This window comes from Flavobacterium chungbukense (genome assembly GCF_020805785.1).
GTDB classification, from domain to species: domain Bacteria; phylum Bacteroidota; class Bacteroidia; order Flavobacteriales; family Flavobacteriaceae; genus Flavobacterium; species Flavobacterium chungbukense.
Genome location: NZ_JAJGZV010000001.1, coordinates 346,029 through 461,371, shown reverse-complemented (window position 1 = coordinate 461,371; position 115,343 = coordinate 346,029). Strand labels below are relative to the sequence as shown.

Annotated in this window: 88 protein-coding genes, 1 tRNA gene and 1 pseudogene (1 of these 90 only partly in view); 41 read left to right on the top strand and 49 right to left on the bottom strand. The window is 33.8% G+C overall.

Translation table 11 applies throughout. The annotated features are described in order from the left end of the window. Both LL966_RS01945 and LL966_RS01940 read left to right on the top strand, forming a co-directional pair. Positions 1-349, top strand: the 3' end of a protein-coding gene (locus LL966_RS01945; RefSeq protein ID WP_229349673.1) for an efflux RND transporter periplasmic adaptor subunit. Its footprint begins 740 nt before the window's first position; 349 of the gene's 1,089 nt are visible here — the last part of the coding sequence; its start codon lies beyond the left edge, outside the window; its stop codon occupies positions 347-349. 506 nt (positions 350-855) lie between these two features. Further along, positions 856-4,185 carry an NACHT domain-containing protein gene (locus LL966_RS01940; protein WP_229349672.1) on the top strand — a complete coding sequence of 1,110 codons (3,330 nt, stop codon included), beginning with the start codon at positions 856-858 and terminating at the stop codon, positions 4,183-4,185. Positions 4,186-4,392: 207 nt separating this feature from the next. Here the strand turns inward: LL966_RS01940 and LL966_RS01935 are convergent, their stop codons facing one another. Then, a complete protein-coding gene (locus LL966_RS01935) occupies positions 4,393-4,626 on the bottom strand; it encodes a hypothetical protein (RefSeq protein WP_229350879.1) in 234 nt (77 codons plus the stop codon). Positions 4,627-5,111: 485 nt separating this feature from the next. Here LL966_RS01935 and LL966_RS01930 point away from each other — a divergent pair, with 485 nt between their 5' ends. Continuing rightward, complete coding sequence (locus tag LL966_RS01930) at positions 5,112-5,429, top strand: GIY-YIG nuclease family protein (RefSeq protein WP_229349670.1); 318 nt, start codon at positions 5,112-5,114, stop codon at positions 5,427-5,429. Between the two features lie 273 nt (positions 5,430-5,702). Here the strand turns inward: LL966_RS01930 and LL966_RS01925 are convergent, their stop codons facing one another. After that, positions 5,703-6,251, bottom strand: a complete 549-nt coding sequence (locus tag LL966_RS01925; protein ID WP_229349668.1) for a type 1 glutamine amidotransferase domain-containing protein — start codon at positions 6,249-6,251, stop codon at positions 5,703-5,705. A gap of 314 nt (positions 6,252-6,565) precedes the next feature. After that, positions 6,566-7,000 carry a cupin domain-containing protein gene (locus tag LL966_RS01920; protein ID WP_229349666.1) on the bottom strand — a complete coding sequence of 145 codons (435 nt, stop codon included), beginning with the start codon at positions 6,998-7,000 and terminating at the stop codon, positions 6,566-6,568. Positions 7,001-7,731: 731 nt separating this feature from the next. Between LL966_RS01920 and LL966_RS01915 the strand changes: the two genes are divergently transcribed. The 9 genes from LL966_RS01915 (at position 7,732) to LL966_RS01875 (ending at position 18,771) form a co-directional block, all read left to right on the top strand. After that, a complete protein-coding gene (locus tag LL966_RS01915; protein WP_229349664.1) occupies positions 7,732-8,325 on the top strand; it encodes a TetR/AcrR family transcriptional regulator in 594 nt (197 codons plus the stop codon). Positions 8,326-8,574: 249 nt separating this feature from the next. After that, complete coding sequence (locus tag LL966_RS01910) at positions 8,575-9,792, top strand: efflux RND transporter periplasmic adaptor subunit (protein WP_229349662.1); 1,218 nt, start codon at positions 8,575-8,577, stop codon at positions 9,790-9,792. A gap of 12 nt (positions 9,793-9,804) precedes the next feature. Next, positions 9,805-12,972, top strand: coding sequence for an efflux RND transporter permease subunit (locus tag LL966_RS01905; protein WP_229349660.1), 3,168 nt, complete (start codon positions 9,805-9,807; stop codon positions 12,970-12,972). A gap of 320 nt (positions 12,973-13,292) precedes the next feature. Then, a complete protein-coding gene (locus LL966_RS01900; protein ID WP_229349659.1) occupies positions 13,293-14,711 on the top strand; it encodes a TolC family protein in 1,419 nt (472 codons plus the stop codon). A gap of 364 nt (positions 14,712-15,075) precedes the next feature. Further along, on the top strand, positions 15,076-15,681 hold the full coding sequence (locus LL966_RS01895) for a Crp/Fnr family transcriptional regulator (protein ID WP_229349657.1): 606 nt from the start codon (positions 15,076-15,078) through the stop codon (positions 15,679-15,681). A gap of 71 nt (positions 15,682-15,752) precedes the next feature. After that, positions 15,753-16,484 carry a GNAT family N-acetyltransferase gene (locus LL966_RS01890; protein WP_229349656.1) on the top strand — a complete coding sequence of 244 codons (732 nt, stop codon included), beginning with the start codon at positions 15,753-15,755 and terminating at the stop codon, positions 16,482-16,484. A 511-nt stretch (positions 16,485-16,995) separates the two neighbouring features. Beyond that, positions 16,996-17,376, top strand: a complete 381-nt coding sequence (locus LL966_RS01885; protein WP_229349654.1) for a DoxX family protein — start codon at positions 16,996-16,998, stop codon at positions 17,374-17,376. A 392-nt stretch (positions 17,377-17,768) separates the two neighbouring features. Beyond that, positions 17,769-18,275, top strand: a complete 507-nt coding sequence (locus tag LL966_RS01880) for a DinB family protein (RefSeq protein ID WP_229349652.1) — start codon at positions 17,769-17,771, stop codon at positions 18,273-18,275. A gap of 28 nt (positions 18,276-18,303) precedes the next feature. After that, positions 18,304-18,771: a DUF1440 domain-containing protein gene (locus LL966_RS01875; protein ID WP_229349650.1), complete on the top strand. Its 468-nt coding sequence runs from the start codon at positions 18,304-18,306 to the stop codon at positions 18,769-18,771. A gap of 92 nt (positions 18,772-18,863) precedes the next feature. Here the strand turns inward: LL966_RS01875 and LL966_RS01870 are convergent, their stop codons facing one another. Beyond that, positions 18,864-19,025, bottom strand: a complete 162-nt coding sequence (locus tag LL966_RS01870; RefSeq protein ID WP_229349648.1) for a DUF1328 family protein — start codon at positions 19,023-19,025, stop codon at positions 18,864-18,866. Between the two features lie 381 nt (positions 19,026-19,406). Between LL966_RS01870 and LL966_RS01865 the strand changes: the two genes are divergently transcribed. The 7 genes from LL966_RS01865 (at position 19,407) to LL966_RS01835 (ending at position 29,041) form a co-directional block, all read left to right on the top strand. Then, on the top strand, positions 19,407-21,677 hold the full coding sequence (locus LL966_RS01865; protein ID WP_229349647.1) for a glycosyltransferase: 2,271 nt from the start codon (positions 19,407-19,409) through the stop codon (positions 21,675-21,677). Between the two features lie 266 nt (positions 21,678-21,943). Then, complete coding sequence (locus tag LL966_RS01860; protein WP_229349645.1) at positions 21,944-22,702, top strand: MlaE family ABC transporter permease; 759 nt, start codon at positions 21,944-21,946, stop codon at positions 22,700-22,702. Positions 22,703-22,706: 4 nt separating this feature from the next. Next, positions 22,707-23,483, top strand: a complete 777-nt coding sequence (locus LL966_RS01855) for an ABC transporter ATP-binding protein (protein WP_394799444.1) — start codon at positions 22,707-22,709, stop codon at positions 23,481-23,483. Between the two features lie 26 nt (positions 23,484-23,509). Further along, positions 23,510-24,355, top strand: a complete 846-nt coding sequence (locus LL966_RS01850) for an MlaD family protein (protein WP_229349640.1) — start codon at positions 23,510-23,512, stop codon at positions 24,353-24,355. Between the two features lie 177 nt (positions 24,356-24,532). Next, complete coding sequence (locus LL966_RS01845; RefSeq protein ID WP_229349638.1) at positions 24,533-27,346, top strand: AsmA family protein; 2,814 nt, start codon at positions 24,533-24,535, stop codon at positions 27,344-27,346. 2 nt (positions 27,347-27,348) lie between these two features. Beyond that, positions 27,349-27,825: a low affinity iron permease family protein gene (locus tag LL966_RS01840; RefSeq protein WP_229349636.1), complete on the top strand. Its 477-nt coding sequence runs from the start codon at positions 27,349-27,351 to the stop codon at positions 27,823-27,825. A gap of 16 nt (positions 27,826-27,841) precedes the next feature. Next, positions 27,842-29,041 carry an NAD(P)/FAD-dependent oxidoreductase gene (locus tag LL966_RS01835; protein ID WP_229349634.1) on the top strand — a complete coding sequence of 400 codons (1,200 nt, stop codon included), beginning with the start codon at positions 27,842-27,844 and terminating at the stop codon, positions 29,039-29,041. 72 nt (positions 29,042-29,113) lie between these two features. Here LL966_RS01835 and LL966_RS01830 read toward each other — a convergent pair whose 3' ends face one another. Both LL966_RS01830 and LL966_RS01825 read right to left on the bottom strand, forming a co-directional pair. Further along, a complete protein-coding gene (locus LL966_RS01830) occupies positions 29,114-30,064 on the bottom strand; it encodes a bifunctional helix-turn-helix transcriptional regulator/GNAT family N-acetyltransferase (RefSeq protein ID WP_229349632.1) in 951 nt (316 codons plus the stop codon). 225 nt (positions 30,065-30,289) lie between these two features. Next, on the bottom strand, positions 30,290-31,315 hold the full coding sequence (locus LL966_RS01825) for a helix-turn-helix domain-containing protein (protein ID WP_229349630.1): 1,026 nt from the start codon (positions 31,313-31,315) through the stop codon (positions 30,290-30,292). A 168-nt stretch (positions 31,316-31,483) separates the two neighbouring features. Between LL966_RS01825 and LL966_RS01820 the strand changes: the two genes are divergently transcribed. Then, on the top strand, positions 31,484-31,969 hold the full coding sequence (locus LL966_RS01820) for a DNA-deoxyinosine glycosylase (RefSeq protein ID WP_262909441.1): 486 nt from the start codon (positions 31,484-31,486) through the stop codon (positions 31,967-31,969). Positions 31,970-32,268: 299 nt separating this feature from the next. Beyond that, the gene (locus LL966_RS01815; RefSeq protein WP_229349628.1) at positions 32,269-32,703 is read left to right on the top strand and encodes a DUF6526 family protein; all 435 of its coding nucleotides are present in this window, start codon (positions 32,269-32,271) and stop codon (positions 32,701-32,703) included. 198 nt (positions 32,704-32,901) lie between these two features. On the opposite strand, the gene LL966_RS01810 is transcribed toward LL966_RS01815, so the two are convergent. The 3 genes from LL966_RS01810 to LL966_RS01800 form a co-directional block, all read right to left on the bottom strand. After that, positions 32,902-34,065, bottom strand: coding sequence for a hypothetical protein (locus LL966_RS01810; protein ID WP_229349626.1), 1,164 nt, complete (start codon positions 34,063-34,065; stop codon positions 32,902-32,904). A gap of 157 nt (positions 34,066-34,222) precedes the next feature. Further along, positions 34,223-35,641 carry an MATE family efflux transporter gene (locus tag LL966_RS01805; protein WP_229349624.1) on the bottom strand — a complete coding sequence of 473 codons (1,419 nt, stop codon included), beginning with the start codon at positions 35,639-35,641 and terminating at the stop codon, positions 34,223-34,225. Positions 35,642-35,700: 59 nt separating this feature from the next. Next, positions 35,701-36,177 (bottom strand): MarR family winged helix-turn-helix transcriptional regulator, encoded by a 477-nt coding sequence (locus LL966_RS01800; protein WP_229349622.1) that lies wholly within the window; start codon positions 36,175-36,177, stop codon positions 35,701-35,703. A 174-nt stretch (positions 36,178-36,351) separates the two neighbouring features. On the opposite strand from LL966_RS01800, the gene LL966_RS01795 reads away from it, so the two are divergent. Next, a complete protein-coding gene (locus LL966_RS01795) occupies positions 36,352-37,266 on the top strand; it encodes a hypothetical protein (RefSeq protein ID WP_229349620.1) in 915 nt (304 codons plus the stop codon). A gap of 318 nt (positions 37,267-37,584) precedes the next feature. On the opposite strand, the gene LL966_RS01790 is transcribed toward LL966_RS01795, so the two are convergent. From LL966_RS01790 to LL966_RS01765, 6 genes are all read right to left on the bottom strand, one after another. Continuing rightward, positions 37,585-39,603 carry a glycoside hydrolase family 97 protein gene (locus tag LL966_RS01790; protein ID WP_229349618.1) on the bottom strand — a complete coding sequence of 673 codons (2,019 nt, stop codon included), beginning with the start codon at positions 39,601-39,603 and terminating at the stop codon, positions 37,585-37,587. Positions 39,604-39,628: 25 nt separating this feature from the next. Then, complete coding sequence (locus LL966_RS01785; protein WP_229349616.1) at positions 39,629-40,873, bottom strand: glycoside hydrolase family 71/99-like protein; 1,245 nt, start codon at positions 40,871-40,873, stop codon at positions 39,629-39,631. A gap of 288 nt (positions 40,874-41,161) precedes the next feature. Further along, positions 41,162-42,664, bottom strand: a complete 1,503-nt coding sequence (locus LL966_RS01780) for a RagB/SusD family nutrient uptake outer membrane protein (protein ID WP_229349614.1) — start codon at positions 42,662-42,664, stop codon at positions 41,162-41,164. A 29-nt stretch (positions 42,665-42,693) separates the two neighbouring features. Then, positions 42,694-45,708 (bottom strand): SusC/RagA family TonB-linked outer membrane protein, encoded by a 3,015-nt coding sequence (locus tag LL966_RS01775; RefSeq protein WP_229349612.1) that lies wholly within the window; start codon positions 45,706-45,708, stop codon positions 42,694-42,696. A gap of 119 nt (positions 45,709-45,827) precedes the next feature. After that, entirely contained in the window at positions 45,828-46,910 is a 1,083-nt protein-coding gene (locus LL966_RS01770) for a hypothetical protein (protein WP_229349610.1), read from the bottom strand. An 8-nt stretch (positions 46,911-46,918) separates the two neighbouring features. Beyond that, positions 46,919-47,440: a DUF5004 domain-containing protein gene (locus tag LL966_RS01765; protein ID WP_229349608.1), complete on the bottom strand. Its 522-nt coding sequence runs from the start codon at positions 47,438-47,440 to the stop codon at positions 46,919-46,921. Between the two features lie 480 nt (positions 47,441-47,920). On the opposite strand from LL966_RS01765, the gene LL966_RS01760 reads away from it, so the two are divergent. Continuing rightward, a complete protein-coding gene (locus LL966_RS01760; protein ID WP_229349606.1) occupies positions 47,921-49,519 on the top strand; it encodes a DUF6377 domain-containing protein in 1,599 nt (532 codons plus the stop codon). Positions 49,520-49,739: 220 nt separating this feature from the next. On the opposite strand, the gene LL966_RS01755 is transcribed toward LL966_RS01760, so the two are convergent. From LL966_RS01755 to LL966_RS01715, 9 genes are all read right to left on the bottom strand, one after another. Continuing rightward, positions 49,740-50,963, bottom strand: coding sequence for a sterol desaturase family protein (locus LL966_RS01755; RefSeq protein ID WP_229349604.1), 1,224 nt, complete (start codon positions 50,961-50,963; stop codon positions 49,740-49,742). A gap of 132 nt (positions 50,964-51,095) precedes the next feature. Further along, positions 51,096-52,382 carry a Glu/Leu/Phe/Val family dehydrogenase gene (locus tag LL966_RS01750; protein WP_229349602.1) on the bottom strand — a complete coding sequence of 429 codons (1,287 nt, stop codon included), beginning with the start codon at positions 52,380-52,382 and terminating at the stop codon, positions 51,096-51,098. A gap of 458 nt (positions 52,383-52,840) precedes the next feature. Then, positions 52,841-53,695, bottom strand: a complete 855-nt coding sequence (locus tag LL966_RS01745; protein ID WP_229349601.1) for an EamA family transporter — start codon at positions 53,693-53,695, stop codon at positions 52,841-52,843. Positions 53,696-53,971: 276 nt separating this feature from the next. After that, positions 53,972-55,435, bottom strand: a complete 1,464-nt coding sequence (locus tag LL966_RS01740) for an AAA family ATPase (RefSeq protein WP_229349599.1) — start codon at positions 55,433-55,435, stop codon at positions 53,972-53,974. A gap of 131 nt (positions 55,436-55,566) precedes the next feature. Beyond that, positions 55,567-56,685: a vWA domain-containing protein gene (locus LL966_RS01735; RefSeq protein WP_229349598.1), complete on the bottom strand. Its 1,119-nt coding sequence runs from the start codon at positions 56,683-56,685 to the stop codon at positions 55,567-55,569. Between the two features lie 106 nt (positions 56,686-56,791). Continuing rightward, positions 56,792-57,190 carry a YchJ family protein gene (locus tag LL966_RS01730; RefSeq protein ID WP_229349596.1) on the bottom strand — a complete coding sequence of 133 codons (399 nt, stop codon included), beginning with the start codon at positions 57,188-57,190 and terminating at the stop codon, positions 56,792-56,794. Beyond that, complete coding sequence (locus tag LL966_RS01725) at positions 57,162-57,395, bottom strand: hypothetical protein (RefSeq protein WP_229349594.1); 234 nt, start codon at positions 57,393-57,395, stop codon at positions 57,162-57,164. The genes LL966_RS01730 and LL966_RS01725 overlap by 29 nt, the downstream gene beginning before the upstream one ends. 117 nt (positions 57,396-57,512) lie before the next feature. After that, positions 57,513-57,653, bottom strand: a complete 141-nt coding sequence (locus LL966_RS01720; RefSeq protein ID WP_229349592.1) for a hypothetical protein — start codon at positions 57,651-57,653, stop codon at positions 57,513-57,515. Beyond that, positions 57,653-58,195, bottom strand: a complete 543-nt coding sequence (locus LL966_RS01715; RefSeq protein WP_229349591.1) for a hypothetical protein — start codon at positions 58,193-58,195, stop codon at positions 57,653-57,655. Before LL966_RS01715 ends, LL966_RS01720 begins: the two co-directional genes overlap by 1 nt. A gap of 84 nt (positions 58,196-58,279) precedes the next feature. On the opposite strand from LL966_RS01715, the gene LL966_RS01710 reads away from it, so the two are divergent. From LL966_RS01710 to LL966_RS01690, 5 genes and pseudogenes are all read left to right on the top strand, one after another. After that, entirely contained in the window at positions 58,280-58,525 is a 246-nt protein-coding gene (locus LL966_RS01710; RefSeq protein WP_229349589.1) for a hypothetical protein, read from the top strand. Positions 58,526-58,876: 351 nt separating this feature from the next. Next, positions 58,877-59,317: a KTSC domain-containing protein gene (locus LL966_RS01705; RefSeq protein ID WP_229349587.1), complete on the top strand. Its 441-nt coding sequence runs from the start codon at positions 58,877-58,879 to the stop codon at positions 59,315-59,317. 262 nt (positions 59,318-59,579) lie between these two features. Beyond that, positions 59,580-60,341 carry a DUF4369 domain-containing protein gene (locus LL966_RS01700; RefSeq protein ID WP_229349585.1) on the top strand — a complete coding sequence of 254 codons (762 nt, stop codon included), beginning with the start codon at positions 59,580-59,582 and terminating at the stop codon, positions 60,339-60,341. Between the two features lie 18 nt (positions 60,342-60,359). After that, a pseudogene (locus LL966_RS01695) lies at positions 60,360-60,746 on the top strand (TlpA family protein disulfide reductase); the annotation flags it as partial. Between the two features lie 469 nt (positions 60,747-61,215). Next, positions 61,216-61,296, top strand: a tRNA-Tyr gene (locus LL966_RS01690). Between the two features lie 254 nt (positions 61,297-61,550). On the opposite strand, the gene LL966_RS01685 is transcribed toward LL966_RS01690, so the two are convergent. From LL966_RS01685 to LL966_RS01675, 3 genes are all read right to left on the bottom strand, one after another. Then, positions 61,551-62,543 (bottom strand): PIN domain-containing protein, encoded by a 993-nt coding sequence (locus LL966_RS01685; protein ID WP_317207121.1) that lies wholly within the window; start codon positions 62,541-62,543, stop codon positions 61,551-61,553. Between the two features lie 396 nt (positions 62,544-62,939). Further along, positions 62,940-63,605 carry an IS6 family transposase gene (locus LL966_RS01680; RefSeq protein WP_229349583.1) on the bottom strand — a complete coding sequence of 222 codons (666 nt, stop codon included), beginning with the start codon at positions 63,603-63,605 and terminating at the stop codon, positions 62,940-62,942. A gap of 38 nt (positions 63,606-63,643) precedes the next feature. After that, on the bottom strand, positions 63,644-63,943 hold the full coding sequence (locus LL966_RS01675) for a transposase (protein WP_394799443.1): 300 nt from the start codon (positions 63,941-63,943) through the stop codon (positions 63,644-63,646). Positions 63,944-64,226: 283 nt separating this feature from the next. Here LL966_RS01675 and LL966_RS01670 point away from each other — a divergent pair, with 283 nt between their 5' ends. The 3 genes from LL966_RS01670 to LL966_RS01660 are packed head-to-tail and all read left to right on the top strand — an operon-like array spanning position 64,227 to position 78,378. Beyond that, a complete protein-coding gene (locus LL966_RS01670) occupies positions 64,227-75,494 on the top strand; it encodes a PKD domain-containing protein (protein WP_229349581.1) in 11,268 nt (3,755 codons plus the stop codon). 26 nt (positions 75,495-75,520) lie between these two features. Next, the gene (locus LL966_RS01665) at positions 75,521-76,444 is read left to right on the top strand and encodes a PorP/SprF family type IX secretion system membrane protein (protein ID WP_229350872.1); all 924 of its coding nucleotides are present in this window, start codon (positions 75,521-75,523) and stop codon (positions 76,442-76,444) included. 11 nt (positions 76,445-76,455) lie between these two features. Further along, positions 76,456-78,378, top strand: a complete 1,923-nt coding sequence (locus tag LL966_RS01660) for an OmpA family protein (RefSeq protein WP_229349580.1) — start codon at positions 76,456-76,458, stop codon at positions 78,376-78,378. 134 nt (positions 78,379-78,512) lie between these two features. Here LL966_RS01660 and LL966_RS01655 read toward each other — a convergent pair whose 3' ends face one another. After that, positions 78,513-78,728, bottom strand: coding sequence for a helix-turn-helix domain-containing protein (locus LL966_RS01655; protein ID WP_317207120.1), 216 nt, complete (start codon positions 78,726-78,728; stop codon positions 78,513-78,515). Between the two features lie 99 nt (positions 78,729-78,827). Between LL966_RS01655 and LL966_RS01650 the strand changes: the two genes are divergently transcribed. The 3 genes from LL966_RS01650 (at position 78,828) to LL966_RS01640 (ending at position 81,091) form a co-directional block, all read left to right on the top strand. Then, the gene (locus tag LL966_RS01650; protein ID WP_229349578.1) at positions 78,828-79,073 is read left to right on the top strand and encodes a ribbon-helix-helix domain-containing protein; all 246 of its coding nucleotides are present in this window, start codon (positions 78,828-78,830) and stop codon (positions 79,071-79,073) included. Beyond that, positions 79,066-79,344 carry a type II toxin-antitoxin system RelE/ParE family toxin gene (locus LL966_RS01645; RefSeq protein ID WP_113679293.1) on the top strand — a complete coding sequence of 93 codons (279 nt, stop codon included), beginning with the start codon at positions 79,066-79,068 and terminating at the stop codon, positions 79,342-79,344. Before LL966_RS01650 ends, LL966_RS01645 begins: the two co-directional genes overlap by 8 nt. Positions 79,345-79,840: 496 nt before the next feature. After that, on the top strand, positions 79,841-81,091 hold the full coding sequence (locus LL966_RS01640) for an MFS transporter (protein WP_229349576.1): 1,251 nt from the start codon (positions 79,841-79,843) through the stop codon (positions 81,089-81,091). Positions 81,092-81,188: 97 nt separating this feature from the next. On the opposite strand, the gene LL966_RS01635 is transcribed toward LL966_RS01640, so the two are convergent. The 19 genes from LL966_RS01635 to LL966_RS01550 all read right to left on the bottom strand — a co-directional run bounded on the left by LL966_RS01635 (position 81,189) and on the right by LL966_RS01550 (position 98,516). Then, a complete protein-coding gene (locus LL966_RS01635; protein WP_229349574.1) occupies positions 81,189-81,929 on the bottom strand; it encodes a trypsin-like serine protease in 741 nt (246 codons plus the stop codon). 216 nt (positions 81,930-82,145) lie between these two features. Further along, positions 82,146-82,523, bottom strand: coding sequence for a putative quinol monooxygenase (locus LL966_RS01630; protein ID WP_229349573.1), 378 nt, complete (start codon positions 82,521-82,523; stop codon positions 82,146-82,148). A 6-nt stretch (positions 82,524-82,529) separates the two neighbouring features. Continuing rightward, entirely contained in the window at positions 82,530-83,549 is a 1,020-nt protein-coding gene (locus LL966_RS01625; RefSeq protein WP_229349571.1) for a VOC family protein, read from the bottom strand. A 49-nt stretch (positions 83,550-83,598) separates the two neighbouring features. Continuing rightward, a complete protein-coding gene (locus LL966_RS01620; protein WP_229349569.1) occupies positions 83,599-84,456 on the bottom strand; it encodes an SDR family oxidoreductase in 858 nt (285 codons plus the stop codon). A gap of 174 nt (positions 84,457-84,630) precedes the next feature. Then, the gene (locus LL966_RS01615; protein WP_229349567.1) at positions 84,631-85,209 is read right to left on the bottom strand and encodes a Crp/Fnr family transcriptional regulator; all 579 of its coding nucleotides are present in this window, start codon (positions 85,207-85,209) and stop codon (positions 84,631-84,633) included. Between the two features lie 123 nt (positions 85,210-85,332). Then, positions 85,333-87,489, bottom strand: a complete 2,157-nt coding sequence (locus tag LL966_RS01610) for a peptidase domain-containing ABC transporter (protein WP_229349565.1) — start codon at positions 87,487-87,489, stop codon at positions 85,333-85,335. Positions 87,490-87,498: 9 nt separating this feature from the next. Next, positions 87,499-88,641, bottom strand: coding sequence for an HlyD family secretion protein (locus LL966_RS01605; RefSeq protein WP_229349563.1), 1,143 nt, complete (start codon positions 88,639-88,641; stop codon positions 87,499-87,501). A 105-nt stretch (positions 88,642-88,746) separates the two neighbouring features. Beyond that, positions 88,747-89,214 carry a CPBP family intramembrane glutamic endopeptidase gene (locus LL966_RS01600; RefSeq protein ID WP_229349561.1) on the bottom strand — a complete coding sequence of 156 codons (468 nt, stop codon included), beginning with the start codon at positions 89,212-89,214 and terminating at the stop codon, positions 88,747-88,749. 72 nt (positions 89,215-89,286) lie between these two features. Further along, positions 89,287-89,454 (bottom strand): hypothetical protein, encoded by a 168-nt coding sequence (locus LL966_RS01595; protein ID WP_229349559.1) that lies wholly within the window; start codon positions 89,452-89,454, stop codon positions 89,287-89,289. 18 nt (positions 89,455-89,472) lie between these two features. Next, positions 89,473-89,631: a hypothetical protein gene (locus LL966_RS01590; RefSeq protein WP_229349557.1), complete on the bottom strand. Its 159-nt coding sequence runs from the start codon at positions 89,629-89,631 to the stop codon at positions 89,473-89,475. Between the two features lie 307 nt (positions 89,632-89,938). Beyond that, positions 89,939-90,730: a CPBP family glutamic-type intramembrane protease gene (locus tag LL966_RS22820; protein WP_394799442.1), complete on the bottom strand. Its 792-nt coding sequence runs from the start codon at positions 90,728-90,730 to the stop codon at positions 89,939-89,941. Positions 90,731-90,812: 82 nt separating this feature from the next. Continuing rightward, positions 90,813-90,971 (bottom strand): bacteriocin, encoded by a 159-nt coding sequence (locus LL966_RS01585; RefSeq protein WP_229349556.1) that lies wholly within the window; start codon positions 90,969-90,971, stop codon positions 90,813-90,815. A gap of 15 nt (positions 90,972-90,986) precedes the next feature. Then, complete coding sequence (locus LL966_RS01580) at positions 90,987-91,148, bottom strand: hypothetical protein (RefSeq protein WP_229349554.1); 162 nt, start codon at positions 91,146-91,148, stop codon at positions 90,987-90,989. Between the two features lie 306 nt (positions 91,149-91,454). Further along, complete coding sequence (locus LL966_RS01575; protein WP_229349552.1) at positions 91,455-92,312, bottom strand: thiopeptide-type bacteriocin biosynthesis protein; 858 nt, start codon at positions 92,310-92,312, stop codon at positions 91,455-91,457. A 1-nt stretch (position 92,313) separates the two neighbouring features. Further along, on the bottom strand, positions 92,314-94,521 hold the full coding sequence (locus LL966_RS01570; RefSeq protein WP_229349550.1) for a lantibiotic dehydratase family protein: 2,208 nt from the start codon (positions 94,519-94,521) through the stop codon (positions 92,314-92,316). Next, the gene (locus LL966_RS01565) at positions 94,518-96,200 is read right to left on the bottom strand and encodes a S8 family peptidase (protein ID WP_229349548.1); all 1,683 of its coding nucleotides are present in this window, start codon (positions 96,198-96,200) and stop codon (positions 94,518-94,520) included. The genes LL966_RS01570 and LL966_RS01565 overlap by 4 nt, the downstream gene beginning before the upstream one ends. Positions 96,201-96,203: 3 nt before the next feature. Next, positions 96,204-96,389: a hypothetical protein gene (locus LL966_RS01560; protein ID WP_229349546.1), complete on the bottom strand. Its 186-nt coding sequence runs from the start codon at positions 96,387-96,389 to the stop codon at positions 96,204-96,206. A 35-nt stretch (positions 96,390-96,424) separates the two neighbouring features. Next, positions 96,425-96,601, bottom strand: coding sequence for a hypothetical protein (locus tag LL966_RS01555; RefSeq protein WP_229349544.1), 177 nt, complete (start codon positions 96,599-96,601; stop codon positions 96,425-96,427). A gap of 133 nt (positions 96,602-96,734) precedes the next feature. After that, positions 96,735-98,516 carry a helix-turn-helix domain-containing protein gene (locus LL966_RS01550; protein ID WP_229349542.1) on the bottom strand — a complete coding sequence of 594 codons (1,782 nt, stop codon included), beginning with the start codon at positions 98,514-98,516 and terminating at the stop codon, positions 96,735-96,737. Positions 98,517-99,000: 484 nt separating this feature from the next. Here LL966_RS01550 and LL966_RS01545 point away from each other — a divergent pair, with 484 nt between their 5' ends. From LL966_RS01545 to LL966_RS01515, 7 genes are all read left to right on the top strand, one after another. Continuing rightward, positions 99,001-99,588, top strand: a complete 588-nt coding sequence (locus LL966_RS01545; RefSeq protein WP_229349540.1) for an RNA polymerase sigma factor — start codon at positions 99,001-99,003, stop codon at positions 99,586-99,588. A gap of 220 nt (positions 99,589-99,808) precedes the next feature. Further along, positions 99,809-100,849: a FecR family protein gene (locus LL966_RS01540; protein ID WP_229349538.1), complete on the top strand. Its 1,041-nt coding sequence runs from the start codon at positions 99,809-99,811 to the stop codon at positions 100,847-100,849. Between the two features lie 179 nt (positions 100,850-101,028). Continuing rightward, on the top strand, positions 101,029-104,409 hold the full coding sequence (locus LL966_RS01535; RefSeq protein WP_229349536.1) for a TonB-dependent receptor: 3,381 nt from the start codon (positions 101,029-101,031) through the stop codon (positions 104,407-104,409). Positions 104,410-104,420: 11 nt separating this feature from the next. Continuing rightward, entirely contained in the window at positions 104,421-105,791 is a 1,371-nt protein-coding gene (locus LL966_RS01530) for a RagB/SusD family nutrient uptake outer membrane protein (protein ID WP_229349535.1), read from the top strand. A gap of 64 nt (positions 105,792-105,855) precedes the next feature. Further along, entirely contained in the window at positions 105,856-106,803 is a 948-nt protein-coding gene (locus tag LL966_RS01525; protein WP_229349533.1) for an ABC transporter ATP-binding protein, read from the top strand. 11 nt (positions 106,804-106,814) lie between these two features. Continuing rightward, positions 106,815-109,082 carry a Gldg family protein gene (locus LL966_RS01520; RefSeq protein WP_229349531.1) on the top strand — a complete coding sequence of 756 codons (2,268 nt, stop codon included), beginning with the start codon at positions 106,815-106,817 and terminating at the stop codon, positions 109,080-109,082. Positions 109,083-109,094: 12 nt separating this feature from the next. Continuing rightward, complete coding sequence (locus LL966_RS01515; protein ID WP_229349529.1) at positions 109,095-111,908, top strand: M16 family metallopeptidase; 2,814 nt, start codon at positions 109,095-109,097, stop codon at positions 111,906-111,908. Positions 111,909-112,018: 110 nt separating this feature from the next. On the opposite strand, the gene LL966_RS01510 is transcribed toward LL966_RS01515, so the two are convergent. Together LL966_RS01510 and LL966_RS01505 are read right to left on the bottom strand one after the other, a co-directional pair. Next, positions 112,019-112,648 carry a hypothetical protein gene (locus tag LL966_RS01510; RefSeq protein WP_229349527.1) on the bottom strand — a complete coding sequence of 210 codons (630 nt, stop codon included), beginning with the start codon at positions 112,646-112,648 and terminating at the stop codon, positions 112,019-112,021. A gap of 261 nt (positions 112,649-112,909) precedes the next feature. Then, positions 112,910-115,333: a sugar-binding domain-containing protein gene (locus tag LL966_RS01505; RefSeq protein WP_229349525.1), complete on the bottom strand. Its 2,424-nt coding sequence runs from the start codon at positions 115,331-115,333 to the stop codon at positions 112,910-112,912. Positions 115,334-115,343: the final 10 nt, after the last annotated feature.

Here is a 115,343-nt window from a genome sequence, read left to right as displayed (position 1 = left end):
TAAAATTACCAGAATGTCTGGTGCTTTAGATTTAAAACTGCGTTCTGAAAGAGTTGAAATGGACGTTCACAACACAAAAGGAAATTTATTACCTGGAATGGTTGCCGAAGTTCTTTTACCGCTTAACGCAAAAGACAGCACATTTGTAGTACCAAAATCGGCAGTGGTGAATTCTGCGGAAGGTTTATATGTGGTGAAAGTAGTAAACTACAAAGCGACAAGAGTTGACATTAAAAAAGGAAGAGAAATTGAAGATAAAATTGAAATTTTCGGCGATTTGACTCCAAACGATAAACTGGTAAAAATTGCCAGCGAAGAAACTAAGGAAGGCGATGTCATAAACGAATAATACCGATTATGTATTCAATACAGTCTAATAAAATTAGACTGTTTTCATACTATATCGGCATTAATAACCTGCGTTTAGTCTTCATTTTAGTGATTACCAAAAACTGTACGCATTCTTAGGAATGCAAATTTAAAAATTTGCCTAAAAGGGCAGTTCTTCTTTTTGAAGAGCTGTCCTTTTTTTTGTTTAAAGATTTCGCAGTAGTATAGGAATTTTTCATTCTTTTTATCATTTCGATGTAGGAGAAATCTCGGCAAGTAACTCTACAAAGATTGACAATTTTATATATGGATCACCTTTAATAAATTTCTCAATACTAACATGATATAATTGTGGTTTATAGTATAAAACTTTTGACATCATAAAAATAGCTAAAATCTGTTTTTATAAGAATAAACAGGTATAAATACTTGGTTGTTTGGATTGGTAAATTGATATTTTTGAAGTAAATGAGTTTATTTTTTAAGTAAACATTAAAATCAACAATAAATAATACCCTTCTATATATGGCACCTAAAAGAATACCAAGTTCAAAAACATTATCCTCAATAATCCCCTCAGGAAGTGAAGGAGGAAAAGAATTTGCAAGGATAATAGATCTTCTGTTATTTCAAGACTATAGGCGTAAAGGGAAAACGATAACTATTTTCAATGATTCAGCAGGTGATTTCCGTTCATTAGATAGTTTTGAAAGCAGTGGAAAAAAAACAAAAAAAACATATACTGGTTTTCAATATAAATTTTTCTCATCTCCACTAACTAATGATCATAGAAAAAGTATAATTGCGAGTGTTAAAAATGCAGATAGTAAATTTAAAAAAGGAGATTTAAAAAAATTTATTTTAGTTACACCAGACGATTTAACCAATTCAGCAACACGATTAAACAAAGGGGATGTAGAATGGTTTGAAGATTTAACAAATTCATTAAATCTAGATTTTGAACTTGAACATTGGGGACATAAGAAAATCTTGGCCTTATTTTTAGAAACACCGTCTATTGGTCTATTTTACTATCCTGAATTATATCCAGAAGGAAAAAATATTCGTAAAGAAATTTTTGATATAAAAAACAGATACACTCAAAATTTAATCGAGTTACATAACAGTATAGAGTTTATAGGCATGTCAATGTATAAGCCCGAAGCTGACAAAGGTATTCCTATGCAAGACATTTATATCCCCTTAAATGTACAACCTGATTCTGCTGATGAATCGAGCCCACTAAATCCTTTATTTTCCCTAATTGAAGGTTCTAAAACAGTTATACTCGGAGATCCTGGTTCTGGAAAATCAACATTGTTAAAATTTTTAACTTTAAGTGGCATATCAGATAAAATTCAAAATCGATATAAGTGTGAAGGAAATGATCGTCTTCCGATTCATATAATATTAAGAAAATATGCTGATGAACTGAAATCTAGAATTAATCTTTCAATGCTTGATTATATACAAGAATATGTACAAGCAACTTTTAATTTGAAGAGTTTTGACTTTTCATTTCTTGAATATTATTTAGAATCCGGAAAAGTAATTTTCCTTTTTGATGGTCTTGATGAACTCCCTGATTCTGATTTTAAAACTATTGTAAGAGATAGAGTAAGATCACTAATAACTACCTATCCTGGAAACACTGTAATTCTAACTTCAAGAATTGTAGGTTATGATAATCCATTTCGATTTGATAGCAAGGAATTTAATCATTTTAAAGTTGCAAAACTTTCGCTACAACAAATGGAGCAATTTGTAACAGATTGGTACGAAGTAAGAATAGAAAATAAATCAGAGAGAAATGCTAATATAGGTGACCTTATCAACATTTTAAAAGATCAAAATCTTACTGCAATACGCGAATTAGCAGAAAATCCACTACTTTTAACTATCATTACGTTAGTTCACCGGATTGATGCAGTTTTGCCCGATCAGCGAGTTGTACTATATCAAAAATGCACTGAAACTCTTTTAAATACATGGCAAACAGCAAAATTTAAAACTGCCAAAAACAAAACTTCAATTGAAATAAGAAACAAGAGAAGACTAGAAGCTATTGCACATTGGATGCAAGAACAAAGTATTGGTATAGGGAAAACACAAAGGTCAGTTGTTCCTTATTGTGACCTTTTAACATTTTTATCAACTTTTATAAGAGAAACTGAAAGAGGTCTTGAAGATGATGAAGAAATTGATCTAGCAAATGAATATATTGATTTTATAAAAAATCGTGCAGGTCTACTTGTGGAAGTAGGAGATAAAAGCTATAGTTTCGTTCACTTAACATTTCAGGAATATTTAACAGCTACATATTTAATGGCAAGAAGTGAAAAAATGGGTATTGTTAGTCTTAAAGATGATATTATTAAATATTCTATAGATCCTCGGTGGTATGAAGTTACTCGCTTATTAATAGCAAGTTTAAAATCTGAAGATAGTCAAGAATTCATTATAAACTCTATTTTAGATCTTGCTCCAACAAGAAAAAACAATACTGCTATACTTCTGGGTGGTATTTTATTAGATGGTGTAGTAGCTGCAGAAATAAGAAAGGATGAAATAATTGAATATGTCATTTTAGCAGCTCTAAAATCTAAAACTATAGAGGAAATTAGACCTTTTACGGGTATTTTAAAAAACTGGGTCTCAAAAGATAATAATAATTTTACAGATATTGATTTAGCTTACGATAAACTCTGTGTACAGTTTAAAGAAACTGCAATAATAGATTTATTTCTTTTGTTTGAAGCTTGCGGTATACAAACCAATCATATTAATAATCAAAAAAACAAACTTCAAAGTTATAATGAAAACTCATTTGGATTATTTCATTTATTCTTTGGAACAGACGACAATTTTAGGCCATTTGAATCTTCTCTAAAAAAAATCATGGAAAATGTCGTTAAATTTGAACAATTTGCAGTAACAACATCTCCATATCTTAATTTATGTGGGGCAATTATCTTATCTATTCATTCAAAGTATAATGAAGATTTTGGATTGGAAAGTGTCTATAAAGTTTTAATGACGGCATTAGGAACAGGATCTAATTCAGGTCCTTTTAAAGAAATAATAATGAATCTTTTATTAATAAGTGGAAGAAAAGATATCGAAGAAATTAGAGGAAAAAACTCTGTAATAAATCGCAATATTAAAAACAACATACTAGACAGTACAATAAAAAAATTACTTATAGATACAAACATCTTTAAAAACACAAAAGGACAAGATATGGATAGTCTATTTGAAATTATTCGCGGAAATATAAGTTTAGCAGCTCCCGATTCTTTAAAAAAGATTACAAAAAAAGAAAATAAAAGTTCAAATATGGGTATACCTCCAGAATATTTTAATCAATTAAAAAATGGTGGAGATTTTTCGCAAATACTGCAAGACACTCCAAGACTCAATTCTTCTGTCGTTGAAATCTTTATGAATGTATTTGAATTAAAAAGCAAACCGTTATGGAATGAAGCAATTAGAGTTGGATATTTTTCTAATTTAAGTAATAAATCATTTTTTAGTGAAAGACATATGTTGAATTTAATAATAGCTTTAAAAGCTCCCTTTCCAACTAGTAATACTTTATATTTAGCTTCATCAATTCTATTAATTGACACTTGGGCTATTTTGTACATTCCTGAAGAAAATCCATTCAAGAATGAAGTCAATGAAATTATTAAATTAACAAAAAATGTAGATTTTTTACCTTTGAAAATAGCCACTCTAATAAATAAAATTGCAGGAGGAGATTTAAATAGCAAAGATGAATTTGAAAAACTTTATACTTCTGGCAATGAAGATATAAATAATTTATTTCAAGAAGTTTATTGGTTAAAAAAGTAATTTCCTTATTATAAGAAACACCCGCTGTGCGAAGTCTCCCGACTTCCTACATATCCCTATATTCCATTACTATCTAGATTTGCAATGTATCATTGGAACGGGTACGAAGTCGAGAGACTTCGCACGGCATATACAAAACTTAGAGTAACTAACTTAAAATAAAAAAACCTCGATCATAAAATCGAGGTTTTTTCCATTTTATAAACTCTACTCCTCACTCAAATAAGGATTCAAAATCTCCGCCAATTCATTGAGCCAATAATAATTGTCTTCAAAATTGGTTAGTCCTATTTGGAGGGTTTCGTGTTGTCGCATCACGCCGAGAGCTAAAATGCAATTTACTTGTCTTAAGATTTTAGCCATATCTTCTGGATCTATAATATGGTTAAAAAAATTAATCAGCCTTGTTTCGGCTTCTTTGGAAAGGATTTTAGCAAAAATGCGATAGCGAACTGGTGAAGCAAATCTTCGCGAGAAACTCCGCAAAGTAAGTTGACAATCTTTGTTGAGCTACTTGTGGAGATTTCTCGTTCCTCGAAATGACAAACAGGACGAATTCATGGAGTTTTGTCATTTCGACCGAAGGGAGACACGAGCGATAGCGAATTGACGAAGTAAATCACACTAGGAACTCCACAAAGTATATCGACAATCTTTGTCGATATACGCATGTGATTTCTCCTTTCAATCGAAATGACAAACTAAACGAAATGATATACTGCACGCATTGATCTACTATAAGAATTGACACAATCTTGTCATTTCGACCGAAGGGAGACACGAGCGATAGCGAATTGACGAAGTAAATCGCACTAGAAACTCCTTAAAATATTTCTCCAATCTTTGTCGATATGCGCGTGTGATTTCTCGTTCCTCGAAATGACAAATAAGAACTAAAAACATGTATATTCGTACAAAAAAATACAATGTTTAATCCGCAACTTGGCTTTCATACTTATTACATCTACATAATAACAAATGAACATCGAACATCTTTTTACATTGGTGTAACCAATAATTTAAAACAAAGATTGGCAAAACATAAAGAAAACATAGACTTGAATATAAACAGTTTTGCGGCAAAATATAATATTCAGTTTTTAGTTTATTACGAAAAATTCACTTGGATACAGGAAGCAATCGCCCGAGAAAAAGAATTAAAAAAATGGCGAAGAGATAAGAAAATTGAATTGATAAGAAGTTTTAATGAAACTTTTGAATTTCTTAATTTTCATTTTGAGTAAAAACATATATCTCATAATGTTTGTTAGTTCTGAAATTGTCATTTCGACGTAAGGAGAAATCACACCAGAAATTCTACAAAGTATTTCGCCAATCTTTGTCGATTTACGAGTGTGATTTCTCCCTTCGGTCGAAATGACAAACTGGAAGCAAAACGACGAAACAAATTTTAGATGATCGAAGTCAAAGCACCACAATATTTATAAAAAAAAATGCAAGACCAAAATCGATCTTGCATTTTTGTAACTTGACAAATCTAAATAGAAATTTCTTTATTAGACTCTTTGGCGCTCATGTATTCCTTCTTTAATTTCTTCCACCATTTTTTTATTGAAAGCGGGCAAATCATTCGGGTTTCGGCTGGTTACTAATCCGTTGTCTACGACTACTTCTGAGTCTTCCCATTGTGCTCCGGCATTTTTCAAATCGTTTTTAATAGAGAAGAACGACGTTACTTTTCGACCTTCTAAAACATCGGCATCTACCAGAATTTGAGGTCCGTGACAAATAGCGGCTACTGGTTTTTTACTTTCAAAAAAGGAACGAACAAAATTTACTGCAGCTTCTTCTCTTCTCAATAAATCAGGGTTTATAACTCCTCCTGGAATAACCAAAGCATCGTAATCGGCTTCATTTGCCTGATCTAATACGACATCAACATTGTATTCGTTGCTCCAATTACCGTCTTTCCAAGATTTGATAGTTCCAGATTTCAAACTGACGATATCTGCATTCCAACCTTGCTCTTCCAAATAGGCTTTAGGTGATGATAATTCTGATTCTTCAAAACCGTTTGTGGCTAATATGGCTATATTCTTTTTCATAATTTCAAATATTTAAAATGTTATTAATTTTGATTTACCTAAAATTAGTTATTTCAAACAGCCAGCTGAAACACACGATGTTAAACCTTTCTTTAATAAAAGTTAATTAATTGAAAATCAATTTTTTATTAAAAAACAAACTGAAATTATATAAAATTGGTGACAATTTGGTTCGCTATTTTATAGGATGAAAGCAAGAAGAATAATTTACATTAATAGTTGAGTACGAAATAAAAAGAATTTCAAAAAAACGAAAAAATACCATTTATGAAATACAAAGAGAAAAGCTTAGAAAAAGAACTTTACATTTAGAATTATCTCAAATCCTTTTTAATAACCAAATATTTCAAATCGGTATTTCCAACATTTTTGATTCCGTGCTCCATATTTGACGGACAGTAAAAACTGGTGTTTGGACCAGCGGTTTTGGTGTTTCCGTCGAGATAGAATTCGGCTGTGCCTTCCAGGATATAGAAAAATTCTTCTTCCACGTGGTGGTGTGGCGCATGTGTCGATTTTCCTGGCTCGACGATACTCATTTTTAAAGTATTTTCCTGAGTAAAATCTTTATCTGCAAACCAATATTGATAACCGACTTTGGTTTTGGTGGCTTTTTCAATTTCAAAATGATTGACACAGTTTTCAATTGTGTATTGTGGTGGAGCTGTTTCTTTTTTTGTTTCCTGAGAAAAAGTATGTTGGAAAAATAAAACAGTAATTGTGGTTTTTAGGATGGTTAGCGTTTTCATTTTTTATTGTAATGTTACGAAAAAATTTCATGCAATTATTTTTGGTTTTGCGTTTATCTTTCCTTTTTATGCCTTTTAAACTGGACTGAAGTCCAGCTCTACAATATTTTCCGAGCCTTTGGCTCTTTTTTGTAATGATGAAAAAACTGCCTTTCAGATATCGTTATCACAAATAGACAAGAATTTCAATTATAATAATCAAAGTAAAATTCCGAAGGAATGATTTATATTGTAGAGCTGGACTTTAGTCCAGTTTAAAATGTAATTTGCAATGAAAACCCAAAGAGCCGACATATTTAGGTATTATACCAATTAATATGTCGCTCCGTTGGAGCTTTTTGTGAATCGCGTATCAACGATCTATAAATATTTCGTTCCTCTGGAATTTTGCTGAGAGAAAATTGTCTGCGATAAACTTTGACAAAGTTCTAATGAAAAAATATAGGTTCTCGCCTAGCCCTGATCGAAACGGCATCCTTTTGTGGTCTAGTTTCTTTAACTAGACTACAAAAGATATAGTGAAGAGCAGGACGAAACGTTTTGAAAAACCTAAAATTTGTGCTCCTAAAAAAAAATCATCTAACAAAAAGCTCAATAAAATAAAGGTTTCACAAAGTTTTTTAAATCAATCTATGACACGATAAGAAAATATTATGATAAATTTATTTCATAATTAGAAAAACGGTCATACATTTGCCTAACAGTGTTAAACAATTTAATACTCGAATAAAATGGCTAGCAAAGATCGAATTTTAAGACAAAAAGAAGAGACAAGGAACAACATCCTTGGCGCTGCTTATGATATCGTAAAAGAAGAAGGCTGGAATGGTTTGAGTATGCGTAAAATTGCCGACAGAATCGAATATACGGCTCCTATTATTTATGAATACTTTTCGAATAAGGAAGCAATATTAGAAGAACTGACTGACAAAGGTTTCGTCAAATTGACTAAAGAATTGCAAGTTGCAATTGACAAGTTTGAAAAACCCGAAGATCAATTGGAAGCCATGTGGATGACGTATTGGGACTTCGCTTTTACTAATACTGAATTGTATCAGTTGATGTTTGGTGTTCAAATGACGTGTTGTGCACAGCGATGTTCGGCTCAAGAGGGACCTTACAAATTATTCACTCATGTAATTGCTGAAGTAATGAAAGACAGCAATCCGAGTCAAGATATCATAAAGCAAAAGTACTTCACTTTCTTTTCTGTTATTCATGGTTTAATCGCCATCAACATCATTAATAAAAGTGATATTTTAGAAACAATAAATGCTCAAATTTTGAAAGATGCCATTGGCGGTATCATCAAATCAATACAATAATATTTTTTTCATTTTTTACTTAACAGTGTAAAATAATTTAATTGGATAATATAAAATCCTTTTTTTTGTAACATTAACTTAACACTGTTAGAAAATTTAATCGAGGTAATAAAAGCCTTTTTTTTTAGACTCTTACTTAACACCGTTAAATATTTTAATAGTGATTTAGAATAAAATAGAAAAAGACAAAAAGTATGAAAGTTTGTGCACTTTTACTTAACAACGTTAGATAATTTAATTTAATTAAATATGAATCCCGAGAATTCCAGAATACCAAAAAATTTAATCCGAGAGAATGTTCAACCAATTAAAACCAATATGAAAATGAAAAATGTAATTATAACCAGTTTTATTCTGGCTTTAGTATTAGGCAGCTGTGGCGACAAAAATCAGGCGCCAACTGCTCCACCGCCGCCGGTTTTACCTGTGTTGGCTATAACAAGTGCAAATACAACTACTGATGCTGAATATCCAGCTGCTATACAAGGAACTGTAGATGTTGAAATTAGACCACAAGTAAGCGGTAACCTTGACAGAATTTTTGTTGACGAAGGTGCTTATGTAAGCAAAGGACAAACTTTATTCAAAATCAATGAGCGTCCTTTCCGTGAGCAGTTAAACAATGCTTTGGCAAGTCTTCACGCTGCAGAAGCGGCTTTGATTAACGCTAATTTAGAAGTTGATAAACTGACTCCTCTTGTTCAAAACAAAGTAGTTTCTGATTACCAATTGAAAACGGCTAAAGCTTCCCAAAAAATTGCTGCTGCGAATATCGAACAAGCAAAAGCAATGGTTGGTTCTGCAAAAATTAATTTAGGATATACCAATGTTACAGCTCCAGTAAGTGGTTACATCGGAAGATTACCTAAAAAACAAGGAAGTTTAGTTTCTGCTTCTGATGTTGAAGCGCTTACCACTTTATCAGATGTTCACGAAGTATTTGCTTATTTCTCTTTAGGTGAAACAGATTTCATCCATTTTAAAGAACAATACGCTGGAAGTTCATTAGGAGATAAAATCAAAAAATTGCCTCCAGTTACTTTGATTTTGGCTGATAACAGCGCTTATCCAAAAACAGGAAAAATCGATATGGTTGACGGTCAGTTTGATAAAACTACAGGAGCAATCACAATTAGAGCAACTTTTCCAAATGCAAACGGAATTTTACGTTCTGGAAACACAGGAAGAATCCGTTTAGGATTAAACCATGATGATGCGATTTTAGTTCCACAAGCGGCTACAATTGAAATGCAAGATAAAGTATTTGTTTTCACTGTAGGCAAAGACAACAAAGTGACTAAAATGCCTATTACGGTTGTGGGTAAAAGCGGGACGAACTATTTAATTAAAGACGGCGTAAAAACAGGGGATCAAATCGTAATGAGCGGTATTGACAAACTTCAGGATGGACAAGCGATTCAGCCAGAAAAATCAACTAAAGTTGCCGAAGTAACTAATAAAAAATAATCAGAAGAAATAATGTTCAAAATATTTATACAAAGACCTGTACTGGCAACTGTAATCTCCATTCTGTTGGTGATTCTGGGAGTATTGGGTTTAACTAAACTGCCTTTACAACAGTTTCCTGATATTGCGCCTCCATCGGTTTTGGTAACGGCGGTATATCCGGGAGCCAACGCAGAAACGGTTTTACGTTCTGTGGCACCTTCTATTGAAGAATCTATAAATGGTGTAGAGAACATGACTTACATGAGTTCTACAGCCAGTAACGATGGTACTTTGGCTATTACTGTTTTCTTTAAATTAGGAACAGATGCGGATCAAGCTGCGGTAAACGTTCAAAACAGAGTTGCTCAAGCAACAAGTCAATTGCCTGCCGAGGTTGTACAGCAAGGTATTGTTACGGCGAAACAACAAAACAGTTTCATCATGGCAATTGGTATGTATACCGAAGATGAAACAAAATACGATCAGACTTTTGTTGCCAATTATGCACAGATTAATATTATTCCGGAACTAAAACGTATTCCGGGTGTGGGTTCTGCCAGTATTTTTGGTGGTGTAAAAGATTACTCTATGCGTGTTTGGCTGAATCCAACGCAAATGTCAACGTATAAAGTAACGCCAAGTGAAGTTATGGGCGCTATCCAAGACAAAAGTTTGGAAGCAGCTCCAGGGAAATTTGGAGAGCGAAGCAAAGAGGTTTTTGAATATGTTATTAAATACAAAGGGAAATTAACCAAACCAGAAGATTATGAAAATATTGCTATACGTTCTAATGCAGATGGTTCAGTACTTCGCTTAAAAGATGTAGCGAGAGTAGAACTTGGTGCTTATTCATACAACAGTTTAACTCGTTTAAATGGTAAAAAAGGAATTGTAATCGGAGTTATTCAGTTAGCTGGATCTAACTCAAATGATATTCAGATTGCCATTAACAAAATGATGGAAAAGGCTTCTAAAGATTTTCCTAAAGGCATCAAACACAATATTTTCTATAGTACAAAAGTATCTCTTGACCAATCTATCGAACAAGTTGAGCATACATTATTAGAAGCTTTTATACTGGTTTTTATTGTGGTATTTATCTTCTTGCAAGATTTTAGATCAACATTAATCCCGGCTATTGCTGTACCTGTAGCAATTTTAGGAACGTTCTTCTTCATGCAGTTATTCGGATTTTCGATCAACCTTTTAACACTTTTCGCATTAATTCTGGCGATTGGTATTGTGGTCGATGATGCCATTGTGGTAGTCGAAGCGGTGCATGCGAAAATGGAGCACAAACGTTTGTCTCCAAAAATCGCAACCCATGAAGCAATGCACGAAATAACGGGTGCTATTATCTCGATTACGCTGGTAATGGCTGCTGTATTCCTGCCGGTTGGTTTTATGGAAGGCTCAACAGGAGTTTTCTATCGTCAGTTTGCCTTTACGATGGCGATTGCAATTGTAATTTCGGCAGTAAATGCCTTAACATTGAGTCCAGCGCTTGCTGCTTTGTTCTTAAAAGACAATCATTCAGCACACGATCACAATGAACCTTATCAGAAAAAAGGATTTAAAGAGAAATTCTTTACCGCTTTCAACAGCAGTTTTGAATCGTTGACAAATCGTTATGTAGGCGGACTTAAATTCTTAATCAGAAGAAAATGGTTGAGTTTAGGCGGATTAGCTTTAGTTGTTGTTGCAACTGTTGTAATGGTGAAAACAACTCCTCAAGGGTTTATTCCAACAGAAGATCAAGGATTTATTGCGATTGCCGTAAATACGCCATCTGGAACATCATTAGACGGAACTCAAAAAGTAATGACCGATGCTGAAAATACTTTAAGAGGTTTAGATGCTTCAAGATTCGTAACAGCGATTTCAGGTTTCAACTTATTGACAAATTCTACAAGTCCATCTTCTGCGGTTGTATTCGTATTACTTAAACCAAACGAAGAACGAGGCGAAGTAAAAAACATTGACGAAATCATGAATCAGGTTCGCGGTAAACTGGGCGCTATTTCTGGCGGAAGTTTCTTCGTATTCAGTTTCCCAACTGTTCCTGGATTTAGTAACGTTGAGGCCTTGGATTTGGTTCTGCAAGATAAAACTGGAGGAAAACTGGATAAATTCAGCGGAATCTCTCAAAACTTTATCGGAGAATTAATGAAACGTCCAGAAATTGCTGTTGCTTTTACCTCTTTCAAAGCAGATTATCCACAATTGCAATTGGAAGTTAACGACGAAAAAGCAAATCAATTGGGTGTTAATGTGAAAGACATTTTACAAACGATGCAAGCTTACTTTGGTAGCGCACAGGCATCTGACTTTAACCGATTTGGTAAATACTACCGTGTGGTTGTTCAGGCCGATATCGAAGACAGAGCTGATCCAACAGCAATTGACAGAGTTTTTGTAAAAAACAAAACGGGCGAAATGGTACCAATAAATACTTTAGTAAAACTAACTCGTATTTATGGTTCAGAAACCGCTTCACGATACAATTTATTTAACTCAATTTCTATTAATGCGATTCCGAAACCTGGATTTAGTTCTGGAGATGCCATTAAAGCAATTGAAGAAGTAGCAGCACAACAATTACCTGCAGGTTACGGGTTTGAATTCTCGGGCCAGACTCGTGAGGAGATTTCTTCCGGAGGGCAATCGGCTACAATTTTCTTACTGTGTTTGATATTCATTTATTTCCTACTTGCTGCACAGTATGAGAGTTATATCCTTCCTCTAGCGGTTATTTTATCGATCCCTGCAGGTATTTTTGGAGTATTCGTTGCCATTGGTTTAACTGGAATCGAAAACAATATTTACGTACAAGTTGCTCTTGTCATGCTGATTGGATTGCTCGCCAAAAATGCCATTTTAATTGTGGAATTTGCGGTTCAGAAAAGAAAATCAGGAATGGCATTAGTTAAAGCTTCAATCGATGCGGCCAAATTACGTTTGCGACCAATTATCATGACGTCTCTTGCCTTTATTGTTGGTTTAGTGCCAATGATGAGTGCCAAAGGACCATCAGCTCAAGGTAACCACTCTATTAGTATTGGTGCTGCCGGAGGTATGATTTCAGGAGTAATTCTAGGATTGTTTATCATTCCTGTTTTATTCATCATCTTCCAGCATTTACAAGAAAAGGTTTCTGGAAAACCAGTTGCCGTAATTCATAACGAAGAAGAAAAATAATCAATGGAAAACTATATCACAACCATACTTGTTGCCATCATATTTGGCATCGGATATATATCGTACAGAATCTCAAAAGATCTTGAAACCAGAAAAGATACTTGTACAGAAATTTAATCTGTTAGATTAAAAAAAATACTTTAACACATGTAGACATAGAATTGTATGTCTAAAAAAGAGATTAGAAGAAACTAGTTTCCACACATAGCAACTATGTGTATTTAAACTAGTGAACCGTCTTCTTTAAATATTCAAAAACTATGTTTCTATGTGTTGAAAAAAATATGCCCAAAGGGTACCGAAATTTAATAAAAAGACTAATGAAAAATTATATAACCAAAATCGTGACCTTCGCCATTCTGATCACGACCTTAATATCCTGTAAAGTCTCTAAGGATATTGAAACTCCAAAAGATGCATTTCCTGAAAATTTCAGGAATGCATCGGTTTCGAGTGATACAACAAGTATTGCCGATGTGGAGTGGAAAAACTTCTTTACAGAAAAAGATATTATCAAATTAATTGACAGCGCCGTTGCCAGAAACAACGACTTGCAGATTGCTGAAAAAAACATCGAAATTGCACAATACCGTTTTACACAATCAAAATGGGGAAATGTGCCTCAGGTTAATTTATTTGTGAACGCAAGTACAAGCAATCCGTCTGACAACAGTTTTACAGGATTAAACTTAAACCAAGCAATTGGTGCTAAACATATTGACGACTATTCTGCTGGAGCTTCACTTTCTTGGGAGGCTGATATTTGGGGAAAGATCCGAAACCAAAAGAAAGGAGCTTACGCAGGATATCTTCAATCTGAAGAAGTAAAAAAAGCATTGCAGACGAATATCGTAGCCAATGTTTCAAGAGGATATTATAATCTTTTGATGCTTGATGCGCAATTGGAAATTGCCAGACAAAATCTTCGTTTAAATGATAGTACAACCAATATTATCAAATTAAAATACGATGCTGGTCAAGTAACCACTTTAGCGATTCAACAATCGGAAGCACAGAAATTAAACTCAGCGCAATTGATTCCGTTATTGGAACAAAATATTGCGATTCAGGAAAATGCTTTGAGTGTTTTAACGGGTTCTTTTCCGAATTCTAAAGAAAGATCTATTCGTTTAAGTGCAATTGAATTAAAACACAATACTGCAATTGGAATTCCTTCTGCATTAGTAAGCAGAAGGCCAGATGTAAAAAGTGCCGAATTGGCTCTTAAAGTTGCAAACGCAAACGTAGGAATCACAAAAGCAGATTTATATCCAGCATTAAGAATCACAGCGCAAGGCGGATTAAACTCTTTCGAAACCAGCAATTGGTTCAATATTCCGGCTTCTTTATTCGGAACTGTTGCAGGAGGTTTAACTCAACCGCTTTTGAATAATAAAAGAGTGAGAACGCAATATAATATCGCTGTCGCAGAAAGAGAAAAAGCAGTTTTAGCTTTTAGACAATCTGTTTTGGTTGCCGTAAGCGAAGTTTCGGATGCTTTGGTTAAAGTAGAGAAATTACAACAGCAGGAAACTTTCTTAAAAGAAAAAGTAAAAACGTTGCAACAAGCCATTAAAAATGCCAACCTTTTATTCAAAAACGGTATGGCAGAATATCTTGAAGTTTTAACTGCGCAAGCGAATTTATTGCAAAGCGAATTGGAACTGGCAGATTTAAAAAGACAACAACTTACAGCCAATACAGATTTGTACCGCGCACTGGGCGGAGGCTGGAAATAATACCTGTTACATTACCCGTTAATTATTTATTTTTTGAGATGAAAACGCTGTGAGACCTTTGGGTTTCATGGCGTTTTTTAGTTTTTAGCCGCTAAGGCGCTAGGACGCGAAGTTTTTTTTTTGGTTTCACGCAAAGAACGCGAAGTCACAAAGATTTGTTTTTCACGCAGATTTTGCAGATTTAAGCAGATTTTTTTTAATGTATATTAAATTATCTGCGCAAATCTGCTTAAATCATTTTAAATCTGCGTGAAATAAATCCTTAAATAACTTTGCGCCTCTGCGACTTTGCGAGAGCCATTATTCAGTTTGCATCAAACAAAAAACTTATCTAATTTTAGTCTTTCGCAAATGCAAAAATAAAATGACATCTGACCAACAGAAATACCTCAATCAATTAAAACAAACAATTGAAAACTACTATTCTATTTCTGAAAATTCTTGGAAATTGATTGAAAACATAGCACAATTTCAAACACTTAAAAAAGGAGAAACATTATTAGAAAACGGAGAAATCGCTAAAAATCTTCATTTTGTTGCAAAAGGTGTTTTAAGAGCTTTTATAACAGATCAGCGGGGGAATTTCTATAATAAAAACCTTTTCCTTGAAAATTATTTTGCGGGTTCTAAAGTTTCTTTAATGCTCCAAAGTCCGTCCAATTTCACTATTGAAGCTTTGGAAGATTCCATTGTAATCAACATCAACTATAAAAAATATATGGAGCTGATTTACCAAAATGATGATCTTAAAAATTTTTATATTGCTCATTTAGAGAAAAACTGGATTATTGATAAAGAACAAAGAGAAGTCGCTTTGGTCATGCAAAATGCAACCGAAAGATATGTCGGTCTTCTACAGAAACATCCAAGTATTGCGGATCGTGTGCCGTTATTGCATATTGCTTCGCATTTAGGAATTACGCCAACACAGTTAAGCCGAATCAGAAAAAGTCTGGAAAAAGATTTGTAAATCAACATATGTAAAGGTTTTTCTAGAAGACCAGAATTATCTTTGCTCTATAATTCAAACTTGTTATTAAAATGCACCACATAGACCTCATCAAAGACAATATTGACAATCTTACCACTCTTTGGAAAACGGTTGCCACTCCTCTCTTTTCTTATCACAAAAATGATTTCTTAGAATTCAGTCAAATTAAAGATTCAGGATGGCCAAATAGACTATGGTTTCGTGAAGATATTACCGAAGAAAATCTTTCGCAGATATTAGAAACTATGGCTAAAAATCCAGGTTTGGTTGTTCCGTATTGGGATATATTTGGAAGTAATTCTAAGGAAATTTTTGAAAAAAACGGTTTTAATATCCGAATTCAGCTGATGGCTATGTTTTTGAAATTAAATAAAAAATTTGAGCTTCAAAACAATCTTACTTTCAAAAGAGTTTTAAATGAAGAAGATGCCAAAACTTGGTCTGATATTTATCCGTTGTCTTTCAGTTATGTAATCAGTAAAGAAACATTGGTTCATAATTATGAGAATGTAAAATTCTATTTAGTTCATTTTGAGGAAAAACCAATTGGAACGCTTACACTTTTTCAAACCGGAAAAACAATGGGAATTCACGGTGTCGGCGTGATTCCTGAAATGCGCAAAAAGGGTTTTGCAGAAGAAATCATGAAATTTGCCATCAATGAAGCCATTGATGCTGATTGCGAATATGCACAATTGCAAGCTTCTGCTTTGGGAAAAGGCATTTATACGAGATTGGGTTTTGAAGATTTATTTTTGATTACAAATTATCAGTTAACATAAATTCCAAATTTTTAAAATTCAAAACTATCACGATAAACCTTTGTCAAAGTTTAAAACTTTGGACAAAGGTTTTTTTATTGGATTTTTTTGTCAGGCTGAGCGAAGTCGAAGCCCCGCAATCAAAATCACCAATCTTTGTAGATTATCTGTGTGATCCTTCAACTTCGCTCAGGAAGACAAAACTTTGTAGAGTTACTAGTGTGATCTTTCCTTCGTCATGATGCCAAATAGTAAGATAAGTTCAACACTAACAACTAACAACTAACAACTAACAACCAACAACTAACAACTAACAACTAACAACTAACAACTAACAACTAACAACTAACAACTAACAACTAACAACTAACAACCAACAACTAACAACTAACAACCAACAACTAACAACCAACAACCAACAACCAACTTGTCCAAAATGCCCCTAAAATAGTCTTAAAAGTATATTTCATTAAAAGGAAAACATTATTAGATTTGTAATACATTAACTAATAACCTTTTAAACAAATACCCAATGAAAACAGCAAAAATTATTTTTTGGACCACTACAATTTTTATTTTTTTATTTGAAGGTGTAATGCCTGCTATATTTTCACAATCGGAAATGGCCAAAGAAGGAATCAGACATCTTGGTTATCCAGATTATTTCGGAAACGCTTTGGTCGTCTTTAAAATTTTGGGAGTTTTAGCTTTGATTATTCCACAAGTTTCTGGACGTATTAAAGAATGGGCTTATGCAGGATTTGCATTCGATTTTATTTTTGCATCCATAAGCCATTTTGCTGTAGACGGAATCAATTTTCAATCTTTTTTCCCTTTGATTGTTTTGGCTATCCTAATCGCTTCTTATATGACATATCATAAAATACAGCGTTATAAAAATATAGCGCTTTAAATATCAAAACTTTATGATTGAAGTTTTTAAAACCAATGTTCAAGAAGAATCACAATGTAAAATAATCATTGAAAAACTTCTTGAGCATTTCCCTAACAGTTCGATCAGCTTCGATTTAGAAGATTGTGATAAAATTCTTCGTATTCATTCACCCTCAATTTCGAATACAAAAATTATTGACGTTTTAAATTTCCATGGTTATTCATGTGAAGTACTTCCTTAAAAACAATTTCAAATTACTGACATCTAGTATTTTATTATTTTTTATCGTATATTTGAAATACCATCTTTTCCCTAATTCTATACAATTTGCTTTAACAGAAAATGTACTGTTGGTTTATAAAACCTAGCGGCAAGCATGGCTGTTGAATAACTAATTTCAAAATATAAAAATGGAAAGCGCTATTCAAAATACAATATTAGAAACCTATACTAAATTAAGCGATGTTCTTTCTTCTTTTTCTGATGAAGAAATCAATATTGTGCCTTTTAGCGGAAGCTGGACTGGAGGTCAGACCGTTCAGCATATTATTCTGGCCTGTTCTGGTTTGCCACAATTATTTGCCGGAAAAACAGAAAAAACAACTCGAGAACCTGATGAAAATGTTTCAAAATTAGATGCCATATTTCTAGATTTTAATACCAAATACCAATCTCCTAAAAGTATAGAACCTGCTGCTGATGAGTATAATAAAGATTCCTTACTGGCTTCGATAAAAAAAATACAAACCGATTTATTTGAAGCTGCTGAAACATACGATTTAACGCTGACGTGCATTGGATTTCAAATTCCTGATTTTGAAAATTTCACCATTTATGAGTGGATTCATTTCGCGATGATTCATACACAAAGACATACTCATCAGTTAAAATCGATTTACGAACATATCAAGAGCTAATAAACGAGCATTAATTTAAATTTATTTTATGAGATCAAAAGTTAGAACCATTGTATCATCTGGTCTAGTTGCAGGATTTTTAGATATTACTGCCGCTATCTTAATCTACTCGGTGATTCTTCATAAAACTACAGCCGAAAAAATACTGCAATCTATTGCTAGCGGTGTATTTAAAAAAGAGGCTTATACAGCTGGAACAGAAATGACTCTTGCAGGTTTAGGATTTCATTTCTTAATTGCTTTTATTTTTGCTTGGTTTTACTTTAAGATTTTTCCTTATATCCCTTTCTTTCGAATTAATACTTTCTTATCAGGAATAAGCTACGGATTCTTTATATGGGTAGTAATGAATCTTATAGTACTTCCGATAGTATTTCCTGTTTTACCAGAAAAGAAATTAGACTTTCCCTTATTACTATCTATTTTAATTGTAATTTGCTGCGTAGGATTACCAATTGCCTTTATAACACGAAAATATTACGCAAAGTGGTACTGACATAAGTTGCAAAAGAGGCAAAGGTTCAGAGTTACAGAGGCTAAAAAAATTTGAACCTTTATAACTCTGAACCTTTGTCCCTCTTAAAAAATTTATACTTTTCTTCTCCCTGTAATTAGTGATATGATAAATAACACTAAGAATATGAAAAATAAAACTTTTGCAATACTTGCAGCTCCAGCGGCAATACCACCAAAACCGAAGATTCCTGCTATAATAGCAAGAATTATAAAAATGATAGTGTAACGTAACATAATGATAGATTTTTAAGTTGCTAAATATGACTAATTAATAGTCTGCTTTGTTTGTTACTCAAAGTTCCTTTATTCTTACAAACATTCTTAACTCAAAAACCTTTTTAAATTAACTCAATCCATTAAAAAACAATATCCTACGTATTGTTTTCACTATACTTTTTTTTTCTTACAGAATTACCATGTTTCAGCTTTTGAGTTAATTTTTTAGTGGATTGGATTAATCGTCGCCTTTATCTCAAAGTAATTTTAGATAAAATTATTTACCACGAGCACAAGCTCAAAAAATATATTAAATATTACAGATAAAGGGTCGCCATAAATTATATGATGGCATTCTGAACCTTAACGAGTTATTAACCGAATTAAAATTGAATCTTCATGAAAACAATATCAAATAAATCAAAAATAGTTTTTCTTTCTACTTATCCTCCAACACAATGTGGCATTGCAACTTATACTCAAGATACTATAAAAGGAATAACAGACGTTTATGGTAAATCTATACAGTGTGAGATATGCGAGCTGGTTAATGAACCTAAAGAAGAACCAACACAGGCTTTTACTTTAAATACTAAAAATAGAGATGAATATACTAAAGTTGCAGAAGAAATCAATAGCGATGAAGCTGTAAAATTAGTTCATATTCAGCATGAGTTTGGTTTGTTTTCTGGGAATTATGGAGATTATCTTTTAGATTTTTTAAATGTTATAAAAGTACCTGTAACTTATACATTTCACAGTGTTATTCCGAATCCGAATGACGAATTAAAAACGTTCGTAAAATTATTGCTAAGTTATAGTAATTCGGTTTTTGTCATGACTAATAAATCGAAAGAAATACTAATTAAAGATTACGATATTAATGAAGAAATAATTACTTGTGTACCTCATGGAACCCATATTGTGATTTATGAAGAACCAAAAAATGCAAAAGAAAAATTAGGAATTCAAGACAGAATTGTACTTTCAACTTTCGGTCTTTTGGGCGAAGGAAAAAATATCGAAACAGGCTTACAAGCTTTACCAAAAATTGTTGAGGAGGCTCCAAATGCGCTTTATTTAATTATTGGCAAAACACATCCTAATTTAATTAAAGACGGTGTAGATCTTTATAGAGAAAAATTGGAAGGAATTGTTGCCGAATTAAATCTAGAAAACAATGTTCGTTTTGTAAATCGATATTTAGATACTGATGAACTTTTAGAATATTTAAAAGCTACCGATATTTACATGTTTACATCTAAAGATCCAAATCAGGCTGTGAGTGGCACTTTTGCTTATGCAATGAGTTGTGCTTGTCCGATTGTGGCTTCTAAAATTCCGCATACAAGAGAAGTACTTACAGAAGATTCTGGAATTTTATGCGATATTGGAGAACCAGATCAATTTGCTGCAGCAGCCATTAAATTGATTAAAGATGAAAATTTAAGACATGAAATGGGAATCAGTTCGTTTACTAAAATGCGCGCTTCCTCTTGGGAAAACGCCGGAATTACACAAATGAACACTTATAAAAAATTGATTGATAATCCAGCAGAAATTAAATTCAGCTATCCTGAAATTCAGTTGAAACACATCAAAAAACTGACAACAGATTTAGGAATTATTCAATTCAGCAAAATCTCTATTCCAGATTTAGATTCAGGTTACACTTTAGATGATAATGCTAGAGCGTTAGTTGCATTCTGTATGCATTACCGACTAACACAAGACAAAGAAGATTTAGCTTATATCTTAATCTATTTAGATTTCATTCAACGTTGTCAGCAGCCAAAAGGAGACTTCATCAATTATGTTGATCAAGAAAACCGCGAACACGTAGAACAAAATGCCGAAGTTAATTTAGAAGATTCAAATGCTAGAGCAATTTGGGCATTAGGAACTGTAGTTTCATTGTCTGATATTCTTCCTGAGGCTATTTCTAAAAAAGCGGCAAAATGTTTATTGACTTCATTAAAATGGGCAGAAAATATTCAATCACCACGATCTATTGGATTTGCAACAAAAGGATTATACTTATATCATTCAACTATTCCGAACTTATATGTGGCGGCGATTATCAATAAATTGAATGCTAAACTTTTAGCAAATTATGAAGATACCGCAACAGAAGATTGGCAATGGTTTGAAAATTATTTAACATACGGAAACGGAATTCTGCCAGAATCAATGCTTTATGCTTACTTAATTACAAACAAACCTGTTTACAAAAAAGTAGCTTTAGATTCTTTAGACTTTCTAATTTCTAAAACATTTGTAAAAGGCAATTTCAAAGCAATTTCAAATAGAAGCTGGTTCCATAAAGGTTCTGAACCTCAAGAATTTGGCGAACAGCCAATTGATGTAACGTATACCATCATGACTTTAAATGCATTTTATAATGAATTTAAAACTCCGCATTACAAAAAGAAAATGAAAGCAGCATTTAACTGGTTTTTAGGTAAAAATCATTTAGGACAAATCATGTACAATCCTGTAAGTGGCGGTGGTTACGACGGACTAGAAAAACACAATGTAAACTTAAATCAAGGTGCAGAATCTACAGTTTGCTTTTTAACCGCAAGACTATTAATGGAAAAATTAGCGATAGCGCAATCTAAAGTTATTCCCTTAATGAAATCTCGCACTGGTATAGCAATTAATTCATAAAATATAACGGCGAAGCTAACCAAATACTTCTCTTTTAAAACCCTGAAAATCCCTTTCTAAATGAAAGGGATTTTTTGTTTAAAAAAATCACCTAACGTAGGTTTCATTTTTTTATTGTATTTATTGCTATGAAAATTATATAAACTTGAAAAAAAGTTGTGTAAGATTTTTTACTCATAAAAAAAGTAACTTTCATATAGAAATCAGAGGTGTTTTTAGAGCATTCTGATTTTCATTTTATACCATTCACTTAAAAACATAACATTTTGATTCTCAACCTAAAAAATATATTTACCGAAATTGGAGAAACTACAATATTCGCCAAAAAGTTTTTTAAGGAGGTGTTTATTCCGCCTTATGAGACCAAAGAGTTTTTTAAACAGTGCTATATTATCGGATATAAATCATTGCCATTAGTAGCCATTACTGGTTTTATTATGGGTTTGGTTCTTACACTTCAATCTCGCCCTACGCTAGTGAAGTTTGGCGCAGAATCTTGGCTTCCAGGAATGGTAGCGCTTTCCTTGATACGAGAAATTGCTCCCGTAATTACAGCGCTGATCTGTGCAGGAAAAATTTCATCTGGAATTGGAGCTGAGCTTGGTTCAATGAAAGTAACCGAACAGATAGATGCGATGGAAGTTTCTGCCATAAATCCTTATAATTATTTGGTAGTAACTAGAGTTTTAGCCTGTACACTAATGGTTCCTATTCTGGTTTTTTTTGCTGATGCTATCGGAATTGTTGGCGGTTATGTGGGAATCAATATTCACGGCGATGTTAATTTCTATCGATTTTTAACGCAGATTATTCAATCCTTGGAATTTTTAGACCTATTTCCTGCCACCATAAAGACTTTCTTTTTCGGATTTGTAATTGGCATGATTGGGTGTTATAAAGGTTTTACTGCTTCGAATGGGACAGAAAGTGTAGGACAAGCGGCAAATTCTGCTGTTGTAACGGCATCATTGAGCATTTTTATTATTGATATGGTGGCTGTTCAAATAACCGATTTATTCTTTTAAAATGATGACAGAAAAATTACATAAAGAACCCAAAACAAAAGATAATGATCAATCTCCAATAATTGAGATTAAAGATCTGCATAAGACTTTTGGAAAAGATAATACCATTTTAAAAGGTTTAAATCTGATTTTGAATAAAGATGAAAATCTTGTGGTTTTAGGAAAATCTGGATCAGGAAAATCGGTAACTATAAAATGTATTGTTGGATTGATTGAACCTGATCAGGGCGAAATTAAAGTTTTTGGAGAAAACGTTCTTAACATTTCAAAAAACGAGCTGAATGCCATAAGAGTCCGAATCGGTTTTTTGTTCCAAAGTGGCGCACTTTACGATTCGATGTCGGTTAGAGAGAATCTCTCTTTTACATTAAGCAAACACAAGCGCGATTTAAGTGCAGATGAAATTGAAAAAGAAGTCATGGAAGCGTTGGAAAGTGTTGGTCTAGCTGAAGCTGTTGACAAAATGCCCTCTGAACTTTCGGGAGGTATGAGAAAAAGAATCGGCTTAGCAAGAACACTGATTTTAAAACCAGAAATCATTTTGTATGATGAACCTACAACAGGTTTAGATACCATAACATCTAGAGAAATCAGCGAATTGATTTTAGATATAAAAAATAAACAAAAAACGGCATCCATAATTATTACGCACGATATGGCGTGTGCAAAATTAACTGCCGACAGAATCATAGTTTTAAAAGAAGGTGTTATTCACGCAGAAGGAACATACGAAGAACTGGAAAAAGACGAAGACGAATGGGTTCGCTCATTTTTTCAATAAAAAAAGCAAAATAAATAATAGAAATCATGGAAAAGCAATCTGGATATACTTGGAAATTAGGAATGTTTGTAACAATAGGCTTACTGCTTTTTGTAATGGCCGTATATTTTATTGGAAAACAAAAAAACCTTTTCGGTTCTACCTTTCATATCACTTCTCAATTTAAAACAGTGAGTGGTTTAGAAGTTGGAAACAACGTTCGTTTTTCTGGTATTAATGTCGGAACTGTAGAACAAATTCAATTAAAAAATGACTCCACCGTAATTGTGGTTTTGGTAATGAAAGAAGATGTTAGAAAATTTATTAAAACGGATGCTACTGCCAGCATTGGTTCTGATGGTTTAATGGGAGATAAAGTTTTAACTATTTCTCCAGGCGCTAAATCTCAGAAAATGATTGAAGACAATGGAACAATAGCTTCTGTTGACGGAATTGAAATGCATGACATTATGAAAAGCGTTAAAAAAAGCGTGGATAATATCGGCGTGATTTCAGACGAAATAGCGATTTTTAGTCATAGCATGAATAACGGAAACGGAGCTTTGGCAAGATTGGTTAAAGACGATAAAATGGCCAACAGTGTCTCAAACACTCTTTCTAATCTAGAGTCTGGAACAAAAGGTTTTAGCGATAATATGGAAGCCGCGAAAAGCAACTTTCTTTTGAGAGGTTATTACAAGAAAAAAGAGAAAGAAAAAGAAAAGAAAATAGAGGAAAGAAAAGAGAAACAAGAAGAAGCTAAAGAGAAAGCTGCAAAAGAAAAAGAAAAAAAAGATAAAGAGCTGAAAGAACAGAAAGAAAAAGAACAAAAAGAAAAAGAGGAAAAACAAAAAGAGGAAGAAGCTAAAAAAGCTGAAGCTGCAAAAAAATAGTTTATGCGCGAGACGTTTGAGATGAAAGAAGTAATATACCAGACTTTTGATTTTTAGATTAAAATCGATTATCAATTATAACTAGCAATTATAACTTATAACTTTTAATTCATCCCTCATAACTCTTTTACGTCTTACTTTTTACGATGCAATTTTTAATAAGAAAAATTGATATATATGCCTACTTCATTTAAACATACCGCCTTAAAATTTTTAAAAATCACTGGAATAACAATTGCGGTGATTTTGTTTTTGTTATTTATCATTCCTTTGCTATTTCCTGGAAAAATTGCTTCGGAAGTAAAGAAAATTGCAAATGAACGTCTGGATACTAAACTTGATTTTACGAAATCTAAGCTTTCCTTTTTTACACATTTCCCCTCTCTGACTGTTTCTCTAGATGAATTGTCCTTAACTGGCTCTAAACCGTTTAGCAATGATACTTTATTAAAAGCAGATCAGGTTGCTTTTGGAATTGATATTAAAAGATTACTGTTTGATAATGAAGTAAAAATCAACAAACTTTATGTTTCTGATGCTTTAATAAATGTAATGGTAAATGAAAAAGGTCAAGCCAACTACAATATTTATGTGGCGCCAGAAAAGAGAAAAGAAGAAAAAGATGCGCCAGAAGAAGGAACTGCCATTCGATTAGAAAGAATCGATTTAGAAAATTGTCATGTAAAATACAACGATCGTTCGGCAAAAATTTTGGTTGATGCAAAAGGGTTTAATTATGTTGGAAAAGGAAATCTAAGCGAAGATATTTTTGATCTTGCTACAGATGCTAAAATTGATAATCTTGATTTCTTTTATGATAGAACAGGTTATGTTCGCAAGAAAGAAGTTCGTGCCGAATTAATTACCAGAATCAACACCAATTCGCTTTCTTTTATTCTGCAAAAAAATGAATTGCGTATCAATAAACTGCCTTTAAAATTTACTGGTTTATTTACCATTTTACGAGATGGATATAAAATTGATATTAAAGCCTTATCAGAGAATACAACGGTAAAAGATTTATTATCTGTAATGCCGCCAGAATATTTGACTTGGCTTGAAAAAACAGAAATTTCTGGAAGAAGCGATTTATTATTGACCTTTAAAGGCGATTATAATGTAGCCAAAAAACAAAAACCAAACTTGGCTTTCAACCTAAAAATCAATGAAGGTTCTGTAAATCATAAAGATGCGCCAGTTCCTTTAAAAGATTTTCAAATGGATTTGAATGCAATTCTTCCTTCTTTAGATACCGAAAAATTGTTGGTAAATCTTAGAGCTTTAAAATTTAAAGTGGGAGAAAAAGATTATTTCAATGCCTATTTACGAAGTAAAGGTTTGAGCGAAATGACTATTGACGCCAGTATAAAAGGCGCTTTGGATCTTGCTGTTGTAGATGCAGCTTTGGGTCTAAGTGATTTTGATGTAAAGGGAATCTTGAAAACTGATATTCAAGCAAAAGGTCTTTTCAGTACTTCCAAAAAATTATTTCCGAAAACTATCGGAGGCATTTCATTAAGAAATGGATGGATAAAAACGAAATACTATCCAAATCCAATAACCGATATTACTTTTGTAGCCAATATGCTTAATAAAGCGGGTACTTTTCAAGATTTGATTGTAGCTGTAGCACCTGCCTCTTTTGTTTTTGAAGGAAATCCAGTTTATGTAAACGCAGCATTATCTGATTTTAATGATTTGGCTTATAATGCCAAAATTAAAGGCGAATTGAATGTGGGAAGAATTTATCAGGTTTTCTCTCAAAAAGGTCTTGATTTAACGGGTTATGCAAAGGCAGATCTTTCATTAAAAGGTAAACAAAGTTATGCCACAACTGGGCAATATGACAAATTGGACAACAAAGGAACTTTGCTATTAAAAAATATAAAAGCCACTTCTGAATTGTTTCCTAAATCTTTTTTCATCAAACAAGGAAATTTCCGTTTTCAAAACGAAAAAATGTGGTTTGAAAAATTCAATGCTTCTTATGGAAAATCTGATTTTGACATTAACGGTTATTTGTTGAATACAATCAATTATTTCTTAGAATCAAATGGAACTTTGAGCGGAAATTTCAACTTAAAATCGAAACTTATTAATGTTGATGAATTTATGGCGCTTGAAAAAGGCGAAAATAAAGATCAAAAAATTGAGATAGAATATGCCAAAGAAGATCATCCAAAAATGAGTGGCGTTGTTATGATTCCTAAAAACTTAAATGTATCCTTAAATGCAAATGCAGACAAAATAGAATACAACGGACTGATTTTAAATAAATTATCAGGAAAAACAGGTGTTAAAAAAGAAGGATTTTACTTAGAAAACATTACCTTTAACATCATTGATTGCATTGTCGGAATTAATGCTTTTTATAAAGATGAATCTCCTACAGCTGCACATTTTGATGCTCATTTCACTGCTAAGGATTTTGATGTACAAAGAGCTTACAAAGAGATTCCGATGTTTCATGATATGGTTTCTGCAGCTGAAAAAGCACATGGAATTATTTCTGTCGATTATAAAATTAAAGGCGACTTAAATGGAAATATGGGACCAATTTACGCCTCTCTTAACGGTGGCGGAACTGTAAATCTGCGTGATGTACAAATTAAAGGGCTGAAATTTTTTGATGGAATTAGTTCTAAAACAGGACAAAACGGTTTGAACAATCCAGATATGAAAGGAATTGAAATCAAATCGACAATTGACAAAAACCTTATAAATGTTGAGCCATTTACCTTTAAAGTGGCTGGTTTTAGACCCACAATTAAAGGAACTACAAGCTTTGATGGACTTCTAGATCTTAGAATGCGTTTAGGTTTACCCCTATTCGGAATTATCGGTTTCCCTATCGTGGTTACGGGTACGCATGAAGCTCCAAAAATTAAAATTTTCAGCAAAACTGGTCAAGAGATTGATCCTGCAGTTTATGATGAAAAAAGAAATAAGGTAGTTAAAAAAGAAAAAGTCAGTAAATCCAAAACAAAATAGTGATGAAAAAAAAGCCACAAAATAAAAATGGATTTTTTGAAAGATTTGCTTCCAAAGTTACCAAAGCGGCTGGAAGCACTAACGCTTTTATCGGTGCTTTTTTACTTGTCTTAACTTGGGCAATTTCGGGACCTATTTTCGATTATTCAGAAACCTGGCAATTGGTCATTAATACAGGAACAACCATTATCACTTTTTTGATGGTGTTTCTCATTCAAAAAGCTCAAAATAAAGATTCGCTTGCGATTCAGCTAAAACTAAACGAACTAGTAGCTTCTAATGAATTGTCTAGCAATAGTCTGGTTGATATTGAAGATATGACTGAAGAAGAAATGAAAATCATTCAGAAATACTATCGCCGATTGAGTGAATTGGCTAAGAAAGAAAAAAGCATCAAAACATCTCATTCTATTGCAGAAGCGCAAGAACTTCACGATAGAAAACATAAGAGTAACACCAAATCAAAAACCAAAACTTAACTTTAAATAACCAAAAATGAAATTGAGCTCTACCGAAACGTATTGGCCGTTAAAAAACGCCATGAAACACAGTTATCCTTCTATAGCTTCTGATATTACAACCGATGTATTAATTATTGGTGGAGGTATCACTGGAGCCTTAATGGCTTACAAATTAGTAAATGAAGGCAAAAAGATAGTTCTCGTAGACCGAAGAGATGTTTGCGGCGGAAGCACCTCCGGAAGCACAGCTTTATTGCAATACGAAATTGATGTTCCGCTACATCAGCTAATTAAACTTAGAGGTACAAAATGTGCTATTGAAAGTTATCAAAATGGCAAAAAAGCAATTTTCGATCTTAGAAACATTATTGATGCCGTTGGTTGTGACTGTGGTTTTGAGTTCAAAAAAAGCATCTATTTTACTACTTTAAAAAAAGATGTCCCATTTTTAAAAAATGAATTCAAATCGAGAAAACAACACGGTTTCGAAGTAAGCTGGCTAAGCAGATCTGAATTGCAAAAAATGGGTTTAAATGCTATTGCAGGTATAGAATCTAAAACTGCCGCGGTTATGGACCCTTTTAAACTAGCAAGCGATTTGTTATTTTATTGCCATGAAAAAGGAATGCAGATTTTAGACCGAACTAATATTACCAAAATTCAGCACCAAAAAGGCAGAATCGTTGCTACGACCGAAAACGAATACAACATAAAAGCAGACCACATTATACATTGTACAGGTTATGAAAGTACCGAAACGTTGCAGGAAAAAGTGGTCGATTTAAAAAGTACTTTTGTTATTGCTTCTGAAAGTCAGCCTGATTTACCAGAACATTTTAAGCATGCAATATTTTGGGATACTGCGGCACCTTATCATTACATTAGAACCACAGATGATAATCGAATCATTATGGGTGGAGGTGATGAAGATTTTAAAGACGCTAATAAACGCGATAAACTCCTTCCAAAAAAAGAAAAATATCTTCTGAGACAATTCTTCAAAAGATTCCCCGATTTAGATTTCAAAATTGATTATTCTTGGGCAGGAACTTTTGGTGAAACCAAAGATGGACTTCCTTACTTTGGTAAACCAAATTCAAGAAGAAATGAGCATTATTTTTTAGGCTTTGGAGGAAACGGAATTACCTTTAGCGTTATGGGAATGAATTCTGTCTTAGATTCTCTTAATAATAAAAAGAATACGGATTTGGAGTATTATAGATTTGGAAGATGATTTTAGGCACAAAGGTCCAAAGGTGCAAAGTTTTTAAATCTTTGTTACTTTGGACCTTTGAACCTTTGTTACTTAGAGAACCAACTCCATTTGGATATTGCAACGTTTATAGGGCGTATCCAATCCGAAGACTTTTTCGAAACCTAACTTATAATATAAATTGATTGCAGGTTTTAAGATGGTATTGCTTTCTAAATAGATTTTATCTGCTCCCAATTCTCTTGCTTTTTCTACAATTGCATTTCCTAATAACCAGCCAATACTTTTGCCTTGAGCTTTTGGCGAAACGGCCATTTTAGCCATTTCAAAATCATAATCAGCGACATTTGTTTTGATAAGAGCGCAAACGCCAACGGGTTCATTTTCATACAGTGCCACTAAAATTTTACCCCCTTTATTAATAATATATTCTTCTGGATTATCTAATGCTTTATAATCAGATTCCTCCATTTCAAAATAAGTCGAAATCCATTCTACATTTAAGGATTTAAATGCTTCTTTGTGTTTAGAATCATATTCAACAATTTCAACATTTTTGCTTTCGCGAAGTTTCTTCTGATCGCTCACTCTCTTAAAAAGTGATTTCTGTTGCAATAAAAATTCCCATTCTTCAACCGCAGCCCATAGATTGTGTTTTGCCTCAGAAATTAATCCTTCAACAGCAATATCAATATCTAATAATTGCTGCTTGATTTGCTGTGAAATCTGAATTCCTTTCTTTGTTAAAACAACATTATTCTTACGTTTGTCTTCCGTTTTTATACCTTCTTCTAGTATTCCCGCTCCAATCATTTCCTGTATAATTTTACTTACTGAAGGTTGCGAATGGCCTATTTCATTTGCGATTTCTGTAATCGTAATTTCTCTATCTTCTGCAATCGTATAAAATACAGGAAACCATTTAGGATTAAAATCTACTCCATATAATTCGTAAATTTTAGCAGCATCGTCTGTAAAAGATGCGGTCATTAAACGTAAGCGACTTCCTAAAGCCACTTTACCAACTTTATTAAAAAATTCCATAACAATAATTAATTATATAACCAGTTATGCAAATGTATAAAAAAAAACTTTTGGGTAAAAGTTTTTTTTTGATGCTAAGAAGCTAATGTTCTAAGATACTAAGATTTTTCTCTATCTTAAATCTTAGAACTTTGGCTTCTTTATATATATATCTTGCTTAAAAGCTAGCGACATTATTTATTCAAATTGAAAGAGGCTTAGAATCTTAGAACCTCAGCAACTTTATTAGGCTGTAATCGCCAAAGAATTCAAATTAAATTTATACTCTTTTGGACTGCAATTGTATTTTTGTTTGAATATTTTAGAGAAATAACTTCTACTAGTAAAACCAATGCAATACACTATTTCTGAAATATTTAGATCCGAAGTTCTAATTAAAACTTCTGCTTTTAAAACTCGCATATGAGTAATATAATCGTTTACTGTACGGTTATGAATCATTTTAAAGCCTTCTTGAAGTTTATTTGGAGATAAACCTGATTTTTTACTCAAAGATTTAATAGAGAAAGCTTCTTCTGGAGTTGATTTTATAAATTCTGAAAGGTCTTTTATGCTTTCCATTTCTCTCAAAGTCAATCCATTTGATTCATTTGCAAAAGCGTGCAAATCGTCAGAATGCTGTTGAATTTCCATTGCCAGAATAATTCTCATAATTCCTTCTTTCAAAAGATTTCGAACAATTCCAGTTTGCGTAATCGAATTAAGCTGCTCAATTTTCTCAGCAATCTGTAAATTATAAGACCCGATGTAAAAGAAGTCTTGAACCAGATTATTTTCAAAAAATGTATCTCTAACTTTTTGATTTAAAGAATGAAGCTGCGCTTTAGCATCAGTTTGTGTTCCCACAATTATCAGCGTTAATTTTGTTTTTTTTCCTTTTTCAAAAAAAAGAATATTATCTTGGTTTACCTTAGACGTTACAATCGCAGTCTGAAAAGTTTTTAATTTTCGCTCTTCTCCATTCAATCCAAAACTATGCGAAAAATTTCCTTTAGAACAATATGCAAAATAAATTGGTGAGGACTTCACATTCAAAATATCCAATCTTACATCTGTAGAAAATGTCATATCAAATTGAACATACGAAATAGCATCATTAAAAGAAGCCCCGATGATTGAACCTTCAGCAAAACTATTTTCAACTTCCAATGTATATTCATCTAAGTCAAAAGTCACTTGCCCTCCAAAATTAGTATGAAGTTCATCAAAAATATTTTGAGTTTTCTCTGTATTTAAAGTAACTATTTTCATGATCGCCGTATTTAAATTCTATTAATTCACACAACAGATTAGTTGTAAAAATCTGAAAGTCAAAGTTCGTTTAAAGACAGACCAAAGTTGTTATATAATTTTTCCGTTTTGTTTTATAATTCCTTATAAATGCTTATTTTAACATAAATTGAAAATCATTATTATAATATGAAAAGCTTCTCTTTTGCTCCTATCAGCTCGCCGGATTCTAAGATATTAATTTTAGGTACAATGCCTGGAACAAAATCTTTGGAATTGAATCAATATTATGGTCATAACCAGAATAATTTTTGGAAGTTTATGTTTCAAATTTTAAAAGAAGAATTCTCTGGAAATTACGAAGAAAGAAAAAACCTGTTAATTAAAAACAAGATCGCATTGTGGGATGTCTTACAATTTTGCGATCGTATCGGAAGCTTGGATAGCGCCATAAAAAATGAAATAGCAAACGATTTTGAAAAATTTTTACAACTGCATCCTCAAATAAGCACTATTTTTTTTAACGGACAGAAAGCAGCTTCCTTTTTTAAAAAATATGTTCATCTAAATAAAGATTATCAAACTTTTACCTTGCCTTCTACTAGTCCCGCCAATGCTAGCATGACTTTTCAAAGTAAATTAGAGCAATGGAAGGTTATTGAAAAGCATTTATAAATACAATCATTTTACAAAATTAAAATGCAAATATTGGAATCATGTAACTTTTTCCTTTTAAAGTATAACAAATTTCAACTACTCTTAAAGTAATTTTACAAAAAGAAAAATAAGCCATATTGAAGATTTGACAAATGAAATGGAAAGGCTTTCTTCTTATTAAAATTTACAAAGCAAACTGTAAAAAGTTTAGTCTATAAAGAGAACATTGGTTATGTTAGTTTATTTTTGGGAAAAAGCTACTCTATAGAAATATAGAGTAGCTTTGTTTTTATAGGCTACCATTTAAATCAAAGAGCATGAAAATTCAGACCTATTATAATCATATTCGGTTTTATAAACCACATCACTTCATTTATTATCCTGTATTAATCTTGTTTCTAATTGGGAGTATATATTTTGCTGTTACAACAGAAGATCATCTCATTTGGGCATTTATAAGCGTGGGTTTTATATTTTTATTTGTATTGGCATTTATGCTACGTCAGCATTACGCACTTACTTTGCAGAACAGAATTGTACGCCTGGAGATGCGCTACCGTTATTTTACGCTAACAGGAAAGCGCTTCGAAGAATTTGAATACAAGCTTACTGACGATCAAATATTTGCATTGCGTTTCGCACCTGATAACGAATTGATTCAGCTTGTAGAAGATGTTTTAAAAAACAATTTAACTGGCGACGCCATCAAAAAAGCAATCGTACACTGGAAAGCGGATTATCACCGAGTTTAAAAAAAAATCCAATTTCAATAGCAAAATTCAATATCAATTTCAAAAATCAATAGCAATATCAATAAAAGCATCAATAATCAATTGAAAATTTAAATTCATTTTGATATTGAATTCGTTTTTTACCATTAACATTGAATTCGACATTATTTTGTTTTTTGAAATTGATATTGATATTGATATTGATTTTTGAAATTGTTATTAAACTTTCTTTTTATTGAAAATCAGATAAAACAGAAACAATAAAATCCATACTACGGTAATTACAATAAAATAGATTTCGATGATATTCGGATGCAGATAATTTGGCTCATAAAACAATTTATCCAAAGTGGTAAATTTTTCTGTTAGCGCCTTTCTATCAAAATTATTTCTAATTCCATTTAACGGTTCATCATTTTTATCTCTATAATGATACACATCTTGCGTTAACTGCTTTGGAACCAGACTGGTTTCTATATTATATTTTTTTAGAATTGTATCCAGTCTACGAAACTCGTATGTTAAAGAATCTTTTTTAGATTTATAGAGCAAATTATAGCGTTCAATTGCCGCTTGACGTTTCTGTTTGCCAATAGAATCTCCTTTTACAGCGCTAAACAGCGAATTGTTTTCTAAGAAAATACAAATATCTTCATCATGTTCTGGATGCACGGGAACGCTTTTGAAAATAATTTCTGTACTATCATTAATTTCTCTTTTCGAAATAATTCGTTTGTACAATTCTTGTTTATCAAAACCTAAAATATCCAGAATACTGTCCGCTTTATTAGTTGTTTTATCAAAAGAACTCGTTAAAGCTTTTATAGTGTCTATACTGTAATAGCTGGTCTCCGTTATAGGATATTCGCCAGCTGAAATGGTATCTTCTTGCTTAATTACAGGATAAGGCTTTGGATATAATATATTTTCATAATTAAACAATTTCTCGGAACTATAAGATGTATATCCATATAAAAACGGGTTTAATACATTCAACAGTTTTTTATCTTTATTGAAATCATTCTCAGACAATTCTGTTTTCAGTTTTGCATTCATTCCGAAGCTGTAACTTATGAAAAATGAAAAAGTTAAAAATGAGATTACTAACAAACAAACCGAAATTTTGAACAAATTACCGCCTTTATAACTTTCTCTAGAATGATTTTTTACCAAAAAAATCAAAAAAAACAACAAGAATAACCCGCTTACAAAGAAATGCGAAATCGAAACGTCATCATAAAATTTGAATCTATAGAATTCGGTATAAATATTTATTTTTCCTAAGCCTTTGAAAGTAAAATAACCATACAAAAAATAAACAAAATGGATTAAGGCTAATACAATAACAGATTTTATGAAATAACGTTTTAGGTTTTGGGTCATGGAGAGAAAGGTTCTGAAGTTCTAAGGTTCTAAGATACTAAGTTTTTTTTTAGGTTCAAAGGCTCAAAGGTTCAGAGTTTTTTTTATTAAAACAAAAAAGACGCACAAATGTGCGTCTAAAATCCTTTGTCTCTTTGTCCCTTTGTCCCTTTGACTCTTACTTAACCTCAAACCCTTCTTTCGCAATTTCCTTTTCTACTTTATCAATTAACTTATTGGTTTTACCCGTTAATCTTTCTTTTTTCCAATCGCCTTTTACGTATAAGGCCAAAGTAATTAAAGCCGTAAGAACCGAAGAAATCGGAAAAGCCCACCAAATACCACTCTTACCTAAAGAAGTATTATGTGATAAGATAAAAGCCAGCGGAAACTGAATTACCCATTGCGAAACCAAAGTTAAAATCATTGGCAGCTTTGTATTTCCAACCGCACGGAAAACGCCCATTAAACAAAGCTGTAAACCTAAAAATCCCCAAGAAAGGCAAGTGATTCTTAGAAATTCTGTTCCGCCTTTAATAACTTCTTGATCATTTGGAACGAAAAAAGCAATTAAATACGGAGCGAAAATAAAAGCTATAATACCAAGTCCAGTTAACAATACGAAACCTAAATATGCGCCTAATTTTGCAATTTGCGTCGCACGATAAATATTTCCAGCGCCAATATTTTGTCCGACCAAAGTTGCAATTGCCATCGATAAACCCAAAGCTGGAATCAGAATCAGCTGAATCAAATTAGATCCTGCACCGTAAGAAGCAACAGTTAAGGTTCCGAAACGTACAATCAAAAAAGTAATCGCCATCATTCCCAACGCACGCATAGATTGTTCTATTGATGAAGGAAATCCGATTTCAAAAGCTTTTTTTATGTGTTGATAATCGGGTTTAAAATCGGAAATGCGAAGATGAATGCCGTGTTTTCCTCTAAACAAAATCACAAAACCAATTATAATTGCCAAAAGCTGCGTAAATAAAGTGGCCAAAGCTGCGCCTTTTACCCCCATTGCAGGAATAAAATGCCATCCGTAAATAAACAACGGATCGAGTGCAAAATTCAAAATAACAGTTCCTAACACAATATATACAGGCAAAGTCACACGTCCGACTCCACGCATAATCGATTGAAAAATCATAAACCCAAAACTAAAAACTAGTCCTATAAACGCTACACGCATAAATCCTAAAGCGTCAACATAAACTTGCTGTGTAACTTTTAGGAGATACAAAAAATACGGACTAAACAAATATCCAATAATCGATAAAACAACAGAAACTGTAATGACCATAGACAATGTCTGTGCTGCCACATGATTGACCATTTGCTGATTTCCTGCGCCAAAATATTGTGCAATCAAAATAGAACCGGCAATAGCAAGTCCCGTTCCTAATGCAATAGTTAGAAATATCACAGGCGTACTTATGGAAACGGCTGCAACAGCATCTCCACCCAATCGGCCTACCCAAAAAGCGTCAACTAACTGATAAGCGGCTTGCAATAAATTGGCAATCATAATCGGAACAGCCAGTTTTAATAATGAAGAAAGAATTGGTCCTTCTAATAATTCATTTTTTTTCATTTATTCGAAATAAAAATTAAAAATAAGTTGATATATCAACTTTTAAAGTTTAAAAAAAATTAAAGTGTTTCTAACTTGTCTGCATACGATTTCACAACATTAAGCGCTTCAATTCTTTCTTTTGGAGAAAAAACAGACATAACCTCATCTTCTGCTCTTTTCATAAGAGAACGTATTTCTTTCGCCATTATGAAACCTTCTTCGGTAAGACTTACAATGTTTTTTCGCTTATCGATTTTATCTTTGACAACAGCAACTAAATTCTTCTTTTCTAACGCAGAAATACTTCTTAAAATGGAAGATTTATCACGCATGGTTTTATCTGACAATTCTCTCTGTGAAAGTCCCTTATGACGTAAAATCATTAACAATGGCAATTGCTCCAACTGCAATGTAATTCCTGATTCTATCATTAACGCATTGGTTTTTCTAAAAATTGCCCTTTTCATACGATGAATTTGAAAAAAGAAACTATCCGCTATTTCTTCTTTCCAAAAGTTTAAAGCACTTTCTTGATCTTGATTTAATTTTTCCATAAGGCAAATTTACAAAAAAGGATGACATGTCAACTAATTTTTACATGATTCCTTATTTTACTGATAACCAGATATTTCAATTAAATAATTACATATCAAAACAAAAAATGAACGATAATATTTACTAACTTTATTGTTAAATATTACCTAATCAAAATCTAAAAACTAAATCTGATGAAAAAATTATTTGTTTTTTTGGTAATGATGCTCTTTTGGATTCCGCTGAAAGCTCAAAATGTTGCAGAAAATAATTCGGGAGAAAGTTTAACGACTTTCAATACGGAAGGTAAAGATTTTCAGGACAGTTATGCCGACGATCTTCCTTGGCACGCGCGAAGGTTTAAAGTAACCGCAGGTGCATTCTTTCCTGTAAATAATACCCAAGTGCAAGTAGGTACAAACAACGGAAATGCAGGAACCGAAATAGATCTTGAAGACGATTTAGGTTTTTCTAAATCAAGTTCTTCTTTTATGGGAACTTTTGATTGGCGGATTTCGAGAAGGTCCAGATTAGGTTTGGAATATTTTGTTTTAGATAGAACTTCAGAAAAGACTTTACAACGTGAAATTAATTTTGGAGATCATACGTATGACGTAAACGCAAGAGTCAGCGCTTTTTTTAATGTTCAAATTGCTCGAATTTATTATGGATATGCCTTTTTATCAAAACCAAAATACGAAGCTGGATTGTTAATTGGTGCGCATGTTCTTTTTGCAGATGTTGGTCTTCGTCTAGAAGCTGATCAGGCGAGTGCAGAATATAAAGATAATTTTGCTTTTACGGCTCCACTGCCAGATATTGGTATTTGGGGTGAATTTGTTTTAGCGAAAAGATGGGGATTATTTGTAAATGCAAATTATCTTGCACTGAAAATTGATAATATAGATGGCCGAATTTTGAGTTATAATTTATCTGTTTTATTTAATGTGTATCAAAACTTCAGCTTGACCGCTGGTTATAACGGATTAAACTTTAGAGTAGATGCCGAAAGAGAACGTTTAAATGGCTATTTAAAATGGGGCTATAATGGCCCAAGCATTACGGCAACTTATAGTTTTGGAAATCATGTGAAGCTTTATAAACATTAGTTTTTAAGGTTCTAAGGTTCTGAGAGGCAAAGGTACTGAGGTTTTAAAATTGGAATTTTTATTTTTTTAACGCAAAGAGCGCTAAGATTTTTAATAGATTACGAATACAAAACGATAAGTTCGCAAAGCTTTGTGTAAATAAAGCTTTGCGAACTTATCGTTTTTATAAAACCTCGCATATAAAAATACCTTAGCGCTCTTTGCGTTAAAAACAACTCTCAATCTAAAAAATCTAAAATAATAAACCCGATAACTCCTCAGCTATCGGGTTCACTTCCAAACTTAAACTTACTTAACTCAAAATAAAACTAAACTAATTTATTTCTCGATTGGTGTGAATTTTATAGCTGTTCCACCACCAGCTGCCAATTTGATGTTTAACACGGTTTTGTTGTTTACTGCTTGTTTAGAGATTGTAACAGGATACGGATTCGTTTTGTAATTTGCTCCTGCACCATCTGCATATATTTCTGCTTCGTATTGTTTGTCTTTATCTAAGAAAGAAAGTGCTACTTTTAAATCTCTCGCATTTCTATTGGTGATAGAACCCAAATACCAATTTTTCTCGTCCCAATCTTTACGAGCAATTGTGGTATATTCCCCAATTTTCGAATCTAAAACTTTGGTATCAGACCAAGTACAAGGAACATCTTTAGCAAACTGAAACTCTGGTTTTCCTTCGTAATTTTCAGGTAAATCTGAAGCCATTTGCAAAGGACTAAAAATAATGACATATAACGCCAATTGATTTGCCAAAGTCGTCTGTACTTTTGCTCCAGAAGGTGTTTTATAATCAAAGTTGAAATTTCCTGGAGTATAATCAAAAGGACCAGAAAGCATTCTTGTAAATGGTAAAGTCGTTAAATGTTCTGGCGTATTTCCTCCATCTACAGACCATGCATTGTATTCTTGCCCACGTCCGCCTTCTTGCGACATAAAGTTTGGATAAGTACGCTGAATTCCAGTTCCTTTCATTGGTTCGTGATTGTCAATCATAATGTGATATTTCGCTGCCGTTTCGATCACTTTTCTATAATGACGCGCTCCGTACTGACTATCATGCCATTCTTTTTTGTCTAAAAATTTGTTTACGTAACCCGTTTTAACTGAATTCACGCCCATTTTTTGATACAATTTGAATGCGTCTTCCAACTGGTTTTCGTAATTTTTAGTTGCTCCAGCTGTTTCGTGATGTCCTATTAAACGAACATTTTTGATAGCAGCATATTTGGTAATTTCTTCCAAATTAAAATCTGGGTAGGCTTTTACAAAACTAAATGCAGAACCGTCGGCAGTCCAATCGCCGTCCCAACCTTCATTCCAGCCTTCCACTAAAACGCCGTCAAAACCATTTTTTGCAGCAAAATCAATGTATTCTTTTGTATTCTTGGTTGTTGCACCGTGTTTTGGTCCTTGTCCCCAAGTGTATTTTTCTAAGTGCATTCCCCACCAAATTCCGATGTATTTAGATGGCGTAATCCAAGATAAATCTTCAATTTTTGAAGGTTCATTTAGATTCAGCATAATAGTTGAAGTTGCTACTTCTCCAGGGTTTTTACCTACTACGATTGTTCTCCAAGGCGTTTTGAATGGCGTTTCTGCATAGACTTTTACTCCATCTGCCCAAGGCACTAAATCGCTTTTATATTGCTTATCATTCGTTTTTAATAAAGTCATTGAAGCAAAATCAGTCAAGTTTGCTTCGTGAATTGCTACATACAATTTGTCTTTAGTTTCAAAAGTTGCCGGCGTATTAATCGTATCAGTTTTACTCATTAACGTTTTACGGTATTCACTTTCGTAATAACTGTTTTCTCTGTGAACTGGAATCCACCAAACTTCATTGTTATCTTTAAAGGTAAATTGCGTTATTTCATTAGAGATTTTGACTTTTCCTAAATGTGGCTGTTTTGGAAATTCATATCGAAATCCTAAACCATCATCAAAAACTCTAAAAATAATATCGACTAAACGCTCTTCGCCTTTTGCTTCTTTTAGATGAACAATCAATTGGTTGTGATGATCTCTTACTTTTTTAAATTCGCCCCAAGGCTGTTCCCAAGTTTCATCGGCTGCTTTTTCTTCGGTTGAAACCACTTCAAAACCATCGGTCATTTTGGCTAATCCTTGAAATTCAAATCCCATTAACGAAGGCTCAATAACCGATTTTCCGTTAGAAGAAAAACTATATTGCGGCTGTCCAGTTGGCGTTAATTCAAAAGTTAATTCAGAGATTTTTTCTGGAGAACTGATTTTATACGTTTTTTTAGTACTGCACGCCAGCATCACGATTGAAGCAAGCGCAATTATACAGTATCTATATTTTCTGTTTTTCATTATTTAAATTGTATTAATTACAGCTCTATTTAATTTCGCTCAGTATTTGTTTTGCTTTTGCAGGCTGCATCGAAACAAAATAATTAAACGCCTGATCGAGTTTTTTCTGGGCTTCTGCATTTCCTTTTTTCTGTACGCGTAAATCATACAATTTGCTGATTTCTGAAAATATACTTTCGGTATTTTTTACTCCAGCGAAAATTTTAATTTTTTCAACGAAAGAATAACCAAATTCGACTGTTGGCTCAATCATGGTTCCTTCTCCGAAATCATTCCACGTAATCAATTGCAGGTAATTTACATTGGCATTTTTAGCGAGAGTTAATGTTTCATCTAATGTTGCTCCGTTTTTATGATCAATTGTCCAGCCGATTGCTGCTCCGCCTCCACCTTCTGCATAAAAATCTTTAAAACCAGGATAAGCGCTTCCCATTGCAACAGCTAATTTTGGTTTTGTATTCGTATAAAAATTAGTTAGAAAACTATTGTCTTTATACACCCACGCATATTCGCCAGAAGCATTGTCACCTGCTTTTACAGAATGATCCCAAAGGGTTAAGAAAGTCGGTTTTGCTGTTAAAACATTGAATACATTGGACCATTCTGCTGGCGTCTGCAAAACGATTGGTCCAAAATTCATCAAAAGTGGCTTGCCATTAATTTTGATATAATTAGCATCTGTAAAATAATTATTTTGCACATAAGTCAAATCTGTTTTTGCAGCGCTAGTTACCGAAATGGCTTTTCCTGCATTGACAACATTGGTCAAAAATCGGTCTTCGTATACAATGGCGTATTCTAAACCAACTTTGCCTAACATCGCTATTAACTGTTCTGTATTTTCTTTGACCATTCTATAATCGTTGACATCGTAAGTGCCGTACCAATCGATTAAAATTCCATCGATTCCTGAATATTTCATCATTAACAAATGATTTTCAATCACATTTTTATCGCCTGAATGATACGGTCCAATCAGCGGATAATAATACGATGCTATTTCTCTCCTTCCGCTTGCATTTACATTGTTCGGATTTTTATTTGCCATTGTCCAATGATATCCCCATTTTTTATCGGCACTGCTTTCGTTGGTTTCAAACCACGGCATATAATGCATGTAAATTTTGGTGCTGTTGGTTTTCTCTATCGCAACAGGTTCTGTTTTTTCTGGTTCTACAGGTTTGTCCGAACCTTTGTCATCGCTGCTGCAACCAGCAACCATCACAATATTCACTAAACCCAAAACCAATGATGTGATATATCTTTTCATATTGATGTACTTTATGTTTTGTTTTTTTGCCACAGATTATAAAGATTAAAAGGATTTTATTCTTGGCTAATTTTGTTTCACGCAGATTTAAAAAGATTTAAGCAGATCCACACAGATTTTTTTAACCTTTTAGAATTAAATCTGCTTTTATCTGCAGAATCTGCGTGAAAGAAAATCTTTCTTTTATTTTATAAATTCAGTCAACATCCTTTAGAATCTGTGCTAAAAAATTTAAAAACATGTCAGCCTTCCACGACTAACCAACATGGAAGACTGACATTCAGAAACCTAATACCCAGGATTTTGTTTTAGGTTTTTATTTGTTGTTAACACTGAACTTGGAATTGGAAAAATCGCTCTGTATTTTTCAGTTGGTCCTTTTTCCCACCATGGTAAAAAGAAGGTTCCAAAACGAATGTTGTCTGTTCTTCTTCTTCCTTCGAATGTGAACTCTTTCAATAATTCTTGATCGATAAATGCAAGATCAATTGTGGTTGGCATTTCTTCTCCAGCACGCGTAACTACTTGCTGTAAAAATGGTCTAGCCAAATCTGGCGAACCTAAACGCACGTAACATTCTGCCTGCATCATTAGAATTTCAGCATATCGAATTAAAACAAAATCATGATCACGCTCCCATTGTTCTCCAGCTTTCATTTCATATTTTGCTAGACGAACACCTTCATTTTCTTTGGCATCTGTCAAACTTGTTAGATTTTCTGTATAAGTCAACGGCTCTCCATTATCCATCATAATTACAGAACCAGTTGCTAAGTTGATCTGATCGCCTTGCAGCATACATTTTTTTCTTTTGTCTGTATCAGAAAAAGCAGAATACACTCCTGGTTGTGCACACATTCCGTTGGCGCTCCAAGGATAATTTCCAGTTGCAGAAATGGCTATTTTTTGGTTGTAATGTGCAGACATAGAATTCATATAATTTCCAACCGTTCCTGCTTTAGAATCGTAAGGAATAGCAAAAATGATTTCGCTTGAAGTCTGATTTTCTGTAGCAAAGTTGGTAAAGAAATCTGGCGTCAAAGTATATCCAGAAACTTTCTGACACATATTGATACAGTCCTGCCAACGTGCTACGCCAATAAATGCTTCTGAATTAAGATACAATCTTGCCAAAATAGAATACGCAACATTTTTAGTTAATTTAGAATACACCACATTTCCATTTAAATACGGAATCGCGTCTGTCAATTCTTTTTCAACAAAATCATACACTTGTTTTCTTGTTGAATTAGTTGGAAGATCAGTATCTTCAAAATTGGTTACAATTGGCACATTTCCAAATAAATCTAGAAGATTGTAGTAGTAATACGCTCTTACGGCTTTCAATTCAGCAAAAATGGGTGCTTTTGCCTGTTCCGTCAAAGTCGATTTATTGATTTGATAAATGATCGCGTTGATTTTTGCAATTCCAGTATAGTTGTAACGCCAAGCCGAAAGAATCATTCTATTGTCGGCTTTCCAAGTATGTTTTTGCGCATCTTGATATTGTCCGCCATCATACCAGTTGGTTCCTCTTGTTGGAATTGTTGCTTCATCTGAAACTGTTTCATTCAAAAAGAAAACATATTCGCAAGTTGGATAGTTATTCGAAATCGGATCAGCGAATCCTCTTAAAGAAGAATAAGCTCCACCTACCAGCGCATCAATTTCTTTAGTTGTGTTTCCAAAATTCCCATCTTCTACCTGATCATACAACTGTTCGTTTAGATCAGTACATGATACCGTAAAAAGCATACTTAAAAGTATTGGTGCTATTATTTTGATTTTCATTTTTAGTATTTTATGGTTATCAAATTCGCTTAATTATTCAGCGTAAAATTTAGTCCAACAGAAATGGTAGTTGGTCGAGGATAATTATTGTATCGGTCAATTCCAGGAGCTGCCAAACCAGTTTGATCCATTACACCAGTTTGATTTATTCCGTCTTGAGCATTTAAACCAATCTCTGGATCTACACCTTTGTAACCTGTAATTACAAATAGATTTTCTCCCATTACATAGAATCTAACTTTCGATTTTTTGTATTTTAATGGCAATGTATACCCTAGTGAAAGTGTTTGAAGTCTGAAGAATGAAGCATCTTCGATCCAGTAATCTGAATATTTTGGAGCCGAAGTAAGACCGCTGTTTAAGAAATCATCTGGAACATTAAATGCTGGTAATCTGTTTGGATCGTTTAGCATCATGTTGGTTGCATTTAATGCCTTTTGACCAAACATTCCGTATCCTGAAACTCCAAGATCAAAGTTTCCGTAAGTAAAATTCATTCCGATACCTAAAGTCAAATCGGGCTGAATGTTTCCTAAATCTCTTTTGTCTGCATCAACCAAAGCGCTTTCTGCGACCACTTCATTGGCTGCGTTGTAATATTGAATTTTTCCATCAGCATCTAAACCTGCATTTTTGAATCCCCAGAAAGTTCCCACTGGATATCCTTCTGCAATAATTTGAGAATACTGTCCAGACATACCCGCTAAACCATGAAGAGATCCGCTGTAAATAACATCTGTTTTATATGTTGGATTGGAAAGTTTTTCGATTTTTTGAACGTTATGTCCTAAAGTTAAATTAGCATTCCAGTTAAATTTATCTCCTTTAATGATATCTGCATTCAAAGTCAATTCGACTCCTTTATTAGACATTTCACCAACGTTTGCCAACATTGTTCCAACTAAATAAGGTGGTTGAGGCACTTCATACGTATATAATAAATCTTTTGTTGTTTTAGAATACCATTCGAAAGATCCCGTAATTCTATTGAAAAGTCCGAAATCGAAACCAACGTTAATTTGCTCTGTAGATTCCCATTTCAAATCAGGATTCGGGTTTTGTTTTGGCGAATAAGCCAAACTCCACGTTTTAGTAACTGGATCGTAATAACTGTCATTTCCAACTCCTAAAATAGAAAGCGATTTATACTCTCCAATTCCATCTTGATTTCCTGTAACTCCGTAACCAACTCTTACTTTTAAGTTGTCTAACCAGCCTTTTGAAGATTGCATAAATTCTTCGTTAGAAATTCTCCACGCCGCAGAAGCAGAAGGAAAAGTTCCCCATTTATTGTTTTCTCCAAAACGGCTCGATCCGTCGCGTCTTACTGTTGCTGTCAATAAATATTTACCATCGTAACCGTAATTGGCACGTGCGTAAAAAGAAACTAAATTTGATTTTCCTTTGTACGAGTAAACATCACCCAAACGATAGTTGTAACCAGCTCCTAAATTATTATAACCAAAAGCATCTGTTACAAAACCGCCTCTTTGAGCTCCAAAACCTTCATAAATATTTTCAAGATATGAGTACCCTGCCAAAGCACTAATATTATGTTTGTCGATTATTTTGCTGTAATTTACATAGAGTTCGCCTTGAGCATTTGTATATTCTCCATAACTTCTTTGTGCGAAACCGCCTTCAGTCTGTCCTTCCATAACTGCGTAAGATGGTTTGTAAGTTCCTCCTTTTACAGCATTATGTTCTAACGAAATATTAGCCGTAGCAGTAAAATCATTTAAGAATTTCACATCTGTTTTGAAATAACCTAGAAGTCTATGTCTTTCATTATCAATAGTTCTGTTGGTTAAAATTTCAACTGGATTCTGGTAAATATTTCCCGTCACTTCGCTAAAATTCCCATTTGAATCGTAAACCGGAATGGTTGGATTTAAATTATAAGCTCTTTCAAAAATTCTATAATCAATTGGGTGCCATTTGTCAATGTTTGCAAATAATCCCATATCGAATTTTACTTCTTTATTGTCGCCAAGATATTGGTAACCACTAACGTTTCCGCTTAACCTTTCTAAACCAGATCTTTTAATTACTCCTTCATTATTTAAGTATGAAAGTGACGTTCTAAAACCACTGTCTGCTTTACCAGAATTAATACTTAAAGTGTGAGATTGAGAAATGGCAGTCTGTTCAATAGCTTTTTGCCAATTGGTATTTCCTCCGTAATCTACGGCATCTGCTAGTCCGTTTTGGCGTACATAACCTCTCCATTGATTTGCCGAAAGAAGATCTAAATTATCATTTACATACCCAAAACTAGTTTGTCCATTGTAAACTACAGAAACACCTTTTGTTCCCGATTTTGTTGTAATCATAATTACTCCATTTGCTCCACGAGAACCGTAAATTGCTGTTGCAGAAGCATCTTTAAGAACGTCAACCGATTTAATATCAGATGGCTGAACCACATTGATATCAACACCTGCAATTCCATCCACAACAATAAGCGGACTATTACTTGCCGTTAAAGAAGTTCCTCCACGAAGACGAATTGTAGAACCTGCCGCAGGATCTCCAGAAGGACGAATAATATTTAATCCAGCTACTTTTCCTTGTAAAACCTGTTCTGTAGAAGAAATAGTTCCTTTTACCAAATCATCTGCTCCAACGGTAGAAATTGCTCCAGTCAAATCTGATTTTTTTACTTTTCCGTAACCAACCGAAACGACTTGAACTTCTGCCAATGCATAACCATCATTTTGAAGACGAACTTCATAATTGTTATTTCCAGTAATCTGAACTTTCTGTGTTGTTGCTCCGATAAACGAAATTTCAATAGCACTTCCTGCGGCTACCTGAAGACTGAATTTTCCATCAAAATCTGTTGTAGTTCCGTTTTTTGTTCCTACTTCAATAATTGAAGCTCCCGGCAAAACCGTTCCCGTATTATCATAAACGGTTCCTGTGATTTGTTTTTTCGTCTGCGCGAATGTAAAAGCAGAGAGAAAAAGCATAAAAATCATCAATACCGCTCCTTTAGCAGTCCACATTTGATGCAGGACGCTTTTTGTATTTTTACTATTCATATGAAACTATTTATTGTTTTTTATCTGTCATATGTAATTCGCATATCAACTATTGGTTTTACGACCAACTTTTCATTTATGCTCATTTCATTAGAATTGGTGTTTTAATTTAATAGTGATTATTTGTCTAGAGTTTTAAGCGGAATCATCGTATCTGAAATCGTTTTGTCTTTGTTGTCTTTCACCAAAACATGGATTTCGTTTAAATTCGAAAGTCCGTTCAATTCTGTCACCAGATTGACAAAACCTTTGATTTCTGTAGTTCCTCCAGAAAACTCACCAGAAAATGTTTTTGTTCCGGCAGTAATCGTGTAGATTAATTTGTTTACACCTACTTCGTTATTTTTTCTAGACATTCCAAGAAAATCTCTTTGACTGATTTGTAATGGAAAAAAGCTAAAACTTGGTGGCGGCGGAGGAATAAATTCTCCAGCATAAATAATTTGATCGCCAGAATTAGTAGTCCAATCTTTTGCAACCATCAAGAAAGTAATGTTTTCCATAACAAAACCTGCTGGCGGATTGTAATATTGCTGCGGAATCAAATCCATTCTGTAGAAACCGTTTCCAAGATCTTTCAATTTTGTTTTTTCAGAAATCTCTGGAAGCCAAGCTTGATATTCCTGTAAAACAGCCCAATTATTCAATCCACTATGAAAATGAACACTTGGAACACCTGCAAAACCTTCTTTCAAATTAGAATTGAATAAAATACTAACTGGTTTATCAATTAAAGGTTTTGAAGGATACGATCTGATTAACTCATTTGAAGTATAAAATGATGAAAAATCAGTGTAAGGCATATTGGCAACCTCACTTTGTTTAGATCCGTTAAAGTTTTTCAAACGGAACCAAAATCCAGCGCTTGCTGCAATTTCAGCAGGTGTTTTAGAAAAATAAACTGTTGGTGTTAAAGTAAAACTCCATATTTTATTTCCTTCATATTTTAGTTTTGCAAAATCTGAAGAATGCTCCCAATTTCCAGCATCTGGCTCAGATGGAGACCAAATCCAGATGTATAAATCTTCTGTCTCAGCAAATGTAGATGCTGACATATCAAAATACCAGGTAACTTTTTCATCATATTTGTACACAACAGGAAATGATGACATGGGCCCCACAGCTCCTGCGGCTTCTTGCGCCTTAATAAAATTAGGAGCCATCAACAAGCCAAGTAAAATTGTATATATAAACTTTTTCATATTACTTTTTAATTAATAGCATTTAATTTAAATACATAAGACACAAAATCTACTCCGCCCGAAGTACGAGTCAATTGAATTTGCATCTCTTCATTTTTTCCTGGAACAGAAATCAATCGAAGTTCATCTGTTTTTTGAGTTTTCTGCGCATCACTGTACAAGTAGATTTTGTTTGTACCAGTATTAGTTGGTTGAAAATCTGAACTTAATGCCCAGTATCCCTTTGGAGCAAATAACGGAGGGACATTTCCGGTAACTTCATAACTTGTTGGTTTGTTCTTTTCGTCTACGTTAAATTTGATTTTAAAATCTTCGTAGTTGAAATAAGTACTCAAGTTTTCTTCGTTTGGTTCGATCTTGCTTGCCTTGGCAACTTCATCGACCATTTTGAGATTTGTTAATCCCCAATTTCCATTTACTTTTTCGTAAAGGGTAATCGGATCTACGTAGCTTCCGTCTTCTGTGTTATCGCAGCTAATTGCAAAAAAACACATCATAAAAGCTAACCAATAAAGACTTTTACATTTCATAAATTTTGGTTTTTGTTAGTTTGTTATCCCCTTCAAAAGGATACCACGAAGCTAGAAGTTAAATAAATCCTAAAAAAAAAATCGGATAAAAATCAAGATATAATTCAGACAATTTTTAAAACAAAACACTGATAATCAATATTTTATATTTATTTTTATATTTAAAAAATCAAGATGATGTTTAGATAAAAATCAGTAGTTTTTTAATGGTAAAAATGACAATATGTAAAATATTTGGTATATTTTTTTCACTATGCATTTATATAACCTGTTTTTATTGTATAATTGCAAACAAATTGACTGTTTTTAACATTTACCACTCGTTTTTACTTCCAAAATCATCTTTTAAAGTGATGTTATTAAACGAATTACAAAATTCCAAAAAAGCGAGTTTTCTATTATTCTCAAACTTATCATAATTTTAAAACGAATTAACTAACTATACAAAAACCAACCTTACCCTAAACCAAAACCTAAATCATGCGAAGAATAATCATGCTGTTTTTCTTCATTATCGGATTTTCTTTAACTGCGAAAGAGACGAATCCATATTTAGAAGAATTAGATCAGGTGCTCTTGAAAAAAGAGGTTTACCTGAAACAGAAATATCGAAAAATTGAATCTTTAAAGAAAAACATATCCAAGTTTACACTCAATCAAAACAATGAAGAGCTGTATAATTGTTATATATCACTTTTTGAAGAATACAAATCTTTTAAATACGACTCGGCTTATTATTATTTGGAGCAATCTAAAATCAAAGCCAAAGTTTTAAAAGATCCAAAGTTTTTATCTAAAAGTCGAATTAAAGAAGGTTTTGTGCTTTTGTCTTCTGGACTTTTTAAAGAAGCAATTGACACTTTAAATGTTATTGATGACACGAAACTAGACATCAAAAATAAATTTGAATATTACAACATCAAAGCGCGTGCGTATTATGATTTAGCCGATTATAATCGGGATCAGCGTTTTAATATTCATTATGTCCAGCAAGGAAATCATTTTTTAAAAAAGGCATTAGAATTAATCGAAACTAATACGAATGAATATTGGGCAGCAGAAAGTCTGAAACGCTTAAAACAACAAGATTGGCGCGGCGCCGAATTTGCTTTCAGTTACTGGATTAACAACTATAATCTTCCGCCAGATTATTACGGAATTGCCACTTCGAGTCTCGGCTATATTTATTCTGAACGGGGTTACACCAAAAAAGCCATTCAATATTTAGCAATGGCGGCAATCGCTGATGTCAAAAATGCCACCAAAGAAACGGTAGCGCTTCGGAATTTAGCCAACGAACTCTTTAAAATGGGTTATTTGGACAAAGCCAACGAATACATCAACATCGCCATGGACGATGCTACTTTCTACAACGCCAGACATCGAAAAATTGAGATTTCGTCGATTTTGCCTATTATAGAAAAAGCACAATTGAATAACGTAAAAGATAAGAATGATAAACTCGAAAAAATCATTATTCTTTTGACGATTCTTACAGTCATCATTTTTGTTTTTTTGGGTATTATTTTCAAACAACTGAAAGAGAAAAATAAAGCTCGTAAAATTATGGCTTCTTCGTATTTGCAATTGCAGGAAATGAATGTGAGTCTGAGTGAAGCCAATGCAATTAAAGAAGAATATATTACGTATTTTATTAAGGCAACATCAGCTTTTATTAATAAAATAGATCATATTCAGAAAAGTACGTTGCATAAAATCATCACCAAAAAAACAGATGAAGTTATTGCGAGTTTAAAGCGCTATAATGTAAAGGAAGAACGCGAAAATCTTTTCCATCAATTTGATGAAATCTTCTTAAAATTATTTCCCACTTTTGTAACTGATTTTAATAATCTTTTTCCAAACGATCATAAATGTCTGGTCAAAAAAGGCGAACTTTTAAATACCGAATTGCGAATTTTTGCCTTGTACAGATTAGGAATTCAAGACAGTAATCAAATGGCAGAATTCTTAGAACTTTCTGTAGCTACAATTTATACGTATAAAACCAGAATCAAAAGTAAATCTGATTTTAAAGATACTTTTGAGCAGAAAATTATGGAGATTAAGACTATCTAAGGTTCTGAGAAACTAGATGCTAAGGTTCTAAGTTTTTATATTAAAGCATTTCAAGTGCTTCGGAGAAGCATAATATTTATAGAAACAATATAATAGCACACCGCCAAAGAGCTCCAGCGGAGCGGCATATTTAATTTATATGTCGCTCCGCTGGAGCTCTTTTATCTCAAACAAATATGTTTTCTATAAATATTTCGTCCCTCTGGGACTATATCTAAAATCATTCAACACTTTCCAGCTGCAAAATCGTATTTTGATAAATCTTACTCAATGAAAACAATTGCTCGATAAAAATCATAATTGCAATTGGAACAAAGAAAAACACAAGTAAATCCTCTTCGTATAAAAAATAAGTCGTAATCATAAGAATACGAGTGTATTCAATATAATAAATCCATTTTCGTTGTTCTAGCAAAGCACCACAATTAATTAAAGTTAGGATAACTAATGAAAGTACAAATATCTTATTGTAAGCTTGCAAATAATCAAAGTAATACGTGAAAACCGTTAGAATCAAAGTGCAGATTCCTAATTGTATGTAAAGGTAATTTCTAAACCGAAGTCGTTGATGCGGATTACTTTTATCCTGAAGAAAACGCTTTTCCAGAATCGGACGAATGTCTTGATCCATATGCGCCGGACTTCCAAAAATGGCTTTCCATCTCGCTTTGAATCCGCTTGAGCGTTTCCATAATTCGTAAATTTCGAAGTAATAATGAAAATGCTGCCATAAGAAACTGTAACTTTTCAGCGGATGCGTTAATCCGTATTTTGGTTTTTCTTCTTCTGTCTGAAATGTACCAAAAAGACGATCCCAAAACGTAAACATATCGCCGTAATTTTTGTCTAAATATTTTTCGTCAGATGCATGATGGACGCCATGAACAGAAGGTGTTACAAAAACATATTCCAGCCATTTTATTTTTCCAATCAATTGTGTATGCGTAAAGAAAGAATAAGCACCATGAACAATAAGCATGGTAATAACCATACTTGGATGAAAACCAACAAAAGGGAGAACACACCAAAATCCCGTTCGAATAATAGCCTGAAAAGTAGTGATTCTGGCGGCGGCCGTAAAATTAAATTCTTCGCTGTGATGGTGTACAATATGTGCTGCCCAGAAAAAATTGACTTCGTGGCCTAATCGGTGATACCAATACCAGACAAAATCTGTTGCGAGAATAAGCGCAAACCAAATTAAGGCATTACTCGGAATATCAAATAATCTGTAATTATCATAAATCAAGTAATACAGCTGGTAAAAACTGGCTGCAATAAATAAGTTAATTAAACGCTCTGCAATTCCGATTGAAATGTTTGAGACAGAACTTTCATAATTAAAGATTTCAGGTCTTTTTCTGCGTTGGGCAAGCTTGTATTCTAAAAATAAAAAAAGAAAAAAGGCCGGCATGGCAAATGCAAGAAAATTGATATTTTTCATTTTGGTTGATATTTTTCGATTCTAAAAATGGTATTCTAAAGCACAAACGAAAAAGACATTTCCATCAATCACGTTTTTTAGTAGACAAAAAACGTAATCAACGAAAATGATCTTTTACGAAGTAAACCTGATTTAATTCTGCTTAAACAAAGGAGCTTCCAGCGCTACTTCTTTAACCGATTGTGTTTCGGCTACTTTTTTCAAAGCAATTATATAAGCAGCAATACGAGGCGTTACATCATGTTTTACTGCCACTCTAAAAACAGTTTCAAAACCTTTTTCTAAAATATCCTCCAGACGTTTATTGATCTGGTGAATTCTCCAAGACTCCAAAAGCGAATTCTGAAGCCACTCGAAATAAGAAACTGTAACACCGCCCGCATTGGCTAAAATATCAGGAACAACTAATATATTTTTATCATGTAAAATCTGATCTGCATCTGAAGAAACTGGTCCATTGGCACCTTCCACAATAATTCTTGCTTGAATATCTCCTGCGTTTTTCTGTGTAATAACATCTTCTTTTGCAGCAGGAATCAACACATCAACATCCAAAAGCAATAAATCTTTGTGTTTAATCGCCACCGAATTCGGATAGCCTTTTATGGTTTTATTATTTAAATTATAATATAAAATCAGCTCTGGGATATTGATTCCATTTGGATTGTAAAAAGCTTCTGAAACATCACTAACAGCAACAATTTTCACTCCTTTTTCGTATAAAAACAAAGCAGAATGCAATCCTACATTTCCAAAACCTTGAATTGCTGCCGTTGCTCTCCCTGGTCTGATTTTTAGTTTTTGAAGCGCCAAAATACTGATGATAGTAACGCCTCTTCCTGTTGCTTCTACTCTTCCCAAAGACCCTCCTGAATGCAAGTGTTTTCCTGTAACCACAGCATGAATTGGTCTTCCGTGCAAAAGAGAAAACTCATCCATTAGCCAGCCCATTTCGTCTGGACCTGTTCCCATATCCGGTGCAGGAACATCTTTTTCTGGACCGAAAATATCAGCTAAAGCTTTCGTGTAAGCTCTTGTAATTTTTTCTAATTCTGTTTTAGAATGATTTTTTGGCTCGCAAATAATGCCGCCTTTAGCTCCACCAAAGGGAATTCCAGTTACAGCAGATTTCCAGGTCATCCAGGCGGCAAGTGCTTTTACTTCGTCTAAATTTACGGCGGTATCATAACGAATACCACCTTTTGAAGGTCCTAATGCTGTGTTATGAATAACACGATATCCTTCAAAGTTCTCAACGTTTCCGTTGTCTAAAACAATTGAAAAATTTACAGTAATTTGTTTTTCTGGGCGCTGCAATTTCTGACGAAGCGAATCGTCTAATTTTAAAATATCTGCAGCGATATTAAAGCGATCAATCATCGATTGAAACGGATTCTGTTTTATAATTTCTGAGCTCATTTTTATAGTTTTTAGGTTTGGGTTATCTTTTTATAGTATTGAATTTCTTCTGCTTCGAAGATTTTCCTTATTTCTTCTTATCTCTTAAAATTGATACAACACGGAATCTTTATCAGACAGCTGCGCATCAAAATTTTTAAATTTCTATTGGTTCTCATATATAGATTTTTTAACGATTCAAAAAAAAGCCTTTCATGGTGCAATGAAAGGCTAAAAAAAAAAATAACTAACAAGTACTTTCTCTATTAACGCCATTTCAAAACGTGATTCAACATGCAGCACATCGCAAAGCTGCAATGGAAAGACATCTTAATATTTCGGCTATAGTTTTTCATTGTTGAAGCAAAGCTACAAAAATATATTTATAAATTCTATAGAATTAGTCGAGTTTATTTTTACAATTTTTAAAAACAGTCATTAAAACTACTGTAAACTAAAGAATTACGGCGTTAAAAAAATTATTGTAATTGCGAAAAAACGATAAAAATTACTGCTGTTAAAGCTAAAACCAATCCTAAAATATTGATTTTAGATAATTTCTCTTTGAAGAAAAAAGCTCCGATTACCGTTCCAAGAATAATTACACCCATATTCATTCCTGCAAAAACTGTCGATGGATTTTCTGAAAATGCTTTGTGCGCCTTTAAGTAAAATAATATATTTCCGAAGTTAAAAATTCCGACCAGCAGTCCAAAAGGAATATTTTTAACTGCAAAATTTTCTTTTGTTACGAATGCTTTATACATAACAATGACTAGTGAAACTGCAAACGAAATCAGGAAAACCAAAAATAAGGAAGTCGTATAAGGTACAGCAGTGTATAAAGCAATTTTCTTAAAAAGAATATCAACAATACCGAAACCAAACAAAACCATTGTTGGATAAATCCATTTATTTTCTGTGTTGTCTGATGGTTTTTTAAGGATGAATAAAAGTGCTGAAAACCCAACCAAAACCCCAATTACTTTGTAGGTATTAAAGGCTTCATTAAACAATAACCAAGATGCCAGAATGGGAATAAAAAGTGATAATCGCTGTGCGGCATCGGTTTTGGCAATTCCCATAAATTTTATAGAAAGTGCCAAAAATAAAAATACAATAGGAAGCAAAATTCCGACTGCTGTATAAATTTCTAACGGCGCATTATGATCAATTGCTTTAACATCTGGACTAAACGTAAAATAACAAAGCGTTAAAGCTGTTACGTAATTTAATGAAATAATCTGAGACGGATTGGCTTCATATTTTCTGGAAATTTTGAATATAACGCCTACAATAACACTGCAAAGAATACTTAATATAAGGAATAACATAAATTCATTTTTGGATTGTAAAAGTAATCTTTTGTCAAATAAAAAAGCCCAGCCGGTTTTAAAAAACCAGCTAGACCAGATTAAATCTTAAACTGTTGGATTAAACAAAATCTAATTTGATCTGCTAAAATCTTTTTAAATCTGCGAGAAACAATTTTTACGCATAGATTTTTCATGCAGATTTGCACAGATTAAGGCAGATATTATACAGATTAATTATAGTAAATGATAAACGATTAAAAACAACTTAAACGTTAAATTAAAATATTCCCTTTCTTAGAATTTACTGATATAACTTCCGTAAATATCTCTAAACTGATTTCCTTTCGCAAATCGGTCCTTACTTAATTTTCTATATTCTACTAATCCCCACAAAACAAATTCTTTCAAAAAGTATTCATCTTCTTTTGCTGTTTGCGGCTGGTATTTTTTCAATAAATCATCTAATGGCGTTACTTCGTCCAGAATACTTTTGTAGTCTTTATCTGAAGCATCATCTAATAATTCGAAACCGCTTTCTGCAAAAAACCATTCTACCACATCAGAATAAGGCGTTTTTTCGTCTGGTTTTTCGAGTTTTTCTATTTTTGGAAAATACTCAGGAAATAAAGTTCGAATAGCAGAACCTATAAGGCTTTCAGCCACAACATCTGCCCCTTCCTGCTCTCCTTCGTAAACCAATTCTACTTTTCCAGTAATCGCCGGAATGATTCCAATAAAATCTGATAAACGTAAAGTTGTTTTATCGACACCAGAAATTAAGGCACGTCGTTCTGCTGTACTTATTAAGTTTTCAAATGCCGTAATACTCATTCTGGCACTTACACCACTTTTATTATCTATATATTCACTTTCGCGGGCTTCGAAACTTATCTGTTCTAAAATATCTCTTGCTAAACTTGGCACATAAACAATATCAGCCTGGTTTTGATCTAATTTAGATTCTTGCTCTGTAATCGTTCTGGCAATTGCAATGCTTTCTGGATAATGTGTTAGAATCTGAGAACCAATTCTATCTTTTAAAGGCGTAACAATACTTCCTCTATTCGTATAATCTTCTGGATTTGCTGTGAAAACAAATTGCATATCTAAAGGCATTCTCAATTTGAATCCTCTAATTTGTATATCGCCTTCTTGCAAAATATTAAACAAAGCCACTTGAATTCTCGCTTGTAAATCGGGCAATTCATTTATCACAAAAATACAGCGATTGGCTCTCGGAATCATTCCGAAGTGAATTACGCGGTCATCTGCGTACGATAATTTTAAATTTGCTGCTTTAATTGGATCAACATCACCAATTAAATCGGCAACCGTTACATCTGGAGTTGCTAGTTTTTCGAAGAAACGGTCACTTCTGTGCAACCATGAAATGGGAGTTTCATCTCCTTTTTCATCAATTAAATCTTTTGCAAAGCGCGAAATTGGATTTAACGGATCATCATTGATCTCTGAACCAGAAACATACGGAATATATTCATCTAATAATTCAATCATTTTACGCGCTAAACGAGTTTTCGCCTGTCCTCGAAGCCCTAAAAGATTGATATTATGACGTGATAAAATAGCTCTTTCCAATTCTGGAATTACGGTATTTTCAAAACCATGAACCCCTTCAAAAACAGGTTTTCCAGATTTAATTTTTTCGCGAAGATTATTTCGCAATTCATCCTTTATGCTTGTACTTTTATATCCAGCGGCTTTTAATTGACCTAATGTCTTTATAGTATTGATTTCCATCTTATTGAAATATAGATTGTTTATTATTGATTTGGATTATGTTAGATGCACTGCGGTGCGTCTCTACAGAAAACCTCTGAACCTTTGTTCCTCTGAACCTTAGAACCTTAGAATCTTAGCACCTCAGAACCTTACTTAATTCTCTTCTTCCTATTCGTTTCATAATCTTCAAAAATCATTTCACCTAAACCTTTCAGTCCAGTGTAAAATGCTTTTCCTTGATTGGCTTCAGTAAACTGATTTACAAAACGCTGTAAATACGGATCTCTGGCAATCATAAAAGTCGTAATTGGAATATGCAGTTTTCTTGCCTGCTGTGCCTGCGTGTAACATTTATCGACAATATATTCATCCAAACCGTTACTATTCATATAATAGGAACCATCACGTTCGCGAACGCAGCTTGGTTTTCCATCGGTAATCATAAAAATCTGCTTGTTGGTATTTCGTTTTCTTCGAAGAATATCCATTGCCAATTGTAAACCTGCAACGGTATTAGTATGATAAGGTCCAACTTGTAAATAAGGCAGATCTTTAATTGGAATTGTCCAAGCATCATTTCCGAAAACTAAAATATCCAGCGTATCTTTCGGGTATCGAGTTGTGATTAGTTCTGCCAAAGCCATTGCCACTTTTTTGGCAGGTGTGATTCGATCTTCGCCGTACAAAATCATACTGTGGCTAATGTCAATCATTAAAACTGTACTCATTTGGGCTTTATACTGAGCATCTTCTACAACCAAATCGTTTTCAGTCAGCATAAAATTTTCGACACCGTTGTTAACTTGAGCATTTCTGAGACTTTCGGTTAAAGAAATTCTTTCTAAGCTATCCCCAAAATTAAATTCGCGGAATTCTCCCGTATGTTCATCGCCGTTTCCAGCATATTTTGTCTTATGATTTCCGTTTCCAGAACGCTTGAGATTTCCAAATATTTGATCTAAAGCTTGTTGTCTGATTGCTCTTTCCGTTTTTGCGGTAATTCCGAGACCGGAACTTCCATCTTCTTTCACTTCATCTTTGATATAACCTTTTTTCTTTAAATCTTCAATAAAGTCATCAATAGTGTAATTCTCGTCGGTAAGTTTATATTCTATATCCAGTTCCCGAAGCCAACTGATGGCTTCGTCAAAATCACCCGAAGTATGAGTGATTAACTCTTTAAAAATCGTAAAAAGTTTATCAAACGGAGACTGAAAAGGAGCTTCGTAAGTCTTAAAATAAAAGCCTTTTTTAAATTCGTTTTTCATAAATCTAAAATTACGTCTTTTTAGAATTATGAAAAACGAATCGTTTATTAATTTTTAGTTAAAATATTCAACCAAAAACAGAAGTTAACAATGTTAGATATGTTAATTATTCAAACTTTCCGTCTAGATAATACCAAGCATCATTTTCAAGTTTAAAAGTAGAAAACTCGTAATGAGTTTGAGGCTGGTTATTTGAATCTAGAAAGTAAGCTTTGAATTCGACTGTATGATCTGTGAAAGTTAAAATTTCCAACTTTTGCCATTTGTTAGATACAGCCCACTTTAAAATTTCAGGTTTTGAATAATATTTTCTTTCTGAAACATGGGTCGTTTCCATTAAATAATCGGCATTATGAGAAGCATAAGCCGAATATCGAGAACGCATCAGCGCTAATGCTGAAGGCGCTTTTTGACTGCCGTTTATATACAATCCGCAACAATCATTAAAAGGCAATTCTGTATCACAGAAACATTTTTTATTCTCCATCGACAGGTTCTTCTCCATTAATCTTTACATGAAGCTGATTTAACAAAACCTGATAACGAGTAATTTCTCTGACTTCTTCGTCTTCTTCGGCAAAATCAATCATTTCGTCAAGCGTTTCACTTACTTCTAAAAGCTTATTATTGGCTTCTCTGTCATTTTTTGCAGCGATTAAATCTATAATTTCCTGTACGCTTGCTTTTAGTGTTTCGACTTTTGAATTCATTTGTTTGTGTTTTTTTCGCCACGAATTACACAAATTTTCACTAATTTTTAATATGCATTGAACACATATTTTAAATAAAATTCGTGCTAATTCGTGAAATTCGTGGCAACTAAATATTTATTCTTTGCTTTCGTTGAATTTTTTTATAATCTCTTTTAACTTTTCTTTTCGCGAAATCTCCGCTTGTTTTGCTTTAGCTTGGGCTTTGTGCAATTTATCGTTATGTTTTTTGATGTTTTTTTCGTTATTGCGTCCCATTATATTTCTCTTTTAATTTGTTCCAAAGTTTTCTCTGTAAAAATCAATTCTTTGATAATCTGTTTTCGCAAATCATCGATATCTTCATAGTCAAAATATTTTGCCCAATTGGTAAGTTGCTGCAGATTTCTAATTTGTTTTAGCCTTTTAGCCGTTTCAAAGCTTGTTCTTAAAATCGCTTTTCCATCAAACTGAGGATTATTTTTATGCTGATAATTGGCTGAATTATTTTCGAAATCGGCTTCGATATAATAAAGTTTTTCTTCGGCATTATCGGGATAAAATTCTTCCCATTTTGCAAAACCTATTTTAGTTTTCGATTCTGTTTCAGGATTTCGGGCAATCAAGCGCCATTTGCTATTAGCCAATCTCCCCCAATGATTCGAAACGCGATACATTCCTTCTTCTGTATAATAATAGGTACTCCCTGCTTTGCTTTCAAACTGTTTTTTTAATCCCTCAATAGCATCTTGCAACACTTCATTAAAAGCACAAAAAGTATTTTTAAAAGAATTAGGATGTGGCTTAAAATTTTTCTGCATGTGCAAATATACTCAGATTACAGCGAACTCCCTAAACCAAACATTAATTGCTTACCTTTGCACTTTAATTCAAAACAAAAAATCATGTCTACAGATTCAGAACAAAAAATGCCACAAAAAGGAGTTTTTACTGGCATTATCGAAAAAGATGAAAACAACAATTATTTCTGTGGCGAATATCTTTTAGACTATAAAACAGTTCAATCTAATTTTAAAGTTGGAGATTGGATTACTATAAAGTCAATTATTGAAAATCCGAGCGATATCAGCTATGATAAATATCCAAAGAAATCAAGAAACTTTGATAAGGCTAATCATAAGCCAGAATAATTTTTTTTCAGGTTCAGGTTTTTTGTTGAAACGTTTAAGTTTTAACGCTAAGAACGCTAACATTTACGCAAAGTTCGCAAAGTTTTTTTTATACGAGGCTCTGCGAACTTTGCTTTTATAGATAGTCTCTAATAAAAAAACTTAGCGAACTTCGCATAAACCATTGAGCACTTTGCGGTTAAAAAAATCCCTGCGCCTTTTGCGGTAAAATAAACTTACAGTTAACTTTATTGAATATTTTTTCCATCAAAAGTAAAAAGTTAAAAAAAAGTGTACCTTTGCAAAAAATTTGTCGATTTGAACTAAAACAAAACGATTTCAAACTAATAGACAAGTAGTTACCTTTTATTTATGAAAAAAATAGTTGAATACCGCAAGTTACTAAACGTAGAGAAAACTGCAGAATTAAAAGATTTAAAAACAATTTATCGTAATGCGATGAAAGAATCTCATCCAGATAAATTTGTAGGAGATGAAACTGGTCTTAAAGCTGCAGAAGAAAAAAGTAAAACGATTATCGAAGCTTACCATTTCTTAGTAAGTATTCATCCTGATACTATTAAACTTAATTTACCTGAGTATACAGAAACAATTTCAACTTGTTCTATCACAGATTATAAATTTGTTGAAGGTCGTTTAATCATTGATTTTTCTAACGGAAGTGTTTACGAATACATCAGTGTTCCAAAAGCAACTTACGTAAAAATGGTAAACGCAGATTCTCCTGCAAGATTTGCAAAAAGACATATTTTAAATTCTTTTACTTGGAGAAAGAAAACAAACCAAGAATAGTAAAAAAACACTATATTTCACAAAAAAGCACTCTATTAAAAGAGTGCTTTTTTTATATCTAAAATTTATTTTTTTGAATATAATGATTTCAAATAAGTTTATTAATGATAGTTTTTATTCATAAAAACCACACAAACACACTGATTCAGTGCGTTTTAAACCTAAAAAAACTATAACAAAATTTTAGGTTACAAAATTCTGTATGTTTTATATTTTTAGATACTTTTGTTGCACAAATCAATTAACTAATTAATTTTTTATAATGAAAAAAATACTTTTTGTACTTACAGCTTCTGCAGCTATCATTTCTTGCAGCAAAGTTAAAGATGGAGAATACCTTATTACAGGTACTGCTACAGGAATTGAAAATGGAAAAACGATCATCTTACAAGGTGCTGATCCAGCTACAAGAATGCCAATTTCTTTAGATACAGTAAAAGTTGAAAACGGAAAATTTGAAATAAAAGGAAAAGTAACTGAGCCAGCTTTCCATACTTTAATTTTACAAGGCGCTAACGGACCTATTCCATTAATCCTTGAAACTGGAGAAATTAAAGTAAATATTGACAAAGATAGTATCCACAAATCTAAAGTTTCTGGAACTTACAATAACGATGAGTATGTTGCTTTTACAGAAGACATGTCAAAAACTCAAAAAAACTTACTTGATTTTCAGAAAAAGAATAATCAAAAAATGCAACAAGCTCAACAAGCCCAAGATACAGCAGTTATCAATAGCTTGATGAAACAATATATGACAATTCAAAAAGAGGTTCAGGAGTCAAGCAAAACTAAATACTTAAAGTATGCTGAAACTCACCCAAAATCTTTCATCACAGTTTTGATTGTTCAAAGTATGTTTAATGATCCTGCAGCAGATACAAAAAAATTAGAAGCACTTTACAATTCTTTAGATGAATCTATAAAAAATACTGCTCCTGGTAAAGAAATCAAAACTAGATTAGGTCAAGCAAAAATGCCATCAGTTGGTGCTACAGCTCCAGCAGTAGGCAGCCCTAACTGAAGAGCAGATTTTTCGGCTCCTAATCCAGAAGGAAAAGTAGTTTCTCTTAAAGAAAGTTTAGGAAAAGTAACTATTGTAGATTTTTGGGCTTCTTGGTGCGGACCATGCAGACAAGAAAATCCTCATGTTGTGGCATTATATAAAGAATTACACTCAAAAGGTTTGAATATCATTGGGGTTTCTTTAGATAAAGATGCTGCTGCTTGGAAACAGGCAATTGCAAAAGATGGATTAACTTGGACTCATGTTTCGAACTTAAAACACTGGGAAGAACCAATTGCAAAACAATATAATGTTGAAGCAATTCCCGCAACTTTCATTCTTGACGCTAACGGAAAAGTAGTTGCGCAAGATTTGAGAGGTTCAGAATTAAAAGCAAAAATACTAGAATTGTTAGCAAAATAAGCTACTTCATAAAAAGTTAAAAATCTCCCTCTTGGGAGATTTTTTTGTTTTATAGCATAACCAATTAAGAAGCTTATTTCTCAAAAGAATGCAAACTTTTAAAAGATAGTTTTTGAGACGGTTCAAATGTCCAAAGCACTAAATAACTTTAGGATAAACGAACTGCAAACGAAATCAAGTAGTTTTTTTTTCCATAATATTTATTTTAATCTTCAAGAATAATATTGTTGAAGGCACTATAAACCCTGAGTTAAACTCATAAACCAGAGAAAAACACTAAAAGAATAATCCTACTTTTTAAGAATTAATTTTAAAAAATACTTTTTTACCATTTTTTATTTTATTCAATTCCAACGAATTAAAAAATAACTTTAAAATAACTTAAAATTAAGTTCATTTTTTGTTTGCAAATGTAGAAAGAGTTCCTATCTTTGCCACCGCTTAGAACAACAAAGCACAAGCTGAGATCGGGGAGATACTCAAGCGGCCAACGAGGGCAGACTGTAAATCTGCTGTGTGAACTTCGCAGGTTCGAATCCTGCTCTCCCCACGGAAAGGCCGAAAAGGCGAAAAACTTAAAGTTTTCAATTTTTTTAAAAAGCCACAAAAAATGTCTGAAGACCTGCAAATTCAAGGATTTGCAGGTTTTTTTTATTTTAGGCCTGTTTTCAATATTTATAAATCCTCACAAAATTAAAGGTGCAGAATCGGTGCACTTTCCGGGCAAATAAATACATTATGTAGATTAATATATTATGGAAAACCGTAATTACATAAAATTAAATTTACATTTAATATAATTATCTAAATTGAAAAATCATGTACTTCAAAATCAACAATTTTTTTGTCTATTAAAGTTATAGTTATTTCAGCAATAACATCTGTGCTCATTTCAATAGTCCGATCAGTGTAATCATAATCATCATTCCAATAGCCATCAGATCTAATTGTAAATTCAAACTGAGAATAGCCTTCCATTGTTAAGTTAATTATTAGCCTGTCATCTGACATTTCATAGACACTTAAGTTTGTATCTGCTGTTGACTCAAAATTAATTGCCTTATATCCGACGCACTCCTCATTAATCTCGTATTCTATCCAAGTTATAATACTTCTTTTTTCAGAACCATTAAGAAAATCCATTATTGCTTCGGAAACAGCATCATAATTTAAGTTCTTTTCTATCCAATCATACGTAATAAAATCTATTTTTACAGAATGATTTTCAATAAACTCTTTAAGTGTTTTAAAGTAATTTATTCGAATCCCTATTTCATCACATTCAGTTTGTAGCGATTCATGCAATTGAGTTTTATCTGAACTAGCAAAATCATCAGTATTTACACTAATAAATGTAATCTGTTTTTCTTGGCAGTTAAGAGCATAATCTTTTATTGTCAGCCAAATTAAGGTATCTCGAAAACCTTGTCCATCTATTCCTGCGGTTTTTTTACGATCAATTGCCCGTTGTGAAATTATGGGTAAAAAACTATTGTTATATGGCAATATATTCCTTATTTTTAATTTTTTCTTCACAAACTCTAAATAAGTGTTCGTCTCTTGATCGATATTAATAGCTTTTGTTTTTATATACTCCGAGGAGTCTATAAGAAGTAAGTTTACGTTATTAACATTCTTTTCAAGAGTTAAGATTCTATCTGTCAAAGCTTTTTTATACAGTCCTCTTACTTCATCTAAAATAATTTGAGGAAGAACAACAGAAGATCCTGTCTTTTTCAAATAGTCAATAAGAACATCAAATTCTTTTGATCTTAAAGGAACATCTGCTCTAAATATATTCGAATCTAAATTACATCCATATCATAATATTTATTCTACAAAACTTTTAATAGACAACAGTCCTTAATCAGGTCGAGTTTTATTTGTTAAGTTCATTTAGCTAATATAACTAATTTTACTACAAATTGATCATAGAAGAAAATAGCCTAATCAAATCATTTTACAAAGTGAAGAATGGGAAAAATTTAATTCTCCATTACTTCTTTTCAAATTATTTTGAAAGCTGTTAAAAATTGCCTTCTTAGAGGCATTAAAAAAAAGTTTTATTTTCATCAGGTTTGTCAACGAAAGCAACCATTAAAAATTAAAGATGGGAAATTTTTCTGCAAATACATTTTATTGGTTCTGTCGCATCTGTCAGAATCAAATATAAGAATTTAAGTAATTTAAAAATTAGCCTGCTAATTTACAGAATGATTTAAACATAGTTGTCCCATGTCCAATCATCTGATTCTTTCTCAGCATATGCACAACTTCAATTCCACTCAATGTTCGTCTTGCTGATTCAAAGCTTTTAAAGCCTAACCCGTTTTGTATCCTCCATTTTATAAATCGATGGTCCTGTTCTACAATATTGTTGAGATATTTACACTGCCGAATTTTAATCTTTGAGAACGAACGCTTGTTATAGACTTTGATCGCTGCCGTATTACAACCGCTTTTATCAATGTTTATTACTCTTGGTATGCAGTTATTACTAATTGCTTTAATTAGAAAAGACTGAGCACTCATTCTTTGTCTTCTTCTGGTCAAAAGAAAATCTATTGTATTGCCTAGTTTATCTACTGCCCTATATAAATAACACCAAATACCTTTTACTTTGATATAGGTTTCATCCAATCTCCAACTTGTACCTACTTTACCTTTTCTCTTCTTCATCTCTGACTCAAGCAAAGGTGTAAACTTAAAAACCCAGCGCTGAATAGTAGCATGATCAACATGAACTCCTCGCATTTTCATGATCTCTTCAACATCCCGGTAGCTTAATGTAAACCTAAGTTTAAAATATACGGCCTGCAGTATAATAGATTTCGGATAGCAATGACCTTTCGTATTCATGAGTTTAACAATTTAAAAAAGGCAAAGTTAAAACGTAGCTAGATGCGACAGAACCATTTATCTACTGCTCTATATAAATAACACCAAACACCTTTAACTTTGATATAGGTCTCATCTAATTTCCAGCTCACCCCCACTTTGCCCTTTCTCTTCTTCATCTCTAACTCAAGCAAAGGCGCAAACTTATAAACCCAACGTTGGATTGTGGCATGATCAACAGAAACTCCTCGCATTTTCATGATCTCCTCAACATCCCGATAACTAACTGTAAATCTTAATTTGAAATATACGGCCTGAAAAATTATGTGTTTTGGGTAACAATGACCTTTAGTATTCATTTTTTGTTAGTTTTGAAAAACCAAAGTTAAAAGTATTCCAAATGCGACAGAACCGAATTGTTCTGTCAATGCAGGTATCCTTAATGTTACGCTCTGCGAAACTGATGCGCTGGTCTTAGCTGGAAACAATCCATCACCTATTATTGGAAATGTCTTATGGACACAAATATCAGGACCTGCTGTTGTTATAAATGCTCCAAACAGTCCAACCACAACTGTAACAGGTTACACAGGAGGAAATACGTATACCTTTAGGTACAGCGCAACCTGCGGTGACGGCGTTTTGACCTATCAGGATAAAGTAGTAAATGTACAGCCAATTACTATCGCAAGCGCGGGCGGCAGCATAGCAAGCTGTCCCAATAGTACAGGAAATTTATCAATTACGGCAAATGCACCTCAAAATACTGGCGAAACAGGATATTGGGAAATAGTGGGTGCTAATAATGCCGGGGTGGTGCTTAATTTCCCAAATCTACCGACCTCAACTATAACTTTGCCCGCATCCAGCTGCGGTGTGACCACACTGCAATGGGTTATAGAAGGCCCTGAGTATGCTCCCGGGCAGCGCTGCAGAACAACATCTCAAATAACAGTCACCAATTATGGCGGGGTCACTCCTGTTTCTGCGGGACCGGATCAAACCTTAAGTAATTGTTACACTACTACACAAACTACTAATCTAAATGGAACTTACGGCGGCTGCGGTCTGAACGGACAAAATGGACAATGGTCATTTGTAAGCGGGCCAAATACTCCGACAATAGCCAGTCCAGGCTCTAATAACACACAAATTTCTAATCTTGTTCAAGGAACATATACCTTTAGATGGACTGCTGCGGGACCTTGTGCGTCTGGTAATGATTTAGTAACGATTACTGTTCCCGCTGCAACGCAGGACGTAACCACTCTTCCCGGCGGTGACGAAAATATTTTCTTTTGTGATAATACTATAACCCAAGTTACCCTTACAGCCCAAACTCCTTTATATGCAGGCGAAACTGTACAGTGGACACAAATATCCGGAGATACTGGTGCTGTAATTGCCGCGCCGTCAAATCCGACTACTTTAATTACCAATATTTCAGATTCTGGTGATCCGTATACCTTTAGATATACCCTTACCAATACCAATACGGGCTGTGTTTTTAGCAAAGATTATACTATTCAGTACAATGGCCCAACCAGAACTATAACAGCCAATAACGGTGATAATATTGCCGGGAGCTGTGACGCCACCGTATTTACAATTCCGCTGACGGTAACAGGAACAGGAGTAAATCAATACAGAATTGCGGCGGGTCCAAGCGGCTCGCCTTTAGGGCCTTTCCCAACTGCACTGCAGAATGTTGGAAATTCACTAACCCTAACCCTTACTGCACCTGGAGATTACACTGTTGAATTTGTAAGAAGTCAAAATGGATCGCTTCCTGTTGGATGTGATTTTGGTTTTGATACGATTAACATTTTTGTCTCCGGCGAGCCGACTCCCTCAAATGCAGGATCTGATGTAAATTTACCCTGCGGCGACAACTCTACGCTGCTGTCGGGTGTTTCTACTAATCAAGGCACCCACTATTGGAGCCAGCTAAGCGGTCCAAATGAAGCCTTAATAGCAGATAGTTTTGCTGTAGATACACCAGTTTCCGGACTTATTCCAGGATCTTATGTTTTTCAATATATAACAAAGGGAGGAGGCGCAGCTTGTGGTTTTTCTATTTCTACTGTAACCATACATGTATCTGCCAGTACGCTCGGGGTAACAAGCGCAGGCGCTGATGAGATTGTCTGTACAAATTCACAAGTACCGTTAAACGCTTCGCCCGCCCTAAGCGGTGAAATAGGTACATGGAGCCAGGTTTCCGGGCCAAGTACAATAACCTTTTCAAATGTAAATGATCCAAATGCTACAGCCTCGGGCTTTACTGTCACTGCATCGGCTTATGAACTGCAGTGGACGATTTCCTATCTGCATCCAGGCCCTTCCTGCAGTGCTCCTATTTCTGATACGGTACAGCTAACTACAAATGACAGAACAGCTCCCACCAATTCAGACGCCGGACCAGATGCTTGTTATCCTAACGGGACAACAACATTTAACCTTAGCGGCAATACACCGCAGCCGCAGGATTTTGGTACATGGACAGTAGTACCCGCAGCTGGAGTAACGATAGTAAATCCAGCAGATCCTAATACAGCCGTTACCGTTTCTTCTAATGGAACTTACACCTTCACATGGTCTATTGAAAACAGACTGAGACTCTGCCTGCCAAACCAGAGCAGTGTTACAGTTACTATTGCAGATACACCGCCACTAGCTAATGCTGGACCGGATCAGGAAATTTGCGGCAGCACCGTAACTATGGCTGCAGCATCCAGCCCTGGAAGTGTGGGAACCTGGACTAGAATTTCTGGTTTAGGAAATTACACTATAAGCAATATAAATGATCCCAACGCGGTTTTCACATTCAATACCAGCGGATATTATATTTTTAGATGGACTGTGAATGCTGAAGTATGCGGTGAAGCATTTGATGATATAAATTTAACTATAGGTATTCCGCCAGATCCTGCGGCCGCTGGACCAGACCAAAATGTTTGTAACAGTACCAGTGTTACCATGTCTGGAAGTGCCTACGACAGTTTTTTTGAAAGCGGACAATGGTCTGTTCTTACCGGCGCACCAAATCAGCCCAATATTGTTAATCCTTCTGATCCCAATACTGTAGTTAACGGACTGGTAACGGGTACTTATACTTTTAGATGGACTACCACTGCTAAAAACATCGTTATCTGCCCAAGTACTTTTGATGATATGATCGTTGTCGTTACACCTGGTGCAGACGCAGGATCAGATCAAAATTATTGCGATGTTACCAGTGTTCAGCTTACTGGAAATGCAAATTCAACAGGAACCTGGACTTTAACCAGTACCACTGGCAGTCCAGCTGCTGTAACTATAACACAATCGCCGCCCAACAGCTATCTTGCCAATGCAACTGTTGTTCCTGGAAACAGCTATGTTTTTACTTATACAACTACGTCTGCCGTTTTTCCTGACGGTTCTACCTGCGCTGGATCTTCAGACTCTGTTTCAATTGAAATATTTAATGGTGCCAGTGCCGCTCCTGATGCAGGCTCAGATCAAAATCTTTGTATTGATGATGTCGGCGGAATTATTACTTTACAAGGAAATACTGCTCCTGCTGATGTTTCCTCAGCAGAGTGGCGTTTTGTTCTTCAACCGACTGGAAGTGTAGCAGTAATAGACGATCCTTCTGACCCTTTGACTACTGTCTCAAATTTAACAGTACCAGGCTTATACATTTTAGAATGGGTATTTCAAAGTCCTTCCTGCAGAACATTATCAGACATTGTGCGAATAGAGATGAACGCTCCGCCAAGTACTGCTGATGCCGGGCCTGATGATACTGCTGCTTGTCAGACCAGTTATCAAACTGCTGCCGTACCTCCGGCATCAGGAATAGGAACATGGTCATTTGCGAGTCCATCAGATGATCCTTCAAACGGAGATGTCATTATTGACAGCCCAAATAGTCCCGTGACAACTTTATCTAACATTACCACCTTGGGAACTTACAGATTAACATGGACGGTAACTAATGGTCCTTTTACCAGTCCATCTCTATGCCAGCCTTCTTCAGATACTGTTGAAATCACTTTTAACGATATCCCTCCATCAGTAGCAAATGCAGGTCCTGATCAAGAAATATGCGATCTTGCAGCTACTAGTATGGATGCGGTAACAGTCACTTCTGGTGTAGGTACATGGACACAGCTTTCTGGACCAAATACAGCCAATATTGCGTCTCCAAATCTAAGCAATTCTCTTATGCTTGGACTTATACCTGGAACATATGAGTTTCTTTGGACTGTCACTACCTTAAATTCAAATGGATGTATTTCCCAGGATACTGTGCTTGTTACAATTTATGACAGTCCTTCTACAGCCGATGCAGGACCTGACCAATCAGTTCCTCAATTTACGCCAGTAAATATGAACGCTGCTGTTCCTGCAGTGGGCACTGGTACTTGGACTCAAGTTTCTGGACCAAGTACAGTTGGGTTTAATGATGCTTCGTCACCAGCTTCTGCTGTTTCCGGAACTGTTTCCGGCACTTATGTTTTACGATGGACTATCAGCAATGGTACTTGTCCTGTTTCTTCTAATGACATGACGCTGACAATAATTTCTGTTGCAGATCTTGAATTAACTAAATCGGTTCTTCCTGTTACTGGAAGCGCTGGAGATACAGTGACCTTTAATCTCCAAATTTTTAATAATAATTCGCTGGGCGGCACTGTTACTGCTACTGGTGTCGCGGTGCGAGATTATATTCCCTCTGGATATACTATTGTACCAGGCTCCGTAAACTTCGCCGGGCAATATAATGTGGGTGACAATACCATTACTTGGAACAATCTTACTATTCCGGTAGGAAGCAGATTAACATTAAGTTTTCAAGCCGTTATTAGACCCAATGGCTCTTATGTAAATAATGCTCAAATCATTGCCTCAGATCAATTTGATTCTGACAGTACTCCAAATAACAACATTGCTGCCGAAGATGATCAAGATGATGCTTCCATAATACTAGACGCAGCTGATTTGTCCTTACAAAAAACAGTCTCACCAACGGCGGTAAGTATAAATGACAATGTTATATTTACTATCAGGGTAACCAACAGCGGCCCTAATAATGCTACCGGAATAACAGTTTCAGATCAGCTGCCTGCTGGCTACACTTATGTAAGTGATAATGGAGCGGGAAAATACAATAATACGACCGGCATCTGGAACGTGGGTAATTTAAATAATGGAAACACCCTGACACTGCAAATTACCGCTAAAGTAAATGTTGCCACACCGGCCAATTACATCAATACGGCAGAAATACAAACTGCCCATCAGCGTGATCCTGACAGTACTCCGGGAAATGGATTAATAGAAGATGATCTTGCAAGAGCAAATGTTACACTGCAATCGGCAGATTTAGAACTTTCAAAAACGGTTTCACCTACCTCAGCCGCTGCAGGGCAGCAAGTTGACTTCACCATAAACGTAGTGAATCTAGGTCCTGGAAATGCGACAGGAATTGATATCAAAGATGCTATTCCTGCTGGATATACTTTAATTCCCGGATCAGTATCCAATGGCGGCGTGTATCAAACAGCTGCCGCAACATTGCAATGGAGTGAGCTGTCTTTACCTGCCGGCTCAAATATAAATTTAACTTTCAGCGCCATTGTAAATCCTTCCGGAAATTATCTCAATACTGCGCAGGTCACAGCAAGTGATCTGCCCGATCCCGACAGTACACCAAACAATAACAGCGCAGCAGAAGATGATCAGGACAATGCCGAAATCATTTTTATTGGGCCATCTGCTGATTTATCATTGATAAAAAATGTTGTGGCAGGAAACACAAGTCCAGTCGTTGGAAGCCAGATTTCTTTTGAACTTATTATTAACAACAGCGGTCCAAATAATGCTGCTGGTGTTCAAGTTACCGATTTACTGCCTTCTGGTTATCAATATTTAAATTACAGTTCGTCAGCTGGTCTTTACAACAGTACTACGGGAATTTGGAATGTTGGAACAGTTGATAGTGGAGTTTCAGAATCTCTGATTCTGGATGTAAGAGTACTTCCAACAGGAGATTATTTGAATATTGCGCAGGTTACGTCCAGTAATCTTCCAGATCCTGATAGTGCACCTAATAATGATGATGGAGATCAAAGCGAAGATGATGAAGATAATGCTGTTACAACTCCTATTCCGGCGTCCGCTGACTTATCTCTAACTAAATCTGTCAGCAGCACCACTCCACTTGTAGGTTCAGTAGTTACTTTTACCATTATCACTACAAACAGCGGACCTCAAGATGCTTCCTTAGTAACTGTGACCGACCTACTTCCTTCGGGCTATACTTTCAGCAGTTTTAATGCAACGAGTGGCACTTATGACAGTACAACTGGTTTATGGTCATTGGATATTCTTAAAAACAGTGAATCAGAAACATTACAAATAAACGCAATGGTAAATCCGACTGGAAATTATATCAATACAGCAGAAGTTACCAGCAACGATACACCCGACCCAGATTCAACTCCAAATAACAGCGTAACAACCGAAGACGATTATGATTCCGCTGTAACAACGCCAATTATACAGTTATCTGACTTATCATTAACTAAAACAGTAAACAATCCAGCTCCGCTGATAGGTTCTCTGGTAACTTTTGAAATCGTAGTAACCAACAATGGACCTCAGGATAATAATGGAATCCAGGTTACCGATATACTTCCATCAGGATATACTTTTAACGGATTTACCCTTTCAACAGGAACTTATAATCCAACAACGGGAATATGGAATGTGGGGAATTTAGTTAATGGAGATTCAGAAACATTACAAATTACTGCTGCTGTAAACTCTTCAGGAGATTACACCAATACTGCCGAAATTACAGCAGGGAATCTTCCTGATCCTGACTCAGCTCCTAACAATGGAATAACGACAGAAGATGACTATGCAGCAGTTTCAACAGTTCCAGCTGCCGCATCTGCTGATTTATCTCTTACCAAAACAGTCAGTACTGCGGCGCCGCTTGTTGGTTCGCAGGTAACATTCAGCATACAGGTCAGCAATGCGGGACCACAGCAGGCCGATGGTGTTACTGTTACAGATTTACTTCCTTCTGGATACACCTATGTATCCTATAATGCTACAACAGGAAGTTATGATACGCTGACAGGCCTTTGGACAGTTGGAAATATGCCTGTATCCGATTCTTATACTTTGCAGATAACAGCTGTGGTTAATGCATCTGGAAATTACACCAATACAGCGGAAATTACAGCAAGCAGTCAGCCTGATCCTGATTCGGCTCCAAATAATGGAATAACAACAGAAGATGATTTTGCCCAGGCAGCAGTCATTCCAACAGCTCTGGCATCTGATTTATCATTAACTAAAACAGTAAATAATCCAACTCCACTAGTGGGTTCTCTGGTGACTTTTGAAGTTGTCGTAACCAATAATGGACCACAGGATACTGCTGGTGTAACGGTAACAGATCTACTTCCAGATGGCTATACCTACTCTAATTTCGCTGTTTCTACAGGTACTTATAATCCCGTAACCGGATTATGGAATGTGGGTAATCTAATCAATGGAAAATCAGAAACACTGCAAATTACAGCGGTTGTCAATGCAGCAGGTAATTACACCAACAGTGCAGAAATAACTTCAAGCACTATTGCTGACCCTGACTCCACTCCTAACAATGGAATAACAGCAGAAGATGACTATGCAGCAGTTACAACAGTTCCTGCTGCCGCATCTGCTGATTTATCCCTTACCAAAATAGTCAGTACTGCAGCGCCGCTTGTTGGTTCTCAGGTAACATTCAGCATACAAGTCAGTAATGCGGGACCACAGCAGGCAGACGGTGTTACTGTTACAGATTTACTTCCTTCTGGATATACTTATGTATCCTATAATACGACAACAGGAAGTTATAATTCGTTAACAGGGCTTTGGACAGTTGGAAATATGCCTGTATCCGATTCTTATACTTTACAGATAACAGCGTTAGTTAATGCATCTGGGAATTACACCAATACTGCCGAAATTACAGCAAGCAGCCAGCCTGATCCTGATTCGACTCCAAATAATGGAATTACAACCGAAGATGACTATGCCCAGGCAACTGTCATCCCAACAGCTTTAACATCTGATTTATCATTAACTAAAACAGTAAATACTACGGCACCGCTTGTTGGTTCTCTGGTAACTTTCGAAGTTGTGGTAACCAACAATGGACCAAATGATAATACTGGTGTTCAGGTAACCGATTTACTTCCATCAGGGTATATTTTTAGCAGTTTTACCCTTTCAACTGGAACTTACAATTCAACTACCGGACTTTGGAATATTGGTAATTTAGTAAATGGAGAATCGGAAACACTGCAGATCACCGCTGCTCTAAATAATACAGGAGATTATATAAATAGAGCCGAAATAAGCGCCGCAGCTCTTCCTGATCCCGATTCAACTCCTAACAATGGAATTACAACAGAAGATGATTATGCCCAGGCAGCAGTCATCCCAACAGCTTTAACATCTGATTTGTCATTAACTAAAACAGTAAACAATCCAACTCCATTGGCTGGTTCTCTAGTAACTTTTGAAGTTGTCGTAACCAACAATGGACCAAATGATAATACTGGCGTTCAGATAACCGATTTACTTCCATCAGGGTATACTTTTAGCAGTTTTACCCTTTCAACTGGAACTTACAATTCAACTAACGGACTTTGGAATATCGGTAATTTAGTAAATGGAAAATCGGAAACACTGCAGATTACTGCCACTGTAAATAGTACGGGAGATTATATAAATACAGCCGAGGTAAGCGCAGCAACTCTGCCTGATCCGGATTCAACTCCAAATAACGCAGTAACAACAGAAGATGATTATGCCGAGGCAGCCACAACACCAACCAATCAGGCATCAGATTTATCTTTAACTAAAACAGTAAGCAGCGCAGCGCCTTTAGTGGGTTCGCCAGTTACTTTTGAAGTTGTGGTGACAAATAATGGACCGCAGGATAATACAAACGTTCAGATTACGGATCTGCTTCCAAATGGATATTCTTTTAACGGATTTACAGTTTCTACCGGAACTTATAATCCAGCAACGGGAATATGGAATGTTGGAAATTTAGCAAATGGAAAATCAGAAACGCTGCAGATAATTTCAACTGTAAATCTTACCGGCAATTATTTAAATGTCGCCGAGATTACGTCAGCTGGGCTTCCTGATCCGGATTCAACTCCAAATAACGCAGTAACGACAGAAGACGATTATGCGAGTGTTGTTACTTCTCCAATTATTCAAGCAGCTGATTTATCTTTGACTAAAACGGTAAATAATGCAGCTCCATTAATAGGTTCGCAAGTCACTTTTGAAGTTGTAATAACCAATAACGGTCCGCAAAATAGTTCTGGCGTTCAGGTAAGAGATTTACTTCCTACTGGATATACTTATAATAACTTCAGTTCTACAAAAGGAACTTATAATCCGATAACAGGAATATGGAATATTGGCTCTTTAGTAAATGGAGATTCTCAAACCCTGCAGGTAACAGCAGTTGTAAATGCTTCCGGCAATTATACTAATGCAGCAGAGGTAATAACCAGTAGTCTTCCTGATCCAGATTCAACACCAAATAACGGAGTTATTACTGAAGATGATTATGCGGCGGCCACTACTGCTCCAACTGCTCCTATGGCTGATTTATCTCTTACTAAAGCAATAGTCGGCGGTAATTTAAATCCAATATTTGGAGCAACAGTTACTTTCGAAATTACAGTAAAAAATGATGGTCCGCAGGCTGCAACTGGAGTACGTGTAATGGATCTGCTTCCAAGCGGATACGAATATATTGTATACAGCTCAACGGCCGGCCAATATTTCAATACAACGGGAATGTGGAATATCGGAACCATTCAAAATGGAGATTCAGAATCTTTATTAATTGCTGCAAAAATAAACACTAAAGGCAATTATAATAATATCGCTGAGGTGTATGCTTCAAACGAATTAGATCCTGACAGTACTCCAAACAACAATGCCGGCGGAGAAGATGACATCAATTCTGTACTTTTAGCACCTGTTCCGGCTGTTGCGGATCTTTCGATAGAGAAAAAAGTGCTGAATAATAATCTTACCCCAAATGCAGGATCGCAAATTTCATTTTCTATTACCGTAACTAATTCCGGCCCCAGCACAGCAACCGGAATAATTGTTAAGGATATTCTGCCGTCTGGATATGATTATGAATTCTATAATTCTACTTCAGGAGCTTACGATCGTACAACCGGACTTTGGAATGCGGGGGTTATTTTACCCGGAAACAGCCATACTTTATTGATAAATGCTTTTGTAAAAAATCCGACCGGACAGGCAGATGAGTACCTCAATACCGCAGAAATAATGACTTCAGACCAGTTTGATCCTGATAGTACTCCCGGTAACGGCATCACAACTGAGGATGATTACGACAGCATATCAGTAACGCCTGTAATTGTTACGGCCGATTTATCTATTAGTAAAACAGTCCTCTCAGGTAATGCTGTTCAGGATGTTGGCTCAACTGTTATTTTTACTGTTACCGTTACTAATTCCGGGCCCGGAGATGCCAGCGGGGTTGTTGTTAAAGATTTACTGCCGGCAGGATTTACTTATTTAACAAGCAGTCCAACAAGCGGCCTTTATAACTATATAACTGGAATTTGGAATACAGGAAATGTTGTAAATGGTGCTACACAATCTTTGGATATTTACACCAGAGTAAATCCTCCATCAGGAGTTACTGGCGAATATACAAACACAACCGAAATTACAGCCAGTAATCTTCCCGATCCTGATTCGACACCAAACAATGGTGTCACTACTGAAGATGATTATGATAGTCTTCTCATTAATGTTGCAGTTGCCGATTTAAGTTTAGACAAAACAGCCAGCAATAAAAATGCGAATGTAGATGAAGTCATAACTTTTACCCTTCAGCTCAATAATGCAGGCCCAGCTGCGGCAAGTGGAGTTGCGGTTGAGGATATTATTCCGCTGGGATATCATTCGATTTCCAGCATTAATAATGGGGGAATATTTAGCAGCAATACCATAAAATGGGTAGATCTAACGGTTCCTGTGGGCGGTATTACATTAAGTTATCAAGCAACTGTTTCAAGCCCGAATGGCCTGGACAGCTACGATTATCTTAACACTGCTCAGGTAACTGCAACCAATCATTTTGATCCTGACAGTAAGCCTGATAATGATAATGGTGATCAGAGTGAAGATGACGAAGATTCGGAATTTATCAACATTCCGTCAACCGATATTGCCATAAATAAAGAAGTCGACAAAACTGATGTTCCAATGAACAGCGAAGTCAATTTTACAATAACAGCTGAAAATCTCGGAAATCTAACGGCAACAAATGTGGAGATACGTGATATTCTTCCCAAAGGATATGCTCTGAACAGCTTCACTGTGACTTCTGGAACTTATAACAGTTCGACTGGAATCTGGGCTGTTCCGAGTGTATTGCCTAAAGGTTCACAAATATTGACTATCAATGCCAAAGTACTGGATGTGAATGACTATATCAATACCGCCCGTCTTGTAAAAATGGACCAATTAGACACCAATTCATCCAACAATGAAGACAGTGCCACAATTGCTCCAAGCTGTCTGAAAATTTACAACGAGTTTTCACCAAATGACGACGGACAGAACGATACTTTCTATATCGATTGTATTACGCAGTATCCGGATAATCAGTTAGAAATATTCAATCGCTGGGGCAATTTAGTTTATTTCAAAAAAGGGTATGATAATACATGGGATGGAAAGGCTGACGGATCTGCCAAAACACTTCCCGAAGGCACGTATTTCTATATCCTTGATTTAGGAGACGGTTCTCCAAAAACATCAGGATGGCTTTATTTAAAATAACAGAATAACCAAAATAATAATTGGCTATGATTCAAAATATAAAAAAGATTTTCACCGCAATTACCATGCTTTCTGTATGCAGCGCTCTTGCACAGCAGGATCCGCAGTACACACAGTATATGTATAATACGCTGAGTGTTAACTCTGCGTATGCTGGCTCTTTGGGACATCTGGCCATAACAGGAATATATAGAACACAGTGGGTCGGGCTTGAAGGAGCTCCCAGTACGCAGTCCTTTACACTCGACACGCCCATCGGTAAAAATGTTGGTCTGGGCTTGTCTGTGGTAAGTGAAGAAATCGGCCCTTCTGAAGAGCAGTATATCGATGCTAATTTTTCTTATACAATTCAATCAGGCCAGACTCATAAATTGTCTTTTGGTATCAAAGGCGGAGGAAGAGTTATCAATATCGACTGGACAAAAGGCAGTTACAGAGATCCTGATGTTCAGTTTCGTGAAAACATTACCAATAAATTTCTTCCTGTCGTGGGAGCTGGTTTGTACTGGCATGGCGAAAGGGATTATATTGGTTTGGCCGTGCCGAATTTTATGACCAAGGAGCGGTACGATTATGATGATATTGCCGAAGATCTGATGAATGAACGCATACATGTCTATCTTATTGGAGGAATTGTTTTTGACCTCTCGGCTCATACAAAATTTAAACCCGCTGTTTTACTTAAATATGTTTCGGGTGCGCCTTTAATTGCAGATTTATCGGCTAATTTTATGTTCAATAACGCTGTCAGTCTAGGTGTTGCTTATCGTACATCGGATTCTGTAAGCGGGCTGGCCTCTATACAAATAACACCTCAGTTTAATGTGGGGTATTCTTATGATTATACCACAACAGAACTTCAAAACTATAATAGCGGCACACACGAAATTATGCTCCGTTTTGAATTAGTATCACGCAAAAAAGGCCTAAAATCTCCAAGATTCTTTTAATACTATCGCTTATGAAAAGAAGAATTATAATACTTGTACTGCTGGCGATGCAAATAGTTTATTCGCAGACTAAGAACAAAACCGCCGATGCCCTGTTTGATAAAATGTATTATATCGAGGCTGCCAAATCGTATGAATTGTCGGTAAAAAATGGAGATGCTTCTAAAGAGACACTGCAGCGCCTTGGAGATGCGCATTATTTTAATACACAGATGCAGAGAGCAAGTGAATGGTACAAAAAATTACTTGAAGAATATCCAGATGAAGTTTCGGCAGAATATTATTTTCGTTATGCACAATCCCTGCAGGGAATTCAGAATTATGAACTGGCAAAAAAATGGATGAAAAGCTTTTCAGAAAAACAAAAATCTACGGATTCAAGAGCTGAAAACTTCTCGCTTAAAACGGTAACTATTGAAGATATAAAAAAAATAAAACCACAATTTTTACTTGAAAATCTCGATATCAATTCAGCTTATTCAGATTTTGGACCAATGTTTTACAAAGGCGATTTAGTCTATTCTACAACAATTGATTCTTCTTATTTAAAAACAGCAAAATACGGATGGAACGATCAGCCGTACCTGAACATGCAGCGCGGAAAAATAAGTCCGGCACAAAGCAATGTTACTTTTAAAGAACGTTTTGGAAAAGAAATTACTACCCAGTATCATGAAGCCTGCGTTGCCTTTTCAGCAGATGAAAACACCATTTATTTTACCCGAAATAATTATAACGGAAAACTTAAAAGAGACAGCAAAGGGGTTAATAATTTAAAGATTTATTCGGCAAAAGCTGTAGAAAATAATGGAACCGTTCGTTGGGAAAACATTCAGGAACTTCCCTTTAACAGTGACAATTATTCCGTTGGGCAGCCTTCTGTGAGCAAAGACGGGAAAAAACTCTATTTTGTTTCAGACATGCCCGGGACAATTGGCTCAACCGATATTTTTGTTGTTGATATTCTAGGTGAAGATCAATATTCCAATCCGAAGAATTTAGGAGAAAAAATCAATACAAGCGGACGCGAAATGTTTCCCTATATAACCGATAAAGCTCTTTATTTTGCCTCTGACGGATTTTTGGGACTCGGCGGACTTGACGTTTTTGAAAGCAGATTAAATGACGGAATCTTTGATTCTCCAAATAATCTAGGCGCTCCTTTAAACAGCAGTATGGACGATTTTGGCTATATTGTAAATGAGCAGAGCAATAAAGGCTTTGTTTGTTCCAACCGAAAAACGGGCAAAGGTGACGATGATATTTATTCTTTTGAGAGAAGCTGTACACAATCTATTGAAGGTTATGTTTTTGATGCCATTTCTAATGCTAAAATTCCCGGAGCTATTGTCGCTCTTAAAAGTAACAATCAAGAAATAGAAGAAACCGTTTCAAAAATGGATGGAAAATTTGAATTTACGGAAAATATTCTTTGTGGCACGCCTTACACCATAGAAGCTTCAAAAGAAAATTATACTCCAAGTTCAAAAGCTATTAGTACTTCCGAAAATTCCGGAATATCCGAAGTTCCTATTGGGCTTGACCCGGCTCTTGTAGAGCGCAGAGATGGCATTTTAAAGATCAAAATCGGCATTATATTCTTTGATCTGGACAAATCTGATATTCGTTACGATGCCGCAATTGAATTGAACAAAGTAGTCTTATTAATGACGCAGTATAGCAGCGTGGTCATTAAAATCGAATCTCATACCGATTCCAGAGCCGATGACCAATACAATCTTGAACTCTCAGACCGAAGAGCCAAAGCAACCAGAGATTATATTATTTCGCAGGGAATCACACCCGAAAGAATAGAAAGCGCCATTGGTTACGGAGAAACGCAGCTGATTAACAATTGCGCCAATGGTGTTCCCTGTACAGATACACAACATCAAATGAACAGACGTAGTGAATTTATCATTACAAAAATGTAAAACTCTTTTTGCAATACCAATTAAATATATCTTATAAAATATTTGTATTTATATATCAATGCTTTTCATAGAATTAATTACACTTTCAAAGTGTACCAATTTTTCTTTAAACAAACGCTTAATTTAAGCATGCATTATAAATTATTGAATCTATTTTGAGAAAACCCGAACTCATAAGCTATTTCGTTAACTGATTTACCACGTTTAAATATTTTTTCTTTTGCTAAATCTAAAATTTTCAACTGTATGTATTCGAGGGGAGTTTTACCAGTTTCTTTTTTCACCAAGTCTCCGAAGTAGTTGGCGGAAAGATTAAACTGATCTGCATGGAGTTGATACCTTTTTTGCAAGTAAAAGCTAAAGCGGTTTTTGTATTTAAGTTTTTTAGCGAATCTCTTTCTATTTTCAAAATTTTGGTGTAAATTTACACCAAAATAATTTTTATCTTTATGACACGACAAAGTATATCATTAACTGCTCCTAATGAAGAATGGTTAAAAAATCAGGTTAATGCAGAAGAGTTTAGCAGTAAAAGTGAAGCCATTAACTTTTTAATAAAAAAAGCACGTTCACAAGAAGAGTTTTATGACTTTGTAAGAGCTAAATTAGATAGGGGAGAAAAAAGCGGTTTTGTAAAAAAACAAACTAAAGAAGAAATGTTAGCGGAGTTTAAAAAGGATTTAGGAAATGTATAGCTATTATTTAAGTAGCGAAGCCAAAGAAGATTTAAAAAGAATTTATTACTATGGTGTCGGTAAGTTCGGAATGGATCAGGCCGATCACTATTTCAATATGTTTTACGATTGTTTTGACAAAATAGAACAAAATCCATTATTATTTCCATCTGCCGACCACATCAAAAAAGGATATCGTTATTGTGTTTGCGGTGTCGATACTATTTACTACCGAATAAATGGAGATGAGCGAATAGAGATTATTACCATTATTGGGAGGCAAGACTTTTAGATCTTTAGTTGGCACCTTTTTTCCAACAAGAAGATAAGTAATTTTCAAAAGACTTTCCATCTGAGAAGCATCTAAATTTAAATTTATCAATAATAAAAAATATTTGTATCTTTACAATCAAATTACCCAGAATAATATCACTGAATATCAATTAGTTAAATATTAAAAAAGCGACAATTAAAGTTCGGGTGCAGAATCGGTGCACTTAGGTTTAAGACATCATAAAAACGTAGCATAGATGCGGGTTTGAGCGGTATAGTTCGAATCCTGCTCTCCCCACAAAAAATGTGGTAAAACCTGCAAATCCTAAGATTTGCAGGTTTTTTTATTTTATACTGCTTTTCATTTCTTTTTAAACTGAAAAAAATCTCAGTGGTAAAATTTGGATAAATGAAGTCGCGTTACGAATATATTAAACAAACCTACATCATCGAAAAACAATTCTTTCCTGTTGCGTTTGAATTCGTATATTCGGCCTTTATTTTGAAAAAAGAGAATGATTGCAAAATTGAATGAAAAAAAATCCTATCCATGGATTGTTGTTGGCTTGCTATGGTTTGTTGCTTTATTGAATTATTTAGATCGACAAATGCTCTCCACTATGAAATCAGCGATGATGGATGACATTCCTGAATTGGCTAAAGCTGAAAATTTCGGTCTTTTGATGGCTGTTTTCCTTTGGATTTATGCGCTTATGAGCCCTGTTTCCGGAATTATTGCGGATCGTTTTAATCGTAAAAGAATTATCATAGGAAGTCTTTTTATTTGGTCTGGGGTGACTATGGCGATGGGTTATGCCTCAACTTTCAATCAGATTTATATTTTGCGTGGCATTATGGGCTTTAGCGAAGCCTTTTATATTCCGGCTGCCTTATCTTTAATTGCAGATTATCATCAGGAAAAAACACGCTCTTTTGCAATTGCAATTCATACCACCGGAATTTATTTAGGACAAGCACTCGGTGGTTTTGGAGCCACTATTTCTAAGTATTTTTCCTGGCATTTCAGCTTTCACTCCGTAGGTTTATTCGGTGTGCTTTACAGTTTGATTCTAATATTTTTTATACAAGAAAAGAAAAGTTATTTCTTAGATTCCACCAAAAAATCATCTGTTAGAAATGAATTCAAACAAATGTTCAAAGGATTGGGAATATTATTCGGTAATATCTCCTTTTGGGTTTTGCTGTTTTATTTCTCTGCACCAAGTTTACCAGGCTGGGCCGCCAAAAACTGGTTACCCACCTTATTTACTGAAACTTTACATTTAGATATGTCTCTAGCAGGACCAATTGCAACGGTAACCATTTCGATGTCTTCCTTTTTTGGCGTTTTAATTGGAGGTGCCATTTCAGACAGATGGGTAATGAAACATCTTAAAGGAAGAATCTACACCAGCGCTATTGGTTTGTTTCTTACCATTCCAGCATTGTTTTTATTTGGCTATTGCTGTGACATAACCGCTATAGTTTTTGGCGCTGTCCTTTTTGGACTTGGATTTGGAATATACGACACCAACAATATGCCGATTCTTTGCCAATTTGTTGCTCCCCGTTACAGGGCTACGGGATACGGAATTATGAATTTTGCAGGTATTTCAGCCGGAGCTGTTATTACAGAGTTTTTAGGAAAAGCCGCTGATAATGGAGGAATGAGACATGTTTTTGTACTACTGTTATTTGTAGTGGTTACTGCCATCGTTTTACAGCTGGTGAGCCTGCATCCAAAAACTATTGATATGACTGATTAGAATGGAGCTATGGGGTTTGAATATAAAAAAGAGATTGTCATTTTTTAATTTACAAAAAAATACTTTTCGCTCTAACCGCTTTTACAAGACAGACTTGCTATTTATCATGCTTTCTATTTTCAATAAAAGTTAATAAATTCGTTACTGAGCATGGAGAAAAAAACTTTTTATTTGAATCTGGATCAACTGTCCCATTTGAGACAATCCCAACAAGTAAACCATTTTCATCGACTAATGGAGCCCCGCTAAGTCCTCCGAGTTTCTCAGGCACCAGAATATCTTTTAATAAAATGCGGTTTTTAATTGTTTTATAATATTCAAATTCATATACCCTTTGAGGTCCATTTTCCATCGTTCTGGTCCATCCCACAACATAGAATTTTTCTCCCTGAATTAAAGGAGTGCTTCTTATTTCCAACGGTATAATACCAGAAGAGTTTTGCTTTATGGAAAATACCAGCCAGTCATTATCATAAGTAGACTTAGCTTCCAATAACTCGGACTTGTCTTCATTTAATAATTGATCACAAATTACAACTTCGGACTTATTGTTTAATGGGTACAAGGCCCAATTTTTAATATAGCTTTCCAACGACAGGCTTTTCATCCCCTCGGGCTTAATAATCTTAAGTATATGTTTTGCCGTTACAGCAAATGTTTCATTATTATATTTTATGAGAAAACCGCAGCTGAATTTTGGCTGGTCATATTTCGGGTTTACAAATTCGATTCTGTTTACCAGAGCAATTTCTTTAAATACTTTATTTGAAGAAATCTCCTGTCCACAACAACCTGCTGTCCACAAAATCGCAATAACAGAAAAAAGATTAAATTTCATAATACCACCAAATTTAGAGTTCACTATCAGCCAATGCAAAAGCTTCCCTTTCGTTTATGCTGCGTTTCAAATATAGAAAAACAATTGTTATAAAAGACAAAAGAGATTCACGCATATGTGCTTATTGTCATTAGATTATAATCAATATTTTTAAAAAAAAATGATAAAACCTGCAAATCCTGAGATTTGCAGGTTTTTATACTGCTTTCATTTTATTTAAACTTTTCCCCTAGGATCATCGATGTGCATTTTTAAAACATCATAGCGAACTCCTTCTCTGTCCAGTATCCTTACGTTTTTTACTACTGTACTTAAAGCTGTTAAAAATGTCTCGGAATTTTCATGTCGCTCATAAGCTTCATGATCTCTCCAGCCTTCTAAGAGATGAAACGTATTTTCATCTGTCAGATCCTGCGAGAAAGCATAGTAAATACAGCCTTCTAGTTTATTAGCCTCAATCATTTCCGGAATGACGGCATCTTTAAAAATCTGCCTGTCCTCTGGATGAACTTTGTAATAAGCGCTTACAGTTATTCCTGTTGTTTGTGTTTTATCGTGGTTAGTAGAAGTGCCCCTTTTAATAGTATTTTCCATTTTGTTTTATTTTTTAGTATCGACAAAAACATATAGTTTGACAACTTTCCCGTTCTCAAAAACGAAAAGATCCATTCCAGTAACGGCATCAGGTTTTTCAGCAGATCCGTGCTGCCAGTAAAGTCTAGCTGTATTATGATTCACATCAATTTTTTTGATGCGTGAAAATTTCGAATCCTTACTTTTCTTCTGAAGTCCATCTATAAATCCATTTATTTCTTTGTATCCATTGGCAACAAAATGACTATCAACCATTTCTACATCTACATCATAGACTTTTTTCATTAAATCTTCACGTTTTTGATCGTCTTTTTCATTCCAAATTGTGAGATGTGAATCGACTAAAGATTTAATTTCTGATTCAGAAATCTGATTAGAAATCGATTTACCTGCCTGTTTTTCAACTTTTTCTTTAGGAGACCAAAGAATTGTCGCCGGTTTATTCTTTTCGTATCCTTTTCCATTTGGGTAAGACACCAACTCCATTTTAGAACCCCAAGGCGTTTCAAAATAAACCCATGATTCCCCAGCTGTGTCTCCTGACGGCATTGTAAAAGGTTCGCCTAATAGTTTTACATTTTTACTTTTTAAATAATGAACAGCTGCAGTTATATCATTCACATAAAAAGCAATATGCGATGCTCCAATATCATCTGTATTTGGCTGATTTAAACTTCCTTTGTTTTCTGCATATTCAAATACTTCGATACTGGCCCCGTTTCCGGCATTTATCAATTTTATGGTAACAGCACCCGTTGCAGGATTAATGTGATTTAATTTTTTCCATTCTGCGTCAAGCGGAATTGGTCCCAATTGTGTCACGGGCGTAAATCCAAGCACATCGCTAAAAAATGTAACCGCTTTATTAAGATCTGGAACATTAATTCCAACATGATCGATTCCGACAATTCCTGGATTATTTTGCGCTGCCGTTTTTTCAGAAGCCGAAAAAAGGATTAATAAATTAAGCATTGCCGCAGCAGATGTCTGCATTTTCTTATTTGATTTTTTATATGTTGTTTTCATGATTATTTGAATGTTTTTTTATAATTATTTAATTTGTTCATTGATTGAATTAATTGGTGTAGGCTGCTAACCATTTTGCTTTAATATTGGCACGAGCTTCAATAAACTCTTTATCTGTTCCCTGCGCTATTGCGTCTAGAGGAAAACGAAGTGGTCTCTCGCCTTTTTTCATGTTTACCAATTCTAAAATACCATCGGCAATAGTTTGCGGATTCATATCAAATTGAGCCATTTTACCGAATAATGCTGTACCCAATGCATTGAATTTCTCTGTTGCTACTTCTCCATATTCCTCAATAATTTCTATTTTATCGGCATGAATACCCGCTTTTGATCCATTATTCATTTCTGTTGGATAAACTCCTGGCTGAATGCTTACGTTTTCGATTCCGTAATCTGCCAATTCATCTTGCAATCCTTCTGTAAAACTTTCTACCACAAGTTTTGAAGCGATGTACGGAACCATAAAAGGAAGTGTGTGTCCGCTTGCTCCAGTGGTAATATTAATTACAAGTCCGTTTTTTTCTTTTCTCATAGAAGGGAGCACTGCCTGATACATACGAAGTACGCTATATACGTTGACATCGAACATTTTGCGAATCTGATCAATAGAATAGCCTTCAAGAAGACCAAAACCGCTTACTGCTGCGTTATTGATCAAAACATCAATTTTACCATATTTAGTAATTACTTTTTCGATAGCTATCCTCACTGATGTGTCATCTGTAATATCGATATCTACTACTTCAATGTTTTCTATTGCTCCTAATTCTCTCGCTGCAGAGGCATTTTTATCCTTAGTGTTGCGCATTCCTGCAATTACGGAGTGGCCTGCATTTGCTAATGTTAAAGCTGTTAATTTTCCAAAGCCTGTACTTGTTCCTGTAATAAAAATTGTTTTTGACATGATTTCTAATTTCTTTAAATGTTTATAATGTGATAATGTTTGTTTCTTTTGAACATTACAAAGTTGCGTAGAATGCAAAACCTGCGCATTGATTAGAAATAAGTAAAAACTTGATCTAGATCAAGAGTTTGAAGCGGACATAAAAAAAGGAGCTTTAAAAGCTCCTGATGTAGTTTATTTCTTTGCCGTTTGTTTACGAATACGGCTTAGTGTTTCTGGTGTCATGCCTAGATATGAGGCAATCATTGTTTGAGGAATTCGCGAAGCAAAGCCTGGATATTTGCTTATAAAGTTTAAGTATTTTTCTTCAGCGGTTAAAGTTAGTGAAGCTTGAATTCTGTTTTGAGCAGCGATAAAGCTTCTTTGTAAAATAGTATTGACCATGTGATTGAAAGAAGGAATTTCTCTGCACAGCAATTCAAAATTTTCATGCGTAAAAAGTACAAGTTCTGTATCTTCAATCGCATCGATGTTGAATCTTGACGGCGCTTGCATCATTAAGCTCTCACGATCGCCTGTCCACCAATTTTCAATACTGAAACTATTTACATGTTCGCTTCCTTTATCATCAACTGTATATGTCCTTACACAGCCTTGAGTTATAAACGCATCGTACTTCCAAACATCTCCTTCCTGCAATAGATACTGTCTTTTTCGCAGTTTTTTAATAATAGCAAATGATTGAATACGTTCTGACTCAGCCGGGGTGAATTCGGCTTTTTCTTCGATATACTTTTGGAATATTTCATACATAGATTGTAAAATTATGCAAAAGGCATCTGAAGTACAAATTTTATCTCTTTCCATGAAATGTATCTTTCGAAACGATACTTTTTTTCATCGGTATGAGAGCAATTGTTTAAAAATACTTTTAAATTAGACCAAGCTCTGTTTTTTCCATAAGTCAAAATACTTTTCATTTTTTTCTAGTAACCCATGATGAGTTCCCGATTCTATAATACTACCATTCTCCATAACCATTATTTTGTCTGCATTAGCGATGGTACTTAAGCGATGAGCAATAATAATAATTGTCTTGCCTCTCTTTTTAAAATCATCTATCGTTTGTTTAACTATCTTTTCAGAACTAGAGTCAAGTGCAGAAGTAGCTTCATCCATTAATAATATTTCAGGATCTTTATACAATGCTCTCGCTATCGCAATTCTCTGCTTTTGCCCGCCTGAAAGCATAGCTCCGTTTTCGCCAACTTGTGTTTCAAAACCATTTGGCAATTTTTCTACAAACTCTGTAATTCCTAATTGTTTTGATAAATCTAATATCCTCTGAATATTTGGAAAAGAATCTCCAAGAGCTATATTTTCTATAATATTTCCCGAAAATAAATTTAGTTGCTGCGGAATAACTCCAATCAGCTGTCTTAAGCTTTTATAATGTAAAAACTGAGTATCATAATCGCCTACATAAATTTTCCCCTCTGTAAGCGGATACAAATTCTGTAATAAGGAGATCAAAGTCGTTTTTCCGCTTCCACTCTCCCCTACAATAGCCGTAGTTTCATTTTTAACAAATGTTGCATTAAAATTTTTAAAAACCTCCATTCTAGAACCATATCTAAAAGTTACATTTTCAAATTTGATATCTCCAATATCTTTCAACTGCAAATGAATTTTGTTTTCGGTTTTTTCACGTTCCAAATCCATAATTTCAAAAAGCCTGTCTGCTGCAATAAGCGCATTTTGAACGGTTTTGTTCATTCCGATTAAAGAAGCAATTGGGGAAGTAAAATATCCAATTAAGGCATAAAATGAAAATAACTCACCAGGCGTAATTGCTCGATCAATTACATATCCAGAACCTATCCACATAAGAATAACGGTAAATAAAGACGCTAGAAACTGTGTAGAAGTTCCTGAGAAAACACTGTTTAATCCTGATTTATATGTGCTAAATAGTAATTTAACAAATTTATTTTCTGTTTTAAGATTTGAAAAATCTTCAATACCGAATTCTTTAACTGTTCTTAAATGCGTGACACTTTCAACCAATTGCGTTTGAAGTTCAGCTGCATTTTCCATTATATTTCGCTCTACCTTCTTATTAAACTTATTTAAGATAAAATAAATTAATCCGTACAAAGGTATAACTGCTAAAATAATCAAAGCCAATTTCGAATAATAGGTAAACATTAAGGTAAATGAAAAAATTACAATAAAAATATTTACAATCATGTCAATTGCAACCTCATTTATAAAGGATCTAATTTTTACAGCATCATTTATTCGGGAAGTAATTTCCCCAATCTGCATGGTATCAAAAAATCGCTGAGGCAGATGAAGTAAATGCTTATAATATCCGAGAATTAATTTAGCATCGATTAGCTGACCTGTTTTCATCACAAAAATATTCTTTTGAGAGCCAATGTAAGCTTGCAATAAAATTATGCCAATCATAGAGACACTTAGTAAATTCAGCAGTTTTCTATTACCTTCTACTAAAACATAATCTGTAATCTTTTGAATGTAAATTGACATTGCCAATCCTAGAACTGTAAATATAATGGCTCCAAACAAAGCCTGCATTAAAATAGTTTTATGCGGTTGAATTAATTGCCAAAATCGAACCAATGGAGAAGTTTTTTCATTGTACGATTTAAAACTATCACTTTGAGCAAAAAGAATTAAAACACCTGACCAAATTTTCTGAAATTCCTCAAAAGTATATACTTGCATTTTTCCTAATCCAGGATCCATTACTGTAATTTTGGACAGATTTTTTTCAACCTTATAGATTACCACATAATGCTGTAATTGCTCTTTTATAATGACATGAGCAATTGCAGGTAACGGAATTTTATCTAAAGAATCTAAACCTCCCTTAACACCTTTTCCTGTTAACCCCATTTTCTCTGCGGCTTCGATAATTCCGAGTACATTTGTCCCGCGTTTGTCTGTATGTGCATACTGACGAATTCGCGCTATTGGAAGATTAACCTTGTAATGATTTCCAATAGATGCCAAACAAGCAGCACCACAATCTTTAATATCATGTTGTTTTATTTTTATTGATGCCATTTTTTTGAATTAATTCACGATTGATAATTGTTTTGGATTTAACCAATCGTCTACTTTATCGAATAGTAAATCAAACAAAGTCCTTCTGGTTATATGATAACGCGTAGTCAGTGTCATTCCTTTTGAAACTTCCGTTTGGTATCCTGACTTAAGTTTCATTTGTGTCGAACATAATTCGCTTCGAACTTTAAAAAAGGTCTGATTTTCTTGAACAGAAATATTATGATCTATATCTATAACTTTTCCTTCAAGCAATCCCCATTGGTTATAGTTGAAAGCGTCAAGTTGAAACTTTACTTTTTGTTTTTTGTGAATGAGTCCGATATCTGCAGGAGAAACCATGTTTTCAACTATTAAATGGTCTACTGCCGAAATGGTTGCTATAGATTGAGATGCATTTAAAAACGAACCCTCCTGAAGACCTGAAAAATTTTCAATTGTACCAGCAATAGGTGCAATAACAACATAGTTTTTTTCTTCAACTTTAATTTTTTCAATGCTACCGTTAAGATTTTTTATACGCTCTTCAAGATCTCTTTTTTGATTTTCCCAAGCCGATTTTTGGTCGCTTATATAACTTTTGTACGCTTCATTAGCAGAGCGCAATTCGTATTCGTACTTTTCGTATTCTGCTTTTGCAATAATATTTTTTTCATATAAACCTTTATTGCGGACAAAATTAATTTGCGCCTGCGAAATCTTACTCTCTAATTCTTTTTTACGAGATTGAAACTTTAAAAAATCTTCTCTAGCGGTAGATGTTTTTAAGTTACTCGCATTGCCTGATAAGATTAAATTTACATCGTGTACAAGTTCGATAACAGAATTTGAAACAACATTTTGCGTATGCTTCTCTGTTTCAAGATTTTGTTTTGCAATTTTCACCAATGTATCACCTTTTTTAACTGCAGCATTGTTTTTAAGATTAAGCCAAATAATGCGGCCGCTTACGATAGCCGTAACCGGAACATTATCAGTCGTACTGCGAATAATTCCGCGACTTTGACTTGTGATATCAACTTTTATTATAGGCAATAGAAATATAAAAAGTGCTATTGACAAAAGAAGCACTAAATAGATAGATCTACTTTTGGTTTTATTTTTTACAACAAGATTTTCAAGTGTATTGATCGGATCTGAACTAAAATTCATTTGTTTTTAATTTTAAAGAATTAAGAGGGTGAATAAGAAAGTAATCATAATTGATCTTACCTATTAAATCTTCCCAAATAATGTTCAGGAATAAGTCTTTTGTTTTTAGGATAAATAGAATTGTATTATAAAAACAATCCCATTGTAAATTACATGGGCAATGAATGGTAGTAATATTGCGCTTCTTTGATTTTTACCCCTTGCATATAAATAAGCAAACAGTAAGCCCGCCACGAATGTATAAGAGAAATAAAAAACATTATAGAGATGAAACGATGCAAAAGCAAAGGCAGATAGAAGACAGCAATATTTCAACGCCAATTTTGTACTCTTTGAAATTTCAATAACCGCATACTGAAATAACAAAGTTTCAATAAGAGGACCAACAAAAATAAATAAAACTATTTTTTCTTTCATAGTATAATGATCGTTGAAGCCTTGATTTAAAGGAACATCAAAAAGATCTGAAACGACAGAAAAAATATAGTTGTTTAAAAAATTTAAAACAATTATAAACAGTATGAGCTGCCAATAATTAAGACTCAGTATAACATTTTTTATCTTTGCGATCATATATATTAATTTTAATAAAGAGGCTTATTAAAGCCTCTTTATTTTAAAACTCATTATGTCAAATTCAAATATTTACCATCTTTGGTATACCTCTGGCTGAATATCTCTGTAAGCAGCGTACAAACGGCCGCCAACATAACCTATTCCATACGCAACATCTTCCCAAAATTTGCCGCCGTCAATTGTTACCAATTCTTCTAAATTTAATTCGTTTACGTTTAATTCGTTTAAATTTTTCATCTTTAAATATTTTATAAATTATCTACTACCTGCATTAAAGCCATCTCTAAGTCCTTTTTTAATGTCATCCCAATTATCTACAATTTGGCTAGCAAGCCATTCAGCCCATTTACCGCCCTCAATAGATATGATTTCTTCACGATCAAGTTCAACTAAATTTAAATTTTCTAAATTCATGATTGATTTTTTTAATGATTAAACATTTTTTACTAATTAATCTTGTAATTGGCCTATTACATTTTGTTAGAAAAGAAATTTGTTTTTAACAGTGACGTCTTTACTGTAAAAAAACGTCTTAATTTTCTGAAACCAAAACTAGACAAACACCAAATCGCTCACAAATGTTCCTTATCGGAATTCAGGAATATCGATACTTAATTCAGGAATCCTATATCAAATAAAACACAAACAAATAAAAACCAGCTAATTAAAAATTGAACATTTTTTTAGAATAAATTAAAAAAATAAAACAGCTCAAGAATGGTTAATAATTGAATATTCTGCTAGTTCTTAAATTGTACAAAAAAACAGAGCTACTCAAAAAGAATATGGTCGTAATAATTGATCCTTCAAAACCAAATTCACCACCGCTCCAAACAAATGGCTCCTGAGGAAAATATGTTAGAATACTTGTAATTTTCATTCCACTAATATTACTCCCCAATATGCAGCCTATTGTAAAATTCCAAAAAGCGTGTATTGCAGTAACCAAAAAAAGCGAATTACTTTTTAAATATATAATGCTAAAAAACACCCCCGCCAAAATAATATTGACAATACCAATAATTGTAATATTCGGGTTAAATATATGGAAGACACTAAAAAATGAAGAGATTAATAATATTTTTTTTATGGTAAAATCGGTGCTAAATAAATTATATGGTATAAACCGGAATAATACCTCTTCTAATAATGCAGAAAAAAATATCGTTATAAAGTAAAAGAAAATGTCATTATCCCAACGAAAGAAAGTATTGATTTTAATTAGCCTCAATCCAATCAAAGAAAAATAGATTATAAAAGGTAAAAGAAAAGTAAATATATAAGCCCTGAAATGGAATGATTTATAAAAGAAAGCAATTTTAAGAGAACTGTATAATTTATTTTTTTTGATTACGTATAAGATAAACACTAACTGAGGAAAAAAAGAAGAAATCCAAATTTTATAGGTGAATTCATTTTTATTCAAATCAGGAAAAGCTAAAAAGATAAAAGGTATAGAGATAAAAGAAATCTGTAGAAATGCCTTAATATAAAAGTTGAATATTTGTTTCATGCTGTAAATTAAAAATAGTATTACCCTAATAGCGAGCGCTAAAAGGATAATACTGTTAAAGTAGAGTTAATAGTATTCTAGCTTAAATTTCGTAATGTCTAGGACCTCCAACTGGGTGTGATGCAATAACATCAGCAGCTTTTTCTAAAAAATAACCAGCAAATCCGATTGCAAATCCAATAAGCGATCCTCCTTCTACTTGATTTAATTCTTCTTTTGTTAAAATTTCTAAATTTTCCATGATGATTTTATATTTTTATTTAAAAAGATTTTTTGCGGCATTGTAGCCTTTTTTAACATCATCTTGTGCGTACATAAGTTCGTATGCAACTTCTGCAATTACCCACCAGTAACCTCCTTCAATTTCTTGAAGTTCACGAGCATTAAGCTCTGCTAAATTTAAATTTTCTATTTTCATGATTTTGATTTGTTAAACATTTACAATAATACTTTGTATTAAAGGGTTTGGATAAAAGCGAAATCAATCGCTAATAATTAGTAATTGGCCAATTACAATTCTAGAAAAGAAATCTATTTTTAACAGTGACGTCTTACCGTAAAAACATTTCACTTTTCTGAAACCAAAACTAGACAAACGCTAAATCGCCAACAAATGTTCCATATCGGAATTCAGGAATATCGGTACTAAATTCAGGAATTAAAAGAAAAATAAGAACTTGTAAATAAATAGATTATAGCAAGAATATGTATTTTGGTTACTACTTTAGAGTTTTACTTTCTTGTAGTTTAAGGTTTTATAATATCTATACAAATGATCATAAATAACAAGCTCATACATTCTTTGTTTCGAAGTATATTGTCTGTTGATCATCATATGAATATGACTTGATAAAAAATCATTTAATGGAATTTCAATTCTTTCTAAAATTTTCGAAACTGTTTCTTTAATTTCAATTGACTTTTCATTCACAATAAAAAAAATATCTGAAAAATCGTTTTGGTTTGGGTTTTCTAATAAAGACTCTAAAGCTGGGTAAAGCGATAAATAATTAGTGCTGATTTTCTTTTTTTGAACTTTATCTATTTCAAATTCGTTTTTAAAAGCAATTTGTAAATCATTCATTAAAAGCATCTTTTCTGATATAGAAAGATTAAAGGAATTTAAAAAAGAGTCAATAGCCAAAAAACTAAAAAGAAGAGGCATTTCTTTATTTGAAAATGAGCTTTTTAAATCCAAATAATTTAAAATCATAGCACTATCTTTCCAAAAAAGAAATTCTGAAAACAGCATCGTTTCGATCCCATATCTTTCTATTTCTCTTTGATAAGTATCGGTTTGTATTTTCCAAATTAAATGATCATCCATAAGAGGTTTAAAAATTAAATAAAACTCATTAATAACGAATGCTAAGTCAGTTATTTCATTCAATAAAACACGAAACCTTATATGTTCGTCAGTATCTTTATATCTTATAAAAAACCATTTCTCAATTTTTTTTTCTGCTTCTAAATGAGTAATTACGGGAGCTATTTTTTCTAATAAAATGTTATCTGCGGTCTTAACTCCCGTGTAGATTTTGTAGTATAACCACTGACTGCCTAAACAAAAATCTCTTTGCATTTTATTCTTTGTAAAATGATAGTATAAATTGGTTACAATAATATTCGCTGTCTTGATTTTTTACAGCTGTTTCTTTTGTGAACAAAAATTCTTCTAAAAGCACCTTTTCTTTATTTTGAACTGATTTTAAGAAAATTTCCATTCCAATTTCTGTCTCAAAATCAATCAATAAAGTATTATCTCCACTAACCAAGTTTAAATATCGTGGCAGATTTCTAGCAGATTTCCATTTCAAAAATTCTTCCATTAGTTTACTGTCTTTTGATTTGGAGAGAAAAGAAAGTTCTTCGTTTTTTACAATCCATTGTGCCTTCGATAAAATAACTTCTTGATAGACTACCCTCGGAAAAAAATTATAATGCTGTTCTAAAATTCCCCAACTGAAAGAATAAATTGGTTTTGAATGCTGTTCTTGCAAGTCGCATAAAAAGTGATAAACTGGCAATGAATTTTTAGAATAATTATGTGCGTTAGACAAACAAGGAATAACTTTTTTATTTAATTTTTTTGAAAATAATACTATCGAATCATTTTCAACAGTTATCCAGAGATCATTCAAATCAATGTTATCATCTTCAGAAACGCCCGGTTTTGCCAGATAACCAATTTCATGTTTTCTCAAAACTGGCCTGCGCAAAATGTTGCCTGTTCTTGATTCTGGAAAGTGAACCACTTCGGCCATTATTTCATTTTTATAAAATTCTTGTTCTTTGGCAACTATATCTTTCGTTAAACTATAAATATCCGAGTTTCCATTACAAAACCTTCCTAATAATTTTATTGCACTAACATCGCCTGTAGGATATAAAACAATTTCATCTTTTCCGAAAACTTCTATCATTACCGAAAATGTAGCTGGAACATCTTTATAATCCGCATTAAAATCAGCAAAATCCTTTTTTGTTAGATTTATTACTTGTTTACCTTCCAAAATCGATTCATTAATCTTACGTTGCAAAATCAGATCATAGGAAGTCCACAACTGTTTCTCGCCGTCTTCTTGTTTGGGTTTAATGGCCAGAAAATCAAGAATTTCATTATCATCATTAATATTCTGATTTTGAAGATAACCTATTCCAATCTCAGTATCTAAAGCTGTTGTAAGAGGCATCATCTTAGTTTCATACCTTCGGATAAATGCTTTTTTGAAATTTTCCTGATTTGAAGATGCTCTATTTGTTTGAATACAATTTAAGAAAGATAATGCTCGCTGTATTCTAGTATAAACAGATTTATCTAAGGTATTTTGATGAGCAAAAGTGTTTAAGTCTGTTTGAAAAAGATATTTTTCATCGAATGTAATTTCTAATTTACCAATATCATTTTTAATTTCGTGATACTTACCTTCAGAAGGAACCAAGGTCTGATCTAAATTATTAAGCATTGTTTTAACATCTTTGAGAATTTGATGTTTTGCTGTTAAATTCTGAATTTTACTCAAAACCAATAAAACTCTCTCCCATTCGTTAGAACCTGTAACTGAAGCGTCTAGTTCGCTTACTAAAAATTGGAATTCAATAAGTTTTAAAATAAAATCTTGTGCTTCTTGTTTTTCGCTTTCATCATCAGCCAAAAACATAACCATCTCTTCTAGAGTTAATCCTGGTTCTGATTTAATTTTATCAAGAAGTTTAGTAAGTACAGCCGATTCTCTTAAAGCCGTTATACTATGTTCGCGTTTTGTCCCGACTGTTTTATATTCGATGTAGCGGTAAAAATCTCCAACTTTATAAATACTATTATTGAGATTATATTTAAGAAAGGGAATAACTGTTTCATTAGTGGCAATTTCTTGAATAAGAGATATCCAAAATTGCATATCAAATTGTGTAAAACGTTCAAATTTAGCAATATCCCCTAGAATAATTTTTGTCTCTTCGTCTATTCTCCCCACAGAACAGCCAGAAAAAAGACCAAAAGGTGTACATCTAGAGGACATTCTTGCTAAATATTTTAAAAATGTAATCTCAAGTTTTTTTGCTTTTTCAGCAGAAAGATTAGAATCATTATTTCCCCATTTATTCAATTCCTGTAGTAAACTTGGAGAAGCCAGATTAATAGCTTCTCTAATGATAGGGCTTTCTTGATAAAGCTGTTTTGCTTTTTCTGTTGCGTAATCTCGAACCAATTCGAGATACAAAGAGAACGGAAATAAAGGAGTTCTTAATACATATTTATCAAAAGGAACAATTCTCGAATTTGATATCATTTTTTCTTTTTGTATACTTTTTCAGCCAATTGCATGGCATTGTAAACATTCAAAATTTTACCTGTTTTAGATAACTCAGAAAATTTTATTTTTTTATCATCTGTACCTGGTACAATAACTTCAATGTCATAAGAATTGCCAGACTGTAAGATAATCTCTTTTACAGTTTGGGCTGTTAAATCTGGATAATAAGACCAAATAAGCGCTGCTGTTCCCGAAACCATTGGTGCGGCCAGCGAGGTGCCAGAATCAAATTTATAAGTATTGCCCGATGCAGTAGAATAAATTTCATCTCCAGGAGCAAATAAATCTACATTTCGTTTACCATAATTAGAAAAACTAGAAACCAATGTGCTGTCAAGTTTCCCCGAAGAACATCCTACGTTGATAAAATTTGTACAAATCTCTACTGAATTATTATAATCAACATCATTAGGATAAACTGGATTTTCATCACTATTTAAACTTTCATTTCCCGCAGCATGCACCAGTAAAACATTGTGCTTTTCTGCATATTTAAAAGCATCCGATACCCACTGCTGTCTCAATGAAAATTCTTTAATGAATGACATATTAATTACCTTAGCTCCATTATCGACTGCATAATAAATAGCCATTGCAATATCTTTATCGTATTCATCTCCCGAATACGAAATGATAAGTGGCATGATTTTTACATTTTCAGCAATTCCTTGAATTCCTAAATTGTTATTTCTGTTGGCGGCAATAATACCTGAGACTTTAGTGCTATGATCTTGAAACAGCCTATGTCCTTTTTTAGAAATACTTATATATTTACTGCCGTATCCTTTTTGAAGAACTTTTGGATTATCTCCAATAAATTCTCTCTCATTAAAATTTACATTCAAATTTTTATTTAGAATAGAGTCCGTTTGTATTTCAGTTTCGATAACAGCAGCCAATGTTTTTTCGTCTTGATCAAACCTAAATTTCATAAAACCAATCATGGCGCCTAAATCTCTGTCATCATCTTCTCTGCGCTGACGAAAAGTTTTATCATTAATTTTATGAATTTTATACAAACTGTCCAATTGGGCATAGGTGTAATCTTCTTTAGGGAAATAATGTTTTAAACTATCTTTAGCAATAGAAAAAACTATAGTACTGTATTTCTGAGATTTAAGTTTTTTGCTGTAATATTCCCTATCTTCTTCAAGTCTTTTTTTTGCTCTCAAATATTCTTTGTAAGCAGGAATATCCTCTTTAGAAATATCTATATCGGTTTTATTTTCAAACTTATCTTGAAAATTTCTTACCACTCGTACAAATTCAAAATTTCCCCAAACAACGTAACTGTCTTTTTTTGCAACAAAGTTCCAACCATTTACATCATCAACATATCCATTTTGATCATCATCAATATTATTATCGGCTATTTCTTTTGGGTTTGTCCAAATTTTCCCAGCTAAATCGTCGTGGTTTTTATCAATCTGCGTATCAATTACAGCAACAATAATCTCTTTTTTTGATTTCTTTTTATTTTCAGAATACCACTTATCCAAAGAAATACCAGGAACATTATTAAGCCGATAATCTTTTCTATACCACGTATTCAGCAAGACTTCTTCTTTACTTAGACCTACACTCTTTTTTGAAGATTGACAGCCAAATTGAAGAAAACAAACAAAATAGACAATGTATACTATTTTAAATTTCATGAATTAAAGATCATCTCCTCCCTTTTTTTTATCACAATTTTTACTTGTAGCTGTTCCTGTAGCTGGATCATTTTCATCTACAGCTACTGCTCCACCTCCAACAACAAGATGCATGTTTTTAAGCTTTGCAAAATTCATTTTTTCTAAACTAAACTTTTGCACTTCTTTTTTCGATTTTTCAGTTTTCATAAATTTTATAGGTTAATGTTATGTCGTAAATATAATTAGAGATCTGTTTTCTTTCTGTTACAATTTTTACTCGTTGCTGTTCCAGACGTAAATGTACCATCCTCTGCCACAGGTGCACCTCCAACAACAAGATGCATATTTTTAAGCTTTGCAAAACTCATTTTTTCTAAGCTAAATTTTTGATTTTCCTTTTTAGATTTTTCAGTTTTCATAAATTTTAATAGATTAATGTTGTTCTGCAAATATATATTTTGTTCAATCTTAAATACAGAATAGCAATTTTTATATATCGAAATTCAGGAATTTCGATATATAAAAACCACCTAAAACACTGAATATAAACACTTAAACTTTATAACTTTTTTCTAATTGCTTTATAAAGTAAACAGGCTTAATTCCTGATTTTTTATAAAATGCGGTAGAAAATGACTCCGCATTATTAAACCCAAATTCAAGCGCAAGAGCTTGTACGGTATATTTTTGAAGCCTATGATCTTCTTTCAATGCGTGCAATGCATGTTCAATTCTTAAATCATTAATATATTGTATAAACGTTTTTTCCTTAAAAACATTAACCACTTTTGAAATATATTTACTGTTTGTTTCAAAGGTTTCAGATAATGATTGAACCGTAATATTTGAAATTAAATATCCTTTTGTCTGCTCGAAATGATTTAATTTTTGCAGAATCTGATCAACAATTTCTTGATTAATACCAATATTTTCTATTCCAGATTTAACCGATTTAACTTCCTTTACTTCTTCGCTAGTTTTTATTTCAGGCTCCTCTTTTACTTTATTCATTAATTTTTCAAACTGAGCATACTGCTTCTTTTTTATTTTATATTGATAAAATCCAAAAGCCGTTGCAATCGTAACTAGTAAAAATAAAACAGCAATACCCCAATATGATTTGGTTCGATTACTTTGTAATGATTCTATAAGATTTTCTTTTTCTAAAATCAAATTAGGCGTATCGTATTCTTTTTGAAGTTTCTTAGATAAAACTTTGTAGTTATTATTTAAAAGACTGTCAATATGCAAAAATTGGTTGAGATACTTTAATTGTTTCTCCTTGTCTTTCTTGTTTTTAAAATACGATATGAGATAAGGATAACCAGATGTAAACTCAGGAGTAATTTTATTCGTTTTACTATAAATTGAATCTACTTTAATAAAATTTTGAACTGCACTTTCCTCTTTTCCTAATCCTGCATAAGCTTTTCCTAAATAATAATGTGATGCCAAAAGATTTGCGATATTTTTATAATAAATCATTTTTGGCAAAGCTTTCTTAATACTATCTATTGCAGTATAATACTTTTTCTTTTCTACCAAGTTAGCGCCCTCATTTAGTATAAAAAGAGCATTATATTCGTAATCTTTTGTAAGTTTTGATTCCTTATAGCCTAATTTATTGTAATAAGTAGAAGAGTCTGATTGTTTTAATGCTTTGTAGGCATCTGCCAACGCAAATAAAACATCCTGATAGGCATAAGAATATTTATCACTTTTTACATCCTTTGTCTTATAATATTTAAAACATTGCTTATATAATTCTAGCGCTTCATTTGTTTCACCTAATTCTTCAGATCTCAGTACTGCGATAGAATATTTTACCTCATGGTAAAAATCTGGGTTATTTTTTTTAGCAATATGCTCTGCAATCAAAAAATTATCAATTGCTTCTCTATATTTTGACTGATACTTTAATTCATACGCTTTTCTTGAATAAGCATAAGCTGGAAAATTCAAATCATTTAGATTTTTAGAATAAGAAATTGTACTGTCTAAATACTGAATTGCTTTATCACCAGAATGTATTAAAGAAATAAAATACCATCCTCTAGCTTTCTCGATTGAAACATTATCTTTCTTAGCTTTTGCCAAATAAGCCTTAGCATAAATAAGCTGTTTATTTTGGTCTTTCTCATTATTTTTATAAAGTTCTTTTAATTTCTTATAAGAGAGAAGACTAAAATTTTCTTTTGGCATCTGAGCTGATAAGTAAAGAGGAAATAATAATACTAGTAAATGTCTTAGAAGTCTGAAATAGCGCATATTCTTTTTAATATTTCTTACAAAAATAAAAGATATACATATAAGTAGAAATATAAAATTTGGCAAAACAAAAATATAAATCGTTATAATTAATGACCCTATGTTAGAAAATTTTGAATCTTATAACATAATACCAAGAATCTCTCTTAATTTTCGAAGGTCAAAACTAATTAAACATCATAATCATGACAAATTTTATTTATGGGAATTCGGGAATACCGATAAGCATTTCATTTAAGAAGTAGGAGGAAAAATCAGAGAAAACAAAAAAACAAAATCTATGTCCTTTTATAAACATACTTCAAAAAAGAAGTTAATTTTAAATGTATTCTGTTCAATTTTCAATTAAAACAAGACTTAACCTACAATATATCAAATACGATTGAATTATAGCATTGAATCTTATTCAAAAGAGTATTATTAATTTTTACAATAATTTATTATTTTAATAATAAAATAGCAATACAACATTTTTTGAAGCTAGTTATCGATAAATAATCTTCGTTTCAAAAAAAATAAATAATATTGCTGAATTGATTGTGATAAAAAAATGGCTCAAAATTCAAATATTGACGAAAAAAAACTTCTTCTTGAATTATCTCAAGGAAGTGAGCTTGCATTTACAACAATTTACAATCAATATAAAAATAGTGTTTACTCTACTGCTTTACGAATTACTAAATCAAAAATCTTATCTGAAGAGGCTGTACAAGATATCTTCTTGAAAATATGGCAGAATAAAGAAAATTTGATAGCGATTGATAACTTTGAAAATTATATTTATATAATATCTCGTAATCATTTATTCAATTCAATAAAAAAGATTGCACGAGAAACCAACATTATAACCGAAATCAATCCAAAAGATACCAGTTTTATAGATACTGACAGCAATATAAAAGACGAACAGTATACAACTATTTTAAATCAGATAGTAGAACAGCTTCCGCCTCAGCAGCAAAAAGTATATAATATGGCTAAAAGAGACGGCTTAAGTCATCAAAAAATTGGTGAAGATTTAGGTATTTCTACAGAGACGGTAAAAAAACACATGGCGCAGGCTTTAAAATTCATACGTCATAAAATTTCTCCTTACATGAATCTATTCATGTCGTTTACTATTTTTTTAAAAATTTAGTCTACAGTTTTTTCTTTCAAAAAAGCTTCTTTTTATATTTTTTTACATTTTTTTTACATTTTTTTCACGTTCGACTACTCCCTCCCCTTTTTTTAATGGTCTTTATATAAAAGGAGCACATTAAACATGCTCTAATCCCTAAAATTACAAGGGATGTAAAATATAAAAAAACTCCAAACTATCATTTTATAAACAAGTACTAATTTAATTAACGATACAAATGCAGCAAAAAAAATTCGAAGAATTATTTGAAGGCTATCTGCAGAATAATCTATCTGATGCCGAACAGCAGCAAATGATGGAAATTATTCAGCAAGGCGGACATGATGATTTTCTTAAGGAAAAAATTCATGAAATGCTGAAAGGTAATTATGTTACAGATATAATGGATAAAAAACAGAGTGATGATATTCTGAACTACATTTTATCTAAACCAGAACAGGAATCTAAAGTAATAGAACTGAATCCGAAAAGAAGAAGAAAAGTGGTTTTACAATCCCTTTTTGCGGCTGCTAGCATTGCTTTATTAATTGCTTTAGGTAATTCGTTTTTCTTTAAACAAAAAGCGGTTCCAAGTATTGCTCCTGAAGTGCCAGTTGTTGTAGCCCAAAATACTTTAATTGACTTTAGCGGCAAACAATTGGTTCATCTTCCTGATGGCAGTACAGTTCTGTTAAATGATAATAGTACTCTAAAATATGATGAGAACTCTTTCGATTCAAAAACACGTGAAGTAACCCTGACTGGAGAAGCTTTTTTTGATATTAAACACAACTCAGAAAAACCATTTATCGTACATACTGGTAAAATTCAGACCCGAGTTTTGGGAACTGCTTTTAATATTAATGCTCAAAATTCTTCAGAAAATATTGAAGTTACGGTTTCGAGAGGTAAGGTTCAGGTTGGTGATACAGAAAAAGTATATGGTGTAATTACGCCAAATCAACAGATTAAAGTAAACAAAAGCACGCTCAACTTTGAACAAAATAAGGTAAGCGCCGCTGTAGTAACCGAATGGAAAAGTAATTACTTGATTCTGGATGATATCAATATGACCGAAGCGGTTTCTTTAATTTCTCAAAAATATAAAGTTTCGATTTTATTGGATAATGAAAAGATTAAAAACTGCCGAATAACTGCGAGTTTCTTAAATGAAGAAGATTTAGATCATGTTCTAAAAGTAATCTGCAGTGTTATTGAAACCGAATATAGATATAACAAAGCTGGATCTATCACTATTGATGGAAAAGGCTGTGAATAAAAATAGATAGAGACAAAGCCGACTAACCTCCTACTTAGAAAGCTTCTTAAAATTAAATATTAACCTTTAAAAACAGAACCATTAACCAAAACTAAATTAAAAAAGCCATCCAGCTCCTACACCAGATGGCCGAGATTTTTAACAATTAATCCAGTAACCATTAAAAAACAAGCAAATTTATGAAATTACGCTGTAAAACAACCATGTTTGACAGTGAAAAGAATTCGTCTTTTTTTCACTTGTCAAAAAAAACCATTATGATTATGCGAATCAGTTTATTCCACATTTTCTTGCTGACCTGCGGCACTCATATGATTTTCGCAACCGAAATGAGTGGTCAGAATTTAGAGTCTATATCTGTTGATATTGAACTGCATAATCAGGATATTAAAACTTTATTTAAAACAATAGAGAGTAAAACGGGATTACTATTTGCTTATCAGCCGCAAATCATAAAAGATTTTCCAAAAGTGACTACGCCGAGAGGACGCAGAAGTGTTAGTGATATTTTGAATACCGTATTTCAAGGCAGTAATTTAGTCTACAAACAAGTAGACAAAAATGTCGTGATCTACAAAAAAGAAACTCCTAAAGCGATTGCAAAAGAAGATGACAGCGAAGCAAACTACATGCTTAGCGGTAAGGTTCTAGATGAAAACGGACAACCTTTGCCTGGAGTATCTATTGCTTTAGTTGGAGGTAATAAACAAGGTGTTTCAGACTTTGATGGCCAGTTTTACATCGAATTGCCTTCAGGAAAACACGTTTTGAAAGTATCTTATTTAGGCTATAAAACGCAAGAAGTGACGGTACAGAATCAAACTTCGATTACTATCAAAATGCAGCCCGATCTAGCTAAACTAGATGAGATAGTCGTGATTGGTTATGGTACAACAACTAGAAGAACTTCTACAGGATCTGTAGTAAAGATCACTTCTGAAGATATTGAAAAACAACCCGTAACCAATATTCTACAAACCCTACAAGGAAGAACTCCCGGAGTATTTGTAACGCAGACTTCTGGTTATGCAGGAAGTGATATGAATATCAGTATCCGTGGTAGAAATTTCATTGCAGGCAATAACCTCCCGCTTTATATTGTTGATGGCGTACCGTACATTGGCGATGACATTAAAGAACAAGTACAAGATCAAAATGTCATTAGAGGTGCTCAAAAATCAACAAGTCCACTAAATATCATTAATCCAAATGACATCGAAAGTATCGAAATCTTAAAAGATGCAGATGCGACTGCGATTTATGGTTCAAGAGGTGCCAATGGTGTTGTTCTTATTACTACCAAAAAAGGAAAGGCTGGAAAAACAGAGTTTACTATAACTACCAATTCTGGAGTTTCGGAAGTAGCACATATGGCCAAAACTCTAGATACACCTACTTATCTAAATATGCTTCAAACCGCTTTAAACAATAATGGCGATGTTGCTGATGTTGATAGTAATGGTATCGCTATTACAGATTGGGCCCCGAATGCTTATACAAACTGGCAGAAAAAATTAATTGGAGGAACAGCTAATTTTAATAATTACTCGGCTTCCTTAAAAGGCGGAAACGAAACAACGAGTTTTCTTTTAAGTGGTGCTTATCATAAAGAAACTACTGTTGTACCTGGGAATTTCAGCTACGATAAATTCTCTACTAACTTTAATGTCAATCACAGTACCTTAGACAGAAAATTAAAAATAGGCGCTTCTGTAATTTTTGCAGTAGACAATAATAAACTTCCATTTTTTGATATCACAACTTATGCTGTGGGTACTGCTCCTAACCGTCCGTTATACAATGCGGATGGAAGTTATTACTGGTCACCAGACTATTTTAGTGATATAAATCCTCTTGCTGCTTTAGAAAAAAGAGTAGATGACAAAGGACTTAACTTAATTACTAGTTTTAGTCTTCAATATGAAATTGCAAAGGGACTTTCTTTTAAAACAGATTTAGGATACGGAAGAGCTCAAATGCAGACTAAGCAATTTATGCCAGGATCTGCAACCAATCATGCTTATGCTGAAGCAAATGACCAGAGTTTAAACTTTCAAAGATCTTATACTGTTTCAACCAATAATACGAATAATTTCACTGTTGAACCTCAGCTTAATTACACAACAGAATTATGGAAAGGTAACTTAACAGCGCTTGTTGGAGGTTCATGGCAAAATAGAAAATCAGAAATGCCTTCCTATGTTAGTTCAAATGGTTACAGCGCAGACAATTTAATTGGAAATCTTGGAACTGCAGAAAGTATAACGGCTAATAACGGTAGTGTAGAATATAAATATATTTCTCTTTTCAGCAGACTTAACTACAATATCCAAAATAGATATATTTTAAATGTTAACTTTAGAAGAGATGGCTCTTCCCGTTTTGGAGCTAATAATCGTTTCGGAAATTTTGGTTCTGTAGGTGCTGCATGGGTATTTACTCAGGAAAAATTCTTAAATAATCTTTCATGGTTAAGTTTTGGAAAACTACGTTCGAGTTATGGAGAAATTGGAAGTGATGAGATTGGAGATTATCAATATGCCGAAACTTTTGACACGCGCAACTACGGTAATGGAAATGCTTCTATGGCTGCTGCTAGAATTGCAAACCCTAACATAAGATGGGGATTAACTAAGAAATTTGAAGCTGCACTTGATTTAAGTTTCCTAAATGACCGCATTTCTTTTACGGCGGCCTATTACAAAAATACTTCGAGCAATCAATTGGTAAACTATACCCTTAGTGCACAAGCAGGATTTACAACTTACACAGCAAATTTACCAGCTGAAGTTGAAAATGCAGGTTGGGAATTTACCCTTGGTACAACCAATATTCATACTAAGAACTTAAATTGGTCAACCTCTTTTAATATTTCAACCAATTCTAACAAATTAGTATCATTTCCAGGTATAGAATTTACCAGTTATTACTCTCAATACGTTGTTGGAAGACCTTTAGGATCTAGATATCTATATAATTTTACAGGTGTCAATGCTGCTGGTATTGCGCAGTTTGAAGATGTAAACGGAGACGGAAGAATCTCAACTGGATACGCTGATACTGGTAGAGGTGATAGAAAATATTATGGTCCTAACTATCCACAATATTATGGTGGTATTTCTAACACCATTAGCTATAAAGCCTTTACCCTTGACTTTTTATTTCAATTCGTAAAACAAGATGGTACTACCCTGATGTCAAGTACCGGAGCACAACCAGGTTACCCTTACAGCACTGCAAATTTTCAAGTAGATGAATACAATGATTATTTAGCACAAGGAAATGTTTTAAGTTCAGGATTTCAAAATAGTTTTTTCAATTATCTAGGATCAACGGCTTCTGTTGTAGATGCATCATACATTAAACTTAAAAATGTAAGTGTCTCTTACCAAATTCCTTTAGATGAGGCAACAAAGAAATACTTGCAGAGTATCCGCCTTTCTATTCAAGGGCAAAACTTAGTCACTTTTACTAAATACAAAGGTCTTGATCCTGAAACGCAGGGATTGGCATTGCCTCCATTACGTACAATCACATTTGGAACTCAGTTTACATTTTAAATCTTAAAATCATGAAAAATATTTCAACTAAATATACCTATATATTTTCGTTTTTTCTTTTATTAGGAATTACGAGCTGTGATGATGCTCTAGATGTAGATCTTCCAAGTAATCAGCTGTCATCAGAAACCGTTTATGCTTCAGAGCCAACAGCCGAAGCAGCTGTAAACGGAATTTACCAAAGTATGGTTACCGATTTTTTTTACAACAGAGTTCATTCTCTTCTCGGACAAACGGCAGATGAATTGGTGCCAAGAACAGGTATTGCCAATTTGTACAGTTCGAATGAAATCCCAGAAACGGACGGAACGATAAACACTAACTGGAGCGAATTATATAAAACTATTTATAATGCTAATAATGTTATTGAAGGAGTTTCTAAAAGTACTTCTCTTAGTGCAGTTAAAAGCAGACAATGGATTGCAGAAGCAAAATTCTTAAGAGCTTATTCTTATTTTTACCTGACTAATCTTTGGGGAAATGTTCCTCTAGTACTCACAACAAATGTGGACGTGTCGGCTCTATTGCCACAATCTTCACAAGAAAATGTTTATACACAGATTTTGTTGGACTTAACAGATGCTTCAAAGGATCTTCCAACAGATTATAAAAATTATGATGAGGAAAGAATCAGAGCTACAAAATGGGCAGCAGAAGCTTTATTGGCTAGGGTAAATCTTTATTTAGGAAGATGGAGTGATGCTGCAACTCATGCTACTACAGTTATAAACCAAACCTCAACTTATAAAATAATTACTGATTTGGGAGATGACAACAGTCCGTTTATTACTGATAATGACGAAGCAATCTTGCAAATACCTTATTTTAATGTTTCTTACACTTATGAAGGATCTTCTGTGTTTACAACTGGCGGTACTTTTTTGTTAAGAAAAGGAAATTCACTTTTTGAAACTGGGGATGCCAGAAAAACAAATTGGACAGTAGACATTAGAGATAGAGCCGGCGTATTTTTAGGTATTGCACCGCATAAATATCAGAACGGATTTGGAGATTCGCCAGTTGAACGCTCTACTGTCCTGAGATTAGCAGAACTTTATTTGATTAGAGCCGAAGCTAGAGTAAGATCCAATGATATTACGGGAGCGCAGCAAGATATTAATGTTATTCGAAATAGAGCTTTATTAGGTAATACCTCTCTGACCGATACCAATCAGTTATTAGATTTAATTGCTCTAGAAAGACAACGCGAGTTCTTTGCAGAAAATGGACACCGATGGCTGGACCTTAAAAGAACTGGAAAACTAGATGAAACACTCTCCGTTTTATCTGATAAAATCTGGAAAAGTACAGATAATTTATATCCAATACCAGAACCTGCTATTCGTTCTAATCCCTTTTTAACCCAAAATTCAGGATACTAAAAATTAAAAATAACGCAAGAATGTGTTTTCAGTAAAAATACATTCTTGCGATTTTAAAAACACTATGGAAACAACAATTGTAAGAGTTGAGGATTTGTCGCATCAATACAGTAAGGATTGGGCAATACAAAATATTAGTTTTGAAATTAAAGAAAATAGAATTTTAGGCCTTTTAGGATCTAATGGCGCAGGTAAATCAACTACCATGAATATTCTTTGCGGTGTCTTAAACCAGACTAGCGGCAATATTTTTATTGATGGAATTAATTTAAAGGAAAACCCCGTTGAAGCCAAAAAATTAATTGGTTTTTTACCGCAAACACCGCCTTTACATTTAGATCTAACGGTAGATGAATATTTAATTCACTGTGCGGAACTGCGTCATGTCAAAAAAGAAGATTTAAAAAATGCTTTAGAGAAAGCCAAAGAACAATGCGGTATTTCGCATTTCAGCCATCGATTAATTCGAAACTTATCTGGAGGTTACAGACAGCGTGTAGGTATTGCTCAAGCTATTATTCACGAACCTAAATTAGTAGTTTTAGATGAACCAACAAACGGACTTGACCCAAACCAGATTTTAGAAGTTAGAAAATTAATCAAAAAAATATCCAAAGATAAAGCGGTTATTTTCTCTTCACATATTCTTTCTGAAGTTCAGGCAACCTGCCAGGATATTCGAATGATTGAAAACGGACATATGGTTTTTGCTGATACGCTCGATGCTTTCAATAACTATATTGAGGCAGATAAACTAACAGCAAGTTTTGAAAATCCGCCAAAGCCAGAATCGTTAACGGCTATTCCAGAAGTAACAAATGCTGTATTTCTTTCTCCTAAAAAAGTGCAGATAACATTTGACGGAACGCAGGAAGTAGCAGAAAAAATTGTTTCGTTAAGCGTTCATAACAATTGGAAATTACGTGAAATTCAATTCGAAAAAGTTTCATTAGACGAAATCTTCGCCCAATTATCTAAAAAAGCCCCTTCTAAAAACGCTATTCCTTCTTAAAAAATAAACAAATGAAAACAATATATAGAATTGCTAAAACAGAACTTAACACCATGTTTTATTCGCCGGTGGCATGGGTAGTTTTAGTAATATTTTCGATCCAGTCCAGCTGGAAATTCTTCGGTACAGTTGAACGTTTTGAAAAAGCACAAAAAATTGGAGAAGGTCTTGGCAACCTTAGTCAAACGATATTTTCAGGCTTCAGCGGTTTATATACCGAAATGCAAAATTATTTATATTTATACGTTCCGCTATTAACAATGGGATTAGTAAGCCGTGAAATTAACAGCGGGTCGATCAAACTTTTACTTTCTTCCCCAATTAAAATTAAAGATATTGTCTTGGGTAAATATTTAGCTATTGCAGCTTATTGCCTTTTATTCATTGTAATACTTGGATTGCAGGTTGGTATTGCCTACTTCTCTATTGACAACTTAGATTTAAAATTTGCTATCTCTGGACTTATTGGCTTGTATTTGTTAGTTTGTACCTACGCTGCAATCGGGCTTTTTATGTCTTGTTTAACTTCTTATCAAGTTGTTGCCGCGATCAGTACTTTGGTTGTTTTGGCGGGTTTAAATTTCATTGGAAAACTATGGCAGGATGTTGAAGTTGTAAAAGATATTACTTATTTCCTTTCAATCGCTGGACGTGCAAACGAAATGCTTGAAGGACTTATCATCAGTAAAGATGTATTTTATTTTGTTTTAGTAAGCAGTCTTTTTATTGTATTGAGTATCTATAAATTGCAAACAGGAAGAGATGCGCAAACAATCTCAAAAAGAGTTTTAAAATATACTTTATTGATCACAGTAGTTTTGGCACTTGGGTACATTACATCTAGAGCTCCACTTACGTTATATTACGATATGACTCGCACAAAAGACAGAACATTGACTAAAAATAGTTTAGATATTGTCAAAAAAATAGACGGCCCATTAAAGTTAACAACTTATGTAAACTTACTAGATATCAACTATTACATGGCTATGCCTTATTCTCAAAATTCGGATATCGCAAGCTTTGAAAAATACACTCGTTTTTTACCGCAGATGGAAATGGAATATGTGTATTATTATGATACCTCAAGCAACGAAGCTTTGTATGCCCAAAACCCAGGATTAAACGACAAACAGCTGGCGGAAAAAATGATTGAAACGCAAGATTTAAAACTAAAAAAATTATATTCTCCTGAAGAGATTAAAAAGGTTATAGATCTAAAATCTGAGCAGAACAGAGTGGTAAGAACTGTGGAATACAATGGAAAGAAAACATTCTTAAGAATGTATGACGATATGTTCAAAGTTCCGATGGAAAAAGAAATCTCTGCCTCATTAAAACGTTTGGTCGTTCCAAGCCCTAAAATTGTTTTTGCCACCGGTAACATGGAAAGAAGTGTGGATAAAGTTGGAGATAAAAATTACAAAACAGGATTTAATGAAATTACTTTTAGATATTCACTTATCAATCAAGGATTTGATGTTTCTTCTGTAGACATTAATGCCCAGAATATTCCTGATCAAACTACTATTTTGATTATTGCTGATCCTAAAACGCAATTAAGCCAGGGTGCTATAGATCGTATTACTAAATATATCGATCAGGGAAAAAATCTAATGCTTTTGGCTGAACCGGAAACTAATTCTGCTCTATCGGCAGTTACAGACAAATTAGGCTTGAGTTTTACCAAACAAGCATTGGTACAGGAAAGCGAAATCAATTCTCCTGATTATTTAGTTACCGAAATTTCAAAAAATATAGATTCTACTGTCATTAAATTCAGTAAAACCAGAAATAATAATCCCATTCCATTTTTAGGAAGCAGCGGAATTAAAATAGTAAAAGATACTGGTTTTAAAGTCACTCCACTTTTAAAGACAAACGCAGAGCCGGCTTGGGAAGCACAGACTGGAATTACTTCCATTCCTGAAGATTTGAAAAAACAACCAGCAATAACTGCAGTACCGCTTGCTGTTGCTTTAACAAGAAATGTGAACGGTAAAACACAAAAAATAATTGTTGCAGGAGATGCTGATTTTATGGGCAATGCCGAATTAAGCCGAGGTGGTTCTGGAACATTTCAGTTCGTAACTGATCTCTTCAGCTGGTTTACCAATTACGAATTTCCAATTGATACCACTCGTCCAGAAAATACCGATAAGAAAATAACCTTTACTGCCAATCAGGTTTTTATAAGTAAAATTGTCTTCATAGGACTGTTTCCTTTACTGATTATCCTAAGCGCTGCTTTTATCCTAATTAGAAGAAATAGAAGATAAAAAAACAAAAAAATGAATACTAAAAAAAATATCATTATTGGGATTCTCGCCTTGTCTTTTCAGAGCGCATTTTCGCAGTTCAAAACCAACATTCCGCTGGATAAAAATGTTACTACGGGAAAATTAAAAAACGGTTTAACGTATTATATTCTGCATAACGAAGAACCAAAAGACAGAGCAAGTTTTTACTTTGTGCAGAATGTTGGTGCTATTTTAGAAGATGATAATCAAAACGGATTGGCGCATTTTCTGGAACACATGGCGTTTAACGGAACGGAACATTTTAAAGGAAAAGGCATCATTAAAATGCTGGAAAAAAATGGCGTTACTTTTGGCAAGGACATCAATGCATACACCGCTCAAGATGAAACAGTTTACAATATTAGTTCGGTTCCTGTTACCAACGAAAAACTTATTGACTCTACTCTTTGGGTTTTACACGACTGGTCTGGTTCTCTTTCTTTAACTAATGAAGAAATTGATGCCGAAAGAGGTGTAATTAGAGAAGAATGGAGAACGCGCCGTACAAGCGGATTCCGTTTAAAAATGCAGACTGATCCTGTTTTATACAAAGGGTCTAAATACAGTAAAAGAGATGTTATTGGTGATTTAAACATCATCAATAACTTCAAATATCCTGAACTGCGTAATTACTACAAAAAATGGTATCGCCCAGATTTACAAGCTGTAATAATTGTGGGAGATGTTGATATTACAGCAATGGAACAAAAAGTAAAAGCAATATTTTCTGGTATCCCATTAGCTAAAAAAGTGGCCGCGAGAACTTACACAGAAATTCCTAAACATGATGAATTGTATTTTGGAACAGCTTCAGATAAAGAAGCTTCTTCAACGTCCATTACGCTTCAATATGTTTTAGATGAACCTTTGTTAAAAGACAGCATTGTTACGCGCAAAAACGTAATGAACTCTTTTTATACCAGTATTTTAAACAATCGTTTCCGAGAATTAATCTTAAAAAACCAAGGTGCAAGTTTGAATTTTAAAGCGTATTTCGAGCCTATTTCAAGATTAAATACTTCTTTTAATATTTCGGCTTTGGCCAAAAAAGGAAAAACAATTCAGGCATTTGAAGAGGCTTACACGGAAGCAGAACGCCTAAGACGTTATGGAGCTGCACAAGCCGAATTAGACCGAACCAAAAAGATTTTTATAAGTTCTTATGATGATTTTTTAAGCAATAAGGATAAAGTTGACAACGATAGCTGGGCAGACAACTTGACCAATTATTTTTTAAAGGCAAAACCATTCCTTTCCCCTGAAGATGATTACAAATTAACTGTTGGTATTATAAAAAGTATCACTTTAGAGGAATTGAATGCATATGCTAAAACTATTCAAAAGCCAACAAATCAAGTCGTTTTGGTCACTGGTGCTGATCAGGATAAAAATGATTTCCCAAATAAGGATGCAGTTGTCAACGTAATGAAAAAAGTTGAAAGTATGACTTTAGAGCCATACAGCAAAAAAGAAAACAATTCGCCTCTAATAGACAAAGAATTAAAAACTGCCGCGATCAAAAAAACTTTTGAAGTTTCAGGAATTGCTAATGCAAAAGGATATACTTTGGAAAATGGAGCCAATGTAATTGTTTTACCAACAACGCATTCACAGGATCAGATTCTATTTTCTGCATTTGCAAAAGGCGGTAAATCATTAATTAAAACAGAAGATTTAGTTTCTGCTGAAATAGCAACGACAATCGCAAGATCTTCAGGTTTGGGTAATTTTGACAATATTGGTTTAAAAGAAAAACTGACGGGTAAAGTGGCACAATCTGCCCCATTTATTGGCGAAAACACACAAGGATTCCAAGGAAGTTCAAATAAAGCAGATTTCGAGACGATGCTGCAATTGCTTTACCTTTCTTTTGAAGCACCTCGTTTTGACCCCAATATTTTTAACATTCTAAAAGAACAATATAAGAATCGTTTAGAAACCATTAAAAAAGATAATGGAAACGCGTTTAAAGATTCAATTGATCTGGCAAATTCAAACTATAGCAAACGTACTTTTATTTTCAACGAAAAATTCCTCGAAACAATAGATCTTAAAAAAGCAGAAAACATTTATCGCGATCGATTCAAAAATGCATCTGATTTTACCTTTGTTTTCGTTGGAAACATTCCAGAAAAAGCTATAGAATTAATTCAGAAATACATCGGAAACTTACCATCAAATCCAGCTTTAAAAGAAACTTTTATCGATCATAATATTGAACCGAAAAAGGGCAAAACCCTAGTGCATTTTAAACGCCAAATGGAAGTTGCAAAAAGTACTGTTTATCTAAATCTAACTGGAAAAACGGAGTACAGTAAAGAAAATGCTATGACAATGTATATTATTGGTGAATTACTTTCAAAACGTTTCCTGCAGACTATCAGAGAAGAAGAAGGCGGCAGTTATGGCGTAAATGTTGGCGGAAATCTAGAATTAATTCCGAAACCATCATTCAGCCTTGCTCTTACTTTTGACTGTAATCCAGAAAAACAGGAAAAATTAATGCAGATTGTCTGGAAAGAAATCAACGATTTAAAATCGAATCCAGTAAATGCAAATGACTTAGAAGACATTAAGAAAGCTTTATTGAAAAACAGAGAAGAATCGCTTAAAACGAATGCTTTCTGGTCAACAACACTATACAATTACAGCTTAAATCAGATTCCGTTCTCAACAGATGAAGAATATAAAAATTTAATTTCTAAAATTAATCAGAAAACTATTCAGCAGTTTAGTAAGCACGTTTTGGATAGTTCAAGTAGCGTCGAAGTTATTTTGAGCCCTGATAGCCAATCAGGAAAGTAACTTAGCAATACATTTTTATTTTATTAGTCACTAAAGGTTGTCTTTACAGACAGCCTTTTTTGTTTTTTAATTTTACTTAAATAATTAGAAGTCACTTCAAAAGTTTTGCATCACACGAGATTCACTTTTAATAAATCTTCAAGTTTAACTTTTAAAATTTCATGATTCTGATGACCAAAATAATGCGCTAAAACATTGTAGTTGTCATCAAAAATAATAAATGATGGAGTCCCTTTTAATTGGTTAATTGTAAATGTTTCTGCTAGTAAGGGGATCTGAGAATAAAATTCTTTTACTTTTTGTACTACCGCTTCTTTTTCCTTTTCAGGAAAGTCTTGAAAATTGGGAATGGCATCACAAATTAATTCGACCTTACCCGAATTGATAAATTGTTCGGATGAAACCATGCTATCAAAAGCAACTGGAAAATTTAGCGTTTCTTGATAGTTAGAAACTCCGTAGTTAGTATTGTAATATTTTTTTGTTTCGCCAACTAATGTTCTGTTTTCCAACAGTAATTTTAAGCTTGCTTCATTATTGTATTCAAAGTCTTCAAAAGCAGTAGCTATTCCGATAAAACCAACTTTATCTTTAAATGATTTGTAAAGCTCGTTCGTCATAGGAATACCGTATATAAAGCAACCTGGGCAATTTACTTGAAAAACGAATGCTAGATTTACTTTATTTACATTGAATTCTCCTTGAACTAATTCTTTGATATTGAGATGAAATTTTGACATGACTGAAAATTTTTAAATTAAATTTTACTATTCAAAATTACTTCAGATTATCCACTTATTGATAGTCCAGTTTTTAAAATAATTTCTCTTTTCTGGTTTTCAATGTTTATCATTTTACTGATTTAAAAATGCAGCAACAAAATATTTTTTGTTATTCTACTTATGGATATTTTTTAACGACGAAATGCCCCAAAAAGGGACATTTCATCAAATTATTTATGTTTTGTTATCAATTAAATGTCGTGATGGAACATCAATTAACTATTTTAAATTTATGGTAACCTCAACAGGTTTTAGCCATTGACTGGTAAATTTAACTTTTATAGGTTCTGCCGAATCTCCTTTTGCCTGAATATAAGCCGCAATGTGTCCGTGAAATACTCTTTGTACATTATCGGTATAATCTGTCATATCGCTATTGTTTCCTGCTTCAAGTCCTAATAAAGTTCCTGGACCGCTGATGGTGCAAGTTACTTCATTATCAGAAAGCATTACCGGAAGTCCGTTTTGGTCTTTAACCTGAACCATAATTTTGGCAACTCCTTTATCTTTACTGATTGTGATATTTTTATCTGCAATCGTTAATTCAACTGGTTGTTGTGTCGAATTTATGCCATAACGGCTTACTTCTTTATCGTTTTTATCTAAACCAATTGCTTCTAATTTTCCAGCTGCAAACGGAATATCCCAATACATAATTCCTGTTTTTTCGTCGTATAATTTGGCTTCGCCTACTACTTTTCCGTTCAATTCTAAACGTGCTTTTGCAGCATTGGTATAACAAACCACACGTATTTTTTGTCCTGTTTCGTAATTCCAGATTGCCCAAGCATCTTTAGAAATATCTTTTTCATTTACTAACGGATACGTTCCTACATAAGCCATTGGTTTATCTGACCATAGTGACTGACGGAAATACCCTCTAGGTTTGATTACTCCTGCAAAATCTACTAAACCAGAGTAAAATCCTCTTGAAGGCCATCTTCCTGATTCTCCTAAATAATCTATTCCTGTCCAAAGAAACTGGCCGAAAATAAATTTATTGTTTTTTACTGCCAGCCAAGGTTCCATATCATGAACATTTTCGCTTCCGTAAATTACTCTTTTTGGATATTTTTCGTGATCTGATTTGTATTTGCTTTCCGTATAATTATACCCTGTAATGTCTAAAGCACCCGGATATTCTGTTTCGTTAGACATAGCAACTCCAGCTAAACCTGCTGTTGTAGGGCGTGATTTATCGTATTTTTTTACTGCAGCAACCAAACGTTTTGCAATTGCTCCCAGACGCATGGCATCTGGTGCATCTTTTTTGTAACCGCCATAAGCAGCTTGTCCGAAACCGTCTTTTCCTTTATCTAAAACAGGGTGAGAATATGGATCGTTTGGATAATCTACTTCGTTACCAATACTCCATCCGAATACCGAAAGATGGTTTCTGTCACGACGCACGAAATCTTCTAGATCTTTTTCGGCATAATCAGCAAAAATATCGAATGAACCTTGAAAACCTGGCGTACCATAATTCCAGCCTTCTAACCATTTACGTTTTGGGAATTCCCATTCGTCATAAGCTTCGTTTAAAACCAATAATCCTAATTCGTCGCAAAGTTCATAAAAATCTGGCGCTTGCGGATTATGACTTGTACGAATAGCATTTACTCCAATTTCTTTCAATGTCTGCAATCTTGTTTTCCAAACTTCTCTTGGAACCGCTGATCCTAAAACTCCAGCATCGTGGTGCAAACAAACTCCTTTCATTTTCATTCCTTTTCCGTTAAGAGCAAAACCATTGTTTGGATCGAATGTAAAACTTCTGAAACCAGTTTGTGTTACTGTTTTATCGATTTCTTTTCCGTCTTGTAAAACCGTTGTTTTTAATTCATACAAATTCGGATTCTCTAAATCCCATAACTGTGGATTCTTAACGTTAATTTTAGTAGAAATTTTTCCGCTTTGATTGGCAACAACTTCTACTTTTGAAGAGGTTTTTGCTACTGATTTTCCATCTTTTGAAAACAATTCATTTACAACAGTCAAAGATGATTTTGAAGAAGAACCATTTTCTACATCAACCTCAACATTTAAAGTTCCTGTTCCTTTATTAACTTCAGGATAAGCGTAAACGCCCCATTGCGCAATATGAACCGGATTAGCATAAACCAACCATACATTTCTATAAATTCCAGAACCTGTATACCATCTTGAATCGGCACTTTGACTGTGATCTACGCGAACTGAGATTGTATTTTCTCCACCGAATTTCACGAAAGGCGTTGCATCATATGCAAAAGAAATATATCCGTTTGGACGTTTTCCTAACGATTTTCCGTTGACGAAAACTTCGCTTCTGTTGTAAACACCTTCAAAATATAAATACACTTTTTCTCCTGATTTATTCTGCGGAATATTGATTGACTTTCTGTACCAAGCAATTCCACCTGGCAAATATCCTGTACAGCTTGCCAATGTTGGACTTAATTGCCCTTTTACGCTCCAGTCATGCGGTACATTTACGTTCTGCCATTTGTTATCATCAAAAGTGGCATTTTTTGCATCGGAAACATCTTGAAGATTGAATTTCCAATTATCATTGATTTTTTTTGAATCTCCAAACGAAATCTGACTGCTGGCAGACAAACATGAAAAGAGTAAAACGGGGATTAAGATTTTCTTAGTTAACACTATATTCTAT

Coding starts and splice junctions, on each gene's coding strand:
- LL966_RS01940 (WP_229349672.1), top strand. CDS start 856: ATGGCACCTAAAAGAATACCAAGTTCAAAAACATTATCCTCAATAATC.
- LL966_RS01930 (WP_229349670.1), top strand. CDS start 5,112: ATGTTTAATCCGCAACTTGGCTTTCATACTTATTACATCTACATAATA.
- LL966_RS01925 (WP_229349668.1), bottom strand. CDS start 6,251: ATGAAAAAGAATATAGCCATATTAGCCACAAACGGTTTTGAAGAATCA.
- LL966_RS01920 (WP_229349666.1), bottom strand. CDS start 7,000: ATGAAAACGCTAACCATCCTAAAAACCACAATTACTGTTTTATTTTTC.
- LL966_RS01915 (WP_229349664.1), top strand. CDS start 7,732: ATGGCTAGCAAAGATCGAATTTTAAGACAAAAAGAAGAGACAAGGAAC.
- LL966_RS01910 (WP_229349662.1), top strand. CDS start 8,575: ATGAATCCCGAGAATTCCAGAATACCAAAAAATTTAATCCGAGAGAAT.
- LL966_RS01905 (WP_229349660.1), top strand. CDS start 9,805: ATGTTCAAAATATTTATACAAAGACCTGTACTGGCAACTGTAATCTCC.
- LL966_RS01900 (WP_229349659.1), top strand. CDS start 13,293: ATGAAAAATTATATAACCAAAATCGTGACCTTCGCCATTCTGATCACG.
- LL966_RS01895 (WP_229349657.1), top strand. CDS start 15,076: ATGACATCTGACCAACAGAAATACCTCAATCAATTAAAACAAACAATT.
- LL966_RS01890 (WP_229349656.1), top strand. CDS start 15,753: ATGCACCACATAGACCTCATCAAAGACAATATTGACAATCTTACCACT.
- LL966_RS01885 (WP_229349654.1), top strand. CDS start 16,996: ATGAAAACAGCAAAAATTATTTTTTGGACCACTACAATTTTTATTTTT.
- LL966_RS01880 (WP_229349652.1), top strand. CDS start 17,769: ATGGAAAGCGCTATTCAAAATACAATATTAGAAACCTATACTAAATTA.
- LL966_RS01875 (WP_229349650.1), top strand. CDS start 18,304: ATGAGATCAAAAGTTAGAACCATTGTATCATCTGGTCTAGTTGCAGGA.
- LL966_RS01870 (WP_229349648.1), bottom strand. CDS start 19,025: ATGTTACGTTACACTATCATTTTTATAATTCTTGCTATTATAGCAGGA.
- LL966_RS01865 (WP_229349647.1), top strand. CDS start 19,407: ATGAAAACAATATCAAATAAATCAAAAATAGTTTTTCTTTCTACTTAT.
- LL966_RS01855 (WP_394799444.1), top strand. CDS start 22,707: ATGACAGAAAAATTACATAAAGAACCCAAAACAAAAGATAATGATCAA.
- LL966_RS01850 (WP_229349640.1), top strand. CDS start 23,510: ATGGAAAAGCAATCTGGATATACTTGGAAATTAGGAATGTTTGTAACA.
- LL966_RS01845 (WP_229349638.1), top strand. CDS start 24,533: ATGCCTACTTCATTTAAACATACCGCCTTAAAATTTTTAAAAATCACT.
- LL966_RS01840 (WP_229349636.1), top strand. CDS start 27,349: ATGAAAAAAAAGCCACAAAATAAAAATGGATTTTTTGAAAGATTTGCT.
- LL966_RS01835 (WP_229349634.1), top strand. CDS start 27,842: ATGAAATTGAGCTCTACCGAAACGTATTGGCCGTTAAAAAACGCCATG.
- LL966_RS01830 (WP_229349632.1), bottom strand. CDS start 30,064: ATGGAATTTTTTAATAAAGTTGGTAAAGTGGCTTTAGGAAGTCGCTTA.
- LL966_RS01825 (WP_229349630.1), bottom strand. CDS start 31,315: ATGAAAATAGTTACTTTAAATACAGAGAAAACTCAAAATATTTTTGAT.
- LL966_RS01820 (WP_262909441.1), top strand. CDS start 31,484: ATGAAAAGCTTCTCTTTTGCTCCTATCAGCTCGCCGGATTCTAAGATA.
- LL966_RS01815 (WP_229349628.1), top strand. CDS start 32,269: ATGAAAATTCAGACCTATTATAATCATATTCGGTTTTATAAACCACAT.
- LL966_RS01810 (WP_229349626.1), bottom strand. CDS start 34,065: ATGACCCAAAACCTAAAACGTTATTTCATAAAATCTGTTATTGTATTA.
- LL966_RS01805 (WP_229349624.1), bottom strand. CDS start 35,641: ATGAAAAAAAATGAATTATTAGAAGGACCAATTCTTTCTTCATTATTA.
- LL966_RS01800 (WP_229349622.1), bottom strand. CDS start 36,177: ATGGAAAAATTAAATCAAGATCAAGAAAGTGCTTTAAACTTTTGGAAA.
- LL966_RS01795 (WP_229349620.1), top strand. CDS start 36,352: ATGAAAAAATTATTTGTTTTTTTGGTAATGATGCTCTTTTGGATTCCG.
- LL966_RS01790 (WP_229349618.1), bottom strand. CDS start 39,603: ATGAAAAACAGAAAATATAGATACTGTATAATTGCGCTTGCTTCAATC.
- LL966_RS01785 (WP_229349616.1), bottom strand. CDS start 40,873: ATGAAAAGATATATCACATCATTGGTTTTGGGTTTAGTGAATATTGTG.
- LL966_RS01780 (WP_229349614.1), bottom strand. CDS start 42,664: ATGAAAATCAAAATAATAGCACCAATACTTTTAAGTATGCTTTTTACG.
- LL966_RS01775 (WP_229349612.1), bottom strand. CDS start 45,708: ATGAATAGTAAAAATACAAAAAGCGTCCTGCATCAAATGTGGACTGCT.
- LL966_RS01770 (WP_229349610.1), bottom strand. CDS start 46,910: ATGAAAAAGTTTATATATACAATTTTACTTGGCTTGTTGATGGCTCCT.
- LL966_RS01765 (WP_229349608.1), bottom strand. CDS start 47,440: ATGAAATGTAAAAGTCTTTATTGGTTAGCTTTTATGATGTGTTTTTTT.
- LL966_RS01760 (WP_229349606.1), top strand. CDS start 47,921: ATGCGAAGAATAATCATGCTGTTTTTCTTCATTATCGGATTTTCTTTA.
- LL966_RS01755 (WP_229349604.1), bottom strand. CDS start 50,963: ATGAAAAATATCAATTTTCTTGCATTTGCCATGCCGGCCTTTTTTCTT.
- LL966_RS01750 (WP_229349602.1), bottom strand. CDS start 52,382: ATGAGCTCAGAAATTATAAAACAGAATCCGTTTCAATCGATGATTGAT.
- LL966_RS01745 (WP_229349601.1), bottom strand. CDS start 53,695: ATGTTATTCCTTATATTAAGTATTCTTTGCAGTGTTATTGTAGGCGTT.
- LL966_RS01740 (WP_229349599.1), bottom strand. CDS start 55,435: ATGGAAATCAATACTATAAAGACATTAGGTCAATTAAAAGCCGCTGGA.
- LL966_RS01735 (WP_229349598.1), bottom strand. CDS start 56,685: ATGAAAAACGAATTTAAAAAAGGCTTTTATTTTAAGACTTACGAAGCT.
- LL966_RS01730 (WP_229349596.1), bottom strand. CDS start 57,190: ATGGAGAAGAACCTGTCGATGGAGAATAAAAAATGTTTCTGTGATACA.
- LL966_RS01725 (WP_229349594.1), bottom strand. CDS start 57,395: ATGAATTCAAAAGTCGAAACACTAAAAGCAAGCGTACAGGAAATTATA.
- LL966_RS01720 (WP_229349592.1), bottom strand. CDS start 57,653: ATGGGACGCAATAACGAAAAAAACATCAAAAAACATAACGATAAATTG.
- LL966_RS01715 (WP_229349591.1), bottom strand. CDS start 58,195: ATGCAGAAAAATTTTAAGCCACATCCTAATTCTTTTAAAAATACTTTT.
- LL966_RS01710 (WP_229349589.1), top strand. CDS start 58,280: ATGTCTACAGATTCAGAACAAAAAATGCCACAAAAAGGAGTTTTTACT.
- LL966_RS01705 (WP_229349587.1), top strand. CDS start 58,877: ATGAAAAAAATAGTTGAATACCGCAAGTTACTAAACGTAGAGAAAACT.
- LL966_RS01700 (WP_229349585.1), top strand. CDS start 59,580: ATGAAAAAAATACTTTTTGTACTTACAGCTTCTGCAGCTATCATTTCT.
- LL966_RS01680 (WP_229349583.1), bottom strand. CDS start 63,605: ATGAATACGAAAGGTCATTGCTATCCGAAATCTATTATACTGCAGGCC.
- LL966_RS01675 (WP_394799443.1), bottom strand. CDS start 63,943: ATGAATACTAAAGGTCATTGTTACCCAAAACACATAATTTTTCAGGCC.
- LL966_RS01665 (WP_229350872.1), top strand. CDS start 75,521: ATGATTCAAAATATAAAAAAGATTTTCACCGCAATTACCATGCTTTCT.
- LL966_RS01660 (WP_229349580.1), top strand. CDS start 76,456: ATGAAAAGAAGAATTATAATACTTGTACTGCTGGCGATGCAAATAGTT.
- LL966_RS01650 (WP_229349578.1), top strand. CDS start 78,828: ATGACACGACAAAGTATATCATTAACTGCTCCTAATGAAGAATGGTTA.
- LL966_RS01645 (WP_113679293.1), top strand. CDS start 79,066: ATGTATAGCTATTATTTAAGTAGCGAAGCCAAAGAAGATTTAAAAAGA.
- LL966_RS01640 (WP_229349576.1), top strand. CDS start 79,841: ATGATTGCAAAATTGAATGAAAAAAAATCCTATCCATGGATTGTTGTT.
- LL966_RS01635 (WP_229349574.1), bottom strand. CDS start 81,929: ATGAAATTTAATCTTTTTTCTGTTATTGCGATTTTGTGGACAGCAGGT.
- LL966_RS01630 (WP_229349573.1), bottom strand. CDS start 82,523: ATGGAAAATACTATTAAAAGGGGCACTTCTACTAACCACGATAAAACA.
- LL966_RS01625 (WP_229349571.1), bottom strand. CDS start 83,549: ATGAAAACAACATATAAAAAATCAAATAAGAAAATGCAGACATCTGCT.
- LL966_RS01620 (WP_229349569.1), bottom strand. CDS start 84,456: ATGTCAAAAACAATTTTTATTACAGGAACAAGTACAGGCTTTGGAAAA.
- LL966_RS01615 (WP_229349567.1), bottom strand. CDS start 85,209: ATGTATGAAATATTCCAAAAGTATATCGAAGAAAAAGCCGAATTCACC.
- LL966_RS01610 (WP_229349565.1), bottom strand. CDS start 87,489: ATGGCATCAATAAAAATAAAACAACATGATATTAAAGATTGTGGTGCT.
- LL966_RS01605 (WP_229349563.1), bottom strand. CDS start 88,641: ATGAATTTTAGTTCAGATCCGATCAATACACTTGAAAATCTTGTTGTA.
- LL966_RS01600 (WP_229349561.1), bottom strand. CDS start 89,214: ATGATCGCAAAGATAAAAAATGTTATACTGAGTCTTAATTATTGGCAG.
- LL966_RS01595 (WP_229349559.1), bottom strand. CDS start 89,454: ATGAAAAATTTAAACGAATTAAACGTAAACGAATTAAATTTAGAAGAA.
- LL966_RS01590 (WP_229349557.1), bottom strand. CDS start 89,631: ATGAATTTAGAAAATTTAAATTTAGTTGAACTTGATCGTGAAGAAATC.
- LL966_RS22820 (WP_394799442.1), bottom strand. CDS start 90,730: ATGAAACAAATATTCAACTTTTATATTAAGGCATTTCTACAGATTTCT.
- LL966_RS01585 (WP_229349556.1), bottom strand. CDS start 90,971: ATGGAAAATTTAGAAATTTTAACAAAAGAAGAATTAAATCAAGTAGAA.
- LL966_RS01580 (WP_229349554.1), bottom strand. CDS start 91,148: ATGAAAATAGAAAATTTAAATTTAGCAGAGCTTAATGCTCGTGAACTT.
- LL966_RS01575 (WP_229349552.1), bottom strand. CDS start 92,312: ATGCAAAGAGATTTTTGTTTAGGCAGTCAGTGGTTATACTACAAAATC.
- LL966_RS01570 (WP_229349550.1), bottom strand. CDS start 94,521: ATGATATCAAATTCGAGAATTGTTCCTTTTGATAAATATGTATTAAGA.
- LL966_RS01565 (WP_229349548.1), bottom strand. CDS start 96,200: ATGAAATTTAAAATAGTATACATTGTCTATTTTGTTTGTTTTCTTCAA.
- LL966_RS01560 (WP_229349546.1), bottom strand. CDS start 96,389: ATGAAAACTGAAAAATCGAAAAAAGAAGTGCAAAAGTTTAGTTTAGAA.
- LL966_RS01555 (WP_229349544.1), bottom strand. CDS start 96,601: ATGAAAACTGAAAAATCTAAAAAGGAAAATCAAAAATTTAGCTTAGAA.
- LL966_RS01545 (WP_229349540.1), top strand. CDS start 99,001: ATGGCTCAAAATTCAAATATTGACGAAAAAAAACTTCTTCTTGAATTA.
- LL966_RS01540 (WP_229349538.1), top strand. CDS start 99,809: ATGCAGCAAAAAAAATTCGAAGAATTATTTGAAGGCTATCTGCAGAAT.
- LL966_RS01535 (WP_229349536.1), top strand. CDS start 101,029: ATGAAATTACGCTGTAAAACAACCATGTTTGACAGTGAAAAGAATTCG.
- LL966_RS01530 (WP_229349535.1), top strand. CDS start 104,421: ATGAAAAATATTTCAACTAAATATACCTATATATTTTCGTTTTTTCTT.
- LL966_RS01525 (WP_229349533.1), top strand. CDS start 105,856: ATGGAAACAACAATTGTAAGAGTTGAGGATTTGTCGCATCAATACAGT.
- LL966_RS01520 (WP_229349531.1), top strand. CDS start 106,815: ATGAAAACAATATATAGAATTGCTAAAACAGAACTTAACACCATGTTT.
- LL966_RS01515 (WP_229349529.1), top strand. CDS start 109,095: ATGAATACTAAAAAAAATATCATTATTGGGATTCTCGCCTTGTCTTTT.
- LL966_RS01510 (WP_229349527.1), bottom strand. CDS start 112,648: ATGTCAAAATTTCATCTCAATATCAAAGAATTAGTTCAAGGAGAATTC.